Origin of the sequence: Micromonospora lupini str. Lupac 08 (assembly GCF_000297395.2) — a bacterium.
Taxonomy (GTDB): Bacteria; Actinomycetota; Actinomycetes; order Mycobacteriales; family Micromonosporaceae; genus Micromonospora; species Micromonospora lupini.
Genome location: NZ_HF570108.1, coordinates 6117258 through 6231490 on the forward strand (window position 1 = coordinate 6117258; position 114233 = coordinate 6231490).

General features: G+C 72.8%; 105 protein-coding genes and 1 tRNA gene (2 of these 106 cut by a window edge). 42 read left to right on the top strand and 64 right to left on the bottom strand.

Features of this window, described 5'->3' with window-relative positions; all coding sequences use genetic code 11:
• From atpB to MILUP08_RS29000, 4 genes are all read right to left on the bottom strand, one after another.
• Window positions 1-281, bottom strand: partial view of a F0F1 ATP synthase subunit A gene (atpB, locus tag MILUP08_RS28985; protein WP_007464525.1) — the 5' portion only. Its footprint begins 517 nt before the window's first position; 281 of the gene's 798 nt are visible here — the first part of the coding sequence; the start codon lies at window positions 279-281; the stop codon falls past the left edge of the window.
• A gap of 11 nt (window positions 282-292) precedes the next feature.
• The gene (locus MILUP08_RS28990; protein WP_039908965.1) at window positions 293-529 is read right to left on the bottom strand and encodes an AtpZ/AtpI family protein; all 237 of its coding nucleotides are present in this window, start codon (window positions 527-529) and stop codon (window positions 293-295) included.
• Between the two features lie 189 nt (window positions 530-718).
• Window positions 719-1144, bottom strand: a complete 426-nt coding sequence (locus MILUP08_RS28995) for a hypothetical protein (protein WP_007464529.1) — start codon at window positions 1142-1144, stop codon at window positions 719-721.
• Window positions 1137-2426, bottom strand: coding sequence for a serine hydroxymethyltransferase (locus tag MILUP08_RS29000; RefSeq protein WP_007464531.1), 1290 nt, complete (start codon window positions 2424-2426; stop codon window positions 1137-1139). The genes MILUP08_RS28995 and MILUP08_RS29000 overlap by 8 nt, the downstream gene beginning before the upstream one ends.
• Before the next feature lie 35 nt (window positions 2427-2461).
• On the opposite strand from MILUP08_RS29000, the gene MILUP08_RS29005 reads away from it, so the two are divergent.
• The gene (locus tag MILUP08_RS29005; protein WP_007464533.1) at window positions 2462-3925 is read left to right on the top strand and encodes an SDR family oxidoreductase; all 1464 of its coding nucleotides are present in this window, start codon (window positions 2462-2464) and stop codon (window positions 3923-3925) included.
• A gap of 20 nt (window positions 3926-3945) precedes the next feature.
• Here the strand turns inward: MILUP08_RS29005 and MILUP08_RS29010 are convergent, their stop codons facing one another.
• The 4 genes from MILUP08_RS29010 to prmC form a co-directional block, all read right to left on the bottom strand.
• Entirely contained in the window at window positions 3946-6060 is a 2115-nt protein-coding gene (locus MILUP08_RS29010) for a transglycosylase domain-containing protein (RefSeq protein ID WP_007464536.1), read from the bottom strand.
• A gap of 106 nt (window positions 6061-6166) precedes the next feature.
• Window positions 6167-6778, bottom strand: a complete 612-nt coding sequence (locus tag MILUP08_RS29015) for an arsenate reductase/protein-tyrosine-phosphatase family protein (protein WP_007464537.1) — start codon at window positions 6776-6778, stop codon at window positions 6167-6169.
• Window positions 6779-7426 carry an L-threonylcarbamoyladenylate synthase gene (locus tag MILUP08_RS29020; RefSeq protein WP_007464540.1) on the bottom strand — a complete coding sequence of 216 codons (648 nt, stop codon included), beginning with the start codon at window positions 7424-7426 and terminating at the stop codon, window positions 6779-6781. It lies immediately after the preceding gene.
• Window positions 7426-8373: a peptide chain release factor N(5)-glutamine methyltransferase gene (prmC, locus tag MILUP08_RS29025; protein WP_007464542.1), complete on the bottom strand. Its 948-nt coding sequence runs from the start codon at window positions 8371-8373 to the stop codon at window positions 7426-7428. The genes MILUP08_RS29020 and prmC overlap by 1 nt, the downstream gene beginning before the upstream one ends.
• Before the next feature lie 72 nt (window positions 8374-8445).
• On the opposite strand from prmC, the gene MILUP08_RS29030 reads away from it, so the two are divergent.
• The gene (locus MILUP08_RS29030) at window positions 8446-9993 is read left to right on the top strand and encodes a GGDEF domain-containing protein (RefSeq protein ID WP_007464544.1); all 1548 of its coding nucleotides are present in this window, start codon (window positions 8446-8448) and stop codon (window positions 9991-9993) included.
• Between the two features lie 93 nt (window positions 9994-10086).
• Here MILUP08_RS29030 and prfA read toward each other — a convergent pair whose 3' ends face one another.
• Both prfA and rpmE read right to left on the bottom strand, forming a co-directional pair.
• Window positions 10087-11175, bottom strand: a complete 1089-nt coding sequence (gene prfA, locus MILUP08_RS29035) for a peptide chain release factor 1 (RefSeq protein ID WP_007464545.1) — start codon at window positions 11173-11175, stop codon at window positions 10087-10089.
• 126 nt (window positions 11176-11301) lie between these two features.
• A complete protein-coding gene (rpmE, locus tag MILUP08_RS29040; RefSeq protein ID WP_007464546.1) occupies window positions 11302-11526 on the bottom strand; it encodes a 50S ribosomal protein L31 in 225 nt (74 codons plus the stop codon).
• Window positions 11527-11801: 275 nt separating this feature from the next.
• On the opposite strand from rpmE, the gene MILUP08_RS29045 reads away from it, so the two are divergent.
• On the top strand, window positions 11802-12698 hold the full coding sequence (locus MILUP08_RS29045; RefSeq protein WP_007464547.1) for a phosphatase domain-containing protein: 897 nt from the start codon (window positions 11802-11804) through the stop codon (window positions 12696-12698).
• 320 nt (window positions 12699-13018) lie between these two features.
• Here the strand turns inward: MILUP08_RS29045 and rho are convergent, their stop codons facing one another.
• The 9 genes from rho to argS all read right to left on the bottom strand — a co-directional run bounded on the left by rho (window position 13019) and on the right by argS (window position 27762).
• Window positions 13019-15250 carry a transcription termination factor Rho gene (gene rho, locus MILUP08_RS29050; protein ID WP_039906790.1) on the bottom strand — a complete coding sequence of 744 codons (2232 nt, stop codon included), beginning with the start codon at window positions 15248-15250 and terminating at the stop codon, window positions 13019-13021.
• A 295-nt stretch (window positions 15251-15545) separates the two neighbouring features.
• Complete coding sequence (gene thrB, locus MILUP08_RS29055) at window positions 15546-16490, bottom strand: homoserine kinase (RefSeq protein WP_007464549.1); 945 nt, start codon at window positions 16488-16490, stop codon at window positions 15546-15548.
• A gap of 65 nt (window positions 16491-16555) precedes the next feature.
• The gene (locus tag MILUP08_RS29060; protein WP_007464550.1) at window positions 16556-17800 is read right to left on the bottom strand and encodes an MFS transporter; all 1245 of its coding nucleotides are present in this window, start codon (window positions 17798-17800) and stop codon (window positions 16556-16558) included.
• Between the two features lie 11 nt (window positions 17801-17811).
• Complete coding sequence (locus tag MILUP08_RS29065) at window positions 17812-18627, bottom strand: polysaccharide deacetylase family protein (RefSeq protein WP_007464551.1); 816 nt, start codon at window positions 18625-18627, stop codon at window positions 17812-17814.
• A 158-nt stretch (window positions 18628-18785) separates the two neighbouring features.
• Window positions 18786-22076, bottom strand: coding sequence for an efflux RND transporter permease subunit (locus MILUP08_RS29070; RefSeq protein WP_007464552.1), 3291 nt, complete (start codon window positions 22074-22076; stop codon window positions 18786-18788).
• Between the two features lie 119 nt (window positions 22077-22195).
• Window positions 22196-23245 (bottom strand): threonine synthase, encoded by a 1050-nt coding sequence (thrC, locus tag MILUP08_RS29075; RefSeq protein ID WP_007464554.1) that lies wholly within the window; start codon window positions 23243-23245, stop codon window positions 22196-22198.
• 134 nt (window positions 23246-23379) lie between these two features.
• Window positions 23380-24690, bottom strand: a complete 1311-nt coding sequence (locus tag MILUP08_RS29080) for a homoserine dehydrogenase (protein WP_039906792.1) — start codon at window positions 24688-24690, stop codon at window positions 23380-23382.
• 8 nt (window positions 24691-24698) lie between these two features.
• Window positions 24699-26084, bottom strand: coding sequence for a diaminopimelate decarboxylase (gene lysA / locus MILUP08_RS29085; protein ID WP_007464557.1), 1386 nt, complete (start codon window positions 26082-26084; stop codon window positions 24699-24701).
• Window positions 26085-26088: 4 nt separating this feature from the next.
• Window positions 26089-27762: an arginine--tRNA ligase gene (gene argS / locus MILUP08_RS29090; protein WP_007464560.1), complete on the bottom strand. Its 1674-nt coding sequence runs from the start codon at window positions 27760-27762 to the stop codon at window positions 26089-26091.
• A gap of 97 nt (window positions 27763-27859) precedes the next feature.
• On the opposite strand from argS, the gene MILUP08_RS29095 reads away from it, so the two are divergent.
• The 5 genes from MILUP08_RS29095 (at window position 27860) to MILUP08_RS29115 (ending at window position 31267) form a co-directional block, all read left to right on the top strand.
• Entirely contained in the window at window positions 27860-28660 is an 801-nt protein-coding gene (locus MILUP08_RS29095; RefSeq protein ID WP_007464561.1) for a DUF3105 domain-containing protein, read from the top strand.
• An 8-nt stretch (window positions 28661-28668) separates the two neighbouring features.
• On the top strand, window positions 28669-29337 hold the full coding sequence (locus MILUP08_RS29100) for a DUF305 domain-containing protein (RefSeq protein ID WP_007464563.1): 669 nt from the start codon (window positions 28669-28671) through the stop codon (window positions 29335-29337).
• A 277-nt stretch (window positions 29338-29614) separates the two neighbouring features.
• Window positions 29615-30307: a winged helix-turn-helix domain-containing protein gene (locus MILUP08_RS29105; protein WP_039906794.1), complete on the top strand. Its 693-nt coding sequence runs from the start codon at window positions 29615-29617 to the stop codon at window positions 30305-30307.
• A gap of 92 nt (window positions 30308-30399) precedes the next feature.
• Window positions 30400-30474, top strand: a tRNA-Arg gene (locus MILUP08_RS29110).
• Between the two features lie 325 nt (window positions 30475-30799).
• Window positions 30800-31267: a hypothetical protein gene (locus MILUP08_RS29115; RefSeq protein WP_007464567.1), complete on the top strand. Its 468-nt coding sequence runs from the start codon at window positions 30800-30802 to the stop codon at window positions 31265-31267.
• Window positions 31268-31283: 16 nt separating this feature from the next.
• Here the strand turns inward: MILUP08_RS29115 and MILUP08_RS29120 are convergent, their stop codons facing one another.
• From MILUP08_RS29120 to MILUP08_RS29135, 4 genes are all read right to left on the bottom strand, one after another.
• Window positions 31284-33665, bottom strand: a complete 2382-nt coding sequence (locus MILUP08_RS29120; RefSeq protein WP_007464569.1) for an ATP-binding cassette domain-containing protein — start codon at window positions 33663-33665, stop codon at window positions 31284-31286.
• 91 nt (window positions 33666-33756) lie between these two features.
• A complete protein-coding gene (locus tag MILUP08_RS29125) occupies window positions 33757-34206 on the bottom strand; it encodes a helix-turn-helix transcriptional regulator (RefSeq protein WP_007464571.1) in 450 nt (149 codons plus the stop codon).
• An 82-nt stretch (window positions 34207-34288) separates the two neighbouring features.
• Window positions 34289-35248, bottom strand: coding sequence for a DNA polymerase domain-containing protein (locus tag MILUP08_RS29130; RefSeq protein ID WP_007464573.1), 960 nt, complete (start codon window positions 35246-35248; stop codon window positions 34289-34291).
• The gene (locus MILUP08_RS29135) at window positions 35245-36840 is read right to left on the bottom strand and encodes an MFS transporter (RefSeq protein WP_007464575.1); all 1596 of its coding nucleotides are present in this window, start codon (window positions 36838-36840) and stop codon (window positions 35245-35247) included. Before MILUP08_RS29135 ends, MILUP08_RS29130 begins: the two co-directional genes overlap by 4 nt.
• 75 nt (window positions 36841-36915) lie before the next feature.
• On the opposite strand from MILUP08_RS29135, the gene MILUP08_RS29140 reads away from it, so the two are divergent.
• The 3 genes from MILUP08_RS29140 to MILUP08_RS29150 all read left to right on the top strand — a co-directional run bounded on the left by MILUP08_RS29140 (window position 36916) and on the right by MILUP08_RS29150 (window position 40271).
• A complete protein-coding gene (locus tag MILUP08_RS29140; protein WP_007464577.1) occupies window positions 36916-37350 on the top strand; it encodes a winged helix-turn-helix transcriptional regulator in 435 nt (144 codons plus the stop codon).
• 100 nt (window positions 37351-37450) lie between these two features.
• A complete protein-coding gene (locus tag MILUP08_RS29145; RefSeq protein ID WP_039906798.1) occupies window positions 37451-38002 on the top strand; it encodes a TetR/AcrR family transcriptional regulator in 552 nt (183 codons plus the stop codon).
• Between the two features lie 34 nt (window positions 38003-38036).
• Window positions 38037-40271, top strand: a complete 2235-nt coding sequence (locus tag MILUP08_RS29150) for an MMPL family transporter (RefSeq protein WP_007464581.1) — start codon at window positions 38037-38039, stop codon at window positions 40269-40271.
• Between the two features lie 65 nt (window positions 40272-40336).
• Here MILUP08_RS29150 and MILUP08_RS29155 read toward each other — a convergent pair whose 3' ends face one another.
• Window positions 40337-41593, bottom strand: a complete 1257-nt coding sequence (locus MILUP08_RS29155) for an erythromycin esterase family protein (protein ID WP_007464583.1) — start codon at window positions 41591-41593, stop codon at window positions 40337-40339.
• 100 nt (window positions 41594-41693) lie between these two features.
• On the opposite strand from MILUP08_RS29155, the gene MILUP08_RS29160 reads away from it, so the two are divergent.
• Window positions 41694-41885 (top strand): DUF2795 domain-containing protein, encoded by a 192-nt coding sequence (locus MILUP08_RS29160; RefSeq protein ID WP_007464585.1) that lies wholly within the window; start codon window positions 41694-41696, stop codon window positions 41883-41885.
• 8 nt (window positions 41886-41893) lie between these two features.
• On the opposite strand, the gene erm is transcribed toward MILUP08_RS29160, so the two are convergent.
• Complete coding sequence (gene erm, locus MILUP08_RS29165) at window positions 41894-42691, bottom strand: ErmE/ErmH/ErmO/ErmR family 23S rRNA (adenine(2058)-N(6))-methyltransferase (RefSeq protein ID WP_007464587.1); 798 nt, start codon at window positions 42689-42691, stop codon at window positions 41894-41896.
• A 513-nt stretch (window positions 42692-43204) separates the two neighbouring features.
• On the bottom strand, window positions 43205-44107 hold the full coding sequence (locus MILUP08_RS29170; RefSeq protein ID WP_007464592.1) for a Gfo/Idh/MocA family protein: 903 nt from the start codon (window positions 44105-44107) through the stop codon (window positions 43205-43207).
• Window positions 44108-44592: 485 nt separating this feature from the next.
• On the opposite strand from MILUP08_RS29170, the gene MILUP08_RS29175 reads away from it, so the two are divergent.
• From MILUP08_RS29175 to MILUP08_RS29185, 3 genes are all read left to right on the top strand, one after another.
• Complete coding sequence (locus MILUP08_RS29175) at window positions 44593-44985, top strand: hypothetical protein (RefSeq protein WP_007464594.1); 393 nt, start codon at window positions 44593-44595, stop codon at window positions 44983-44985.
• The gene (locus MILUP08_RS29180; RefSeq protein WP_007464595.1) at window positions 44978-45394 is read left to right on the top strand and encodes a hypothetical protein; all 417 of its coding nucleotides are present in this window, start codon (window positions 44978-44980) and stop codon (window positions 45392-45394) included. The genes MILUP08_RS29175 and MILUP08_RS29180 overlap by 8 nt, the downstream gene beginning before the upstream one ends.
• A 143-nt stretch (window positions 45395-45537) precedes the next feature.
• Entirely contained in the window at window positions 45538-46740 is a 1203-nt protein-coding gene (locus tag MILUP08_RS29185; protein WP_007464597.1) for a DUF418 domain-containing protein, read from the top strand.
• A 120-nt stretch (window positions 46741-46860) separates the two neighbouring features.
• Here the strand turns inward: MILUP08_RS29185 and fabG are convergent, their stop codons facing one another.
• Together fabG and MILUP08_RS29195 are read right to left on the bottom strand one after the other, a co-directional pair.
• On the bottom strand, window positions 46861-47619 hold the full coding sequence (gene fabG / locus MILUP08_RS29190; RefSeq protein WP_007464600.1) for a 3-oxoacyl-ACP reductase FabG: 759 nt from the start codon (window positions 47617-47619) through the stop codon (window positions 46861-46863).
• A 43-nt stretch (window positions 47620-47662) separates the two neighbouring features.
• The gene (locus tag MILUP08_RS29195) at window positions 47663-49315 is read right to left on the bottom strand and encodes an alpha-amylase family protein (protein WP_007464602.1); all 1653 of its coding nucleotides are present in this window, start codon (window positions 49313-49315) and stop codon (window positions 47663-47665) included.
• 78 nt (window positions 49316-49393) lie between these two features.
• Here MILUP08_RS29195 and MILUP08_RS29200 point away from each other — a divergent pair, with 78 nt between their 5' ends.
• Together MILUP08_RS29200 and MILUP08_RS29205 are read left to right on the top strand one after the other, a co-directional pair.
• Entirely contained in the window at window positions 49394-50008 is a 615-nt protein-coding gene (locus tag MILUP08_RS29200) for a DUF1349 domain-containing protein (RefSeq protein ID WP_007464604.1), read from the top strand.
• A gap of 122 nt (window positions 50009-50130) precedes the next feature.
• Window positions 50131-50802 carry a DedA family protein gene (locus MILUP08_RS29205; protein WP_007464606.1) on the top strand — a complete coding sequence of 224 codons (672 nt, stop codon included), beginning with the start codon at window positions 50131-50133 and terminating at the stop codon, window positions 50800-50802.
• A 33-nt stretch (window positions 50803-50835) separates the two neighbouring features.
• Here the strand turns inward: MILUP08_RS29205 and MILUP08_RS29210 are convergent, their stop codons facing one another.
• Window positions 50836-51579, bottom strand: a complete 744-nt coding sequence (locus tag MILUP08_RS29210; protein ID WP_007464608.1) for a YidC/Oxa1 family membrane protein insertase — start codon at window positions 51577-51579, stop codon at window positions 50836-50838.
• 97 nt (window positions 51580-51676) lie between these two features.
• The gene (locus tag MILUP08_RS29215; protein ID WP_007464610.1) at window positions 51677-51970 is read right to left on the bottom strand and encodes a DUF6412 domain-containing protein; all 294 of its coding nucleotides are present in this window, start codon (window positions 51968-51970) and stop codon (window positions 51677-51679) included.
• A gap of 206 nt (window positions 51971-52176) precedes the next feature.
• Between MILUP08_RS29215 and MILUP08_RS29220 the strand changes: the two genes are divergently transcribed.
• From MILUP08_RS29220 to MILUP08_RS29230, 3 genes are all read left to right on the top strand, one after another.
• Window positions 52177-53313, top strand: coding sequence for a carboxylate-amine ligase (locus MILUP08_RS29220; RefSeq protein ID WP_007464612.1), 1137 nt, complete (start codon window positions 52177-52179; stop codon window positions 53311-53313).
• Window positions 53314-53337: 24 nt separating this feature from the next.
• Window positions 53338-54717 carry an FAD-dependent oxidoreductase gene (locus tag MILUP08_RS29225; RefSeq protein ID WP_007464614.1) on the top strand — a complete coding sequence of 460 codons (1380 nt, stop codon included), beginning with the start codon at window positions 53338-53340 and terminating at the stop codon, window positions 54715-54717.
• A gap of 72 nt (window positions 54718-54789) precedes the next feature.
• On the top strand, window positions 54790-55764 hold the full coding sequence (locus MILUP08_RS29230; protein ID WP_051065838.1) for a LacI family DNA-binding transcriptional regulator: 975 nt from the start codon (window positions 54790-54792) through the stop codon (window positions 55762-55764).
• A 47-nt stretch (window positions 55765-55811) separates the two neighbouring features.
• Here MILUP08_RS29230 and MILUP08_RS29235 read toward each other — a convergent pair whose 3' ends face one another.
• From MILUP08_RS29235 to MILUP08_RS29245, 3 genes are all read right to left on the bottom strand, one after another.
• Window positions 55812-56765: a carbohydrate kinase family protein gene (locus tag MILUP08_RS29235; protein WP_007464618.1), complete on the bottom strand. Its 954-nt coding sequence runs from the start codon at window positions 56763-56765 to the stop codon at window positions 55812-55814.
• Complete coding sequence (locus MILUP08_RS29240) at window positions 56762-58027, bottom strand: AGE family epimerase/isomerase (protein ID WP_007464620.1); 1266 nt, start codon at window positions 58025-58027, stop codon at window positions 56762-56764. Before MILUP08_RS29240 ends, MILUP08_RS29235 begins: the two co-directional genes overlap by 4 nt.
• A gap of 321 nt (window positions 58028-58348) precedes the next feature.
• Window positions 58349-58774, bottom strand: coding sequence for a nucleoside deaminase (locus MILUP08_RS29245; RefSeq protein ID WP_007464625.1), 426 nt, complete (start codon window positions 58772-58774; stop codon window positions 58349-58351).
• Window positions 58775-58851: 77 nt separating this feature from the next.
• On the opposite strand from MILUP08_RS29245, the gene MILUP08_RS29250 reads away from it, so the two are divergent.
• Complete coding sequence (locus MILUP08_RS29250) at window positions 58852-59718, top strand: aminoglycoside phosphotransferase family protein (RefSeq protein WP_007464627.1); 867 nt, start codon at window positions 58852-58854, stop codon at window positions 59716-59718.
• Window positions 59719-59732: 14 nt separating this feature from the next.
• Here MILUP08_RS29250 and MILUP08_RS29255 read toward each other — a convergent pair whose 3' ends face one another.
• Window positions 59733-60542: an Fpg/Nei family DNA glycosylase gene (locus MILUP08_RS29255; RefSeq protein WP_007464628.1), complete on the bottom strand. Its 810-nt coding sequence runs from the start codon at window positions 60540-60542 to the stop codon at window positions 59733-59735.
• Window positions 60543-60875: 333 nt separating this feature from the next.
• On the opposite strand from MILUP08_RS29255, the gene MILUP08_RS37225 reads away from it, so the two are divergent.
• The 3 genes from MILUP08_RS37225 to rocD all read left to right on the top strand — a co-directional run bounded on the left by MILUP08_RS37225 (window position 60876) and on the right by rocD (window position 64456).
• A complete protein-coding gene (locus tag MILUP08_RS37225) occupies window positions 60876-61739 on the top strand; it encodes a sulfite exporter TauE/SafE family protein (RefSeq protein WP_007464630.1) in 864 nt (287 codons plus the stop codon).
• Between the two features lie 687 nt (window positions 61740-62426).
• Window positions 62427-63242: a dimethylargininase gene (gene ddaH, locus MILUP08_RS29265; RefSeq protein ID WP_181518433.1), complete on the top strand. Its 816-nt coding sequence runs from the start codon at window positions 62427-62429 to the stop codon at window positions 63240-63242.
• Entirely contained in the window at window positions 63242-64456 is a 1215-nt protein-coding gene (gene rocD / locus MILUP08_RS29270) for an ornithine--oxo-acid transaminase (RefSeq protein WP_193376650.1), read from the top strand. Before ddaH ends, rocD begins: the two co-directional genes overlap by 1 nt.
• Window positions 64457-64507: 51 nt before the next feature.
• Here the strand turns inward: rocD and MILUP08_RS29275 are convergent, their stop codons facing one another.
• The 7 genes from MILUP08_RS29275 to MILUP08_RS29305 form a co-directional block, all read right to left on the bottom strand.
• Window positions 64508-65662, bottom strand: coding sequence for an FHA domain-containing protein (locus MILUP08_RS29275; RefSeq protein WP_007464639.1), 1155 nt, complete (start codon window positions 65660-65662; stop codon window positions 64508-64510).
• A complete protein-coding gene (locus MILUP08_RS29280; RefSeq protein ID WP_007464640.1) occupies window positions 65659-65952 on the bottom strand; it encodes a 4a-hydroxytetrahydrobiopterin dehydratase in 294 nt (97 codons plus the stop codon). Before MILUP08_RS29280 ends, MILUP08_RS29275 begins: the two co-directional genes overlap by 4 nt.
• A gap of 115 nt (window positions 65953-66067) precedes the next feature.
• Complete coding sequence (locus tag MILUP08_RS29285; protein WP_007464643.1) at window positions 66068-67120, bottom strand: fatty acid desaturase family protein; 1053 nt, start codon at window positions 67118-67120, stop codon at window positions 66068-66070.
• Between the two features lie 133 nt (window positions 67121-67253).
• Window positions 67254-70736 carry an SCO7613 C-terminal domain-containing membrane protein gene (locus MILUP08_RS29290; protein WP_007464645.1) on the bottom strand — a complete coding sequence of 1161 codons (3483 nt, stop codon included), beginning with the start codon at window positions 70734-70736 and terminating at the stop codon, window positions 67254-67256.
• Between the two features lie 48 nt (window positions 70737-70784).
• Window positions 70785-71105 (bottom strand): divalent-cation tolerance protein CutA, encoded by a 321-nt coding sequence (gene cutA, locus MILUP08_RS29295; RefSeq protein WP_007464647.1) that lies wholly within the window; start codon window positions 71103-71105, stop codon window positions 70785-70787.
• A 9-nt stretch (window positions 71106-71114) separates the two neighbouring features.
• Window positions 71115-72131 (bottom strand): 1-acyl-sn-glycerol-3-phosphate acyltransferase, encoded by a 1017-nt coding sequence (locus tag MILUP08_RS29300; RefSeq protein WP_007464649.1) that lies wholly within the window; start codon window positions 72129-72131, stop codon window positions 71115-71117.
• Window positions 72131-72964, bottom strand: coding sequence for a patatin-like phospholipase family protein (locus MILUP08_RS29305; protein ID WP_007464651.1), 834 nt, complete (start codon window positions 72962-72964; stop codon window positions 72131-72133). The genes MILUP08_RS29300 and MILUP08_RS29305 overlap by 1 nt, the downstream gene beginning before the upstream one ends.
• A gap of 200 nt (window positions 72965-73164) precedes the next feature.
• On the opposite strand from MILUP08_RS29305, the gene MILUP08_RS29310 reads away from it, so the two are divergent.
• Complete coding sequence (locus tag MILUP08_RS29310; RefSeq protein ID WP_007464653.1) at window positions 73165-74700, top strand: serine/threonine-protein kinase; 1536 nt, start codon at window positions 73165-73167, stop codon at window positions 74698-74700.
• A 15-nt stretch (window positions 74701-74715) separates the two neighbouring features.
• Here MILUP08_RS29310 and MILUP08_RS29315 read toward each other — a convergent pair whose 3' ends face one another.
• The 9 genes from MILUP08_RS29315 to MILUP08_RS29355 form a co-directional block, all read right to left on the bottom strand.
• The gene (locus MILUP08_RS29315; protein ID WP_083916077.1) at window positions 74716-75771 is read right to left on the bottom strand and encodes a glycosyltransferase family 4 protein; all 1056 of its coding nucleotides are present in this window, start codon (window positions 75769-75771) and stop codon (window positions 74716-74718) included.
• 157 nt (window positions 75772-75928) lie between these two features.
• Window positions 75929-76588 carry a BON domain-containing protein gene (locus MILUP08_RS29320; protein WP_007464658.1) on the bottom strand — a complete coding sequence of 220 codons (660 nt, stop codon included), beginning with the start codon at window positions 76586-76588 and terminating at the stop codon, window positions 75929-75931.
• 174 nt (window positions 76589-76762) lie between these two features.
• A complete protein-coding gene (locus MILUP08_RS29325; RefSeq protein WP_007464660.1) occupies window positions 76763-78388 on the bottom strand; it encodes a S1C family serine protease in 1626 nt (541 codons plus the stop codon).
• 62 nt (window positions 78389-78450) lie between these two features.
• The gene (locus tag MILUP08_RS29330) at window positions 78451-80013 is read right to left on the bottom strand and encodes a sensor histidine kinase (protein WP_007464661.1); all 1563 of its coding nucleotides are present in this window, start codon (window positions 80011-80013) and stop codon (window positions 78451-78453) included.
• Window positions 80010-80711, bottom strand: coding sequence for a response regulator transcription factor (locus tag MILUP08_RS29335; protein ID WP_039906810.1), 702 nt, complete (start codon window positions 80709-80711; stop codon window positions 80010-80012). Before MILUP08_RS29335 ends, MILUP08_RS29330 begins: the two co-directional genes overlap by 4 nt.
• Before the next feature lie 84 nt (window positions 80712-80795).
• Window positions 80796-81407, bottom strand: a complete 612-nt coding sequence (locus MILUP08_RS29340; RefSeq protein ID WP_007464663.1) for a PadR family transcriptional regulator — start codon at window positions 81405-81407, stop codon at window positions 80796-80798.
• Complete coding sequence (locus MILUP08_RS29345; RefSeq protein WP_007464664.1) at window positions 81404-82228, bottom strand: DUF4097 family beta strand repeat-containing protein; 825 nt, start codon at window positions 82226-82228, stop codon at window positions 81404-81406. The genes MILUP08_RS29340 and MILUP08_RS29345 overlap by 4 nt, the downstream gene beginning before the upstream one ends.
• A gap of 105 nt (window positions 82229-82333) precedes the next feature.
• Complete coding sequence (locus MILUP08_RS29350) at window positions 82334-83272, bottom strand: lysophospholipid acyltransferase family protein (protein WP_007464665.1); 939 nt, start codon at window positions 83270-83272, stop codon at window positions 82334-82336.
• Window positions 83269-84042 carry a GNAT family N-acetyltransferase gene (locus tag MILUP08_RS29355; RefSeq protein ID WP_007464666.1) on the bottom strand — a complete coding sequence of 258 codons (774 nt, stop codon included), beginning with the start codon at window positions 84040-84042 and terminating at the stop codon, window positions 83269-83271. Before MILUP08_RS29355 ends, MILUP08_RS29350 begins: the two co-directional genes overlap by 4 nt.
• A gap of 151 nt (window positions 84043-84193) precedes the next feature.
• Between MILUP08_RS29355 and MILUP08_RS29360 the strand changes: the two genes are divergently transcribed.
• The 3 genes from MILUP08_RS29360 to MILUP08_RS29370 all read left to right on the top strand — a co-directional run bounded on the left by MILUP08_RS29360 (window position 84194) and on the right by MILUP08_RS29370 (window position 86731).
• On the top strand, window positions 84194-84838 hold the full coding sequence (locus MILUP08_RS29360) for a hypothetical protein (RefSeq protein WP_007464667.1): 645 nt from the start codon (window positions 84194-84196) through the stop codon (window positions 84836-84838).
• A 139-nt stretch (window positions 84839-84977) separates the two neighbouring features.
• Entirely contained in the window at window positions 84978-85913 is a 936-nt protein-coding gene (locus MILUP08_RS29365; RefSeq protein WP_007464668.1) for an ABC transporter ATP-binding protein, read from the top strand.
• Window positions 85910-86731, top strand: a complete 822-nt coding sequence (locus tag MILUP08_RS29370; protein WP_007464669.1) for an ABC transporter permease — start codon at window positions 85910-85912, stop codon at window positions 86729-86731. The genes MILUP08_RS29365 and MILUP08_RS29370 overlap by 4 nt, the downstream gene beginning before the upstream one ends.
• A gap of 51 nt (window positions 86732-86782) precedes the next feature.
• On the opposite strand, the gene MILUP08_RS29375 is transcribed toward MILUP08_RS29370, so the two are convergent.
• Window positions 86783-87190: a hypothetical protein gene (locus tag MILUP08_RS29375; protein ID WP_007464671.1), complete on the bottom strand. Its 408-nt coding sequence runs from the start codon at window positions 87188-87190 to the stop codon at window positions 86783-86785.
• Window positions 87187-87525 carry a hypothetical protein gene (locus tag MILUP08_RS29380; RefSeq protein WP_007464674.1) on the bottom strand — a complete coding sequence of 113 codons (339 nt, stop codon included), beginning with the start codon at window positions 87523-87525 and terminating at the stop codon, window positions 87187-87189. Before MILUP08_RS29380 ends, MILUP08_RS29375 begins: the two co-directional genes overlap by 4 nt.
• Before the next feature lie 256 nt (window positions 87526-87781).
• On the opposite strand from MILUP08_RS29380, the gene MILUP08_RS29385 reads away from it, so the two are divergent.
• The 4 genes from MILUP08_RS29385 (at window position 87782) to MILUP08_RS29400 (ending at window position 95289) form a co-directional block, all read left to right on the top strand.
• Window positions 87782-91525 carry a multifunctional oxoglutarate decarboxylase/oxoglutarate dehydrogenase thiamine pyrophosphate-binding subunit/dihydrolipoyllysine-residue succinyltransferase subunit gene (locus tag MILUP08_RS29385; RefSeq protein ID WP_007464677.1) on the top strand — a complete coding sequence of 1248 codons (3744 nt, stop codon included), beginning with the start codon at window positions 87782-87784 and terminating at the stop codon, window positions 91523-91525.
• A gap of 123 nt (window positions 91526-91648) precedes the next feature.
• Window positions 91649-91834 (top strand): DUF6104 family protein, encoded by a 186-nt coding sequence (locus tag MILUP08_RS29390; protein WP_007464679.1) that lies wholly within the window; start codon window positions 91649-91651, stop codon window positions 91832-91834.
• 273 nt (window positions 91835-92107) lie between these two features.
• Window positions 92108-94177, top strand: coding sequence for a phosphate acetyltransferase (pta, locus tag MILUP08_RS29395; RefSeq protein ID WP_007464681.1), 2070 nt, complete (start codon window positions 92108-92110; stop codon window positions 94175-94177).
• Entirely contained in the window at window positions 94174-95289 is a 1116-nt protein-coding gene (locus MILUP08_RS29400; protein WP_007464684.1) for an acetate/propionate family kinase, read from the top strand. Before pta ends, MILUP08_RS29400 begins: the two co-directional genes overlap by 4 nt.
• A gap of 30 nt (window positions 95290-95319) precedes the next feature.
• Here MILUP08_RS29400 and MILUP08_RS36160 read toward each other — a convergent pair whose 3' ends face one another.
• Window positions 95320-95493, bottom strand: coding sequence for a hypothetical protein (locus MILUP08_RS36160; protein ID WP_007464686.1), 174 nt, complete (start codon window positions 95491-95493; stop codon window positions 95320-95322).
• A gap of 157 nt (window positions 95494-95650) precedes the next feature.
• Here MILUP08_RS36160 and MILUP08_RS29405 point away from each other — a divergent pair, with 157 nt between their 5' ends.
• From MILUP08_RS29405 to MILUP08_RS29415, 3 genes are all read left to right on the top strand, one after another.
• Window positions 95651-96544, top strand: coding sequence for an alpha/beta hydrolase family protein (locus MILUP08_RS29405; protein ID WP_007464688.1), 894 nt, complete (start codon window positions 95651-95653; stop codon window positions 96542-96544).
• 52 nt (window positions 96545-96596) lie between these two features.
• On the top strand, window positions 96597-97142 hold the full coding sequence (locus MILUP08_RS29410) for a nucleotidyltransferase domain-containing protein (protein WP_007464689.1): 546 nt from the start codon (window positions 96597-96599) through the stop codon (window positions 97140-97142).
• A gap of 70 nt (window positions 97143-97212) precedes the next feature.
• Complete coding sequence (locus tag MILUP08_RS29415; protein WP_007464690.1) at window positions 97213-98178, top strand: alpha/beta hydrolase family protein; 966 nt, start codon at window positions 97213-97215, stop codon at window positions 98176-98178.
• 103 nt (window positions 98179-98281) lie between these two features.
• Here the strand turns inward: MILUP08_RS29415 and MILUP08_RS29420 are convergent, their stop codons facing one another.
• From MILUP08_RS29420 to MILUP08_RS29430, 3 genes are all read right to left on the bottom strand, one after another.
• A complete protein-coding gene (locus tag MILUP08_RS29420; protein WP_007464691.1) occupies window positions 98282-99244 on the bottom strand; it encodes a zinc-binding dehydrogenase in 963 nt (320 codons plus the stop codon).
• A 104-nt stretch (window positions 99245-99348) separates the two neighbouring features.
• Entirely contained in the window at window positions 99349-100527 is a 1179-nt protein-coding gene (locus MILUP08_RS29425; protein ID WP_007464692.1) for an NAD(P)-dependent malic enzyme, read from the bottom strand.
• 146 nt (window positions 100528-100673) lie between these two features.
• Complete coding sequence (locus MILUP08_RS29430; protein ID WP_039906817.1) at window positions 100674-101039, bottom strand: S24/S26 family peptidase; 366 nt, start codon at window positions 101037-101039, stop codon at window positions 100674-100676.
• A 69-nt stretch (window positions 101040-101108) separates the two neighbouring features.
• Here MILUP08_RS29430 and sodN point away from each other — a divergent pair, with 69 nt between their 5' ends.
• From sodN to MILUP08_RS29445, 3 genes are read left to right on the top strand one after another with little or no spacing between them, the layout of a single operon-like run.
• Window positions 101109-101513 (top strand): superoxide dismutase, Ni, encoded by a 405-nt coding sequence (sodN, locus tag MILUP08_RS29435; RefSeq protein WP_007464694.1) that lies wholly within the window; start codon window positions 101109-101111, stop codon window positions 101511-101513.
• A complete protein-coding gene (locus tag MILUP08_RS29440; RefSeq protein ID WP_007464695.1) occupies window positions 101510-102031 on the top strand; it encodes a GNAT family N-acetyltransferase in 522 nt (173 codons plus the stop codon). Before sodN ends, MILUP08_RS29440 begins: the two co-directional genes overlap by 4 nt.
• 32 nt (window positions 102032-102063) lie before the next feature.
• A complete protein-coding gene (locus MILUP08_RS29445) occupies window positions 102064-102471 on the top strand; it encodes an ATP-binding protein (protein WP_007464696.1) in 408 nt (135 codons plus the stop codon).
• A 112-nt stretch (window positions 102472-102583) separates the two neighbouring features.
• On the opposite strand, the gene MILUP08_RS29450 is transcribed toward MILUP08_RS29445, so the two are convergent.
• A complete protein-coding gene (locus MILUP08_RS29450) occupies window positions 102584-102970 on the bottom strand; it encodes a hypothetical protein (RefSeq protein WP_039906819.1) in 387 nt (128 codons plus the stop codon).
• Window positions 102971-103013: 43 nt separating this feature from the next.
• Between MILUP08_RS29450 and MILUP08_RS29455 the strand changes: the two genes are divergently transcribed.
• A complete protein-coding gene (locus MILUP08_RS29455) occupies window positions 103014-103964 on the top strand; it encodes a diacylglycerol/lipid kinase family protein (RefSeq protein ID WP_007464698.1) in 951 nt (316 codons plus the stop codon).
• A 447-nt stretch (window positions 103965-104411) separates the two neighbouring features.
• Window positions 104412-104669 (top strand): WhiB family transcriptional regulator, encoded by a 258-nt coding sequence (locus MILUP08_RS29460; protein WP_007072794.1) that lies wholly within the window; start codon window positions 104412-104414, stop codon window positions 104667-104669.
• Between the two features lie 82 nt (window positions 104670-104751).
• Here the strand turns inward: MILUP08_RS29460 and MILUP08_RS29465 are convergent, their stop codons facing one another.
• From MILUP08_RS29465 to MILUP08_RS29480, 5 genes are all read right to left on the bottom strand, one after another.
• Window positions 104752-105540 carry a sirohydrochlorin chelatase gene (locus MILUP08_RS29465; RefSeq protein WP_051066083.1) on the bottom strand — a complete coding sequence of 263 codons (789 nt, stop codon included), beginning with the start codon at window positions 105538-105540 and terminating at the stop codon, window positions 104752-104754.
• On the bottom strand, window positions 105537-106298 hold the full coding sequence (locus MILUP08_RS29470; protein ID WP_007464706.1) for a phosphoadenylyl-sulfate reductase: 762 nt from the start codon (window positions 106296-106298) through the stop codon (window positions 105537-105539). The genes MILUP08_RS29465 and MILUP08_RS29470 overlap by 4 nt, the downstream gene beginning before the upstream one ends.
• Window positions 106295-106456 (bottom strand): hypothetical protein, encoded by a 162-nt coding sequence (locus tag MILUP08_RS36165; protein WP_167517323.1) that lies wholly within the window; start codon window positions 106454-106456, stop codon window positions 106295-106297. Before MILUP08_RS36165 ends, MILUP08_RS29470 begins: the two co-directional genes overlap by 4 nt.
• Entirely contained in the window at window positions 106453-108165 is a 1713-nt protein-coding gene (locus MILUP08_RS29475) for a nitrite/sulfite reductase (RefSeq protein WP_007464707.1), read from the bottom strand. Before MILUP08_RS29475 ends, MILUP08_RS36165 begins: the two co-directional genes overlap by 4 nt.
• Window positions 108166-108457: 292 nt before the next feature.
• Entirely contained in the window at window positions 108458-109369 is a 912-nt protein-coding gene (locus tag MILUP08_RS29480; protein ID WP_007464709.1) for an ArsR/SmtB family transcription factor, read from the bottom strand.
• Window positions 109370-109432: 63 nt separating this feature from the next.
• Here MILUP08_RS29480 and MILUP08_RS29485 point away from each other — a divergent pair, with 63 nt between their 5' ends.
• The gene (locus MILUP08_RS29485) at window positions 109433-110458 is read left to right on the top strand and encodes an aldo/keto reductase family protein (RefSeq protein WP_007464711.1); all 1026 of its coding nucleotides are present in this window, start codon (window positions 109433-109435) and stop codon (window positions 110456-110458) included.
• A gap of 35 nt (window positions 110459-110493) precedes the next feature.
• Window positions 110494-112077: a glycosyltransferase family 39 protein gene (locus MILUP08_RS29490; protein ID WP_007464713.1), complete on the top strand. Its 1584-nt coding sequence runs from the start codon at window positions 110494-110496 to the stop codon at window positions 112075-112077.
• A 123-nt stretch (window positions 112078-112200) separates the two neighbouring features.
• Here MILUP08_RS29490 and MILUP08_RS29495 read toward each other — a convergent pair whose 3' ends face one another.
• Window positions 112201-113793 carry a PAS domain-containing sensor histidine kinase gene (locus MILUP08_RS29495; RefSeq protein WP_007464716.1) on the bottom strand — a complete coding sequence of 531 codons (1593 nt, stop codon included), beginning with the start codon at window positions 113791-113793 and terminating at the stop codon, window positions 112201-112203.
• A gap of 30 nt (window positions 113794-113823) precedes the next feature.
• A protein-coding gene (locus MILUP08_RS29500; RefSeq protein WP_007464718.1) for an SIS domain-containing protein crosses the window boundary here: on the bottom strand, window positions 113824-114233 show its end. Its footprint extends 622 nt past the window's final position; only the last 410 of its 1032 coding nucleotides appear in the window; its start codon lies beyond the right edge, outside the window; it ends in the stop codon at window positions 113824-113826.

A 114233-nucleotide genomic window follows, 5' to 3' on the forward strand; every position in this document is an offset into this window, starting at 1 on the left:
CCCTGGTGCCCGATCATGTCGACCGAGATGTTGTTGCGCACGAAGCCGTAGATCGACTCGGCGAACCACTGCTTCTTGGTCGGCACCAGCTTGGGGTTCCGGTAGGTCGCCAGGAAGAAGATGATCAGCACGCCGACCGCGATCCAGATCATCAAGGTGAACTTGGTGACCCAGTACGAGTCGTGTGCACCCCAGGGCAGGATGCTGGGCAGGTAGAAGTCCTCCACACTGGGTGGGAATTCCGCCTGGCCAGCTGCCAGGACGTTCGCCTGTCCGAACACCGCGTCCCTTCCTAAGTAGGCGTGCCGAGTCGGCGGATGACCAGGATGACTCCCCCAGCCATGCCGAGCACGAAGCCGATGCCGGTGGCGACGCCACCGGTGTCGAGCCACTGGTCGACCAGCCAGCCGATGAAACCCCACACGAGCATGCCTCCGACGAGGTAGCTGAGCGCGGTCCAACCCTGCCCGGCGCCGGACGGATAGTCGTCCGGTTGACCGGGGGGACGGGGGGTTTGGTCATCAGCCATGACGGGGCGAACGATATCAGCCGGGAAGACGAGGCTGTGCCTCACCCCCCGCACAACCATCGTTGTGTGGGCATCTCGGGGCTCGCGTCGTCTGTGGGCACGCTACTCCCCTTCCGCCCGTCGGAGAATGACCGGAGGCCGACACGTTCCCGCGCGTCCGATGGTTGGGACGACCGGCCGAGCGGCAGGTCAGCCCTGCGGTCGACGAGCGTGCACCGTGGTCAGCCACCAGAGGTGCACCGCCGTCCACACTGCCACCCCGGCGACGATGCCGAGGCAGAGAGGGATCAACCCGGGCCAACCGGTCGAGGCCACCGCCACCAGCACGACACCCAACAGGGTGAACTTCAGCACGTACAGGCCCAGCCCCAGCGGCAGCAGCAGCTGCGGGTTGATCTGGTCGGCCCGGGCCAGCACCACTGTCGTGAGTGTGTAGCTGAACACCGTGACGCCCACGCCGGCCGCCGCGCCGAGCGCGGCGGTCACGCCGCCGGTCACCGCACCCACGACCGCGGCGACCACGGCCAGCCCCACCGACGCGGCCAACAACACCGGCAGGTGCCGCAGCCGCCACCGCCGGTCGGCGTCGGGATCGACCACCACGGGCTCAGCCACGGGGGTACGCCGGGAAGGCCGCGGCCAGCTCGGCCACCTCGGCGCCGATCCGGGTCAGCTCGTCGACGCCACCCGGCGCCCCGGGATCGGTGCGCACCGCGCGGGCGATCAGGGCGGCCACCTGCCGCAGCTCACCCTCGCGCATGCCCTGGGTGGTGACGCTCGGCGTGCCCACCCGGAGCCCCGAGGCCACCAGCGGCGGCTGCGGGTCGTACGGGATGGCGTTCTTGTTGAGCGTGATCGCGGCGGCGTCGCAGCGGGCCTCGGCCTCCGCGCCGGTCACGCCCACCTCCCGCAGGTCGATCAGGGCGAGGTGGGTGTCGGTGCCGCCGGACACCGGGCGCATCCCCTCGTCGGCCAGCCCGGCGGCGAGCGCCTGCGCGTTGCGGACCACCTGGCCGGCGTACGTCTGGAACTCGGGCTGGGCCGCCTCGCGCAGCGCGACGGCCTTCGCCGCGACCGCGTGCATGAGCGGACCGCCCTGCGTGAACGGGAAGACCGCCTTGTCGATCCGCTGGGCCAGCGACTCGCGGCAGAGGATCATGCCGCCGCGCGGCCCGCGCAGCACCTTGTGGGTGGTGGCGCAGACGACGTCGGCGTACGGCACCGGGGACGGGATCGCCCGCCCGGCCACCAGGCCGATGAAGTGCGCGGCGTCCACCATGAGGTACGCGCCGACCTCGTCGGCGATCTCCCGGAACCGCGCGAAGTCGATCAGGCGGGGGTACGCGGTGGCCCCGCAGATGATCAGCTTGGGCCGGTGCGTCCGGGCCAGGTCACGAACCTCGTCGTAGTCGATCAACTCGGTGTCCGGCCGGACCGGGTAACCGACCGGGCGGAACCACTTGCCGGAGAAGTTCACCCGGCTGCCGTGGGTCAGGTGCCCGCCGTGCGGCAGGTCCATGGCCAGCACCGTGTCCCCCGGCTGCACCAGCGCGGCGTACGCGGCCAGGTTGGCGCTCGCCCCCGAGTGCGGCTGGACGTTGGCGTGCTCGGCCCCGAACAGCTCCCTGGCCCGGGCGATGGCGATCTCCTCGGCCCGGTCCACCTCGGCGCAGCCGCCGTAGTAGCGCCGGCCCGGGTAGCCCTCGGCGTACTTGTTGGTGAGCGTCGAGCCGAGCGCGGCCAGCACCGCCGGTGAGGTCAGGTTCTCGCTGGCGATGAGCTGCAGGCCGCCGCGCAACCGGTCCAGCTCGCCGAGGACCACCCCGGCGATCTCCGGATCGGTGGCCCTGAGCTGCGCGAAATCCGGCCCCCAGAAGGTGCTCGTCTCGGTCTCCACAGCGAACGAGTCTAGGGGGCCGCAGACTGGGAGCTGTGAGATGCCTCGTCACCGGCGCTACCGGATACATCGGCGGGCGGCTGACGCCGCTGCTGCTCGCCGACGGCCACACCGTGCGCTGCCTCGCCCGCAAGGCGGTGCGGCTGCGCGACGTGCCCTGGGCCTCCGCGGCCGAGATCGTCGAGGGAGACCTGAGTCGCCCGGAGACGCTGCCGACCGCGTTCGCCGACGTGGACGTCGCGTACTTCCTGGTGCACTCGCTGGGCCGGTCCGACTTCGAGGCGGCCGACCGGGCGGCGGCGACCAACTTCGCCGCGGCGGCGCGCGCGGCCGGCGTACGCCGGATCGTCTACCTGGGCGGCCCGGAGCCGGCGTCCGACGCGGAGGTGCCCTCCCCGCACCTGCGGTCCCGCGCCGAGGTGGGCCGGATCCTGCTGGCCAGCGGGGTGCCCACGGCGGTGCTCCGCGCCGCGGTGATCATCGGATCCGGCTCGGCGTCGTTCGAGATGCTGCGCTACCTGACCGAGCGACTGCCCGCCATGATCACTCCCCGCTGGGTCCGCAACCGGATCCAGCCGATCGCGGTCCGCGACGTGCTGCGCTACCTGGCCGGCTGCACCGCACTGCCGGCCGAGGTCAGTCGCGGTTTCGACATCGGCGGGCCGGACGTGCTGACCTTCCGCGAGATGATGCAGCGGTACGCCCGGGTGGCCGGCCTGCGCCGGCGGATCATCGTGCCGGTCCGACCGCTCACCCCGTCGCTGTCCTCGCACTGGGTCGGGCTGATCACCCCGGTGCCGAACGCCATCGCCCGCCCACTCGTGGAGAGCCTGATCCACGAGGCCGTGGCGCACGAACACGACATCGCCAGGTACGTGCCCGACCCACCGGGCGGCCTCACCGGCTTCGACGACGCGGTGGCGCTGGCGCTGGCCAAGGTGCGCGACGCCCAGGTGGAGACCCGCTGGTCCAACGCAAGCGGCCCGGACGCGCCCGCCGAACCGCTGCCCACCGACCCGGACTGGTCCGGCGGCACGGCGTACACCGACGTCCGGGAGCGAACTGTGGACGCGTCACCGGCGGCGCTGTGGCGGGTCATCGAGGGCGTCGGCGGCGAGCACGGCTGGTACTCGTTCCCCCTGGCCTGGTCGGTGCGCGGCTGGCTGGACCGGCTGGTCGGCGGTGTGGGGCTGCGGCGGGGCCGGCGTGACCCGCACCGTCTGCAGGTCGGCGAGGCGCTGGACTTCTGGCGGGTGGAGGAGATCGTCCCGGGCGAGCTGCTGCGGCTGCGCGCGGAGATGCGACTGCCCGGCCGCGCCTGGTTGGAGATGCGGGCGGTGCCCGTCGACGGCGGGCGCAGCCGCTACCAGCAGCGCGCGGTCTTCCTGCCCCGTGGACTGGCCGGCCACGCCTACTGGGGGTCGGTGGCACCGTTCCACGCCGTGGTCTTCGGCGGCATGGCCCGCAACATCGCCCGCAACGCCGAGCAAACCCCCTGACCCACCCCGCCTCGGCCGGGTCAGTTTCCGGTGCGGGCTCCGGTCGTCTGGAAGGCGGCGCGTTCGCTCGGCGGGACGAAGTCGCGGACCGGCTGGTCGCGCAGGGCGACGCGGAGCACCTCCCCCACCCCGGTCACCATCCGGGCCTGCACCGCCTGACCGACCGCGTCGCGCGGGTCGTCGGGGTTGGCCGCCATCGAGGCGACCGCCAACTGCGGGGTGAAGGCCACCACCGTCTCCGTCTCGTACCGCTCGGAGCTGCCGGTCTTGCCGGCCACCGGGCGGCCCAGGCGGGCGCGCAGGTCGGGCGCGGTGGCGCCGTCGCACCGCCCGTACATCGACTGGTCGCCCATCGGGCAGCGGGCCGCGTCCGCCGCCGCCCGCGCCACGTCGGTGTCGAGCACCTGCCGGCAGTCCGGCTTGGCGGCGTCCACCGGATGACCGGCCGAGTCGCTTATCGAGACCACCGGCAGCGGCGCGCACCAGGTCCCCTCGGCCGCCACCGTGGCGTACGCCGTCGCCAGGTCCAGCGGGGTCGTCGCGGCCACGCCCAGGGTGAACGGGCCCCAGTTCTTCGCGCCGTAGCGGGCCAGCCGCTCGTCGGAGTCGGCGCGCAGCACGATGCCGAGCCGCTCGGCCATCTCCACCACCCGGTCGGCGCCGACCCGCTCGGTCAGCCAGGCGAAGTAGGTGTTCACCGACCGGCCGAACGCGGTCCACATGGTGCGGGGGCCGTCCATCGACGAGGGGCTGGCGTTCGACGGGCACCAGCGGCCGTCGCAGCTTCCCGCCCCCGTCACCGGGAACCGGGTGAGCAGTTGGGTCGGCGCCGTGAACTCGGTCGACAGCGGCAGTCCGGACTCCAGCGCGGCCAGCATGGCGAAGAGCTTGAACGTCGAACCGCCCTGGTAGCCGTCGATGGCCCCGCCACCGGCGACGAGCTGGTTGACCGTGTTCGGGTGGTTCTTCTGCCCGACCGGGTTGTCCGCGACGCTGTAGGTGCGGTTCACCGACATCGCCAGCACCCGGCCCGTGCCGGGCTGCACCACGGCGGTCGGCACCGCCCGCCCCTCGGTCGGGCGGTAGATCTTCAGCACCTGCTCGGTGGTGGCCTGCTGCACCGCCGGGTCCAGGGACGAGACGATGGAGAAGCCGCCCCGGCGCAACGTGCGCTGCCGCTCGTCGGCACTCGACCCGAACGCCGACTGGCTGCTCCACCAGCGGGTGAACCAGTCACAGAAGAAGCCCCAGTCGTTGTGCCCCTCGGGCACCCCCGTGCAGTCGTTCGGCGTCTCGCTGGGCCGCAACTGCAACGGCTCGGCCTGCGCCACCGCCGCCGCGTCGGCCGGCACCTGACCGGTCTCCACCAGCCGTTCGAGCACGTACGTCCGTCGCCCCAGGGCGCTGTCGGCGTCCCCGTTGATCGGGTCGTCGCTGTCCGGCGAGCGGACCAGCCCCGCCAGCATCGCGGCCTGGGCCAGGGTCAACTCGGCCGGCGAGCGGGAGAAGTAGCGCTTGCTGGCCGCCGCGATCCCGTACGCCCCGGCGCCGAAGTACGCGATGTTGAGATAGCGCGTGAGGATGTCCTCCTTGCTCAGCTCCCGCTCCAGCGCCAGCGCGTACCGCATCTCCTGGAGCTTGCGGGCGGTGGTGACCTCGGTGGCCGCCTGGCGCTGCCGCTCGGTCAGCCGGGGGTCGCTGCTGAGCACGTTGCGGACGTACTGCATGGTCAGGGTGGAGGCGCCCTGCCGGGTCTTGCCGTCCCGCTTGTTCACCGTGAAGGCGCGCACCACACCGCGCAGGTCCACGCCGCTGTGCTGGTAGAACCGGACGTCCTCGGCGGCCACGATGGCCTGCCGCATCACCGGGGCGACCTCGCGCAGCGGAACGTCCACCCGGTCCTCCTGGTAGAAGGACGTGATCAGGGTGGCGCCGTCGTTGGCGTAGAGGTTGGAGCGCTGGGCGGTGGGTGGCGTGCGCAGCGTGCTGGGCAGCTCCGAGTAGGGCGTGGACAGGGCGCTGAAGCCGATTCCGAGGACCAGGGCCGCGGGTAGGGCGGCCCCGGCCAGCACCAGCCCGGCCAGCACGCCGGCGATCACCACGGTCAGCAGTTTGTCGAGTCGGGCCCGGATCATCAGCTCTCCCCGCAGGAGCCGGTCACGCTAGGACCCGTTCAGAATGACCCGGAACGCCCCTTTGGCCCCTGGTTTTCCCCAAACCCGGAGGAAACTCGCACGACGCTCAGGGCAGCAGCGCGGCGGCCAGCGGGTGGACCGTCTCCTCGATCTCGTCGGCGACCCGGGTGAAGCACTGGTCGCCGCGACCCCAGGGATCGTCGAGATCGTCGGTGGGCAGCGCCGAGGCGCCCAGCCGGCTGTCGTGCGCCGCCGCCACCAGGGCCATGCCCCGGGCGTACACCGCCTCCGGGGTCGCCTCCGCCGCCGGCAACGCGGCGGCGTCCACCGCGGCCAGCAGGCGGCCGAACTCACCAAGCACGAAGGTGCGGGCCGCCGCGTCCGGGCGGAGCGCCACCACGTACTCCTGCTGGTCGGCAGTGGCCGTCAGGACCAGGTCGGCGGCGTCGATGTGGTCCGAGCGCAGCTTGCGGGCCGCGAACCCCTCGACGGCCCCGCCCCGGTCGATGACCTGCCGCGCCGCCGGCGGGTTCATCTCCTCGCCCGCGTGCCAGCCGCCGGTGCCGGCGCTGTGGCTGTGCACGAGCTCCTCGGCGCCGGCCGGGTCCTGCGCACGCCGGGCCAACCGCTCCCGCACCGCGAGGGCCAGCAGCCGCTCGGCCATCGGCGAACGACAGATGTTGCCCATGCAGACGTGCAGGACGGTGAACGGGGGCACTCAGGCCCCCTGGACGTCGACGAGATCCGGAACGACGTCGCGCAGCTTCTCCAGCGGGATCGCGCCGGCCCGCAGCAACTGCGGCACCTCGCCGGTCAGGTCCACGATCGTGCTCGGCACCGGATCCGGGCAGGGCCCGGCCTCCAGGTACGCGCGCACCGAGTAGCTGAGCTGGTCACGCGCCTCCTCGGCGGTCACCGCCGCCGGCTGGCCCGTCTTGTTGGCCGAGGAGACCGCCATCGGGCCGGTCTCCCGCAGCACCTCAAGGGCCACCGGGTGCAGCGGCATCCGCACCGCCACCGTGCCCGTCTTGTCGCCCAGGTCCCACTGGAGGCTCGGCGAGTGCTCGACCACGATCGTCAGCGCACCCGGCCAGAACGCCTCCACCAGGTCCCGTGCTGCCGTGGGCAGCGAGAAGACCAACCCGTCCAGGGTGTGGCGCGAACCGATCAACACCGGCGGCGGCATCTGCCGGCCCCGGCCCTTCGCGTCCAGCAGCGCCTTGACCGCGTAGGGCGTGAACGCGTCAGCGCCGATCCCGTAGACCGTGTCCGTCGGGAGGACGACCAGCTCGCCGTTCTTGACCGCCTCGATGGCCGCAGCGATGCCGCGGTCCCGATCGGCGGGCGATCGGCAGTCGTAGAGCATCACGAGGAGTCAGTCTGCCACGCCGGCCCGGGCGCGGTGTGCTGGCCGTCCGCCCGTCGGGACGCGGTGGCGTAGCGAGGGCGGCCGGTGAGGTCCGGATGCTCCGTGACGGCCTCGAACCGGCCGTCGGAGGCGAACAACGCCGGTACCGCCACGTCGTGCGTCTCGTCGTGCTCGACCCCGATGACACCGCCGGGGCGCAGCAGCGCCGCCGCCCGGCTGATCACCGGTCGGATCACCGCCAGACCGTCCGCCCCGCCGAAGACCGCCTCCGCCGGATCGTGCGCGGCCACCTCCGGCGGCACCACCACCTCCACCGGTACGTACGGCGGGTTGCAGAGCAGCACGTCCACCCGCCCCACCAGGTCGGCCAGCAGGTCCGGCGCCGTCACGTCGGCCTCGACCACCTCGATCGGCCGGTCGCCCGCGGCGGCCCGCTCGGCCGCGTTGCGGCGCAGCCACGCCAGCGCCGCCGGGGACCGCTCGACCGCGATCACCCGCGCGCCGGGCAGCTCCTGCGCCACCGCCAGGGCGATCGCGCCGGTGCCGCTGCACAGATCCACGACCAGCGGCCCAGGTCTGCCCCGCCCCTGCTCGACCCCCCAGCCCGCCAGCAACTCCGTCTCGGGGCGGGGCACGAAGACGCCCGGACCGACCGCCAGCTCCAGGTGCCGGAAACCCGCCCGACCGGTCAGGTGCTGCAACGGCTCCCGGCCGGCACGACGGCCGATCAGCTCGTCGAGCCGGGCCAGCTGGGCGTCGTTCAGGTCGTCGGCGAGCGCCAGCCGGCCCCGGGGCACCCCCAGCACGTACGCCGCCAACAGCTCGGCCTCCACGCGCGCCGGGCCCACCCCGGCGGCGGCGAGCGTCCGCGCCGCGCGGGCGACCGCGGCGGACGGACGGGTACGGCCTGTCCCTTCGGGGGGGTGTTGCGGCAGAGTGGTCACGCGACAATCATGAGGCGTCACGGACGACGCCACGAACGGGTGCGTCAAGACGCACACGGCAGGAGGTTGTGGGTGGGCTGGCTCGACCGGGTCGAGGACCAGGTTGACACCCTCACGCAGGCGCGGGCTTTGCAAGAAGCAAGTCGCTCCGCGGAGTCGTACGCGTTGCTGGAGCGGGTGATCCGCACCACCACCGACCCGGCGGCCCGCGCGGACGCCCTGGTGCAGCGTCTCTCTGCGCTGATCAATCTCGGTCGTACGGCGGAGTTCACGCGCGCCATCGAGGAGGCGTCGGCGGCCGTTCGCGATCTCGCCGAGCCCTACCTGCACGGGCACCTCAACGCGCTGGCCGCGCTCGCCGCGCACCACCAGGGCGCACTGGACCGCTGTGTCACCCACCTCGTCAAGGCCGCTCGGGCGCTCAGCGCCGTGGAGGACCCGGACCGGGACACCGCATGGGGCTGGCACGACCTCGCGATGGCCTACAGCTACCTCAGCTTCCACGGCTACGCCCTGGGCGCGATCGAACGCGCCCGGCAGCTCGGGTTGACCGCAGGCATCCCGGAGGAGACCTTCGCCGCGCCGGGCATCCGGCTGCGCAACGCCGTGGCGCTGGACCACAACGGGGACAGCGACGGCTGCCTGCGGGTGCTGCGGGACGTGGCGGCCGACCTGGCCCGGTTCGTCCGCAGCGGGCGGGCCGGCCGACTGCGGCCGAGCAGCCTCGCCGCGTACGGCTACTCGGCCGCGCGGCAGGCCGCGCTCGGCGACCCGCTGGAGTCGAACGGCGAGGCCGAGCCGTCCCACCTGCTCAGCCACGGCGGGGACAGCGCCCGGGCGCGGGACATGCGACAGCTCGGCATGGTCTGCCTGGCCGTCGCGGACGGTCGGCCCATCGAGGCGGTCGCCCGGCTGGACACCATCCGGGTGTCCACCGAGACGCTCGGCGCGGCCGAGCCGGCCCGGCTGCGCAGCATCGCGCTGGCCCGCGCCGGCGACCACGCGGCGGCGCACCGTGCCGACCGGCTGGCGTTCCGGCTCGCCGCGCAACGCAACGACCGGCTGCGCGACGTCTACATCGACGGCATCGCCGCCCGGATCGACCACGAGGAGATGCGTCGGGAGGCGGCACGGTACGAGGGCGAGGCGCTCACCGACCCGCTCACCGGGCTGCCCAACCGCCGTCGGCTGGAGCGCTACATCACCGCAGTCGTCACCCGGGGCGAACGGGTGGTCATCGGCGTCTGCGACCTGGACGGCTTCAAGGCGGTCAACACCCGCCACGGGCACCACTCCGGCGACCTGGTGCTGCAACGCATCGCCGGGGTGATCAACCGGGTGATGCGCCGGGGTGACTTCGTGGCCCGCTACGGCGGGGACGAGTTCGTGGTGGTGCTCCCGGAGACCGGCATGACCGAGGCCGCCGAGGTGGCCCGCCGGATCGAGGCGGCGGTGCGCAACGAGGACTGGGAGTCCCTGGTGCCCGGCACCCCGGTCGGGGTGAGCATCGGCTTCGCGGAGGTCTCCGGGGGCGGCGGGCTGCGCGACGCGCTCAGCGTCGCCTTCGAGCAGGCCGACCGGGAGATGCTGCGCGCGAAGTCACGCCCCCGCGCCAGCTGACCGCCGGCGGCCGCGCCGGACCGGGCGAGGAGGCGGCGGCGTCCGCGACCCCGGCTCCGCGCCGGCCCGCCGGGCAGGCCGGCGACGGCAGGGTCAGCGGCGCGTCAGCTCGGTGTCGCCGGCCAACCGGGCGGCACGGTCGGCCTCGGCCAGGGCGTCCAGCACCCCGTCCAGGTCGCCGGCGAGCGCCAGATCCAGGTTGTACGCCGTGTAGCCGATCCGGTGGTCGGTGATCCGGTTCTGCGGGAAGTTGTACGTGCGGATCCGCTCCGAGCGGTCCACCGTGCGCACCTGCGCCTTGCGGGCGTCCGAGGCGGCGGCGTCGGCCTGCTCCTGCGCGGCGGCGAGCAGCCGGGCCCGCAGGATCCGCATCGCCTGCTCCCGGTTCTGCAACTGGGACTTCTCGTTCTGGCAGGAGACGACGATGCCCGTCGGCAGGTGGGTGATCCGTACCGCCGAGTCGGTGGTGTTCACCGACTGGCCGCCCGGCCCGGACGACCGGAACACGTCGATGCGCAGCTCGTTGGCGTCGATGGTGACGTCGACGTCCTCGGCCTCGGGCAGCACCAGCACCCCGGCCGCGCTGGTGTGGATGCGGCCCTGCGACTCGGTGACCGGGACGCGCTGCACCCGGTGCACGCCGCCCTCCCACTTGAGCCGCGACCAGACGCCGTTCCCGCCCTCGGGCACGCCCTTCGTCTTGATCGACAGCGAGACGTCCTTGACTCCGCCGAGGTCCGAGTCCTGTGCGTCGATCACCTCGGTGATCCAGCCGTGCCGCTCGGCGTACCGGGTGTACATCCGCAGCAGGTCGCCGGCGAACAGCGCCGACTCCTCACCGCCCTCACCGGCCTTGATCTCGACGATCACGTCCTTGGCGTCGTGCGGGTCACGCGGGATGAGCAGCTCGGCGAGGCGCTCCTCCAGCACCGGCAGGGACCCGGCGATCGCCTCGGTCTCGGCCGCGAACGAGGGGTCCTCGGCCGCCAGCTCGCGGGCCGCGGCCAGGTCGGCGCGCGCCTGCTCCAGCTCGGCGGCGGCCTTGTGCAGCGGCACCAGCGCGGCGTAGCGGCGACCCACCCGGCGCGCGGTGGCCTGGTCGGCGTGGATGGCCGGGTCGGCCAGCCGCTTCTCCAGCTCCGCGTACTCGTCGAGGAGGCCGGCCAGACGCTCGCTGCTCATGCTGCGGATGCTCCTTCGAGGATGCGACACCGGCCGACTCGAAGGCCGGACGCCGGGCGGAAACAGGCAGAACGCGGACGGCGCCCGTGTCCGGTGGAAAACCGGACACGGGCGCCGAACGGGGAGTTACTTGGCCTTCTTGGCCTGAACCTTGGCGTACTTCTGCTGGAACTTCGCGACCCGGCCGGCGGTGTCGAGAACGCGCTGCTTACCGGTGTAGAACGGGTGGCAGGCGCTGCAGGTCTCGACGTGGATCGCCCCGCCCTTGGCGGTGCTGCGGGTCGTGAACGTGTTACCGCAGGAGCAGCTGACCTCGGTGGTCACGTACTCCGGGTGGATGTTTGCCTTCATCTCGCCTCGGTCCTCTCGTTGGTGGTCGCCGGGTCGCCGTCATCACTCGTCGCGCCGTACGCGACGGGCTCGGGCGTGAACCGGAACCGGTGGCCGATTGACCAGTGTGCCATGGGCCTGAGCCGACCCGGCAAGCGGGCCGCACACCTCGTCCGGCATCGTCAACACGTGCCCACCCGTCCGCATTCCCGCCGTCTGCCGGGGCATTCGCGCACCCTGGGTACCGCCGCCGTGTACCCCGCCGGGGGTACGCCTGTCGAGCCGGAGGTGCGCCGATGACCCGCCTGATCGCGACCCGAGGGCTGCCCGCCTCGGGCAAGACCACCTTCGCCCGTACGCTCCAGCCGTCCGTGGTGCGGGTCAACCGGGACGACCTGCGCAGGATGCTGCACGGCGAACGGCTGTTCACGCAGTGGGCCGAGGCACAGGTGACTGTCGTGCAGCGGGCCCAGGTGGAGGCGCTGCTGCGGGCTCGGGCGGACGTCTGCGTGGACGACACCAACCTGCGCGCCCGCACCCTGCGGGGCTGGGCCGAGCTGGCAGCCCGACACGGCGCGGATTTCGAGGTGCACGACTTCACCGACGTACCGCTGGACGAGTGCCTGCGCCGCGACGCCGCCCGCCCGGCGGCCGAGCAGGTGGGCGCGGACGCGATCCGTCGGCTGCACGAGCGGTACCTGGAGGGGCGGGCCCTGCCCCTTCCCGTGCCGCAGGCCCGCACGGGAGGACCCGCCGCCGTGCACCCACAGTCGTCCGAACCGCCGGAGATCGTTCTGGTGGACATCGACGGCACCGTCGCGCTGGCCGTGTCCCGCAGCCCGTACGACATGACCCGGGTGGGCCAGGACGAGCCGAACCCGGCGGTGATCGCGGCGGTCCGGGCCATGCACGCGGCCGGGTACGGGGTGGTCTTCTGCTCCGGGCGGGACGCCTCGGCCCGACCGGCCACCGAGGCGTGGCTGGCCCGACACGTCCGAGTCCCCTGTCTCGGCCTGCACCTGCGCGCCGTCGGCGACACCCGGAAGGACTCGATCGTCAAACGGGAGATCTACGACCGGGAGATCCGGGACCGTTACCGGGTGGTCGGGGTCTTCGACGACCGTGCCCAGGTGGTCCAGATGTGGCGGGCCCTCGGCCTCACCGTCTTCCAGGTGGCCGACGGCGACTTCTGACGCGCGAGTTCCGCGAGGGCTGCGGCATCCGTCCGTCGTGGATGGTGGGCGGAACCGTTGTGCCGGCGACCGATCAGGGCGCCGTCGCGATGTCGGCCGACCACCCTCCTGCACGCCCTTTGCTCTGCTTCAACGCACGCAACAGTGCGGGCCGTTAAGTGGTGCGTGGATTGAAGCAGAGCAAAGGGCGATGTGGGCAGCACCGGGTGGCGAGCCGGCGAGCCGTGGCGGGTGAGGGCGGCACGGGCCGGGGGCGGCACACGACGAAGGGGCACGGCCACAGCGGCCGTGCCCCTTCGTCGTTGGTCACCCGGGGATGGTTACTCCCCCGGCGTGGACTTCGCGATCTGCATCAGGAACTCGATGTTGGTGCGGGACTGCTTGAGCCGGTCCAGCAGGAGATCCATCGCCGCCTGCGAGTCCAGCGAGTGCAGCACCTTCCGGAGCTTGTGGATGATGGCCAGCTCCTCGGGCGCGAGCAGGACCTCTTCCTTCCGGGTGCCGGACGGGTTGATGTCGATGGCCGGGAAGGTGCGCTTGTCGGCGATCTTCCGGTCCAGCTTCAGCTCCGCGTTGCCGGTGCCCTTGAACTCCTCGAAGATGACCGTGTCCGCCATGGACCCGGTCTCCACCAGCGCCGTGGCGATGATGGTCAGCGACCCGCCGTTCTCGATGTTGCGGGCCGCGCCGAGGAAGCGCTTCGGCGGGTAGAGCGCGGTGGAGTCGATACCACCCGACATGATCCGGCCGCTGGCCGGCGCCGCAAGGTTGTACGACCGACCGAGCCGGGTCACCGAGTCGAGCAGCACGACGACGTCGTGGCCCAGCTCGACCAGGCGCTTGGCCCGCTCGATCGCCAGCTCCGCCACCGTCGTGTGGTCCTGCGGCGGACGGTCGAACGTGGCCGCGATGACCTCGCCCTTGATCGACCGCTGCATGTCGGTGACCTCTTCGGGCCGCTCGTCGACAAGCACCACCATCAGGTGGCACTCCGGGTTGTTCCGGGTGATCGCGTTTGCGATCGCCTGGAGCACCATCGTCTTACCCGCCTTCGGCGGCGACTGGATGAGCGCCCGCTGGCCCTTGCCGATCGGCATGACCAGGTCGATGACCCGGGTGGTCAGGATGTGCGGCTCGGTCTCCAACCGCAGACGCTCCTGCGGGTAGAGCGGCGTGAGCTTGTAGAACTCCGGCCGCCGCCGCGCCTCGTCCGGCTCCATCCCGTTGATCGTGTCCAGCCGCATCAGCGGGTTGTACTTGTCCCGCCGCTGGTCACCGGTGTTGCCGCCCTCGCGGTTCGCACGCACCGCGCCGGTGATCGCGTCACCGCGGCGCAGACCGTACTTCTTGATCTGCGACATCGAGACGTACACGTCGTTCGGGCCGGCCAGGTAACCGGTCGTCCGCACGAAGGCGTAGTTGTCGAGCACGTCGATGATGCCGGCCACGGGGACGAGCACATCGTCCTCGCCGACCTGCGGCTCACGGCCACCGGTGTCACCACCGGTCTCCGCCCGCTCGCCACGGCCACGCCGACGGTCGCGGAAGCGGCTGCGCCGGCCACGCCGACCGCCGCCCTCACCGTCGTCGTCGTCGCTGTCCCGCTCGACACGCTGACCGCGGTCGTTGCGGTCGGCGCGCTCCGAACGGTCGTTACGGTCGGCGCGCTCGCCACGGTCGTTGCGGTCGTTACGGTCGCCCCGCTCGGCACGCTCGCCCCGGTCGTTGCGCTCGGCGCGCTCGCCGCGGTCGGCACGCTCGCCCCGATCGTTGCGCTCGGTCCGCTCGCCCCGCTCGGTGCGCTCGCCCCGGTCGGCACGCTCGCCGCGCTCGTTGCGGTCGGTCCGATCGTTGCGGTCGGCCCGCTCGCCCCGGTCGGCACGCTCGCCCCGATCGTTGCGCTCGGCCCGCTCACCGCGGTCGGAGCGCTCGGCGCGGTCGTTGCGCTCGGCGCGGTCGCGGCGGTTCTCGCCACGGTCGGGCCGCTCGCCGGCCTCCACCTCGTCGGTGCGGGCCTCGGAGGAACGGACCTCGGAGGAACGGACCTCAGAGGAACGCGCCTCGGAGGAACGCGCCTCAGCAGCGCGCGGCTCGGAGGTGCCAGCCTCGGAGGAACGCGCCTCGGAGGAACGCGCCTCGGAGGTACGCGCCTCGGCCGGGGCGGTCCGGCTGCGCCGGGTACGGCCACGGCCCTCGGTCGCGGCAGCCGGCTCGGCCGGCGTCTGGTCGGTGCTGCGACTCTCGGCCGCCGGGCGATCCACGGTCTCCCGCACCTCCTCACGGGCCGGTGCGGCCGCAGCCGCGACCTCGGCTCGCGGTCGAGGGGTCCCGGCGGCGTTGCCGCCCTGCCGCTCGGAGATCGCGGCGATCAGCTCACCCTTGCGCATGCGAGCCGTGCCGGAGATGCCGAGCGACGCAGCCAGGCTCTGCAGCTCTGGCAGCAGCATCGCCGACAGACCGGTGCCGCTGCGCCGACGACGGGCGGGAGCGGCAGCGGTGGCATCGCCAGCGACGTTGGAAACATCCGACGTCACGTCGGTGGTGTCGCTCAATGGATTCCTTCCCTCGATAAGGCCGGGACTGCCCGGAGTCGGAGCTCAGGTGGCCGGGCGGCCTCGGTGCACCCGCCTCGCAAGGACGCGTCGCGGGAGTCTGTGACACAGCAGCCGGTGGTTTCCCGACCCACCAAACGTCGGTGAGCAGGTCTCGCCGTCTGCGGCGACCTGTGGAAACTGCGGTGCGGCGTGGGCCTTGGCAGGGGTGACGGGCTGACCGCCGAGAGCTTCGGGGGTGCGCCGCCCCGCAGGAGATCGCGTGCTTCGCGGCTGTGCTAGGTCTAGAGCGTAATCAACTCTTCCGACCTGCGGCAACAGGGTCCCGCTCGGCGTGTCCCAGTCTACCCCGGGCGACCCGGGCACCGCTGACGTCTATCGGTAACTGCCAGATCTGCCAGTCTGTTCCCGCGTCGAGGCTCCGCGGCGGCTCGCTGAGCGCCAGCACGCTCGGCCCGGCCCCACTGACCACAGCCGCCACACCTGCCGCTCGCAACGCGTTGACCAGGGAAGATGTGCCCGGCATCCCGGGTGCCCGGTAATCCTGGTGGAGGCGGTCGACGGTGGCCGGCAGCAGCAGCGTCGGGTCCGTGGTGAGCGCGTGCACCAGCAACGCCGCCCGCCCCGCGGTCAACGCGGCGTCGGCGTGTGGCACGGTGGCCGGCAGCGCCGCCCGTGCGGTGGCGGTCAGGCCGCGCTCGGCCGGCACGAAAACCGTGGGTCGTACGCCGGAGGCGACCGGCAGGGACACCGCGCGAGCACCGCTCGGCTCGGACCAGGCCACCGTGAAACCGCCGAGCAGGCACGGCGCGACGTTGTCGGGATGGCCCTCGATCTCGGCGGCGAGCCGGAGCACGCCCGGCTCGTCGAGCCGGTGCTCGCCATCGGCGACCAGGGCACGGGCCAGCAGCACTCCGGCGACGATGGCGGCCGACGACGACCCCAGGCCGCGCGCCTGCGGAATCCGATTGACGCACTCGACGCTCAGGCCCGCGGGCTGCGCGCCGAGAACGTCGAAGGTGGCACGCATGGCACGCACCACCAGGTGCCGGTCGTCGTCCGGCAGCTCACCCGCGCCCTGCCCGGTGACCGTCACCTGGACACCGGCGGGCGTGACCTCGGCGGCCAGATCGTCGTAGAGCCCGAGGGCGAGCCCCAGCGCGTCGAAGCCCGGACCGAGATTGGCGCTGGTCGCGGGGACCCGGACCCGGACCGGCCCGGCGGTGAAGTTCGTCGGCACGCGCTCATGCTAGGGCCCGGCACCGACGATCCGGCCCGCCGCCCGCACCCTGGGACCGCCGGGTCTCAGCCGGCCGGGTCGGGAACCGGCTCGGTGGCCGGGTCGGTAAGCGACAGCCGGCGGGTGGCGATCCGCCAGCCGACCGCGTACACGAGGGTGACCAGCCCGCAGCCGGCCAGCACCACCCGCTCGTCCACCACGTCCACCACCAGGGCCACCGCCAGTTGACTCACCGAGATGGCAAGTGTCGCGAGCATCATGTCGGTGGCGAAGACACGCCCGCGCAGCCGGTCCGGCACCTCGCCCTGGAGGGCGAAGTTCGACATCACCCAGTTGCTGCCGCCCGCGAAGTGCGCCACGAAGACCAGCAGCAGCACCAGCGGGAACCAGCGGACCACCGACGTACCCAGGTAGGACAACCCGTAGAGCGACATGGACAGCGCGAGCCCGGGCAGCAGCCAGGACCGGTTGGTCAACACCCGACGCATCAGGATCGGCCCGACCAGGGCACCGGCGCCGCGGACCGCGAAGAGCAGGCCGGCGCCCAGCGACCCGACCCCGTAGACGCCGGCGAGCAGCGGAAACACGGTCAGCACACCGTTGCCCAGGCCGACCGCCGACTTGACCGTGACCAGCGCCAGCACCCGCGGCCGGTGCCCGATGTAGCCGAGCGCCTCGCGGACCGCCGACCAGGTCCGCTGCGCGGGCAGCTCCGGGTCGCGGGCCGCCTGCAGGGGCCTGCGGATCCGGGTGGCGAGGCCCGCGGCCAGCGCCAGGCCCACCGCCGCCACCCAGAAGCAGGCGTACGGGCCGGCAGCCGAGCTGAGCACGCCACCCAGCGAGGCGCCCACCACAGTCATCGTGCCCCAGGCGGAGCCGGCCACGGCGTTACCGGCGGCCAGTTCGTGCGGCTCCAACACGTTCGGGAGCGCGGCCTGGGCCGCCGGCGAGTAGAACGCCTTGGCGACGGCGACGACCCCGATCGCCACAAGCGCCAGCCACGCCGTACCGCGGTTGCGGACGCCGAGGAGCAGCAGCACCCCGGCCAGCGCGGCCACGTTCGCGGCGATCATGATCTTCCGGCGGTCGAAGCGGTCGGCGATCGTGCCGGTGTACGGCAGCAACAGCGCCACGATGCCGGTGTCCACCGCCAGCACGAGTGCGCCCCAGACCCCGCTGCCGGTCAGTTGGGGCAGCAGCACCAGCAGCGGCACCATGACGAACCAGTCGGCGCCGAAGACCACCAGTTCGGCGAGGAAGAGGTTACGAAAGCTCCGATTGCCGGTGAGGACCGAAAGGGTGGACGCCACGGAGCGGGACCCTACCCGGTCGGTGTGGGGGCGACACCGGGTCCCAGCAGCGCCGAGACGGTGACGAAGGTGTAGCCGCGCGCCCGCAGCCCGGCGATCATGTCCGGAAGGCCGTTCAGCGCGACCAGACGTCGCCGGTCACCCACGTCGTGCCCGAGCACGATCGTCCCCGGCCGGACACCGGCCACGATCCGTCGGGCGTGGCCGGCCGGGTCGTCGGGAAACTCCCGCTCCACCATCTGCGCCGACCAGAGCACCAGCCGGTAGTCCAACCGGGCTGCCGCGTGCAGCACCGCTCCACCCAGGTGGCCGTACGGCGGGCGGACCAGCCGGGGCGGCCTGCCGGTCACGGCGGCGATCGCGTCGTGGCTGCGGTGCAGGTCGTCGTACGCCTCTGCGGCGTCCAGCCGGGCCAGGTCCCGGTGCGCCCAGCTGTGGTTGCCCACCTCGTGCTCGGCGAGCCTGTCGCGTACGAGGTCGGCGTGCTTCCTGACCTGGGCGCCGACCAGGAAGAACGTCGCGGGCACCCGGTGCTGCGCGAGGGTGTCCAGCACCATGGGCGTCCACTGTGGCGCCGGACCGTCGTCGAAGGTGAGCGCGACCAGCCGCTGCGTGGTCGACCCCGACCAGATGACCGGCACCGCGCCGGCGCCGACGTCCTGCGGCCCGCTGCCGACCGTGGCGCTGGCCGGGCCGCCGGCGAGCGGCAGCTGCCGATGGGTGAACCAGGCGTCGGTGGCGCCCGCCCCGGCGGCCGCCCCGGTCACCGCCAGAGCCCCCCGGCGCAGCAGATCGCGCCGGGACCAGCCGTGCGCGCTCTCCGTCATCCGCCCGCTCCGCCCGCCGCCACCTCACCACGCCTACCTGGAGTATGCAAGATGTGACGCAAGGTGCAGTGCCCGTCGACCGATGGAGTTTTCGGGGCGGCACAGCCGAACGCCCCCGGCAGGCGAGCCTGCCGGGGGCGTTGCGGGATGTCGTCCGACTACTCGGTCGGCTCGGACGGAGGCAGCGGCGAGGTGCGGCTACGGGGCAGCCGCAGCACCTCGAACTGGTCCGTGCCGTCCACCAGTGCGCCCGACGGGGCGGAACGCGCCGCCGCCGGCTGCGTGCCGTCGGCCGGCGTCGCCGCCGGTGCACCCGTCGGCACGGCCACCTGGTTCGGGCCGTCCGGCTCGACGCCCTCCGACCCGGTCGGCCCGGTCACCTCCGGGTCGCCGGAGCGCCGCCGACGACGACGCTCCCGCAGCGACTCCTTGGTGCGCTCCACCATCGTGTAGAGCGTCGGCACCAGGATCAGCGTCAACAGCGTCGAGCTGAGCAGGCCGCCGATCACCACGACCGCCAGGGGCTGCGAGATGAAGCCGCCCTCACCTGTCAACCCGAGGGCCATCGGCAGCAGCGCGAAGATCGTCGCGACCGCGGTCATCAGGATCGGGCGCAGCCGACGCCGGCCACCCTCGACCACCGCCTCCCGGACCCCCATGCCCTGCGCCCGGTACTGGTTGATGAGATCGAGCAGCACGATCGCGTTGGTCACCACGATGCCGACGAGCATCAGCACACCGATCAGCGCCGGCACTCCCAGCGGCGTCCCGGTGGCCAGCAGCAGGCCGATCGCGCCTGTCGACGCGAACGGGATGGAGATCAGCAGGATCAACGCCTGGGTGAGGCTCCGGAACGTGGCCACCATGATCAGGAACACGATCGCGATGGCGGCCAGCACCGCCAGGCCCAGGTCGCCGAAGGCGTCCGCCTGATCGGCGCTGACCCCACCGATGGTGAAGGTCGCCCCCGGCACGTCGATGCCGTCCAGCCGCTTCTGCAGCTCCTTCGTGGTCGCGCCCAGGTTCGAACCGGTCGCGGCGCCGGTCACCGAGACGCTGCGCTCACCGTCGATCCGGGTGACCTGCTGCGGCCCCTCGGCCTGGGTGACGTCCGCGATGTCGTCCAGCTTCACCGGCCCGACCGGAAGGGCCCGAAGCTCCTCCAGGGACACCGGCGCGGTAGCGCTCAGCCGCAGCACCACGTCCTGCTGGCGACCGTCGAGCGCCACCTGGCCCAGCGGAGCGCCACGGAACGCCTGCGACACGAGCTGACCCACGGCGGCCTCGGTGAGACCGACCCGGCCGGCGGCGACCCGGTCGACTGTCACGTCGACCCTCGGCACCCGCTCGGCGAGGCTCGTGGTGACGTCCTCGACGTCCGGGACACCGGCCATCGCCGTCCGGGCCGCCTCGGCGGCCTGGGTCAGCACCTGGGGGTCACTGGCCTGGACGACCACCTCCAGCTGGCTGGTCGAGGCTTCCTGGCCACCGCTGAAGCTGACCTCGCCCAGGCTGGCGCCGATCTTGTCGAACTCCCGGCGCAGCTCCTCACGTACCTGCTTGGCGTCGGTGTCGCCGTCGAGCGCCAACGACCAGCTCGCGACGTTGTTGCCCCCGCCGCCCGCCCACGGGGTGTCGCCGCCACCGGCGGTCACCTGGTACGTCTCGACCCCGCCGACCCGCCCGAGGACCGCCTCGACCTGCTTGGCCGCGGCGTCGGTGGCGGCCAGGCCGCTGCCCGCCGGCAGCTCCTGCCGGAAGCTGAGCGTGTCCTGACCGGAGTCGTCCAGGAAGTTCGTCTCCAGCTTCTGCGCCAACCCGAAGGTGCCGAAGAGCACCAGCAGGCCCAGCCCGACGGTGATCCAGCGGGTCGACCGCTTGCGGGTGGCGAACCCGATCACCGGCAGGTACGCCCGCTGCAACGGGTTGCGCAGCTCCTTCTCCTCGGCCTCGCGGCGCACCGCCTCGTCGTCGACGGTGCCGCCGCGCGGCTTGAGGAACCAGTACGCCAGCACCGGGATCACGGTCAGCGAGACGAGCAGCGAGGCGAGCAGCGCCACCGTCACCGTGATCGCGAACGGCGCGAAGAGCTGCCCGACGAAGCCACCGACAAGCGCGATCGGCGCGAACACCGCCACCGTCGTGAGGGTGGACGCGGTCACCGCGCCGGCCACCTCGCGGACACCGGTGACGATCGCCTGCCGCTTCTCCTCGCCGTACTCCAGGTGCCGTTTGATGTTCTCCAACACCACGATCGAGTCGTCCACCACCCGGCCCACCGCGATTGTCAACGCGCCGAGGGTGAGCAGGTTGAGCGAGTAGTCGCCGATCCACAGGGCGAGCAGCGCCACCAGCACGGAGAGCGGGATGGAGACCGCGGTGACCACGGTCGAGCGCACCGACAGCAGGAAGACCAGGATGACGATGACCGCCATCAGCAGACCCAGCAGGCCCTCGGTGGTCAACGACTCGATCGACTTCTCCACGAACGGCGCCTGGTCGAAGACCACTGTCAGCTCCGCGCCGGAGGCGTCCTTCAGGTCGGCCAGCCGGTCCCGGATCTCGTGCGAGATCTCCACCGCGTTGCCGTCCGGTGCCGCGGTGACGGCGATGCCGAGGCTGTCCCTGCCGTTGGTCCGGGTGATCGCGGTGGCCGGGGCGAGCTGCCGCTCCACAGCCGCCACGTCACCGAGACGGACCGGGGCCGCGCCGGGCGCGATGACGATGCCGCGCAGGTCGTCCAGGGTGGCGACCGGCGTGCCGACCTGCACCGGGAGGGCCAGGCCGCCGTCGGTCACCGCACCGGCCGGCACCGACACGCCGTTGGTCTTCAACGCGGCGCCGATCGCGGTCGGCTGGACCTTCGCCGCGGCCAGCTTCGCCGGATCCGGGGTGACCACCACGACGTCGTCGCGGGTGCCGGTCACCTCGACCGTACGGACGCCCTCGATGCCCTCCAGCTCCGGCACCACGGTCGCGCGCAGCTTCTCGGCGAGCGCCCGCTCGTCGGCGCCGCCGGCCGCGGCCAGCACCACCGCCGGCAGGTCGTCGGTGCTTCCCGCGATGACCTGCGGGTCGACGCTCTCCGGCAGCTGGGCGTCGATCCGGCTCAGCGCGGTCTGCATCTTGTTGACCACGTCGTCCAGGTCGGTGCCGAACTCGTACTGCACCTGGACCGTGGCCGACCCCTCGCGGGACGTGGAGGTGACCTTGTCCAGCCCGGGGATGCCCTGCAGGGCGTTCTCGATCGGCTCGGTCACCTGCGACTCGACGATTTCGGGGCCGGCGCCGGGATAGGCGGCCACGATGAACGCGGCCGGGAACTCGAGCGACGGCAGCAGTTGCTGCTTCAGCGACGGCACGGCGAACGCTCCGAACGCCGTAATCACCACCGCGATGAGGGCGACCAGCCCTCGGTTGGCGAGGCTGAATCTGGCGAGCAGCGACATCGGCCTGGCTCACTCCTGGAAGAGAATGCGGGCGGGGATAGGTGAAAGTGTGCCGGATTCGATCACCAGAGCCCCCGCCGCCCCCGGCGGCGTCCCACCGCCGCCGAGCGCTACCGCTCTCAGGCCAGGTCGAGAGCGCGGGCCGCAGCCATCGGGTCGTTCCCGATGGTCACCGGGGCGGGCGCGGTGGAGATCGCCCACTCCGGGTCCTTCAGGCCGTGGCCGGTCACCGTGCAGACCACCGTCGAGCCGGCCGGAACCGCACCCACCGCGGCCTGCTGGAGCAGGCCGGCCACGCTGGCCGCGCTGCCCAGCTCGACGAAGACACCCACCTCGCGGGCGAGCAGCCGGTACGCGGTGAGGATCTCCCGGTCGGTCACCGCCGCGATCAGGCCACCGGAGGCGTCCCGGGCGTCGAGCGCCTTGGTCCAGCTCGCCGGGTTGCCGATCCGGATGGCGGTCGCGATCGTCGACGGCTCCGGCACCACCTGGCCGGTCACGATGGGCGCCGCCCCGGACGCCTGGAAGCCGTACATCTTCGGCGCCCGCGTGGCGGCGCCGGCGGCGTGCTCCTCGGAATAGCCCATCCAGTACGCGGAGATGTTGCCGGCGTTGCCGACGGGCAGGCAGTGGATGTCGGGGGCGTCACCGAGCGCCTCGACGATCTCGAAGGCGGCGGTCTTCTGGCCGTGCAGCCGGTCGATGTTCACCGAGTTGACAAGCGCGACCGGGTGATCCTGGGCCAGCTTGGCGGCGAGCGCGAGGCAGTCGTCGAAGTTGCCGCTCACCTGGAGCAGCTTCGCCCCGTGCACAAGCGCCTGGGCCAGCTTGCCCAGCGCGATCTTGCCCTGCGGCACCAGCACCGCGCAGGTCAGCCCGGCCCGGGCCGCGTACGCCGCGGCGGAGGCGCTGGTGTTGCCGGTGGACGCGCAGATGATCGCCTTGTTGCCGGCCTCGACCGCCTTGGAGACCGCGAGGGTCATCCCCCGGTCCTTGAAGGAGCCGGTCGGGTTGGCGCCCTCCACCTTGAGGTAGACGTCGCAGCCGATCCGGGCCGAGAGCACGGGCGCCGGAAGCAGCGGGGTGTTCCCCTCGTGCAGCGTGACGACCGGCGTGGCCGCGGTGACCGGCAGCCGGTCCCGGTACGCCTCGATCAGACCCCGCCACATGTCGCTCTCCTCGCCTCTACCTGTGCACCGACCCGAGCATCAGGCACCCTGGACCACCCTGCCGCAGCCATCGATGGCAGACCCCGGGTTACCCACCTGTCGGGACGGGCGAGCCGCCCCGAGGGTTCAACGACTCACGCGCCGCCCTCGACCCGCAGCACACTCGTCACCGATCGGACAATGTCCAGGCCGCGCAGCTCGACCACCGTCGCGGCGAGCGCGGCGTCCGGCGCCACGTGGGTGACGATGACCAGCTCGGCGTCGCCGTCCCGGCCGGGCGCCCCGCCCGCGGAGCCCTGCCGCACGGTCGCGATCGACACGTCGTGCCGGGCGAACACGCCGGCCACCGCGGCCAGCACACCCGGCCGGTCGGCCACGTCCAGGCTCACGTGGTAGCGGGTCAGCGCCTCGCCCATCGGCCGCACCGCCAGGGCCGCGTACGCGCTCTCGCTGGCCGCGCGGACCCCGGCGAGCCGGTTGCGGGACACCGCCACCACGTCGCCGAGCACGGCGCTGGCGGTCGGCGCGCCACCCGCGCCCCGGCCGTAGAACATCAACTGCCCGGCGGCGTCCGCCTCGACGAAGACCGCGTTGAACGCGTCGCCGACGCTGGCCAGCGGATGGCTGCGCGGGATCATCGCCGGGTGCACCCGGACGCTCACCGTCTCGCGGCCGGCCGGGTCGACGCCCCGCGCGGCGATGCAGAGCAGCTTGATCGTGCAGCCCATCGCCTGGGCGCTGGCCATGTCGGCGGCGGTCACCTCGGTGATGCCCTCGCGGTGCACGTCGGCCGCGCCGACCCGGGTGTGGAACGCCAACGAGGCGAGGATCGCGGCCTTGGCCGCCGCGTCGAAGCCCTCCACGTCGGCGGTGGGGTCGGCCTCCGCGTACCCCAGCTCGGTGGCCTCTTCCAGGGCCTCGGCGAAGCCGGCGCCGGTGGCGTCCATCGCGGAGAGGATGAAGTTGGTGGTGCCGTTGACGATGCCGGTGACCCGGTTGATCCGGTCACCGTGCAGCGACTCGCGCAGCGGGCGCAGCAGCGGGATGGCACCGGCCACGGACGCCTCGTAGTAGAGGTCGCCCCCGCCCTCGGCCGCGGCCTCGTGCAGGGCCACGCCGTCCTCGGCGAGCAGCGCCTTGTTGGCGGTGACCACGCTCTTGCCGGCCCGCAGCGCCTCGACCAGCCAGCCCCGGGCCGGCTCGATCCCGCCGACCACCTCGATCACCACGTCCACGTCGTCGCGCTTGATCAGGCCGAGCGCGTCGGTGGTGAACAGGTCCTCGTCGACAGGCAGGTCACCGCGGTCGCGGCCGAGCCGGCGGACGGCGATCCCGGCGATCTCCAGTGGAGCGCCGATGCGGGCGGCCAGGTCGGCCGACTGCTCGTGCAGCAGCCGAACCACCTCCTGGCCGACCGTGCCGCAGCCGAGCAGCGCCAAGCGCACAGGTGACGTCATCCCACATCCAATGCCAGCAGATCGTCTTCGGTCTCCCGCCGGACGATCAGACGCGCCTGGCCGTCACGCACCGCCACGACCGGCGGTCGGGGCACGTGGTTGTAGTTGCTGGCCATGCTCCGGCAGTAGGCGCCGGTGCCGGGCACTGCGACAAGATCTCCGGGCTGCACGTCGGCGGGCAGGAATTCATCCTTCACCACGATGTCCCCGGACTCACAGTGCTTTCCCACCACGCGGGCGAGCAACGGCTGCGCGGTCGACGCCCGGGAGGCGAGCGTCGCCGAGTAGGACGCGTCGTAGAGCGCGGTGCGGATGTTGTCGCTCATCCCGCCGTCGACGCTCACGTACGTGCGGAGGCCGTCCAGGTCCTTGACCGTGCCGACCTCGTAGAGGGTGAACACGGCCGGCCCGACGATGGCCCGCCCCGGCTCGATCGACAGGTGCGGCACGGCCAGGTTCTCCGCCGCGCACTCCGAGTCGACGATCTTGCGCAGGCGCTTGGCCAGGTCCTGCGGGTTCGCCGGGTCGTCCTGGGTGGTGTACGCGATGCCGAACCCGCCACCCAGGTCCAGCTCGGGCAGCTCCACCCCGCGCGCGTCGCGGATCTGCGCCTGAAGGGCGAGCACCCGTCGGGCCGAGACCTCGAAGCCGCTGGCGTCGAAGATCTGCGAACCGATGTGCGAGTGCAGGCCGCGCAGCTCCAGCACGCCCTCGTCGAGGATCTTGAAGGCGGCGGTGGCGGCGGCGCCGCCGGCCAGCGAGAAGCCGAACTTCTGGTCCTCGTGGGCGGTGGCGATGAACTCGTGGGTGTGTGCCTCGACGCCGACCGTGACCCGGACCAGCACCCGGGGACGGACCCCGCGCTCGCGGGCCAGCGCGGTGAGCCGGTCGATCTCGGTGAACGAGTCGACGATGATCCGCCCCACCCCGGCGTCAAGCGCCCGGGACAGCTCGGCGACCGACTTGTTGTTGCCGTGGAAGCCCATCCGCTCCGGCGGCATGCCGGCCGACAGCGCCGTGGCCAGCTCGCCGCCGGTGCACACGTCGAGGTGCAGCCCCTCCTCGGCGATCATCCGCACCACCGCGCGGCAGAGGAACGCCTTGCCTGCGTAGTAGACGTCCTCGGTCGGGAAGGCCGCCCGGAAGTCGCGGCAGCGCGAGCGCAGGTCGGCCTCGTCGAGGACGTACACCGGGGTGCCGAACTCGGCCGCGATGTCGCGGACGCTCAGGCCCGCGACGGCTACCGCGCCGTCGGCCCCCCGCGTCACCGACCGCGGCCACAGCGCCGGCACGAGGGCGTTGACGTCGGCCGGGGTACGCAGCCAGGCCGGCCCCTGGTGACTGATGTCCGCGTGCAGTGCACCGGCCTCGTGAGCGCGCATCGTGCTACATCCTCTCCGGGGCGGAGACGCCGAGCAGGTGCAGCCCGTTGGCGATCACCGTACGGGTGGCGTCGTTGAGCCAGAGCCGGGCGCGGTTGGCATCGGTGACGGGCTCGTCACCGCGCGGCAGGATCCGGCAGGTCGGCTCGTCGTAGAACCTGTGGTACGCCTGCGACACGCGCTCCTCGAGGTAGCGCGCGACCCGGTGCGGTTCCCGCAGCTCCGCCGCCGAGGCGACCACGGCGGGGAACTCGGCGAGCGCCTTGAGCAGCTCGTTCTCCTTCTCGTGGTCGAGCAGGTCGGGGCGGAACGCCGCGGCGTCGCCCCGGGTGAGCCCGACCTGGGCGGCCTGGCGGGCGGCGCTGGCCGTCCGGGCGGCCACGTACTGCACGTAGTAGACCGGGTTGTCGCGGCTCGCCCGCGTCCACAGCTCGATGTCGATGTCGATAGGCGAGTCGCTGGAGTAGCGGGCGAGCGCGTACCGGGAGGCGTCCACGCCGATGGCGTCGACCAGGTCCTCCAGGGTGATCACCGTGCCGGCCCGCTTGCTCATCCGCATCGGGGCGCCGTCGCGCAGCAGGTTGACCAGCTGCCCGATGAGGATCTCCAGGTTGCGCTCCGGGTCGTCGCCGAAGCAGGCGGCCATCGCCTTCATCCGGCCGATGTAGCCGTGGTGGTCGGCGCCCAGCATGATCACGACGCGCTCGAAGCCGCGCTCGCGCTTGTCCAGGTAGTAGGCGCAGTCCGCGGCGAAGTACGTCCACTCGCCGTTGGACTTGCGCAGCACCCGGTCCTTGTCGTCGCCGAAGTCGGTGGTGCGCAGCCAGGTGGCGCCCTCGGCCTCGTAGAGGTGGCCCTGCTCGCGCAGCCGGGCCAGCGCCAGGTCCAGCTCTCCCCGGTCGTGCAGGTCCTTCTCGTTGAAGTAGGTGTCGAACTCGACCCCGAAGTCGCGCAGCGACGAGCGGATCTCGTCGAACATCAGCGCGACGCCCTCGACCCGGAAGACCTCCTGGGCGGCGTCGTCGTCGAGCGAGCGCACCTCCGGCCGGCGGGACTGCACCTCGGTGGCGATCTCGGCGATGTACGCGCCGCCGTAGCCGTCCTCCGGCGCGGGCTCGCCCTTGGCGGCGGCGAGCAGCGAGCGGGCGAACCGGTCGATCTGCGAGCCGGCGTCGTTGAAGTAGTACTCCGTGCCCACCTCGGCGCCGGTGGCCCGCAGCAGCCGGCTCAGCGCGTCGCCGACGGCCGCCCAGCGGACCCCGCCGATGTGCACCGGGCCGGTCGGGTTGGCCGAGACGAACTCCAGGTTGATCTTCTCGCCGGCGAGCCGGTCGCTGCGGCCGTACTCCGCGCCGGCCTCGACGATCAGCCGGGCGAGCTGGCCGGCGGCGGCGGCGTCGAGGCGGATGTTCAGGAAGCCCGGTCCGGCGATCTCCACCGACTTGATCCCCGGCGCCCGACCCAGCTCGTCGGCCAGGGCGGTGGCCAGCTCGCGCGGCGGGACGCCCACCTTCTTGCTCAACTGCAGAGCGAGCGTCGAGGCGTAGTCGCCGTGCTCGGGGTTGCGCGGTCGCTCCACCACCGTGCGCTCCGGGAGCGCGGCGTGATCCAGGCCACGGTCGGTGAAGACGGCGTGGGCGGCGGTGAGGACGACCGAGGCGAGTTCTGCAGGAGTCACCCAACCATGTTATCGGGGGTAGACTCGGCCACTCGGCGGCTACCCTGCGCGTCATCCGGCCCGCCACTCCCCTGACCGACCGACCTGACGAGGCACGATGAGCATCAGCACCCCGGGCGGCCCTGAGCGCCGCCCGACCGTGGTCAGCACCGGCAAGAAGCCGGCCGCGGGCCGGCCGGCGTCCGGCGCCAAGGCCGGCACCGGCAAGCCGGCAGCCACGCCACGGGCAGGCGGCAAGGGCCCCCGCAAGCCGGTCACCCCGGTCAAGGTGAGCCAGGGCCGGGCCTGGGGCCCGATCGCGCTCTTCGTGACCGTGGGCGTGCTGGCCGCCGGCATCATCGGTTACGGCGCCTGGGCGTCGTTCCAGGGCTCCAAGCCGTGGGACAAGAAGGCAAACGCCATCGACGGCATCGTCAACATCCGCAAGACCGACAAGACGAGCCTCGAGTACGAGTCCCACAAGTCGGGCCCGCTGACCTACAAGTACTCCCCGCCGGTGGGCGGGGTGCACAACGCGGCCTGGCAGAACTGCATGGGCGACGTCTACGACGCCCCGATCGCCAACGAGCACGCGGTGCACAGCCTGGAGCACGGCGCGGTCTGGATCACCTACCGCCCGGACCTGCCGAAGGACCAGGTCGAGAAGCTCGCCGGCAAGGTGCGCGGCGTCGAGAAGATGCTGATGAGCCCGTACGAGGGGCTGGACAAGCCGATCTCGCTCCAGGCGTGGGGCTACCAGCTCAAGGTCGACAACGCCGACGACAAGCGGATCGACGAGTTCATCAAGGACCTGCGGGTGAACGCCTCCGTCGAGGGCCCGACCGCGCTGTGCAACACGGGCATCACCGCCACCGGCACCACGCCGCGTGAGCTCCAGCAGCAGCCCCCCACCCAGTAAGGACGGCCATGACAGCCCCCGCCACCACCGACACCGAGCACGACGACGTCGTGGCCGCCCCGGACGAGGGCGGCCGGGCCCCGGCGCGGCGCTACGGCCTGGCGGCGCTCGCCGTCATGGTGGTGGTGGGCCTGCTGCTCGGGTACGCCGGTGGCCTGCTCACCCCCCGGCTCGTCCGGCCCGGTGACTCTTCGGTCGAGGCGGGCTTCGCGCGGGACATGACGACCCACCACGCGCAGGCGGTGGAGATGAGCCTCATCGCGTACCGGTCGGCGACGCTGCCCGAGGTGCGGCAGATCGCCGTCGACATCGCCACCGGCCAGCAGGGCGAGATCGGCGCCATGCAGACCTGGCTGCGCGAGTGGGGGCTCAGCCCGACCGGTTCGAAGCCGCCGATGTCGTGGATGTCGGACGGGGCCACCGTCAAGGACGGGCTGATGCCGGGCATGGCCACGCCCCAGCAGATGGCCTCGTTGCGCGACGCCAAGGGCATCGAGGTCGACAGGCAGTTCCTGAAGCTGATGTACGACCACCACCTGGGCGGGATCCACATGATCGACGCGGCGCTCGGCGAGACCGACCACGCGGAGGTCGTGCGGGTGGCGCAGACCATGAAGAACACCCAGCAGACCGAGCTGAACAACCTCCGGCAGCTCCAGGCGCAGGCCAAGGGCTGATCCACCGTACGGGCGCACCGGGCCCGCGTCACCGTCGCTCGTCGGCGAGGGCGCGGGCCCGTTCCGTGCGTGACGCGATGATCGACTCGGGTTCCTGGAAGTCGGGGTGTCCGAGGCGCGTTGACAGCCCGATTTCCAGGAAATCGAGTCGATCAACGCCCGTCTTGTCCGTTGAGTCCGGTATGGGACGATTGACCGAGACAGGCGATTACGTTGCTTAGAGAGTTTTCTCCGCACATATCGTGACCAGAGGTGATTCGGGCTCGTTGCCCAAGACGTGGGGGTTGCACTCAGAGACGCACGGCGCTCGGTCACCAGTTGGTGCCGACGCCACACCATCGGCGGTGACGGGGCGGTGGCAGCCGTCCGTCGCGGACAGCGGCAGGGCGAGCCGGGAACGCTCAGCCGCGAACAGGAACTCGAACTGATCGACACACTCCGGGGCGTCCACCCCGACGAGTTCGGCCTGGACGAGGAGCTGTGGACGCGGCAGAGCCTCACCACGCTCATCCAGCGCCGGTTCGACCTCCCGCTGGACGTGGGGGCGGTCGGGGCGTACCTGCGGGCCTGGGGGTTGGGTCCGCGGGAACCGCGCGAGCGGGCCTGCGGGCTCTGCGTCAGCGCGGTCGAGCGTTGGGTACGCAGCGAGTACCCGGCGATCACGCGGACGGCCCAGGAGCACCTCGCCGAGGTCTACTGGATCGGCCGGGTGCGGCTGCGCGGCACGATGCCGGCGGCGGACGTGATCTCCGCGGTGTCGTCCCGGGGCCGGGTGCGCTTCATGATCACCACGCCGACCGTCGACCCGCCGCTCCCCCGCGACTTCGTGCTGCGACTCAGCGGCGAGGAGCAGCGCACCGTACACCTGATCGTGGACGGGTCCTGGCCACGCAACGAGTGGCCGCGGCGCCTGCCCCGGCGGATCGTCCTGCATCCGCTACCCAGCTGCGGGCGGGCGATCGCGGCCTGAGCACCGGGTGAGCCGGTCGCCGACACGACCGGCTCACCCGATACCGATTCGGCGTACGCCGAGGAGGTTTGCTAGTCTTCTCCAGTCGCTGAGCCCCCGTAGCTCAGGGGATAGAGCACCGCCCTCCGGAGGCGGGGGCGCAGGTTCGAATCCTGCCGGGGGCACCACCTTTCGCGCTCCATGTCCGCTGAGAATCGCGGACCTGGGGCGCTTGTCATTTCTGCTCCGGGGCCGAGCCCCGGACCCCACGCTCCCGGTGCCGGCTCGCGGCTCCCGCTCCCGGCTCCCCGGCTTGCGGCTCCCGCTCCCGGCTCCCGGCCCCGGCCCCCGGTGTCCGGCTCGCGGCCCCCGGCTCCCGGTGCCGGCTCGCGGCTCGCGGTGCCGGCTCCCGGCTCCCAGTGCCCGGCTCGCGGTGCCGGCTCGCGGCTCGCGGTGCCGGCTCCTGTCGGACCCTCTGCGGGCGACGTCGCGTTGTGGATCAAGAATGGCGCCATGCTGTTTCTCGGGTTGCTCCTCGCCGCGCTGGGCGGGGTCGCCGTCGCGGTGTTCCTCACCGTTCGTGGGCTCCGCGCGGTGGTGAGAAGAAGCGAACGCTCCCGCCCAGGGAGTTGGCTGCGGGCGGTGACGCTCCTGGCCGGTGCGGGCGCCGTCGCGATGTACGCGTGGGGCCTGCTCCATGTCGGCTTCGCGGTCATGCAGGCGGAGGACGGCGGTGCCGGCTCCTTCCCGCTCCAACCCTGCCGGGAGGCCGGGCCGCAGGTCGCCAGCCGCGTCGACGGGTACGCGGTCAGCTACCTCCCGCTCCGCTTCGAGTGCCGCCTCAGCGACGGCGGCACGTACGTCACCTCGTCCGTTCCCGGGTACGTCAACCCGGTCGTGGCCGCCCTCGGGCTGATCACCGCCACGAGCGGGATCCTCGGCAGCACAACGGCACGACGCGCTCACCCGCCGGTGGCGTGACCGTTCGACAGGTCCGTCAAGAGCCGACGTACGCCGCTAGGTGCTCCCCGGTGAGGGTGGAGCGGGCGGCGACGAGATCGGCCGGGGTGCCCTCGAAGACGATCCGGCCGCCGTCGTGACCGGCGCCCGGGCCCAGGTCGATGATCCAGTCGGCGTGCGCCATGACCGCCTGGTGGTGCTCGACCACGATCACCGACTTGCCCGAGTCGACGAGCCGGTCCAGCAGGCCGAGCAACTGCTCGACGTCGGCGAGGTGCAGGCCGGTGGTCGGCTCGTCGAGGACGTACACGCCGCCCTTCTCGGCCATCCGGGTGGCCAGCTTGAGCCGCTGCCGCTCGCCGCCGGACAGCGTGGTCAGTGGCTGACCGAGGCTGAGGTAGCCGAGGCCGACGTCGACGAGCCGGTCGAGGATGGTGTGCGCGGCCGGCGTACGCGCCGCACCCGTGCCGAAGAACTCCTCGGCCTCGCGCACCGACATCGCGAGCACCTCGCTGATGTCCCGGCCGCCGAAGCGGTACTCCAGGACCGACGCCTGGAACCGCCTCCCCTCGCACTCCTCGCAGGTGGCGGCGACACCGGCCATCATCCCCAGGTCGGTGTAGATGACGCCGGCGCCGTTGCAGCCGGGGCAGGCCCCCTCGGAGTTGGCGCTGAACAGCCCCGGCTTCACACCGTTGGCCTTCGCGAACGCCTTGCGGATCGGGTCGAGCAGACCCGTGTACGTAGCGGGGTTGCTCCGTCGCGAGCCGCGGATCGCGCTCTGGTCGACCGACACCACCCCGTCGGAGCCGGACACCGAGCCGTGGATCAGCGAACTCTTTCCCGAGCCGGCCACGCCGGTCACCACCACGAGCACGCCGAGCGGAATGTCGACGTCGACGTCGCGCAGGTTGTGGGTGTTCGCGCCGCGTACCTCGAGCACACCCGACGGCGCCCGTACGGACGTCTTGACGCGGGCCCGGTCGTCCAGGTGCCGCCCGGTAAGCGTGTCGCTGGCCCGCAGCCCGTCGACGGTGCCCTCGAACACCACCTCGCCCCCGGCGGTGCCGGCGCCCGGCCCGAGATCGACGACGTGGTCGGCGATCGCGATCGCCTCCGGCTTGTGCTCCACGACCAGGACGGTGTTGCCCTTGTCCCGCAGGCGCAGCAGCAGGCCGTTCATGCGCGCGATGTCGTGCGGGTGCAGCCCGATCGTCGGCTCGTCGAAGACGTACGTGACGTCGGTGAGCGACGACCCGAGGTGCCGGATCATCTTGGTGCGCTGCGCCTCGCCGCCGGAGAGCGTGCCCGACGGCCGGTCGAGCGACAGGTAGCCCAACCCGATCTCCTCGAACGAGTCGAGGAGGTGTTGCAGCCCGGTGAGCAGCGGCGCCACCGACGGCTCCCGGATGCCCCGGACCCAGGCCGCCAGGTCGCTGATCTGCATCGCGCAGACGTCGGCGATGTTCTTGCCCGCGATCTTCGACGAGCGGGCCTCCGCGCTGAGCCGGGTGCCGGCACAGTCGGGGCAGGTCGTGAACGTCACCGCGCGGTCCACGAAGGCGCGGATGTGCGGTTGCAGCGTGTCCACGTCCTTGGAGAGGAACGACTTCTGGATCTGCGGGATCAGGCCGACGTACGTCAGGTTGATGCCGTCGACCTTGATCTTGGTCGGCTCCCGGTGCAGCAGGTCCTGCAACTCCTTCTTCGTGTACCTGCGGATCGGCTTGTCCGGGTCGAAGTAGCCGCAGCCGCGGAAGATCCGGCCGTACCAGCCCTCCATGCTGTAGCCGGGGATCGTGATCGCGCCCTCGTTGAGCGACAGGCTGTCGTCGTAGAGCGCGGTCAGGTCGAAGTCGGTGACCGAGCCCATCCCCTCGCAGCGCGGACACATGCCCCCGAGACGGTTGAAGGTCGCCTTCTCGGTCTTCGTCCGGCCCGCGCCGCGGTCCACCGTGATCGCGCCGGTCGCCCGCACCGACGGAACGTTGAAGGAGAACGCGTTCGGCGAGCCGATGTGCGGTTGCCCGAGCCGGCTGAAGAGGATGCGCAGCATGGCGTTGGCGTCGGTGGCGGTGCCGACGGTGGAGCGGGCGTTGGCGCCCATCCGCTCCTGGTCGACGATGATCGCGGTGGTCAGCCCGTCCAGCACGTCGACCTCGGGCCGGGTCAGCGTCGGCATGAAGCCCTGCACGAAGGCGCTGTAGGTCTCGTTGATCATCCGCTGCGACTCGGCCGCGATGGTGCCGAACACCAGAGAGCTCTTGCCCGAGCCGGAGACCCCCGTGAACACCGTCAGTCGGCGCTTCGGAAGCTCGACAGTGACGTCCTTGAGGTTGTTGACGCGCGCGCCCTGCACCCGGATCAGGTCGTGCCGGTCGGCGACGTGCGCCGCGGGCGGGTCCGTGGCCTTGCTCATGGTGTCTCCATATTCTCGGGCGGGCGGGGGCCCTCAGGTCACGGCCGGCGCGGCTCGGGGAGGCTCGCCCACGACGACCGAACCGTGGCAGTCAGGCTACGGGCGGCGGCGTGACCTGGGCTTCTCGATTCCTGATCGGTCTGGTCACCTGCTTCGCCGTGCACGACGGCATCCCGGCCGTCGCGAGCGCCGCCTCCCGCCGGTAGGTGCTCGGCGGCACACCTACCAACTCGGTGAAGCGGGTGCTGAAGGTGCCCAGCGACGAGCAGCCGACCGCGAAACAGACATCGGTGACGCTCAGGTCGCCGCGACGCAGCAGCGCCATGGCGCGCTCGACGCGCCGGGTCATCAGATAGCTGTACGGAGATTCGCCGTAGGCGAGCCGGAACTCCCGACTGAGGTGACCGGCCGACATGTGGACGCCCCGGGCGAGCGCCTCGACGTCCAGGGGCTGCGCGTACTCCCGGTCGATGCGGTCGCGGACACGGCGCAGCCGCGCGAGATCGCTCAGGCGCTGACTCTCGGCGGATCGGCTGGTCACCTGGAAAATCGTGCCACAGACCCCCGACGAGTTGGACCGCCCACGACCGCGCGCCTTCCCTGATGGGGGACGGCGCGTACCGTCAGCCGGCCTCGCGGCGGGCGCGGGCCCGGCGCTTGCCCTCGTGCATGGCCTGCACCCGGGCCACCGGGATGGTCCGGCCCTCCGCGACCAGGTCGGCGGGGAGCGACTGCGGCGCCGGCATCAGCGCGACCCACGGGTCGGCCCCGGCGAGCAGTGGCGGCACCGTCCGGATGGTGAAGTCGGCAGGCGTCACCTCGGTCAGGTGGGACCAGTCGACCGGGAAGGAGACCGGCATTCCGGGCCGCAGGCGCGGGCTGTACGCGGCCACGACCGTCGCCCCGCCGGACCGGGTGGCGTCCACGAAGACCTTCCCACCACGGTCCTCCTTGATGTACGCGGTGGTGGCGAGCGCCGGGTCGAGCCGCTCGGCGCGGACGGCGAGCGCCCGGGTGGCGGCGGCCAGCTCCTCGGCGGTGGGGTCGCCCGCCACCGGGACGAAGACGTGCACGCCCTTTGCGCCGCTGGTCTTGACGGCCCCGGCGAGGCCGGCGTCGGCGAGCGCCTGCCGGACCAGCAGGGCAGCGCCGACGGCCGCGCGGAACCCGTCGCCCTCGGGCGGGTCCAGGTCGAGCACCAGGTGGGTCGGTCGGTGCAGGTCGGCCGCCGTGGCCAGCGTCGGGTGGTACTCGACGGCCCGCTGGTTGGCGAACCAGAGCAGGGTGCGCCGGTCGTCGCAGAGGGCGTACGAGATCTCCCGGTGTGACGCCTCGGCCCAGACCGGCGCCCGGCGGACCCAGTCCGGGGTGTAGCGGGGCAGGTTCTTCTGCATGAACGGCGGCTGGCCGGGGCGGACCCGGATCACCGACAGCGGCCGGTCCCGCAGCTGCCCGATGATCGGCTCCCGGACCGCGTCGAGGTAGTCGACCAGGTCGCGCTTGGTCGCGTCGTCACGGTCGGACAGCGGCTGGTCCAGGTTGGTCAGGGCCACGCCGTCGCGGGTCTCGTCAGCCTCACTCACCCGATCACCCTCCCGGCCCCGGCGTCGTCGGTCAACCGGACGCGGCGCTTCGACCCGGAACGATTCCGCAGCCCGCCGTCGTCGACCGACGCGTCGACCTCGGCCGGCGTGTCGACGTCGGGCCGCGAACCGGCCGGCCTGTCGACGTCGGGCCGCGAACCGGCCGGCGTGTCGCCGTCGGGCCGCGAGCCGGCCGGGCGCCGGGGCAGCGTGGCCAGCGCCACCAGCAGCGCCGCGAGCACCAGGCCGGCGGCCACGGCATACGCGATCCGGTAGCCGCCGGCCAACGCCACCACCTCGGCCCGACCGGCGGCCCGTAGGCCGTCGCTGCGGGCCGCGGCCAGGGTCGCCAGCGCGGCCAGGCCGACCGCCCCACCAACCTGCTGGGTGGTGTTGGCCAGCCCGGACGCGAGCCCGGCGTCGCTGTCGGTGGCGCCGACCATGGCCAGCGTGGTGACCGACGGCAGGGTCAGGCCGCCGGCCACACCGAAGACCACCAGAGCGGGGAGCACGTCGCCGAGGTAGCCGCCGTCGGCGCGCAACCGGGCGAGCAGCAGGAAACCGACTGTCGCCAGGCCCAGCCCGGCCAGCAGCACGGTCCGGGCGCCCCAGCGACCGATGAGCCAGCCGGCCAGGCCGAGCGAGACCACCGCGATCACCACCGGGGTGGGCAGGAACGCCCAGCCGGTTGCCGCCGCGTCCAGCCCGAGCACGAGTTGCAGCTCCACGGCGAGCAGGAACTGGAAGCCGAAGAACGCGGCGACCATGAGGAACTGCACGGTGTTGGCCGCGACCAGGCCCGGCACGCGCAGCACCCGGGCCGGCAGCAGTGGGGTCGCCGCCACCCGTTGGCGTACGGCGAAGCCGCCGAGCAGCAGCGCCGCGAGCGCCGCCGCGCCGAGGGTCCGTGGGCTGGTCCAGCCGTGCTCGCCGGTCCCCACGATGCCCAGCACGGCGGCCATCAGTCCGGCGGTGGCCAGCAGGGCGCCGGGCACGTCGAGGCCGGCCCGCAGGCCGATGCCCCGTTCGGCGGGGAGTTGGCGGACGGCGGTGAGCAGGATCGCCGCCCCGATCGGCAGGTTCACCAGGAAGATCGAACGCCAGCCGGCCAGCTCGGTGAGCACTCCGCCGGCGACCGTGCCGACCGACGCGCCGGCCGCCCCGGTGAAGCTGAAGACGGCGATGGCGCGGGCCCGCTCGACCGGCTCGGGGTAGAGCCGGACGATCATGCCGAGGCTGACCGCCATGGCGAGCGCGCCGCCGACACCCTGGCCGAACCGCGCGCCGACGAGCACTGCCGGCCCGGTGGCCGCCGCGCAGGCCAGCGAGGCCACTGTGAACAGCACGACACCGGCCAGGAAGACCCGACGACGGCCGAGCAGGTCGCCGAGGCGGCCGGCGAGCAGCAGCAGCCCGCCGAACGCCACCAGGTACGCGTTGACCACCCAGGCCAGTCCGGCGGCGCTGAAGCCGAGGTCGCGTTGCACGGAGGGCAGGGCCACCGACACGACACTGCCGTCCAGGATGATCATCAGGCTGCCGGCGCAGAGCACGAGCAGGGCCGGCCAGCGGGCCGGGACGGTACGGTCCATCGCATGCCTCCTTGGTGCACGGTTTGTTACCGACGTCATCGTCTGTGACCATGAGCCGGAGCGGAAGGAGGCACTGTGATGTCCCAGAGGAACAGCGATGTGTCCGCGCAGGTCGCGGCGGAGTTCACCTGCGCCGCCGGGGACGTGCCGTTCACCCCCGGGCAGGCCCGGGCGTGCACCGTCCGCGAGGTGCTGGACCGGGTCGGCGGCAAGTGGAGCATCGGCATCCTGGTGGCCGCGTCGAACGGCCCGGTGCGCTTCACCGAGCTGGAGCGGCACATCGAGGGCATCAGCCGCCGGATGCTCACCCTGACCCTGCGCAACCTGGAGCGCGACGGTCTCCTGCGCCGCGTGGTCTATCCGACCGTTCCGCCGAAGGTGGAGTACACGGCAACGCCGATGGCGCTGGAGCTGTACGAGTCGCTGGTGGCGCTGACCAGTTGGGCCGAACGGCACCGCCGGGCCATCGCCGAGGCGCGGACCAGGTACGACGCCGAGCACGCCGGTTAAACCGGCCCCCGGTGTGGGGAACGCCACCACCTTCGTCTGACCGATCGGTCAGGATCTGACCGATCGGTCAGGCATGCTGGTTCACGGAGGTGGACCGGTGATGGCCAGAGCGGTGTCCGAGACGCACGGTGAGATCCTCGCCGCGGCGGCGCGACGGTTCGCGGTGACCGGCTACCGGGGCACCTCGCTGCAGGACATCGCCCGCGAGGTCGGCTGTTCCAAGGCCACCGTGCTCTACCACTTCGCCAACAAGGAAGCCCTGCTCGCCGAGCTGATGGCACCCGCGATCGGTGTGCTGCGCGACCTCGACGACCAGCTCACCGGCAAGACCGGCGCGGCCGCCCAGGAGGTCGCCGCCCAGGGCTTCGTCGACCTCGCGGTCCGCTTCCGGCGGGAGATCGCGGTGCTGCGCGGTGAATTCCCCGAGCTGCTGTGCCAGCCGGCGTTCGCGCACATCCAGCAGATCTCCGACCGGCTGCGGGACGCGTTGGCCGGGCACTCCGACCGACCGGGCGCCCGGATCGCCGCGCTGGTGCTCCTCGCCGGCATCTCCGAGGCGTGCGCCGAATTCGCCGACATCCCCGACGACGAACTGCGCGCCGCTCTGCTCGCCCTCGTCCGGCGGGCCGTCGAACCCGTCGACGCACCCTGACCCATCCACCCACGACCGAGGACAAGGACTCCTGATGGCCACCCTGCTCTACCGGCTCGGCCGGGGCGCGTTGCGCCGGCGACGCCTCGTCGTCGCGCTCTGGCTCGTCGTACTCGTCGGCGCCGGTCTGGCCGCGGCCACCCTGCGCGGCCCGACGGCGAGCAACTTCACCATGCCCGGCACCGAGAGCCAGCGCGCGCTCGACCTGCTCGCCGAGCAGTTCCCCGCGGCCAGCGGCGCGACCGGCACCATCACGGTCAAGGCGCCCGGGGACGGTCAACTCGCCACCCCGCAGGGCCAGGCCGTGGTGCAGGAGCTGGTCCAGCAGGCCGGAACGCTGCCCGGCGTGGTCGGCGCGGTCAACCCGCTCCAGGTCGGCGCGGTCTCACCCAATGGCCGGTACGCGCTGGTCCAGGTCCAGTTCGCCACCGGCGCGGACGAGGTGACCGACGAGCAGAAGACCGCGTACGAGGAGGTCGGCGCGGCGGCGAAGGCGCAGGGTTGGCAGGTCGCCCCGGGCGGCGAGGTGCTGGGCGGGGAGCCGGAGATCGGCTCGACCGAGGCGCTCGGCGTCGTGGTCGCCGCGATCGTCCTGATCATCACGTTCGGCTCGCTGGTGGCCGCCGGAATGACCATGCTCAACGCGCTGATCGGCGTGGGCGTCGGCATGGCCGGCCTGTTCGCGCTGAGCGGCGCCGTCCAGTTGACCAGCACGGCGCCGATCCTGGCGCTGATGCTCGGCCTCGCCGTCGGCATCGACTACTCGCTGTTCATCACCTCCCGGCACCGGCAGAACCTGCTCGACGGCCTGCCCCCGGACGAGGCCGTCGGCCGGGCCGTGGGCACCGCCGGCTCCGCCGTGGTCTTCGCGGGCGCCACAGTGGTCATCGCGCTCGCCGGACTGGCCGTGGTGGACATTCCGTTCCTCACCGTGATGGGCCTCGCCGCCGCCGGCACGGTCACCGTGGCCGTGCTCGTCGCCATCACCCTCCAGCCGGCCCTGCTCGGCTTCGCCGGACGCCGGGTGCTCCCCCGCCGGCTGCGCGCCGTTCCCACCGACGGCACCGCCACCGACGGCACCGCCGCCGACGAGGACGACACGGACGTCAGCGACCGTCCGGCCGCAACCACGACCAACGAGCAGAACCGGTTCGGCTTCCGCTGGGCGCGCCTGGTCACCCGGTTCCGCGTACCTGTCATCCTGGTCGGCCTGCTCGGCCTGGGGCTGCTCGCGCTGCCCACGCCGGACATGCGGCTGGCCCTGCCGGGCGCGGCGACGGCCGCCGTCGGCTCCCCCGCCCGGGTGGCGAACGACCTGACCGTCGAGGGCTTCGGACCGGGCTTCACCGGCCGGCTCGCGGTGGTGGTCGCCGGCGACTCGCCGCAGGCCACCTCGGCCGCCGTGCCGCAGGTCACGGCCCTGCTCCAGCGCACCGACAACGTCCTCGCGGTGGCGCCGCCCCAGCTCAGCCCGGACGGTCGGACCGCGCTGCTCGGCGTGGTGCCGAAGACCGGCCCGACCGACGCGGCCACCGAGACGCTCGTGCACGACATCCGCGGCTCGGTGAGCGGCATCCGCGACGCGGACGTGCTGCTCACCGGCGTCACCGCGATCGGCATCGACGTGTCCGAGAAGCTCTCCGACGCGCTGCCGATCTACCTGCTGCTGGTGGTCGGGCTCTCGGTGCTGCTGCTGATGCTGGTGTTCCGCTCGCTGCTGGTGCCGGTCAAGGCCGCGCTGGGCTTCCTGCTCACCGTCGCCGCCACGTTCGGCATCACGGTGGCGGTGTTCCAGCAGGGGCACCTCGCCGACCTCGTCGGCCTGGACACGCCCGGCCCGCTGATCAGCTTCCTGCCGATCCTGCTCATCGGCATCCTGTTCGGGCTCGCGATGGACTACGAGGTGTTCCTCGTGTCCCGGATGCGGGAGGACTTCGTACACGGCGCGACCGCCCGGCAGGCCACGATCAGCGGCATGGGGCACGGCGCCCGCGTGGTCACGGCCGCCGCCCTGATCATGATGTCGGTGTTCGGGGGCTTCGTCTTCCTCGACGACCCGGTGATCAAGTCGATGGGCTTCGCGCTCGCCGTCGGCGTGGCCATCGACGCCTTCGTGGTCCGCATGACCATCGTCCCGGCCGTGATGTCCCTGCTCGGCGACCGCGCCTGGTGGCTGCCCCGCTGGCTCGACCGCGCACTCCCGAACGTCGACATCGAGGGCGAGGGCCTGCGCACCCACCTGACGACCCAGACCCCCACCCGGGTCTGACCCCGTCCCGATGAACGAAAGGTGCGGCGCCCGTGTGGGCGCCGCACCTTTCGGCACTGCACTGCTCACACGCCGGCCGGGTACGTCTCCATCTCACCGGGAACGGCGGGCACCGCCAGCGGATGCAGGGCCGTCGTCTCGTCACACCAGATGAGGGCGTCGTAGCGTTCCCCCAGCCGGGTCGGCACGTAGTTGCCCCACGACTCGAAGGACGGGTCGTAGACCACCCCGATCGCCCGGTGATCCGCGGTTTCGGTGACCCAGTCCGGTTGGTCGTCGCCGCCGAAGACGAGCACCGCCCGCTCCGGCATCAGCTCGTGCAACCGCCGTTCCACCGAACCCTCCCGCGCCGGCGGCACCACCATCGCCTCGGAGGGCGAGCCCCACCGGGGAGCGGCGATCACCGTGCCCCGGTAGGTGCCGAACCCGATCAACGCCACCGCGTCGTCGCCGTGCCGCTCGCGGGCCAACTGACCGATGTTGACCATGCCGTCCGCGGCCATGTCGGTGGCCCGCGCATCCCCCACGTGCGTGTTGTGCGCCCAGACGATCCCGCGGGCGTCCGGGCCGTAGCGTTGCAGCAGCCGGTCCAGGGTGTCCTGCATGTGGGTGTCGCGGATGTTCCACGAGTCCGGGCCGCCGGCCACCATCGCCCGGTAGTAGCGCTCCGCGCCGGCCACCACCTCCGCGTTCTGCCAGGCCGAGAAGCGGTCCGGGCCGTCCGACATGGCCTGCTCCCGGGTACGCGCCAGCAGCCGGACGACCTCCTCCTCGCAGCGCGCGGAGACGAACCGGCTGGCCGCGCCGTACTCCTCGACCCTCTTGCCGTACGGCTCGAAGCACCGGTACGCGTCCTGCGCCGCCTCCAGCGAGGTCGGGTCCTCCTCCCCCAGGTAGTCGAAGATCGCCTGCATCGACTCCCAGAGGCTGTAGACGTCGAGCCCGTGGAAACCGGCCCGCCCGCCCTCCGGCTGCTCCAGGTTCCACGCCCGCAGCCAACGGCAGAAGCGCGCCACCTCCGCGTTCGCCCACATCCAGGTCGGCCACCGCTCGAAGTGCTCCAGCGCCGTCTGCGGATCGGGAGCCCCGCCCGGCGCGGCGGTGACCGAGCGGTGCACCCGGTCGCAGTCCGGCCAGTCGCCCTCCACGGCGACGAACGAGAAGCCGCACTCCGCGATCAGCCGACGGGTGAGCTGCTCGCGCAGCCGATAGTAGTCGTAGCTGCCGTGGGTGGACTCGCCGATCATCACCACCCGGGCGTCCCGGACGCGCTCCAGCAACGGGTCGAAGTCGCTCGGCGCGCCGAGCCGCTGAACCAGCATGGCAGCGGCTACCCGGCGGCCGCGCCGGCAAACCGTCGGCGCGTCGCCCACCGACACGCCGTGCGCGTGTACGGCTGCGGCCAACGGGTAGCCGACCGGCATGACCGTCACCGGCGTGCAGTTGCAGGAGTACCTGGCCGGCCTCGACTACCCGGTCTCCCGCGCGGACCTGATCCGCTGGGGGCAGGAGAACGGGGCCAGCACGGCCATGTTGCAGATGTTGCAGGCGTTGCCGGCCGAACAGTTCGAGTCGCCGGCCGAGCTGAGCGAGGCGCTGACCACCCTCGCCTGACCCGCCGGTCATCGCGCGTACAGCAGCCGGAACAGCACCAGCCACTGCTCCGGCCAGACGTACCCCACCGGGGTGTCCGACGCGATCCGGGTCGCGCGCAGGGCGGCCGCGACCCGGGCCGGCGGGTGGTGCCGGCGCAGGGTCGCGGCGAGCGAGCCGCCGACACCCTCGAAACCCCACCCCACGAGCCTGCGGTACGCCGGCAGAGCCGCCACCGGCAGCAGCGGCTCCGGCCGCCGCTCGATGCGCAGGATCCCGGCGTCGACCGCCGGAACCGGGCGGAACGCGGTACGCGGCACCCGCCCCGCCAGCCGCCACCCGAACTCCGGCCACGTCGACACGGTGAGCCGGGTCCACCTGCCGTAGTCGCCGCTGCGCCGGCGGGCGTACTCCAGTTGGGTGAGCAGGGTCGCGGACCGCAACCGGGGCGCGGCCAGGCACCACCGCACCACCGCGGAGGTCAGCGACCACGGGATGTTGCCGACCACCGCGAACGGCTCCGGTGGCGGCTCGGCGGCCAGGAAGTCCGCCTGTCGGTGCTCCACGTTGGACAGCTCCGCGCACACGGCGGCCAACTCGCGGCGGACGCCCGGGTCCACCTCGTACGCCGTCAGCCGCCCGCACCGGGCCGCGAGCGGCCGGGTGAGCTGTCCCCGGCCGGCGCCGACCTCCAGCAGGAGCCCGGCCGGATCCGGGTCGGCGGCACGGACCACCCGCTGCACGGCGGCACGGTCGACGAGAAAGTTCTGGCTGAGTACGCGACGGGACCGGTCGCGTTCGGTTGATCGAAACGGGCGGGGCGCCACGGGTCGTCGTCCTGTCTGTCGCCGCTCGGCGACGGGCTGGACAGGCAGCAGAAATTGCCGGACCTGTCCGAGTGGATCGGGACTCGGACGGCCCTGGACGATGCGCGGGTACGCGATGACGAGGCGACAGCCTCGTGCCGTGGCGAAGGATCAGCGGCGGCGGGGCGGCAGCCCCGGCGCACCGCGAAGTGGACCGATCAGCGGCAGGTCACGTCCCAGCCCGTCAGGGCCGGACGCCGGACGCGCGGACGGGACACCAGCAGGGCACCCCGGGCGGTCGGCGTACCGACCCCCTCGATCAGGGCATGCGTGATCATGCCCGCCACCCTACCGACCCCCACCAGAACTCCCCACCCATTTCCCACCCACCCCTCCCCGCCAGCCCCGCTCCCTGCTCACGGCCCCTGCTCACGGCTCCTGCTCACTGCTGCGTTGATCATGAAGTTATCGCCACGACACGCCGGGCGGGACGGCAACAACTTCATGATCAACGGGGTGGGTGGGTGGGTGGGGTTACGGGAGGGGGATTGTGCGGGATTCTGTGCGGGCGGTTTCGGCGGCGGCGAGGATCGTCACGACCTCGCGGCCGAAGCGGACGTCGCAGCGGTGGTCGCGGGTGCCGTTCTGCACCTGCTCGACGAGCTGGTCGATCGCCACACCGAACGCCGTGGCGGCGTCGTTCTCGCCGTACGGGACGGTCTCGATCCCGTTCTCGCCGTAGAACACGAACTCCCGGGCCATCGCCTCGCGCGGGGCATCCAGGGACAGCGAGGCGCTGCTTGTGGCACCGCCGTCGTGGGTGAGCAGCAGGTGCACCATTCCGCTCGGCCCGTCCATCGCCGCCACCCGGGTCACCCGCCCCAGCACCGGCAGGAGAATGGAGAGCGCGTGCGGGGCGATGTCCCAGAGCGCGCCGTGCTCGCGGCGCCACAGCGAGCCGCCGTACGGGCTGCCATCCTGGAAGATCGACGCGAACGCGGTGGTACGGCCGTGCTGCCAGCCACCGGCGGCGGCGGTCGCGGCGAGGAACGCGGTGACGTTCGGCTGGAACCGCTGCGTGAAGAACACGACCGAGGCGACCCCGGACGCCTCGGCGGCGGCGACCACCCGGTCGGCGTCCTCGACGGCGAGCGCCAGCGGCTTGTCCAGCAGCAGGTGACGACCGGCGGTGGCGGCACGGACCGCGATGTCGGCCTGGACGTCCGGCGGCAGCGCGACGGCGACCGCCTCGCACTGCTCGATCAGCGCGTCGACCTCGGCGTAGGCGGGCACCCCGTACCGCTCGGCCAGCGCGGACGCCCGCTCCGGGTTACGCCCCCACACGCCGACCAGTTCCGCGTCCGGATGTGCGTGCAGCGCCTTACCGTGCGTCTCGATCGCCCAGTGACCGGTGCCGAACAAGCCGAACCGCAGCACGTGTACCTCCGCTGTTTCCCCGCACCGTGACGACGCCACGGACGCGATCCACGCTAGTCGCCCCACCCGGGTCACCGGCGGCGGGTCGCCAACCACACCAGCTCATGCCCGGTGTCACCGGGCATGACCGGTGTCCGGTCGATGCCTGTCGAGCTGCCCACCCGTGGGGCGGCGCCGCCACCGACCGCGCACACTGCGGCGACCGGCTGCATGATCGACTCGACTTCCCTGACTCCGGGGCATCCGCAGGCCATCGACACCGTGCCGTACCGGAAACCGAGTCGATCATGGCGTCTCCCGGCCGCGCCCCATTCGTGGGCAGCTCTACAGCGGCCGCGTGCACCTCGGCCGGCGCCGCACGGCGGGCGCTGCGGGCACGGCGGGCGCTGCGGGCACGGCGGGCGCGGCGGCCAGGCAGCGTGACCCGGGTACTACGACGGTTAGTAGGCTGTGCCGGTGACCGAGGCAACGACCAGGTGGGGCCGATGACGAGCGCGGCGGCCGACTCGCCGGTGGACGGGCTCCTCGCGACGGCGTCGATCGTGCTGTCGCTGCTCGTCGCCGTGTGGGCGCTTGTCGCGGCGGTACGCCACCGGCCACCGGACCGGGTGCAGTTCACCGGCCTTGCCGTACTGGAACTGGCGCTGCTCGCGTTGGGGGTGCTGGCCCTGGTCGCGGTCGGTGGCGGGGAGCGGCCGGGCGAGCCCGGCGCGTTCTACGGCTACCTGGTCACGCTGGTCTGCCTGCCGCCGCTGGCGTGGGTGCTGGCCCGGATGGAGCCGACCCGCTGGGGTTCGGCGATCGTCTGCGCGGTCTGCCTGGTCGCGCCGGTCGTGGTGGTCCGCTTGCAGCAGACCTGGGAGGTCCTCGGTGGTTGAGACACAACCGGCCCGACGCGCCACGAACGCCGGTCCGGGCCGGCTCCTGATCGCGGTCTACCTGCTCTTCGCCATCGCGGCGACCAGCCGGGCAGGTCTGCAGATCGCCACCAAGTTCGACGAGGCCCCGGTGGCGTACCTGCTCTCCGCCCTGGCCGCGCTCATCTACATCGTGGCCGCGGTCGGTCTGGCCCGTGCCGGGCACACCGGCCGACGGGTGGCGCTGGCCTGCTGCTCGGTGGAGTTGGTAGGGGTCGTCGCGGTCGGCATCCTGAGCGTGGTCGACAAGGACCTGTTCCCCGACGAGACGGTGTGGTCGCAGTTCGGCAGCGGGTACGGCTACATCCCGCTGGTGCTGCCGGTGCTCGGCCTGTTCTGGCTCTGGCGCACCCGCCGCGACCCGGCCTGACCCGACGCCAACCACCGGCAGCCGAGGTAGGGCGCACCCCACCGGCGACCCTCCCGCTCACTGGCTGTCATCCGGACAGGCCGCTTCCTAGGGTCACAGGAGAGTCATCGAACGCTACTCCTGGCCGTTCCGGAGGTGGTCACGTGCATCCTTCCATCGAAGACCCGCCCGTCGAGGATCGAACGTCCGGGACGCGATCCCGGATCATCGACGTCGACGCTCTGCGGGCCGTGGCGCTGCTTCTCATCCTGATCGTCAACATCGCCTTCTTCGCCTCCGGCTACTCCTTCCAGCTGGTTGCGGATCCCGCGCACGACTCGTGGGGCGACCAGGCGGTCCGGTGGCTGGTCGAGCTTCTCTTCACGATGAAGGCGTACCTGCTCTTCTCCTTTCTGTTCGGCTACAGCTTCACGCTCCAACTGGATTCCGCCGCACGGCGGGGCGTCGACTTCGCCCCACGGTTCCGGCGACGGCTGGCCGGGCTCTTCGTGCTCGGCATCCTGCACGCGGTGCTGCTGTTCCAGGGCGACATCCTGACCACGTACGCGTTGCTCGGTCTGGTCCTGCTCGCCATGCGACGAGTCGCCGTCGGGACCGCCCTGCGCACGGCCGTGCTGGTGACCGGCGGGATCGGCTTCGTCCTCGCGCTCGCCGCCGTCGGCGGGACCCAACTGGTCACCGATCCGGCGGCGGCACTCGCGGCGGGGCAGCGGTCCACCGAGGCGCTACAGGGCGGGATCGGTTCCGTGATCGCCGAGCACGTACGCCAACTGCCGGCGATGGTCGGCGCGCTGCTGGTGCAGGGGCCGCTCGCCTTCTCGGCCTTCCTCTTCGGTTACGCGGCCGGGCGACGGCGGCTGCTCACCACCGTCGGCGGGAACCGGCAGCTCCTGCGCCGGGTGCAGCAGGTGGGCTATCCGGTCGGCCTGGCCGGCGCGGTGGTCTTCGCCTCGGGCGGGGGCACCGCCAACCTGACCGGGCTGACGGTGGGCGTGCTCACCGCGCCACTGCTCGCGGCGGCGTACGCGGCCAGCCTGCTCCAGTTCTTCCAGACCGACCGGGGACGGCGGGTCGTCGCCGTACTCGCGCCGGCCGGGCGGATGTCCCTGTCGAACTACCTGGGTCAGTCGCTGCTCTGCGTGCTCGTCTTCACAGGCGTCGGGCTGGGCCTCGCCGGCGCCGTCGCGCCTCCGGTCGTCGTCCTCATCGCGGTCGCGATCTACTGTGTGCAGCTCGTCGTCAGCGCGGCGTGGATGACCCGGTTCCGCTACGGGCCGATGGAGTGGCTGTTGCGGGCCTGGACCGAACAGCGGTGGCCACGGCTGCGGGCCACCGACCCGGCATGACGGGTCCCGGTGGGGACGGTGTGCCACCCCGCCTCGGCCCGGTATCCGCTTGCCACTGCCCGTCCGCGCGACGAGGGCGCCTCCTCCTCGGTCCGGCAGCGCCCTCGTCGAACGGTCGGGTCAGGCCCGCGGGCCGCCTGCGACGTAGATGACCTGGCCGGAGACGAATCCCGCCCCCTCGCTGGTCAGGAACGAGATGGTGTGCGCGACGTCCTCCGGGCGGCCGGGGCGGCGTACCGGGATCTCCGCGGCGGCGTGCTTCTGGAAGTCCTCGAAGTCGACCTTCATGCGGGCGGCGGTGGCCGCGGTCATGTCGGTGACGATGAAGCCCGGCGCTACCGCGTTCACTGTCACCCCGAACGGCCCCAGCTCGATGGCGAGCGTCTTGGTGAAGCCCTGCAGGCCCGCCTTGGCCGCGGCGTAGTTCGCCTGACCCCGGTTGCCCAGCGCGGAGGTGCTGGAGAGGTTGACGATCCGCCCCCACTTTCGCTCCACCATGTGCTTCTGTGCGGCCTGGCTGAACAGGAACGCGCCACGCAGGTGCACGCCCATGACCGTGTCCCAGTCGGCGTTGGTCATCTTGAACAGCAGGTTGTCGCGGAGCACGCCGGCGTTGTTGACAAGCACGGTGGGCGCGCCCAACTCGGCGGCGACACGGGCCACCGCCGCCTCGACCTGGTCGCGGTCGGAGACGTCGGCGCCCACGCCGAGCGCCCGGCCACCGTCGGCGGCGATGGCGTCCACCGTCTCCTTGGTGGCGGCCTCCTCGATGTCGACCACGGCGACGGCCATCCCGTCGGCGGCCAGCCGTCGGGCGGTGGCCGCGCCGATGCCGCGTGCGGCTCCGGTGACGATGGCGACGCGGGACTCCTCCGACATGATTACCTCCCGGTAACGTGGGGTCGATCGGAGGAGCTTAACGTCAGAACCCCCGACCCCGGCATAGGCGAATCCACCGGTATCCGTGCCCGGAGACCTTCACCGCGCCGAGTTTGCCCAACTCGCCGTAGCCACGGTCGGTGAGCACGTCGATCGGCAGGTCGGCCTCCGGTTCGAGGCTGCTCAGGTCCACCTCGACGTCGTCGGTGCCCAGGTTGTGCACGAAGACCATCGTCCCGGTGGGCCCGTCCGCCCGGTGCGCCAGCACTCCGGCCGGCACCGCGACGTCGATGTGGGTGGTCGAGCCGGAGCCGATCTCCGGGGCCTCCCGCAGGGTCCGGATCATGCGTTCGAACCAGGCGAGCAGCGACTTCGGGTCGCCGCGCTGGGCGGTGACGTTGACGTTCTCGTAGCCGAACTCACCCTTGTCGATGACCGGGCGGACCAGCTTCTCCTCCTCCGCAGTGGAGAAGCCGGCGTTGGGCTTGTACGACCACTGCATCGGGGTACGGATCGCCTCCCGACCGGGCAGCGACAGGTCCTCGCCCATCCCGATCTCCTCGCCGTAGCGCAGCACCGGCGTGCCGCGCAGCGAGAACTGTAGGGCGTACGCCAGCTCGATGCGTCGCCTGTCGTTGCCGAGCATCGGGGCGAGCCGGCGACGGATGCCCCGGTCGTAGATGCGCATGTTCTCGTCCGGGCCGAACTCGGCGTACACCTGGTTGCGCTGTTCGGTGGTCAACCGGGACAGGTCGATCTCGTCGTGGTTGCGCAGGAAGGTGGCCCACTGCCCACCGACGGGCAGCTTCGGGGTGTCGCGCAACGCCTCGATCAGCGACTCCGGGTCCTGCCGGGCCAGGGCGAGCATGAGCCGGCCGTTGAGCATGAAGTCGAAGAGCATGTGGATGCGGTTGCCGGAGCCGCTGGCGTCGCCGAAGAACGTGGGCAGTTGGTCCGGTTCGACGTTCGCCTCGGCCAGCAGGACGGCGTCGCCGCGCCGCCACTGCACGTGCTGGCGCATCTCGGTGAGGAACTCGAAGTCCTTCGGCGAGTCCGGGTTGCCCGGTTCGGTCAGCTCGATGATGAACGGCACGGCGTCCATCCGGAAACCGGAGACCCCGAGCTGGAGCCAGAACGACATGATCTTCTTGACCTCGGCGCGGACCTGCGGGTTGGCGAAGTTGAGGTCCGGCTGGAACTTGTAGAACCGGTGGTAGAACCATGCCTTGGCGGTCCGGTCGTAGCTCCAGGTCTCCTTCTGCTCACCGGGGAAGACCATTCCCTGGTGCCGGTCGTCCGGCTCGGTGTCGGACCAGACGAACCAGTCGCGGTACGGCGAGTCCGGCGACGAGCGGGCGGACTGGAACCACGGGTGCTCGTCGGAGGTGTGGTTGACCACCAGATCGATGATCACGCGGATGCCCCGGTTCTGCGCCTGGTGCAGCAGCTCGGCGAAGTCGCCGAGGGTGCCGAAGCGCGGGTCCACGTTGTAGAAGTCGGTGACGTCGTAGCCGTCGTCGCGGTTGGGTGACGGGTGGATCGGGTGCAGCCACAGGCAGGTCACGCCCAGCCGGGCGAGATAGTCCAGTCGACCGATCAGCCCTCGGATGTCACCGACCCCGTCGCCGTCGGAGTCGGCGTACGTGTCGATGTCGAGGCAGTAGACGACGGCTTCGGAATACCAACGGTCACCCATGCCGGAGGAACATCTCCGGTCGATCACCACGGCAAACCCGGGCGGCGGGGCCCGGCGCGGTTGGTTACCGTGCCGGTCATGGAGATCGACCTCGTACCGCCGAGCGAACCGCTGGACTGGGCCCGGGGCGCCTGGCTGCACCCGCCGGTCCGCGCCGAGGAGGGCCCGGCCGGCGAGCTGGTCGTCGAGGCCGGGGCGGAGACCGACTTCTGGCGGCGGACCAGCTACGGCTTCGTCCACGACAACGGGCCCGCCCTACTGGCGCCGCTGCCGGTCGGCGCCGCCATGGAGGTCAGCTTCATCCTCGACTTCTCGGCGCAGTTCGACCAGGCCGGTGTGCTGGTCCGGGTGGACGAGGGGACGTGGGTCAAGGCGGGCGTCGAGGTGAGCGACGGCGAGTCCCAGCTCGGCGCGGTGGCGACCAGGGAGTTCTCCGACTGGTCGGTGTCCCCGGTCCCGGGGTGGGCCGGCCAGGAGGTGACCGTGCGGGTCAGCCGGGCCGGCGACGCGCTCACCGTACGTGCCCGGGTCGCGGATGCGGCCTGGCGGCTGGTCCGCCTCGCACCGATGGACCCGGCGGCCGAGGCCGTGGCCGGCCCGTTCTGCTGTGCGCCGACGCGCGCCGGCCTCACCGTGGTGTTCACCGGCTGGCGGCAGGGTCCGGCCGACACCGCCCTGCACCCGGAGGGCTGACCCGGGCCCCTGCGCCCGGAGGGCCGACCCTGCCGGCGTGCCACGGCTCACGCCCAGGTGTGCCACGCCGGCCGCTGGGTATGACCATCCGATCCCCGGTAGCCGGCTCGGAAGGACGACCAATGGCGTACGCCCAGACTGGTGACCCGTCCGAGTTCACCGGCCTGACCGGGTGGGTGGCCTCGGTGATCGACGCGACGGGCCCGGTCGGCGTGGCGCTGCTTGTCGCGTTGGAGAGCATCGTCCCGCCGATCCCCAGCGAGATCGTGCTGGCGCTGGCCGGCTTCCTGGCCCACGAGGGCAAGTTCAACGTCGTCGTCGTGGTGCTGGCCGCGACGGTCGGCTCGCTGGTCGGCGCGCTGGTGCTCTACTGGCTGGGCGCGGCGCTCGGCGAGGAACGGCTCAAGCGCTGGCTGGACCGCATCCCCCTGGTGGACCGCGACGACCTGGAGAGGGCCGACCGGTGGTTCGAGCGGCACGGCCGGTGGGCGGTGCTGATCGGCCGGGTGGTGCCGGTGGTCCGCAGCCTGGTCTCCGTCCCGGCCGGGGCCAACCGGATGCCGCTGGGTGAGTTCGTCCTGCTGACCACGATCGGCAGCGGGGTGTGGAACGCCCTGATCGTCGGGTCCGGTTACGCGCTGGGCAGCCGGTGGCAGGACGTGGCCCGCTACAGCGACTGGTTCAACTACGCCATCGGAGCGGTCTTCGTCGTCATGGTGGTCGGTTGGGTGATCCGCAAGATCCGCCGTCGTCGCGAGCGCGACGACCGGCGGTCGGTGACCGCCGGTCGCTGATCCGCGTTCCACTCAGCCGGGCAGCACCACTTCTCAGCCGGGCAGCGCGACGGGCTGCTGGGGGCGGCGCAGCACCGCCTGCTCCAGCGCCGACCAGGCCGTCGTCGTCACCAGGTAGATCACCGCCGCGAGCGGCAGCACCAGCGCCACCAGCACGGTCGTGAACGGCAGCAGGGGCAGCAGCCGGCCGAGCGTGGCGGCGCCCGGCCCCTCGGTGGGCGTACCGGCCACCGTGCCGACCGCCGCCTGCGCCCGGCGTGCCCGCCGCGACGACCACCAGGCCAGCGCCAGCAGCAGGGCCAGCAGGACGACGAAGAGGGGTCCGGCCGCCCCGGCCAACCCATCGGTCACGTGATGGCCCAGCGGCACCCCGGCCAGCTGCTCGTCCAGCAGCCCCGTGCCGCCCTCGTCGGTGGCGAACAGTCGGTACAGCACCAGCAGGAACGGCGCCTGGATGAGCAACGGCAGGCAACCGGCGATCGGGTTCGCTCCGCCGGAGCGGTAGAGCGCGAACACCTCGCGCTGGAGTGTCGCCGGGTCGTCGGCGTACCGCTGCTGGAGATCGCGCACCTGGGGGGCGAGCGCCGCGCGGCGCCGTTCCCCGCGGACCTGCGCGACGGTCAACGGCGCGATGAGCAACCGGACGGCGATGGTGAGCAGCACGATGGCGGCGACTGTCGCCGTGCCACCGGCCAACGGTTCGAGCAGATCGGTGAGCCAGGACAACGCGGTGCCGGCGGCGCCGACGACGCTGTGCAGTGGTGCGAAGGCGAGCATGGGAAACCCCTCGGTCCGATTCCGGTGGGGTCCTCCCCGGCGGCGGCCGCCGGCACGGAGGACCGGTGACGGTGGGATCGGCCGCGCGGCGGTGGCGCTACGCGGCCGAGGGGCGTCCGGGTGCGCGGGGGCGGGGTCGTCCGGCGGCGTCCGGGTCGATCTGACGGGGAACCCGGCGACCTCGGGCGCGCGCACGCAGCCCGGCCCAGCGTCGCGCGACACCCGGTGTCCCCGCGTGGCCGACCACGTGCGCGGCGAGCAGCGCGGCGAACAGGGCCAGAGCGGTCAGGGCGGCCCCCGCCAGCAGGTCGGCCGGTCGGTCCGCCAGCATGGTGAGCTGGGCGAACGCGGACATCCACGCGACCCAGAGGAAACCAAGCGGCACCGGCACGGGCTCAGCATAGGACCCGCTGTCACGCCGCCCGGTCGAATCGCGATCCCCCCGGTGGCCGGCCCGTGCCGCACCACGCGCCAGTTGTGGCCGACACGCGCGGGCGGCGCGCCGTTCCACGTTTCCGGGCGTTGCCACTGTGGGTAACCAAGCGGCCGACCGACGCGGACGGACCGCGACAGGCAGAAACGGACGGTGGTGTCGCGATGACGGGCCAGCTGGCGGAGGCATCCAGCGGGACGACCGCGGGAACCGATGTGCTCACCGTGGGTGTCGAGGAGGAGTTTCTGCTCGTCGACCCGCACACCGGCGCCGCGGTGCCCGCCGTCGACCTGGTGCTGGAGCAGGTGCCGGCGGAACTGCGCGGTCAGGTCGAGCGCGAGTTCCAGACCAGCCAGATCGAGATCGGCACTCCCCCCGGGCTTGAGCTGTCCTCGATCCGGCACTCCCTCGGCGTACTCCGGAAGGCGCTGGCCGACGCGGCCGAGCGGGCCGGCGTACGGCTGCTGGCCATCGGCACCGGCCCGGTGGACGGCCCGGTGCCGCCGGTGGTCGACAAGCCCCGCTTCGACCGGATGATCGAACGTTTCCGGCTGCTCGTCCCCGGTCCCGGCAACAACGGCATGCACGTGCACGTGGGCATTCCCGATCCGGAGACCGGCGTGCAGGTGCTCAACCACGTCCGGCCGTGGCTGCCGATGCTGCACGCCGTCACCACCAACTCGCCGTTCTCCCACGGCGAGGACACCGGGTACGCGAGCTGGCGCTCGGTGGAGTGGGAGCGCTGGCCGTCGGTGGCGCCGACGCCCTGGTTGGAGTCGCACGAGCACTACCAGCGGCTGATCCGTCAGTTGATCTCCAGCGGGGTGATGCTCGACGAGGGGATGCTCTACTGGTACGCCCGCCTGTCGGCGAAGTACCCGACCGTGGAGCTGCGCATCGGCGACGTCTGCCCGACGGTTGACGACGCGGTGCTCGTCGCCGCGCTGGTCCGGGCCCTCGTGGCCACCGCCATCGCCGACGTCGAGGCCGACCGGCCGGCCCTGCGGACGGACCACCACCTGCTGGTCGGCGCGCACTGGCGGGCCGCCCACGACGGTCTGGAGGGCGACGGCGTCGACGTCACCACCGGCGAGTTGCGCCCGGCCTGGGAGCTGCTGGACGGGTTCGTGGAGCGGCTGCGGCCGGCGCTGGAGCAGCACGGCGACTGGGCGGAGGTGTCCGACCTGCTGGGCGGGCTGCGCCGCCACGGCACCGGCGCGGCCCGGCAGCGTGCCGTGTACGCCCGTACCGGACGGCTCGTCGACGTGGTGCAGGACGTGGCGCGACAGACCCGCGGCTGAACACGCCCGTGACAGGATGATCCCGTGGCGCAACGACTGATCGTCATCGGCGGGGACGCCGCCGGCATGTCGGCGGCGTCCCAGGCGCGCCGCCGTCGCGGCCGTGCCGACCTGGAGATCGTGGTCTTCGAGCGGGGTCACTTCACCTCGTACTCGTCGTGCGGCATCCCGTACTGGATCAGCGGGATGGTGTCCGGCCCCGAGGAGCTGATCGCGCGGACGCCGGAGACGTTCCGCACGCAGTACGCCATGGACGTGCGGATGCGCCACGAGGTGACGGCCATCGACCTGGAACGCCGCGAGGTGGTCGCCCGGGACCTGGAGGGCGGCGGCGAGGTCCGCGAGCGCTTCGACGACCTGGTGTACGCCGCGGGCGCGGTGCCGGTGCAGCCGTCGTGGGCGGACACCGACGCGGGTGGCGTGTTCGGGATGCAGACCCTCGACGACGGCGCGGCCCTGCGCGCCTGGCTGGACGCCGAGCCGCAGCCGCGCCGGGCCGTGGTGGTCGGTGGCGGGTACATCGGCGTGGAGATGGCCGAGGCGCTTATCGAGCGCGGCCTCGCGGTGACCCTGGTCGAGGCGGGCGAACAACCCATGGCGACGGTGGACGGCGACATGGCCGAGCTGGTCGCCGAGGCCATGCGCGGCCTCGGCGTCACGATCCGCACCAGCCTGCCGGTGACCGGCCTGGAGCAGCGGGACGGCCGGGTGTCCGCGGTGGTCACGGCCGAGGGGCCGATGCCCACCGACGTCGTGGTCCTGGGTCTTGGCGTACGCCCGAACACCGCGCTCGCCGAGGCTGCCGGCTTCCCGATCGGGCCGACGGGCGGCGTCCGGGTGGACCGCCGGCTGCGGGTGCCGGGGCTGCCGGGGGTCTGGGCGGCCGGCGACTGCGTGGAGACGCTGCACCGGGTCAGCGGAATGCCCGTGCACGTGCCGCTGGGCACGCACGCCAACAAGCAGGGCCGGGCGGCCGGCATCAACATCGGCGGCGGGTACGCGACCTTCCCGGGTGTGATCGGCACGGCGGTCACCAAGGTCTGCGACCTGGAGGTGGGTCGGACGGGCCTGCGCGAGCGGGAGGCCGAGGCGGCCGGCTTCGAGTTCGTCTCGGTGGTCGCCGAGTCGACCAACCGGGCCGGCTACTACCCGGGCTCACGGTTGATGACGGTCAAGCTGATCGCCGAGCGGCCCAGCGGGCGGCTGCTCGGCGCGCAGATCGTCGGCTGGTCCGAGGCGGCCAAACGGATCGACACGTTGGCCGTGGCGCTGTGGAACGGCATGACGGTGGATGACATGACCGCGCTCGACCTCGGCTACGCTCCGCCGTACGCGCCGGTCTGGGATCCGGTGCTGATCGCCGCCCGAAAGGCGGTCGACGCGCTGGCCGCACTCGACCGCTGACCCGCGTCCGCCGTGGAGGACCACCCCGTGACCCAGACTCCGACCAGGTCGGCCGCGCGCCGACGCCCGACAATGGTCGACGTCGCCCGGCACGCCGGGGTCAGCCTGAAGACGGTCTCCCGGGTGGTCAACGACGAGCCGGTGGGGCAGGAGCTGCTCGGGCGGGTGCTGGCCGCCATCGCCGAGCTGGGTTTCCGGCGCAACGACATCGCGCGCAACCTGCGCTCGCGGCAGCTCAACGCCACAGTCGGGCTGTTGATCGAGGAGATCGCCAACCCGTTCTACGCCACCATCGCGAGCGTCGCCGCCGAGATCGCCGCCGCGCACGGCACCATGTTGATCACCGCCTCCTCCGAGGAGGACCCGGAGCGGGAACGCGCCGTCCTTCAGGACTTCACCCAGCGCCGGGTCGACGGGCTGCTGGTGGTGCCGGCCGGCCCCGATCACTCGTTCCTGCGCCGCGAGGTCGAGCTGGGCATGCCTGTGGTCTTCCTGGACCGGCCACCGCAGGGGCTGCTCGCGGACGCCGTACTGCTGGACAACCGAGGTGGCGGCCGGGCCGGGGTCGGCGCACTGCTCGACGAGGGACACCGGCGGGTGGGTCTCCTGCTCGGCGCGCCGAGCGTCCCCACCATGCGGGAGCGGCTGGCGGGCGCGCGGACCGCGCTGGCGGCGGCCGGGGTCGAGCCGGACGACGCACTGGTCCGCGACCGCCTGATCGCTCCCGAGGACGCCGGCCGGGCGATCGCCGCGCTGCTCGACAGTCCGGACCCGCCCACCGCGTTCTTCTGCGGCAACAACCGGCTCACCGTCGGCGCGCTCGCCGAGCTGCATCGCCGGGGCAGCGACGCGGCGTTGGTCGGCTTCGACGACTTCGAGCTGGCCCACCTGATGCCCCGCCCGTTGCGGGTCGTCGGGTACGACACGCGGGAGCTGGCCCGGGTGGCCACGGAGCGCCTGTTCCAACGCATAGCCGGCGACGACTCCCCGCCGTCGACCACGGTCCTCCCCACGAGGCTCCTCCGCCGCGGCCTGCCCCGAACCTAGGGCCCTCCTCCCGGGTCGACCAGGGAGTTGATCGACCCGGCGAGGGGTCAGCCCGCGGCGGTGAGGAGGGCGTCCACCTCCGGCTTGCGGGGTGGGTCGGCGCCCCGGTGGGCGCAGGTGAGCGCGGCCACCGTCGCGGCCTGGCGCAGCACCCTGCTCCACTGCTGCTCGGTCACCGCGGCGAGCCGGTCGGCCGGACGGTCACCGAGCGCGTCGACGTCGGCAAGCGCGGCCAGCAGGCCACCGGTGAACGAGTCGCCGGCGCCGACGGTGTCGACCACAGTGGTGCGTACCGCCTGTTGTTCGTGCAGTGCGCCGTTCGGGGCGAGCAGCAACGCGCCCTCACCACCCCGGGTGACCACCGCGCAGGACACCCCGGCCTCGCGCCACTCGGCCAGCACGTCGCCCACCGAGCGGTCCGGGTAGAGCCAGGCCAGGTCCTCGTCGCTGGCCTTGACCAGGTGCGCGAGGCGAATCTGCCGGCGTACCCGCTCCTGCTCCGCAGCCCGGTCCGTGACGATGCTCGGGCGCAGGTTGAGGTCGATCGAGAGGGTCAGCCCGTCGCGGTCGCGTTCGCCGGAGAGCAGGCCCTCCAGCACGTGCGCGCCGGGCGCGAGCGCGAGTGCGAGGGACCCGGTGTGCAGGGCCGTCGCCGACGATCCGGCCAGGTCGGGCAGCTCCTGCGGGGTCCACTGCCAGTCCGCCGTGCCGTCGAGCCGGAACTCGTAGCTGGCCTGCCCGGCGGCGTTCAGGGTGGCCACCGCGACCGAGGTGGGCTCCTCGGCGTGGACCGCCCACCGCAGGTCCACCCGGTTGGCCGCCAGGTGGTCGGCGATCTGCCGGCCGTACCCGTCGGGGCCGAGCCGGGCCAGCAGCCGCACCGGCTGGTCGAGCCGCGCCAGGGTGACCGCCACGTTCGCCGGGGAGCCACCCGGTACGGCCCGCTGCCCGTCGGCGGTGACCACCAGGTCGATGAGGGCCTCGCCGGCGACCACGATCATGCGGTCACCGTGCCCGGGGCGAGCGGACCGGGGCCACCGAGCCCGTCGGCCGAACGGGACAGCAGCACCGCCTGGTAGGCGTGGTAGACGTCCGGCCGGCCGTGCCAGACCGTGTCGGCGGGCAGGTTCCGCGCGTCCAGCTCGTGCCTCCAGCCGGTGCCGTCGATCAGGTGACGGCGGGCGTACGCCCAGAAGACCCGGTACCAGTCGGCGTAGACCGCGTCCCCGGTGCGGCGGTGCAGGGTGATCGCCGCACCGATGGCCTCGGCCAGCACCCAGTGCATCCGGGAGCGCACCACCGGCCGGTCGTCCCAGTCGATCGTGTAGACGAAGCCGTCGGCGCCGTCGACGGCCCAGCCGCGCCGCACGGCGGCGGCGAACAGGGTACGGGCGTCGGCGACCAGCCAGCCCGGCGGCTGCGGCAGGACCGCCTCCAACTCCAGCAGCAGCCGGGCCCATTCCAGCCAGTGGCCCATCGTCGAGCCGTACGGCCGGAACGGGTCGGCGGGCTGGTCCCGGTTGTAGTCGAGCACCGGCGTCCAGTCGGCGGTGAAGTGCTCGGGCAGTCGCCAGTCGTGCCGGGCGGCCTCGGTGTGCACCAGGTGGGTGGCGATCCGCAGGGCCCGGTCGGTCCAGCTCGCGTCGCCGGTGGCGGCGGCAGCGGCGAGGAACGCCTCGACCATGTGCATGCTGCTGTTCGCGCCCCGGTAGTCCTCGGTGACCGTCCAGTCCCGGTTCCACGATTCGCGGACCGCGCCCGCCTCGTCGTCCCAGAACCGCTCCCGCACCACGCTCAGCACGTCGGCGAGCAGGCGGTCGGCACCGGGTCGCCCGGCCCGGGCGGCGCTGGACGCGGCGAGCAGCACGAACGCGTGGTCGTACCCGGCCTTGCGCTCGTCGGTCGGCGTGCCCTGCTGGTCCACTCCCCCGAACCAGCCGCCGTACCGGTCGTCGCGCAGCAGCGTGCCGAGCGCGGCGACGCCATGGTCGACGACGGCGGCGGCATCCGGGTCGCCGGCCAGGTGGGCGAGCGCCGCCACGTGGGTCATCCGGCAGGTGATCCAGGTGAAGAGAGGTTCGCCATGGTCCGGGGTGCGGTCGTCGGTGAGCCACCAGAACCCACCCTCGGGACGGACCGCGCGGCGGGCCGTGTCGAGCAGCGTGCGGGCCTGGTCGGCGAGGAACCCGTCCAGGTCGGGCAGGTCGGGTGCCCCTGTGGGAGCGGGGGTCGTGGCGGCGTCGGGTCGGGGCAGGTCGGTCATCTCAGCTGGTCACCGTCGGGTAGGAAAGGGGCATACGGCCAGAATCGGCGGACGGACCGGGTTCGCGTCGGGAAACCCGCCAACGGGACACCGTAAACCGGCCGGTCGCGCCGGGTAAGAGCAAGAGGATCATGTGTACGATTCCTCCGGTCTTGCCCGTTGACATCGTTGTCAGATTCCAACCCTGCTCCGGTGGCCGGCCGACTGTCAATCGCGGTTGCGTCACACCCGCCACGGCTGAGCGGCCACTCAGCTTCCTCAGCGTCGTCCTGGCCGGGACGCCTGGTGGCCCTGCCCGACACACCGCGCCACGGGCCCCGCTCAGTAGTAGTCGTCGATCGGCCGACGCGCCTCCTCGAACAGCGCCGGCCCCTCGTAGCGGACCGGAGGCAGCGGCGGGGTGGCCGGCTTGACCTCCTCGAACTGCTCGCCGGACAGGGCGTACACCACCCGACCGAGGCCGGAGCGGTCGATCGCGGTCGCACACATCGGGCAGGGCTGACAGCTCGTGAACATCGTGGTGCCGGCGGCCGCCTCCGGGGAGAGTTCCCGGGCAGCCCAGCGGGCCAGCTTCAGCTCCGGGTGGGCGGTGATGTCCGAATCCGAGACCACCGTGTTGTGGTCCTCGATCAGGACGACGCCGTCCGCGCCGACCAGCAACGAACCGAACGGTCGTTCGCCGGCGGCCCCCGCCCGGCTGGCGATGTCGACGGCGTGGCGGAGAAACGTCTCGTCCTCAGGTGTCATCCGTCCACGCTAGCCACAGTGGACCCCCACACGCGAACACTGTCGATTCGACACGGTGGATGCCCCAGGATGACCGGATGGATCTACCTGAGGGACTTGCCTGGATACGAGGATCGGCGGTCGGCCGGGCCTGGCTGGCCACCCTCCCGACGTTGCTTGCGGAGTGCACCGAGCGGTGGTCGCTGCGACTGGGCCCGCCCTTCCGGTACGCGTACGCCTCCCTCGCGGTCCCCGCCGACCTGCCCGACGGCACGGCGGCGGTGCTCAAGCTCCAGTTCCCGACCGAGGACAGCCAGCACGAGGCCCACGCGCTGGCCCACTGGGACGGCGACGGCGCGGTCCGGCTGCTCGCGCACGACCCGGACCGACACGCCCTGCTGCTGGAACGCTGCCGACCTGGCACACCGCTGTACGAGCTGCCGATGGACCGGGCACTGGACGCGGCGATCGACGTGCTGCCCCGGCTCTGGCGGCCGGCCGGCGCACCGTTCACCCCGCTCGCCGAGGAGGCCGCCGGCTGGCTCGATCGGATTCCCCGGAGCTGGGAACGGACCGGCCGGCCGTACGAGCGACGACTGCTCGACGCGGCGTGCGCCCTGCTCGTCGACCTGGCGTCGAGCCAGGGCGAGCAGGTGCTCGTCAACCAGGACCTGCACGCCGGCAACGTGCTCGCCGCCGACCGCGAGCCATGGCTGGTGATCGACCCGAAGCCACTGAGCGGCGAGCGGGAGTTCTCGGTCGTACCGCTTGTACGCGGTCAGGAGCTGGGCCACTCGCCGGCCGCCGTCCGGCACCGGCTCGACCGGCTCAGCGCGGAACTGGTGCTGGACGCCGAGCGGGTACGGGGTTGGACGATCGGCCACACGATGGCCTGGAGCATCGACGGGGACGTCGTCTTCCCGCACCAGATCGAGACCGTGCGCTGGCTGCTCGACGGCGAGTAACCTCCGACGGTGGTTCAGGCGGGTTGGCAGGTGCGGCACCAGTAGAGGTTGCGGCCGGCCAGTTCGCCCCGGCTGACCTCGGTGCCGCAGACGTGGCAGAGCCCACCGGCGCGGCGGTAGACGTACACCTCGCCGCCGTGGCGGTCGACCCGCGGCGGTCGCCCCATCACCTCTGGCAGGTGCACGTCGCGGACCGTGTCGATCCGCCCCTGCCGCAGAGCGAGGCGCATCAACTCGACCAGGTCGACCCAGAGCGCGTCCCAACCGGCGCGGGTCAGGTTGCGGCCCGGCATGGTCGGCGACAACCCGGCCCGGAACAGCGCCTCGGTGACGAAGATCAGCCCGGTGCCGGCCACCACCGACTGGTCCAGCAGCAGCGCCGCGAGGGGCGTCGGGCTGCGGGAGATCCGGGCGTACGCCCGCTCGGGGTCGGCGTCGGCACGCAGCGGATCCGGCCCGAGGCGCTCGCGCAGGGCGGTGACCTCGGGCGGGGTGAACAGCTCGCAGGCGGTGGGTCCGCGCAGGTCGAGCCAGTGCCGGTCACTGGCCAGCCGCAGCCGGAGCTGGCCGACCGGATCGGGCGGCGTCCCCGGCCCGTCGGTGAACTTCCCGTACAGGCCGAGGTGCACGTGCAGGGTCAGCTCGTCGGCGTAGTGGTGCAGGAGATGCTTGCCGTACGCCTCGGTGCCCTCCAGGACGGTGCCGGAGAGTCGGGCGGCTCCCTCGGCGAAGCGGCCCTGCGGGCTCGCGGCGTGCAGCTTGTCCCCGGCGAACAACTCGGCGTGCCGGGCCGCCAGGCGATGAATCGTGTGTCCCTCTGGCACGGGTGCCAAGGATAGCCAGCGCGGCGAGCACGACCGGCGGGGCGCGGCCGGTCAGTCCCGCCGGTCGCGTTGATCACCGCGGGCGCGTTGATCGACTCGCGTTCCTGCAAACCGGGGTGTCGCGGTGGGCGGGACACCCCCGTTTGCAGGAAGGCGAGTGGATCACGGGCGAGTGGGCACGGCAAGCGGCGGCGCGGCGGCGGGCCGGGCACGGGCTTGCTGGGCCGTACCCGGGATTGGTGTCAGGAAACGCCCAGGTGGGTATTTCCGGGTCGTACCGCGTGGGTGCCACCCGTTTTCGTCGGCCACCACGCATTAATCAGGAGGTGTGTAGTGGTCAGGATTCCTTCGCTGTCCCGCCGGTCCGAGCCGGCGCCGACGCGGGACGAGAACCTCGACGGCCGCGTCGACGGCCGTGACACCCCGGTCGCCGACCGGGACAGCAGCACGACGGTCACCGACACGGGCCGGTCCGACGACGTCACCGGCCGACCGGTGGTAACCGACCGGGACGCCGACCAGACGACGTACCGCAGCACCACGGCGACCGACGACCAGGCCGGCGCGGCCGAGCGGCGTGCCGCGGAGCGCGCGGCCGTGGCCCGAGCCGCCACCGCCCGCCCGCTGGAGGGCGACTCCCGGCCCGGCGCCACCCGCCCGGCCAGCGTCGCGGCGACCGCCCCGACCGTCGACCGCACCGCCGAGCGCGACACCGATGTCGACCGGGACCGCACGACCGGACGCCCCGAGCGCGACACGGGCCTCGATCGGACGTCCGGGCGGCCCGACCCGACGGACCGCGTCGTCACCGACCGCCCGGTCGACCCGACGCCCGGTCACACCGAGCCGGAGCCGCCGGTGACGCGCGGTCCGAAGCCACGGGCCAGCCTGCTCGCGACCCTCGGCCTCATCGTCTCCGTCGCCGGTGCGCTGTTCGTGCTGACCGGCACCCTGGCCGGGTACGGCATCGGGCTCGGCGCGTTCGGCGCGGTGCTCGCGGTGCTCGGGCTGATGGCCACCCGCCGCCGGCACGTCGCCGGCAAGACCGACGCGCTGTTCGGCGTGCTCATCGGTCTCGCGGCGGTGGTGATCGGCGTGCTGGCGATGACCGGTCAGTTCGACTGGCCGACCACCGACGGCGACTGGGTGCCGCGCTTCCGGGAGTGGCTTGACTCACAGTTTGTGGACCGTTTCTAGCGGGCACTGTTCCGCTCGCCGGTGATGCACCGGCGAAAGACCCGGCGGTTCGCCGGCAGCCCGACCACCCGGTGGTTCACCGGCCGGGCGACACCCTTTCAGGGGCGGCGGTTCGCCGCCCCTGAAGTGTGTCCGGGGCCTGGCAGCTCCCGGTAGGGGACGGCTCGCCGCCCTGCAACGAGACACCTCCGGAGCAGCGCCGGCCCGGCCGTCCTCCGCATCCCGCCGCCCTGTGCGCCGCGCCGGCCTCGGCGGCCCGCCGTCGTCTGCGGCCCGCCGACCCCTATGGCCCGCCGACCTCTGCGGTCCGCCGTCGCCTGCGCCTCGCCGGCACCTACGACCCACAGCCCCTGCGGCTCGCCGTCCCCGCGGCGGGCCCTTTGCTCTGCTTCACCCCACGCACCACCGCACGACGTTCACCGTTGCGTCCGTTGAAGCAGAGCAAAGGCCGCGCACCAGGCCCATGGTGGCGGGTGGCCGGCCGTGGCCCGGAACACGAATCCCGGTGCACGTAGCCCTCGACGCAACGATTCGCAGCTGCACACCGCTCAGACGCAACGAATGTTCGGTCTGCGCAACTCTCGGTGGTGGATCCTGCCGCTGGGGCCGCATAGCGTTGAGCAACGGCGCCAGCCCGTGGGCCACGGAGGCCGGGCGCGCCCGACCCCTGGGAGCAGGACAATGACGATGGACGCCACCAGCCAGCGCCTGTTGATGTGCCGGCCGACGTACTTCGCCGTCGACTACGCGATCAACCCGTGGATGGACCCGAGCGCGCCTGTCGACGCCGCGCTCGCCGTCCGCCAGTGGGAGCAGCTGCGCCAGACGTACCTTGACCTGGGCCACACCGTCGAGGAGATCACTCCGGTGCCCGGCCTGCCCGACATGGTCTTCGCCGCCAACGGCGGCACCGTGATCGACGGCAAGGCGATGGCCGTGCAGTTCCGCGACCCGCAGCGCGCCGACGAGGCGCCGGCCTACCGGGCCTGGTTCGAGGCCGCAGGCTTCGAGATGTACGACCCGAAGCACGTAAACGAGGGCGAGGGCGACGTCCTGCTGGCCGGCGACCACCTGCTGGCCGGCACCGGCTTCCGGACGGCGCACGCCGCGCACGCCCAGTTGCAGGAGGTCTTCGGCTACCCGGTGATCACCATGCAGCTCGTCGACCCGCGCTTCTACCACCTGGACACCGCGCTGACAGTGCTCGACGAGCGGACCGTGGCGTACCTGCCGGAGGCGTTCTCGCCCGGCAGCCAGGCCGTGCTGCGCCGGCTCTTCCCCGACGCGGTGCACGCCACCATGGCCGACGCCGAGGTGCTGGGGCTGAACGCGGTAAGCGACGGACGGCACGTCGTGCTGCCGGCGCAGGCCACCGACCTGGCCGCCAAGCTGCGCGACCGGGGCTACGAGACCATCGGGGTCGACCTGTCCGAGCTACGTAAGGCCGGCGGCGGACCGAAGTGCTGCACGCTGCGACTCCGTCAGGGAAAGGCAAGCAAGTGATCGTGGATGACAAGCTGCGTACGCCGGGAGCGGTCCGGGACGCCGAGCGCTGGACGGCGCACAACTACCACCCGCTGCCGGTGGTGATCTCGTCCGCCGAGGGCGCGTGGCTCACCGACGTGGACGGCAAGCGCTACCTGGACTGCCTGGCCGGCTACTCGGCGCTGAACTTCGGTCACCGGCACCCGCAGCTCATCGCCGCCGCGCACGCCCAACTGGACCGGCTCACGCTTACCAGCCGCGCGTTCATCCACGACCAGTTCGCCGACTTCTGCCGCGAGCTGGCCGAGCTGTGCGGCAAGGACCTCGTGCTGCCGATGAACACCGGCGCCGAGGCGGTGGAGACCGGGATCAAGGTGGCCCGCAAATGGGGCTACCAGGTCAAGGGCGTCACCCCGGGCCAGGCCAACATCGTGGTCGCCGAGGGCAACTTCCACGGCCGGACGACCACCATCGTCAGCTTCTCCACCGACGAGGACGCCCGCGCCAACTTCGGGCCGTACACCCCGGGCTTCACTGTCGTGCCGTACGGCGACCTGGACGCGCTGACCGCCGCGATCGACGAGAACACGGTGGCCGTGCTGCTGGAGCCGATCCAGGGCGAGCAGGGCGTGGTGGTGCCGCCGGAGGGTTACCTGCCCGGCGTACGCCGGGTCTGCACCGAGCGTGACGTGCTGTTCATCGCCGACGAGATCCAGTCGGGTCTGGGGCGTACCGGTCGGACGTTCGCCTGTGACCACGAGGACGTCGTGCCGGACATGTACCTGCTGGGCAAGGCGCTCGGCGGCGGCATCGTGCCGGTGTCCGCGGTGGCCGCGAACGCCGACGTGCTCGGCGTTCTCAAACCCGGCCAGCACGGCTCCACCTTCGGCGGCAACCCCCTCGCCTGCGCGGTGGCCATCGAGGTCGTCCGGCTGCTGGCCACCGGCGAGTTCCAGCGTCGTTCGGCCGAGCTGGGCGAGCGGCTGCGGGCCGGCCTGGAGGGGCTGGTCGGCAAGGGCCTCGTCGGGGTGCGCGTCCGTGGCCTGTGGGCCGGTCTGGACATCGACCCGGCGCTGATGAGCGGGCGGGAGGCGTGCGAGCGGCTCGCCGAGCGCGGCGTGCTCGCCAAGGACACCCACGGCTCCACCATCCGGCTCGCCCCACCGCTGGTGATCACCGAAGAGGAGATCGACCTCGCGGTGGCGCAGCTCGCGGCGGTGCTGGCCGGCTGACGCGGCAGCGACAGGAGGCGGGCGTCGGGGTTCCGACGCCCGCCTTTCCCGTCAGGGGCGGGGCAGGCGCATGGCCATCGTCGGGGCCTCGGCCATCACCGAGGTGGGGGTGAACGGGGCGCCGGTGGGCAGCTCCTCGGCACGGCCGATCTGCACCCCCGGGTACAGCTCGATCATGTCGTTCTCACCCAGCACCCGGGACTGCTGCGGCGCCAGGGGAATCCGGTCCGCCTCGTTCATCGACCCGGCCGGGCGGATACCGGAGCCGTTGGTGCTGACGTCGGTCACGATGACCTCGCCGACCCGCAGCTCGAAGCGGACGTGACCACGGCTGATCCACCGCCGGGCCTCGTCGTTGAGCCACTGACCGAGCATGATCCCGCCGTCCTGCTCGGGCGCCCGGCCGGCCACGATCGGCTGCTCCTCGCTCAGCACGAACCGCCGCCGGACCAGGCCGCCGACGCGCACCGCGAGCACCTCCGTACGCGGACGCGGGCCGCCGTCACCGAGACGCGCGCCGTGTCGGGGGCAGGTCGGTACGCCGTTGCGCAGCGAGGGCGGGGGCTGTGCGGCCGGGCTGCGGTCGGCACCCCCGGCCAGGTCGGCGAAGGCGCCACCCCCACCACCGCCGCCGAACAACGCGCAGCCCGACTCCGGGCAGCGCCACTGCCGGGCCAGCAGCTTCGCCCCGGTCGGCGAACGCGTGCCGGCGACCGGGGCGTGCCCGCCACCGACGTGCGCGATGAACACCGGCCCACCGGCGCCCGGCACCGGAGCGACCACCCGGCCGGGCTGTTCGACCAGCCAGGGGAACCGCCCGCGCAGCCCGTCGAAGCGGACCCGGCTGAGCACCGGCAGACCGAGCAGGTCGGCGACCTCCAGCATCCGGTCACCCGGATTGTCGAGCACCTCGACGAGGCCGTCGTCGGCCCAGCGGCGAACGACCATCCGCTCGTTGGAGGTCAGGTCGGCGTCCGAGAGCAGCGCGCGGTGCACCACGGCGTACACCTGGACGCTGTCCTCCTCCAGTTCGCGGGAGAGCGCGTCGATGACCATGCCGAGGCGCAGCAGGCTCGCCGGCCGGCCGCCGTCGATGTCCTGGTAGCGGATGATCTCGGCCAGGTCGAGCACCGCGCGGGCCAGCGACGGGTCGGTGCAGACCCGCCCCTCGATGGCGTCCAGAACCTTGCTGATCTCGAATCTCATGCCGCACTCCGGACGATGTCGTCGATCCGCCGGGCCAGCTCGATGTCCCGGTGGGTGACCCCGCCGGCCGAGTGCGTGACACAGCGGAAGGTCAGGGTCCGCCATCGGATGTCGATGTCGGGATGGTGGTCGAGCTCCTCGGCCACCGCCGCCACCCGGTCCACCACCGAGATGGCGGCCGGGAAACTGCCGAGCTGGACGGTGCGGCCGATGCCGGTCGGGTCACCCGACCAGTCGGCCAACCCGCCCAGCTCTTTTCGCACCGCGTCCGCGGTGAGCAGGTCTGCCATGACCAGACCCTACCGGTGGCGGATCCGACGGGCGGGAGACGCCACCGGTCACGGAGACACCGGCGGGGCGGCATCATCGGATGCCGCCCCGCCGATCGGTCACACGTCGGTTCGTTCAGCCGCGCAGCGGCCGGCCCACGTCGTGCAGGTGGCCGAGCGCCTGCCGGTACGACTCGATCAGCCCGGTCTCCGCGTACGAGATGCCCTGCTCGACGCAGTAGGCGCGGACGATCGGCTGCGCCCGGCGCAGGTTCGCCCGGGGCATGTTCGGGAACAGGTGGTGCTCGATCTGGTAGTTGAGCCCGCCCAGCGCGGTGTCGACCAGCCGGCTGCCCCGCACGTTGCGTGAGGTCAGCACCTGCTTGCGCAGGAAGTCCAGCTCGTCCTCGGCGGTCGGCATCGGCATGCCCTTGTGGTTCGGCGCGAACGCGCAGCCCATGTAGAGGCCCCACAGCCCCTGGTGCACGGCGGCGAAGACCAGCGCCTTGCCCGGCGACATGACCGCCAACAGCAGCGCGACGTAGCCGACGGTGTGTGCGAGGAGCAGCCCGGCCTCGACCACGCGGTGCCGCATCGGGGTCGCGTACCGGCCGCTCTGCTCCCGGCCGATGATCGCCCGGATGCTCGCCACGTGCAGGCTCAGGCCCTCCAGGAAGAGCAGCGGGAAGAAGAAGTACGCCTGCCGGCTGGCCATCCAGCGGTGTGCGCCCCGGGTCTCCACGGCCTGCTCGGGAGTCCACACCAGGGCGCCCGCGCCGACGTCCGGGTCCTCGTCCTCGTGGTTAGGGTTGGCGTGGTGCCGGTTGTGCTTGTCGACCCACCAGCCGTAGCTGATCCCCACCGCCGCGTTGCCGGCGACCAGCCCCACGACCTCGCTGGGTCCGCGTCGACGGAACATCTGGCGGTGCCCGGCGTCGTGACCGAGGAACGCGACCTGGGTGGTGGCCACCGCCATCACGGCCGCGAGCGCCACCTGCCACCAGGAGTCGCCGACCAGGAACACGGCGACCCAGCCGGCCACGAAGGCGCCGAGGGTGAGCACGAGGCGGGCAACGTACGAGGCAGGGCGCCGCTCCAGCAGGCCGGCCTGACTGATTCGTCGGGACAACTGTGCGTAGTCACTACCCCGCCGTCGTACCGGCGGTTCCGCCACCGCTCCGAGCGCCATTACTGCTCCCGTTCCGCTTGCGCCCAAACCGGGATGGTTCGGGTTCACTGTGAGTCTCCCCGCATCGATTGCGCTGAGTAACCCTGACAACCCCCGAATGGGGGGTAGGGCGAGCCCTACCCCCGGCCTCGGTTCAGCCCAGCCGGCCCACTGCGGCGCGTAGTCGGGCCAGGTCGCGACGCCGCCGTTCGTAGCTGGCGGCCAGCCCGATCAGCGCCAACCCGCCAGTGCCCAGGTAGATCCATCGGGGCAGCAGGTCCCAGCCACGGGCCACCTCGTGCAGCGCCAGGACCGCCAGCGCCCCACCGCCGAGCAGCACCGGGGCCTGCCAGCGGCGGGTGGCGCCGGCCAGCACCACGCCCAGCGCCGCCCCGCCGAGCAGCAACCGTCGCCACGGCTGCGGGTCCGGCCCGGCCAGCACCGCCACCAGGCTCGGCAGCAGCGCCGCGACGAGCCCCGGGCCGAGCGCCGGCCAGCTCGTCAGTCCCGGCCGCACCCGCAACGCCAGCAGCCCCGCGCCGAGGGCGAGCGCCGCAGCCGGCAGGGTGTACGCCTCCAGCACCGTCACCCCACCGGCGGCGAGCAGCACCCACGCCCCGAGCAGCTCGCTGGTCCCGGCGATGGCGGCGAACCGCCACCGTCGACCGGCCGGCTCCCCCCAGCGCAGCAGCCGCAGCGCGACGGCCGCACCCCACAGCACACAGACGGTCGCGAGGTGTCGCGCCGTCGCGACGGTGAGGACCGCCGCCACCACCGCCACCGCCTGCGCGGCGGCGTCCAGCACCCGCCCGACCGGCGTCGGCACCGTTGACCGCCGGCTGGTCGCGACGCCAACCGCGACCGACCGCGCCGGGCTGGCCGCGGCGGCGGCGAGGATCAGCGCGGCCACCCCCAGCAGCGGGTACGCCGCCGCTCGCAACGGCTGTCCGTCGGCGATCGGAGCGGTCACCGCCAGCGCGCACGCCGCCCCCACCGCCGCGAGGCAGGCGACGACGCGCACCTCGACCAGCCGCGCCCCGGCGGCGACGACCACCGCCGCCACCAGCAGCGTGCTCTCGGCCGCGAGCGTGCCGGACCGGGTGACCAGGAGCCCCGTCACGCCGGCCGCGACAAGCACCGCCCCCACGGGCACGGCGATCGACGCGAGCGTCGGGCGGGGCGCCACCAGCGCGGCGAGCAGCAGCGTGGACACCCCGGCGAGCAGGATGGCGGCCGGCTGCACCGGCCAGGGCACACCTGTCGCGACGAGCAGGACCGGCAACGCGGCGGCGGCGAACGGCAGGCCGGCCAGCAGCGGCGGACGCACCCGCAGACCAGCCAGCGCCGCGGCCACCGCCAACGCGACGAGCGCCAGCCCGGTGGGGACCAGCCCTCGATCGGCGACGACAGTCGGCGCACCCGACCAGACCTGCCATCTGCCGTACGGGGCGATCAGCGCGACGAGCACCGCCGGCAGTGCGGTCAGCGCCGCGACCGCCGCCAGCACGACACCCGACGCCCCCAGCACGCGCCCGACCGCCGACGGCTCCCCGATTGCCGAGCGCTCCCCCGGCGCGCCCGGCCCGCCCAGCTCGTCGCCGGTCGCCGGCAGGCCCCAGCGGGCGACGAGCGCGACGCCCAGCGCCGCCAACGCGGCGTACAGCGTCACGGGCTCGTCCCCCGCCGCCACCAGCGGCGCGACCCCGGCCGCGAGCACCGCGACCACGGCGCCCGTGACCGCGTACTCGATCAGGTCTGCCCGGTGGCGACGCACCGCGAGCACCGCGACCAGCGAGAGCCCGGCGGCGCCCAGGGCGGCCCGGGTTTGCCACCAGGGCGGCGCGCCGGCGGCGAAGAGCGCCACCGCGGCGATGCCGGGCAGCGTGAGCTGCGCGATCAGCAGTCCCGCGCCCGACACCCGGCGGTACGTCGTCTCACCCCGCCGCGACGCCAGCGCCACCCCGAGCACGGCGCTGGCGCCCAGCACCACCACGACCCCGACCGGATCGGCCAGGGCCACCAGCAGCGCGTGCCCGACCAGGACGGCGCCGCCGAGCGCCCAGCCCAGCAGCGTGGCCGGGCGGGACGCCGGTCGAGCCAGCACGGCGAGCACCAGCGCGACCCCACCCACCAGGTCGACGGCCACCACCGTCGCCCACGACGCCGTCCAGCCCGCCGGCACGGCGAGCAGCACCGCCACCGCACCGGCCGAAGCCAGCAGCGCCCACCCGCGGCGCGGCAGCAGCGACGCCGTCGCGCCCAACGCCAGCGCCACGGCGGGCGCCACCTGCCAGCCCCAGCTCAGGTCCGGCCCCCACCCGGCCCCGTGCCACGGCGGCAGCGACCGGACGACGGCGGCGACCGCCAGCACACACGCGATCACCGCGGCGAGCTGCGCCGTCCCCGCCGCCACCAGCAGCGATCCGGCACGCGGCCCGGCCCGCCAACTCGTCGGCAGCAGCCGCACCGCCCCGGCCAGGACGAGCGCCACCGTGGCCGCCGCGAGCAACAGCAGCGACGGGCGCAGCTCACCCACCGGACGCAGCAGCGCGGCGGCGAGCACCGGAACCAGCAGCCCTCCGGTCACCGCCCGCGCCGCCGAGCCACCGACAAGCAGCGCCGCGCCGAGAGCAGTCAGCGCGACCAGCAGCAGCGGCGCTCCGGCCAGCAACGGCGACCCCGCCGCCCGCCCCAGCAGCAACGGCACCAGGGCACACGCCGCGGCACCGACAAGCGCGCCGACGTGACAGGCCCCGGCGAACACCCGACCGGAGAACCGGCCCGCCCCGTCCCCGTCGCGCAGGGCGACAAGCACCGCCAGGTTCAGCAGGGCCACCCCGAGCAGCACCAGCGCCCAGCCGGCCGCGCCGGGCTCGGCCCGCACCGCGAGCAACGGCAGCACCGGCTGCGCCGCCAGCAGGCCGGCGAACCAGGGACCGGTCAACCCGCTCAACCGGCCGTACGCCACGGCGACCGCCGCGCTGGCCCCCCCGACCAGCGCGGCGTACCGGGTACCCGGCCAACCGGCCACCCCGGCCAGGTCCACCGACCAGGCGGCGTACCCGTCCAGCAACACCAGCAGCAGCCCCACGGCGGCGAACGTCTCCGCCGTCCCCCGCAACCCCCGGCGCACCGCCAGCAACGGACCGGCCAGAACGAGCGCCGTGACCGCCGCCAGGATCAGCGCCCGGCCACCGACCCCCACGGACGCCCAGGCCACCGCCGTGAAGACCACGGCCGCGGTGCCGAGCAGCAGTCCACCGAGGACGAACAGCAACCCCTGCACCGTCCGGGTCGACGTCTCCGCCGATCCGGGCGGCGCGTGCTCCACCGCGACACCGGGCGCGGTGGACGCGACGACCGGTGCCGGCCCGACGACAGGCGCCCCCGCCGCCAGCCCCGCGCGGACGACCGCCGCCAGCTCGGCCCGCCGCCGCGAGGTGGCCGCCAGCAGGCCGGCCAACTCGGTGTACGTCCGATGTGCCCGCTCCACCTCCGGACCGAGCCGATCCACCTCCCGCCCCAGTCGGACCACCTCGGCCGCGACCGGGTCCGGCGGGCGGCGGCAGCCGGCGCACCCGGCGCTCAGGTCGGCCGGGGCGCCGCAGGCGGGGCAGGGATAGCGGGTGTCGTCCACCCGGTCATCATCGAGAAACCGGCGGGCAACGGCACAGAGTGCGCGTACCTAGGGTCGGGTGTGGTCGTGCACCCAGGCGGCGTACCCGGGGTCGCCACTGTCCACCCGCGACACCAGGATCTCCGGAACCTCGTACGGGTGGCTGGCCCGGATCTGGTCCACCAGCGCGGCCAACCGGTCCGGTGCGGTCTTGAACTGCACGGACCACTCGGTGCTCGTCTCCACCCCGGAACGCCACCAGTAGGTGCTGTCCACCTGACCGCCGACCTGGGCACAGGCGGCGAGCCGCCCGGCGACGGCCGCGGCCGCCAGCACGTCCGCAACCGAACGCGCATCCACCACCGTCGTCACCACGCTGATCTGGTCCACGAGCGCACCCTACGCGGCACCGTCCCGATTGGCCGCGATCCACGTGTCAATCTGCGCCCACCAGTCGAAGAGCCAGTCGATGCGCTGCTGCCGTCCGGTCGGCACCTCCTCCGGGGGCACCGACCAGAACCGCATCACGATCCGCTTGTCCATGGGCAGCTCCCGCCACACATCGGCGACGGTGAGCATCCGGTCCAGTCCGGTGTGGGCGACGAAGATGACCCCGGCGTCCGGGGCCGCGTCCAACGCGGCGAGTACTCCGCCGGGCTGCGGGGCGAGCACGTGGCGCATCCGTTCGGCGCGCTGCGCCATCCGTTCCAGGCCGAGGGAACGCAGCCGGGCGATGGCCCGCAGTCGCCGCTTGGGGGTGAAGTTGCCGCCCTCCGGGAAGATCACGAAGGCGTCGTTGTCGTCCAGGCCGGTGGCCAGGTGCCCGACCTGGCGTACGGTCTCCTCGCCGCGCTCCGGCGTGGGCGCGATGAACCGGTTGGGCAGGCGGTTGAGCAGCACGTCGATCGCCGGATCCCACTGGAGGCTGTCCTTGAGCACGATCCGCGGCTCCCGGTGGAACCAGTTGACCAGCCCGTGGATCAGGATGAACGAGTCACCAGGGCCGGCGTGCCGGCTCAGCACCAGCTCCGGCCGGCCGGGCAGCGCGGTGTCCGGGTCCGTGCCGACCACGTCGATGTGCAGCCGCAGCGACCAGCGGGCCTGCCAGAACAGCGCCCGCAGGAACCAGCCGGCCAGCACGTAGTGGGCACGCTGGAAGGCCGGTGACCGGCTGCGCCAGCCGAAGCCGGACGCCAGCCACAGGACGAACAACGCGAGCAGCGCGGCGGCGTCCCAGACCAGGTAGACGCAGCCGATCCAGAGCAGGCGCAGGGGGCGTAGCCGGCCCGGGACCAGCGGCGAGGCGGCCGCCGCGAGCAGCGCCCAGACCGGCAGCGTGGTCACCACGGCGATCGCGAGCAGCACCACGCCGGGGGCGATCAGCAGCCGCCGCAGCCACCTGGGGGGCAGCGGCATCAGCGCTCCACGTTGGTGGCGAGGTAGCGGCGCGAAGCGGTGTACGCCCGGCTGATCCGCCGGCCCACCGCCGCCATGTCCCGGTACGCCCACGGCGTGTCGTCGCGTGGGTTCAGCCCACCTGTCGGCAGGACGTGCACCTCCACTCCCTCGGGCAGCGCGGCCATCTCCCGGAAGAAGCGGTGTCGGCGGGATATCTCGAACGCGACCTGCGCGATCTCCCACGGCCGTCGGGGTGGCGTCAGCTCCCGTTCGATCCGGCCCACCTGGAGGACGAAGATCTGGCCGGCGCCCGCGGCCACCGCCTCGCCGATCGGGATGGAGTTCACGATGCCGCCGTCGACGTAGTGCGCGCCGTCGATCTCGGTGGGCGGGAGCAGGCCCGGCACCGAGGCCGACGCCAGCACGGCCGGCACCACCGGGCCGGTGGAGAACCAGTGCTCGGCGGCCCGCTCGATGTGCGCGGCGCAGCAGCGGAACGGCACCCGCAGGTCGGCGAAGGTCGTGTCCACGCCCAGTTCGGATTCCAGCAGCCGGCGCAGCGGCCGGGGCGAGTGCAGGTGGGTACGGGCCGCGAAGCGGCGCAGTTGTCGGGCGACCGAGTCGCCGTACACCTCGCTGGCCTCGGGTGAGGCCCAGAGGCGTACCAGCCGGTCGGTCACCGCCTCGGACGGATCGGCGGCGACCAACGCGCCGTTGACCGCGCCGATCGAGGTGCCGAGCACCATGTCGGGTTGGATGCCGGCGCGGAACAGGGCCCGCAGCATGCCCACCTCGACGGCGCCGAGCACCCCGCCGCCACCGAGCACGAACGCCACCGGTCCCCCCGCCATGTCCCCATCCTGGCACGCGTCCGCCGCCCACCGACGGGCCGCCGCCGACCGGGTGGCGGGCCCGGTCGCCGCTGCCCGCGCCGCCCGCGGTGGGCGCACCCCGGCCGCCGTCCGGCGACGATCCACCGCATCGGCGTTGACAGGCAGGACACATTCGCGCAACCTGATACCGCTCCCACCCCAGAGGGCAGGTGCGATAGGTGAAGGCAGCGCTGCATCCGGGCCGATTGCTGGCCCGCAGGTACCGACTCATCGACCAGATCGGTGCCGGCGGCATGTCGGTGATCTGGCGGGCACGGGACGAGGTGCTCGATCGCGTCGTGGCGCTCAAGGTGCTCGCGCCGTCGCTCGCCGCCGACGCGCGGTTCCGCGACATGGTGCGGGAGGAGGCGCGAGCCGCCGCCCAGTTGGTGCACCCGCACGTGACGTCCGTGCACGACTACGGCGAGACGGTCGACCCGGACGGGTCCATCACCTCGTTCGTGGTGATGGAGCTGCTCAGCGGCGAGGAGTTGGAGCTGCGGCTCACCGAGGGCCCGCTGCCGTGGCCGGAGGCGGTCGAGGTGGGCGCCCAGGTCGCGGACGCGCTGGCGGCCGCGCACCGGCTGGGCATCGTGCACCGCGACATCACCCCGGCCAACGTCATGATGACCGCGATGGGGGTGAAGGTCCTCGACTTCGGCATCGCCACCCGGATCGGCGCGCCGGACGAGGACGAGGACGGCGGCACCTTCGGCACCCCGGCGTACGTGGCTCCGGAACGGCTCGACGGCGCACCCGCCCAGCCGGCCACCGACGTCTACTCGCTCGGCGTCCTGCTGCACGAGGCGTTGACCGGCCGGGTGCCGTACCCGGCGGACACCTGGGAGCAGCTCAGCGCCGCGCTGGCCGGCGGCCCGGCGCCGACCCTGGCCGACCTGCCGGAGCTGCCCGCGGCGGTGGCGCGGATCTGCCTGCGGAGCCTCTCCCGGGACCCGGCGGACCGGCCGACGGCCCGGCAGCTCGCCACTGCGCTGCGCGACCATCGCCTGCCGCCCGACCCACCGACAGCCACGACCCGGGTGCCCACGCTGGCCCTGCCGTCGTCGGCGGCGGCCTCGCCGAGCAGCGCCGTTCCGACGGGGCACGCGGGCGTCGCGACGGCGCCGGTGGCGACCGCGTTACACGCGGGCGACGGGACCGCGCCGCCGGTGGACGACGTGACGGAGCCGGCCGGTGCGGGGCCCGGCCGGTCCCGGCGGCGGGCGCTGCTGCTCCTGATCCCGGTGGTGCTGGCCGTCGCCGTGGCGCTTGCCGGTGCGGCCCTGCTGCCGGACCAGCAGCCGGATCGCCGGGCCCAGCCGTCGGCCGGCCCGGTCACGCCCGCGCCCACCGACCCGCCTACCGACCCGCCGGCCACCGAGCCGTCCCGGCCGACCCCGACGCCGTCGTCGCCACCGGCCACCCGCGCGCCCACCGGCGAACCGCGCACCCTCGTGGAGGCCGCCAACCGTGTCGACGGGCTGATCGGCGCCGGCCTGCGCGACGGGGAAATCCGCGACGACGTCGCCCTCGACCTGCGCAACGAGCTGCGCAACCTGCTGGCCGCCGTCGGCTCCGGCCGGGACGAGCTGGCCCCACCGGTGGCCCGGCTGCGCGAGAAGGTCACGGTCCGCCTCGGCGAGGGGGCGATCAGCCCGGCGTACGCGCAGCGGCTGGACGCCGCCATCGCCGAGCTGGGCGCGGCACGGGTCTGACCCGGGGTGACGCCGTCAGCGGACCGCGACGGTTGCCGTCTCCCGGACGGCGGGCCGCCCGAGGGCGAAGCGCCGGTAGACGTCCTCGTAGCCGTACGCCATCCGCTCGACCGAGAAGTTCTCGGCGACGTGCGACACGCAGTCCTGCGGGTCCAGCTCCCGGGCGGCCAGCAGCGCGGCGGGCAGCTCGTCGGGCCGTTGGCAGACCAGCCCGGTGAGTCCGGGCCGCACCAGTTCGGGCACCGCGCCCCGGTCGAGCGCGACCACAGGCGTACCGGTCGCCATCGCCTCCAACATCACCATGCCGAACGGCTCCTCCCACTGGAGCGGCATGATCAGGCAGCGGGCGTCGACGAGCATCCGCAGGGTCTCGGCGCGGTCGGCGTTGAGCACGACCGTCACGTCCTCGTCCACAAGCGGCGCGACGACCTGCTCGTAGTAGCGCCGCTCGGCCGGCTCGTTGCACTTGCCGGCCAGCAGCAGCGGCAAGCCGGCCTCCCGGCAGGCGCGGATGGCGATGTCCGGGCCCTTGTCCGGGCTGAAGCGGGCCAGCCACAGCACCGGCCCGGGGCCGGGCTCGGTCTTGCGCGGAAAGCCACGCAGGTCCAGCGCGTTGTGCACGGTGCCGGCCCAGGGCAGGCCCGGGTTGAGTCGGCGCTGGGCGTGCGAGATGGCCACCAGGGCGACGCCCTCGTCGGCGTCGCCGAGCACGTCGCCGTACTCCCCCACCGGGTTGCCGTGCACAGTCGCCACCGTCGGCACGGACCGGCGGCCGGCCACGAGCGGGCCGATCGTGGTGTGGTCGTGGATCACGTCGAAGTCGGCAGGTGTGATCATGCGTTTCAGCCGGGCCAGGTGCGCCAGCTCCGGCAGTGACTCGCCGAGCCGTTCGTACTGGACCTGGGCGACGGTCGAGACGAAGCCGCCGGCGGCGGTGCCGTGCTGCTCGCCGGCACCGAACAGCGTCACCGCGTGGCCGTGGGCGGTCAACGCGTCCACCAGGCCGGCCACCACCTGCTCCAGGCCGCCGTAGCCGGGCGGCGGCACGGACAGCCATGGCGGGACCACCATCGCGATGCGCAACGACCGCTCCGGCGAGCGGTCGGCGGGCGGGTGGTTCACGGCCACGAGTCCTCCCCGTTGATCCCCGATCGGGTATCGCCGTCGGTCGGCATGGTCCGCGGCGGTTTCCCCGCCCGGCCTCCGGTAAACCGGACAAGACGGACGCCTACCCGCCGACCAGGAGTTGATCGTGCACGGCCCGTACGCCCGGCGCCGACCACGCCACCCGCTCCACCTGGTCCCGTTCCCACCACGAGCGGACCACTCCGGCGAGGACCAGCGTGTCGCCGTCCACCTCCACCGTCACCCGCTCGGCGCCGAGCGTGCGCGCCAGGGCACGCCGGACGTCCTGCCGCAGCCGCTCGCCGGCCGGTGGCGCGGACGGTCGCACCTCGATGAGGTTCGTGATCCCCCGTACGCCGTCCAGCCGGCGCAACTCCCCCTCGGCGGCCCGGCGCTGCCAGCCGAACTCGACCTCGCCGCGCAGCATCAACCAGCCGTTGGCCACTGTGACGTCCAGTCGGTCGGCGGGCACGAAACTGTCCCACTCCAGGGCCCGCGCCGCGGCGAGGGCGACATCGCCGTCGGTACGCCCCGGTGTCCCCGGCAGCCGCACCTCGATCTCGTCGGCCACCACGCGTACCCCGTGCACCCGTTGGGCGCAGCGGGTCGCCGCCCAGGCGCGGGCCGCCCCGTCCACGAACCCGGTCAGGGTGACCACCCCCTGGTCGACTGCCACGCCGATCTCGTTGGGTCGCAGCCGCGGATCCCAGGCCAGCTCGGCCAGGACCGCACGCTGGATCCACTCGTCGTCGCGGACGTCCACCGGCCCTCACCTCCGTCTCGCCTCGTCCACCGAACGTGCCGGGTGTACGGGTGACGGCGGTTCACCCGAGGAGGGTGAACCGCCGTCCGGGCGGAAAAGAGCGGCGGGTGACGGAGCCGACCCCCTCGGCCCCGCCACCCGCCGCCGGAGGGAGGAGGCAGGTTCAGTTGTCGGTCAGGACGTCTCGGCGAGCGTCACGGTCGCCGTCTTCTCGGTGCCGTTGCGCTTGAAGTGCACCTCGACCCGGTCGCCGACCTTGCCGGCCTGCACCGCGCCGACCAGGTCGTCGGAGTCGTTGATCACCTTGTCGCCGAAGCGGGTGACCACGTCGCCGCGCTGGAGGCCGGCCTTTTCGGCGGGGCTGCCCGTGGTGATCGAGGCGACCAGCGCGCCGCCGCCCTCGGCCTGGTTGACGCCGACCCCGAGCGAGGGGTGGCTCACCTTCTCGCCGCGCTGGAGCTTGCCCGCGACGTCCTTGGCCTTGTTGCTGGGGATGGCGAAGCCCACGCCGATGTTGCCGGTGCTCTGCCCGGAGGTGGCGATGGCGGTGTTGACGCCGATCACCTCGCCCCGGGTGTTGACAAGCGCACCACCGGAGTTGCCGGGGTTGATCGGGGCGTCGGTCTGCAGCAGGCCGGAGATCGAGCTGACCGCCTGGCTCTGCTGGTTCGGGTCCTGCTGCTGGCCACCCTCGCCGGCCCGGATGGTGCGGTCCCGGGCGCTCAGGATGCCCGCGGTCACCGAGCCCTGCAGACCGAGCGGGCTGCCCAGGGCGAGCACCTGGTCGCCGACCTGCATGGCGTCGCTGTCGCCGAAGGTGGCCGGCTTGAGGTTGCTCACCCCGTCGGCCTTCACCACGGCCAGGTCGGTCTTCGGGTCGGTGCCGACGATCTTCGCCTGGGCCTTGTTGCCGTCGGCGAAGACCACCTGCACGGTGTCCCCGCTGGCGGAGGCGACCACGTGGTTGTTGGTGAGCACGTAGCCGTCGGCGGTGAGCACCACGCCGGAGCCCTCGCCGCTGTCGGTGGCGATGGAGACGACGCTGTCCTGGACGGAAGCGGCGATCTTCGGCAGGTCGGCGCTGTTGAGCACGGGGGCCGCCGAGTAGGTGCGGGTGACCCCGCCGTTGTCGCCGTCGAGGGCGAGCGCGAGCGCCCCACCGGCGACACCGGAACCGAGCATCAGGGCGAACACCGCGACGCCGGCGCCTGCGAACTTGGCGATCCGGCCCGGCCGGGGCCCGGAGCCGGGCGGCGTGGCCTGCGGCCCCCAGGGCGGCACGGGCTGCCCCGGGTGGTGCTGCTGGTGCTGGGGGTGCTGCGGGTAGCCCGCGCCCGGCTGGCCCCCGCCGGCCCAGCCGGACTGCTGGCCCGCGTGCCAGCCGGCGCCCGGGTACTGGCCGGCGGCCGGCTGCGGGTAACCGGAGTAGCCGGGGTGGCTGGGCTGGGCAGGCTGGCCGGAGTAGCCGGGCTGGCCGGGCACCGGGTGGCCGGAGACCGGGTACGGCGGCGCGGACGCACCGGCGACGGTCGGCGGCTCGTACCCCGAGGGCTGGCCCGCGGTCGGCGGCTCGTACCCGGTCGGCTGCCCGGCGTGCGGGGCGGACGCGGTCGGGCCGTCGGGCACGGCCGGGGTGGCGACGGTGGGGGCGGTGTCCCCGTCGGTCGAGACGACCGGAACGGGGGTGGTCGGAGAGTCGGACTGCGCGCGCTCGTCGCGCGGCAGCTCGGCGGTGGGGTGCGACGGCTCGGCGTCGGTGGGGGCCGGCCGGCGCTGCGGGTCGGACTCGAACTCGGTCATGGGACTACCTTCTCCCCGGGCACTGCAATCAACCTGGAACCGTCCTGGAAGTTGGCTGAAAGTCACTCGCCCAGGTCGTCGACCTTGGGCACCTGCGGCAGCCGGACCCGGAACGTCGCCCCGCCGCCGGGTGTCTCGAGCACCTCGACCGAGCCGTGGTGCGCGGCGACGAGCGCCGCCACGATGGCCAGGCCGAGACCGGTGCCGGTGTTGCCGTCGGCCCGTCGGGTCCGGGCCGCGTCGGCCCGGTAGAACCGCTCGAAGACCCGCTCCGACTGCTCGCGCGAGAGACCGGGGCCGGTGTCGACCACGTCCACGACGGCGAGGTTGCCCGGCTCGGCGCGCAGGCGCAGGCTGACGTCGGCGTCCGGCGGGGTGTGGGTCAGCGCGTTTGTCACCAGGTTGCCGATGATCTGCCGCAACCGCGCGTCGTCGGCATAGACGACGAGCGGGCCGGAGCCGGGCTCGATCTCCAGCTCGATCCGCCGGTCCGGGGCGATCGCCCGCGCCGCCTGGACGGCCTCGGAGGCGAGCACCGGCAGCTCCACCGGGGCCAGCGAGAGCGGCCGTTCCTGGTCCAGCCGGGCGAGCAGCAGCAGATCCTCCACCAGCAGACCCATCCGGGCCGCCTCGTCCTCGATGCGGCGCAGCAGCCCGGCGGTCTGCTCGGGCGCGCGGGCCGCGCCCTGCCGATACAGCTCGGCGAAGCCACGGATGGTGGTCAGCGGGGTCCGCAGCTCGTGCGAGGCGTCCGCGACGAACCGCCGCATCCGCTCCTCGGAGCGTCGGGCCCGCGCCTCGGACGCCTGGGCCGCGGCGGCCGCGTCGCGGGCGGTGCTCTCCGCCGAACGGGCAGCCGTCTCCGACGCCGCGCGGGCGGTGAACGCCGCCTCGATCTGGGTGAGCATCGCGTTCAGCGCGCGGGAGAGCCGGCCCAGCTCCGAGGTGGGCTGCTCGTGCCCCTCCTCCGGGTCGGGCACCCGGCGGGTCAGGTCGCCACCGGCGATGGCGGCGGCCGTCCGTTCGATCTCGACGAGGGGCTTGAGGCTGGTCCGCACGATCGCCGCGCCCACCGACGCGAGCAGGATCAGCACCGCACCGCCGACCAGCAGGTCGATCCAGGCCAGCCGCTTCACGGCGAGGTCGACGTCGGTGAGATGCTCGCCGATCGCCGCCATCTGGCCCCCGGGCCGCTCTATGTAGAGCATCCGCCAGCGCACCGAACTGTCCCGGGCGCGGACGGTGCGCGGGCCGTCCTTCTGTGCCCTCTCCTGCGCTTCGAACCCGGCCGCGTCGCTCGGCCACGGCGGCAGGTCGGCCGGCGTGAAACGCGTCGTGTCGTACGCGTAGTCCTGCACCTTGCCGGTGCTCGGGTTGGTCAGCACCACCACGTAGTCGCTGGGCAGGTAGACCCCGGTCGACGTCGGCATGGCCGACTGGATCCGGTTGGCCGAGTCCCGCAGTTCGAGGTCGATCTGGCCGACCAGATAGTTGTGCAGGAAGTACGCGGTCGAGACACTGATCACCACCAGGGCGAGCGAGACCAGCGCGAGCACCGACGCGACCAGCTTGACCCGCAGCGGTACGCCCCGCAGCCGCCCCTTGGCCTGCTGGACGGCGTTCACGCCGCCGGCTTGCGCAGCACGTACCCCACGCCGCGGAGGGTGTGGATCAGCCGGGGCTGGGTGGTGTCCACCTTGCGCCGCAGGTAGGAGATGTACGACTCGACGATGTTGTCGTCACCGCGGAAGTCGTAGTTCCAGACGTGGTCGAGGATCTGCGCCTTGGACAGCACCCGGTTGGCGTTGAGCATCAGGTAGCGCAGCAGCTTGAACTCGGTCGGCGAGAGCTGCACCCGCTGCCCGGCCCGGTGCACCTCGTGGGTCTCCTCGTCCAACTCCAGGTCGGCGAAGGTGAGCCGGGACGGGGCCTGCTCGCCGGTGCTGGTGCGGCGCAGCACGGCGCGGATCCGGGCGGTCAGTTCCTCAAGGCTGAACGGCTTGGTGACGTAGTCGTCGCCGCCCAGGGTGAGCCCGCGGATCTTGTCGTCGGTGGCGTCCCGGGCGGTCAGGAACACCACGGGGGTACGCGTGCCGCCCTCGCGCAGCATCCGGATGACCTCGAAGCCGTCCAGGTCCGGCAGCATGACGTCGAGCACGACCAGATCGGGCCGGTGGTCCTTGGCGGCGTTCAGGGCCGCGCTGCCGCTGGTTGCGGTGGCCACGTCGAAGCCCGCGAAGCGCAGGCTCGCGGAGAGCAGTTCGAGGATGTTGGGGTCGTCCTCGACGACGAGAAGTCGCGCCTCGGTCTGGGTAGCGGGCATGGGCCCAATCATCGGTGACCTCACTGCACCGGCGCTGGACGCTTCCTGGAAAAACCCTGTGAGTCGCCGGGCGCCGGACAGGTGTCAGCGCAGCAGTCGGCGCAGCCCGTCCAGGGCGCCGTCGAGCAGCCGGATCGCCGTGCGCAGTTGAGTGTCGCTGAACTCCCGTGCCCGCGCCAGACGGCTCACCTCGGCGCTGAACGAGGCCAGCCGCTTGTCGAACTCGTCGAGCAGGGCGGCGCGCGGCACGTCGGCCGCCGGGGGTCGGTACGACGACGCCTGCGGCTCCCACCGCGTACGCCGGGTCTGTCGGGTGGCCTCGCTCAGCTCGCGCTTGAGGTCGCGCGTCGAGCCGCGTACCTCGCTGCGGATCTCGCCGGCCAGGGTGGAGAGGTCGGCCACCGAGGCCGCGATGTCCGCTTCCAACGCGGCCAGCTCACCGGCGCGCTGGCGCAGCTCGGCGAGGCCGGCCTCGGTGATGGCGTACGTCTTGCGCCCCCCGGCGGCGGTGTGGCTGACCAGCCCCTCGGCCTCCAGCCGTTGCAGGCGGGGGTAGATGGTGCCGGCGCTTGGCGCGTAGAGACCGAGGAACCGGTCCTCCAGGAGACGGATCAGCTCGTAGCCGTGCTTGGGGCCGTCGTCGAGGAGCTTGAGGAGGTAGAGCCGGAGCCGGCCGTGGCTGAACACGGCGGTCACGGCAACTCCTCCTCGTCGGCGGTCACCGGTCGGGCGAGGAGCGAGATGCTTCCCGACGTCGCGGAGGCCCAGAGCTTACCTTCGCCGGCACCGAGCACTCCCTCGCTGCTCGGCAGCGGGAATCGCGAGTTGCGCACCTGCGGGAAGCCGCTGGTGATCCGGCCGGAGGCGGTGTTCAGCCGGACGGCGAGGTCGCTGTCCTCGCGGACCCGGACGGTGATGCTGCCCGAGATGGTGGTGAGCTGGATCTCGCTGCGTCGGGGGTTGTCCAGGTCGCAGGTGATGGCGCCGGAGACGGTCTGCGCGCGGACCCGGTCGGCGGCGCTGTCGGCGAGGACGACCTCCCCGGAGACGGTCTCCAGGGTGAGGTCGCCGCGCACACCGAGCGCCTCCACCGGGCCGGAGGTGATCTTCGCGGAGGTGTTGCCGCGCAGGCCCATCAGGGTGATCTGGCCGGAGACGACGTGGGCCGTGGTCTGCCGGCGCAGGCCGGAGGCGACGAGCGATCCGGAGACCAGTTCCAGGTCGGCGAGGACGTCGGCGGGCACGGCGACGGACACGTCCACCCGCGGGTAGCGGTGGATCATCTGGAACCACCGCAGGACCTCCGACCAGCCGTGGCCACGCTCCTGACGGATGCTGAGCCGGCCGTCGGCGTGGTCGATCAGGACGGGCCGACGGCCGACCTGGGTGACGTCGATCCGGGCCGGGCCGTCGGTGGCGACCACGTTGAGTCGTCCACTGATCAGGCGGACGTCCAGTCGGGTGACCGGGCCGTCCACGGTGAGCCGCTGCGGGCTGTCGACAGTCCATCCGGCCATGGCGTCCTCCCCTCGTCGGCGCGCCCACGCGCACCGACGAGGAGACCATAACGCGATACATCGCGACACACAAGACTGTCGCGAGTCACCCCTCCCCCGCCCGCTTCAGGCCGCCAGGTCCAGTTCCCGGCCGTCGGTCGCCGTCCGCCTCGGATCCGCCGTGGTCAGACTGGGCACCGGCCGCAGCCGGGCCCGCGTCGCGGCACCCGTCGGAGGCACCAGGTGTACGGCCGACTCGGCGGCCCGGGCCAGCAACCGCCGGTCGGCGTCACCGGCCGGGTGCAGCGCGGCGGCGATCGTCACCGAGACCACCAGGTGCCGCGCCGCGACCACCCGGGCGACCGAGCGCAGCAGGGTGTCCGCGCCGAGGAAGGCGGCGGCCGTCGTGACCGCTCCGGTGGCCTCGCACCGGTACCCCAGGCGCAGCGGCACCACCGGGCTGCCCGCGTCGATGGCGGCCTGGAACATCGCGGGCCGGAAGCCGCCCCCGGGCCGGCACTCGGCCGCGCCGTCCCCGGCACACCAGGTCGTACCCTCCGGAAAGACCGCGACCGACCGGCCGGCGCGCAGCGTGTCGGAGAGCCGGCGCACGGTGGCCGGCAGCGCCCGCGGCCGGGACCGGTCCACGAAGACCGTGCCCGCCGCCGCCGCGAGCAGCCCGACCACCGGCCAGGACCGGATCTCCCGCTTCGCCACCATGCGGGTGGGCGCGACCGCCAGGACGGCGAGGACGTCAAGCCACGAGACGTGGTTGGCGACCAGCAGCGCGCGCCGCCGGGGCAGCCGACCTTTGATCACCAGCCGGACGCCGAACGCACGCACGGTGCCGCGGGCCCAGCCGCGCAGCACCGCCTGCCGCTCCCGCGTCGGCAGCACGGGCAGCAGCACCGCCACACCCACCCCGGCCAGCAGCATCCCGCTCGCCGCGACCAACCGGAGCACCCGGCGGGCCACCGGCACCGTGGGCACCTCGCCGGCCGCCGGCAGGCAGTCGTCGTCGCAGCCCGAGAAGGGCCGCCACAGATCCTGCGCCCCGACGGTCACCGCTGGTCCCCGCCCAGGAAGTGCCGCAGGTAGCGCGGGTTCATCCGGTCCAGCGAGAAGAGGACGTAGAAGTCCGCGCACCCGAAGTCCGGGTCGTACGCGGGCTCACCGCAGATCCACGCGCCGAGCCGAAGGTAACCGCGCAGCAGCGGGGGCACCGCCACGCGAGAGCCCGGGTCGGTGGCGAAGTCCGCGGCGGCGGCCGGCTCGGCGAACCACGGGCGCAGCGGGCGCACCCGCAGCGGCGGCGGCGACAGGTGCCGGGCCTGGGCCTGGGCCCACACCCCGGCGACGGTCCGACCACAGTCGTCGACAGGCACCGAGGCGCAGCCGCCGAGCCAGCGGGAGCCGCGCAGGTGCAGGTAGCGGGTGATCCCCGCCCACATCAGGTTGATCACCGCGCCCGAGCGGTGGTCCGGGTGCACGCAGGACCGGCCCGCCTCGACGAGGTCGTCGCGGAGCGGGTCCAGGGCCCCGAGGTCGAACTCGTCCTCGGCGTACCTCCTGTCGGTGCGACCGGGCGGCAGCAGCCGGTACGTGCCGACGACCTGCCCGGTGCTGTCCTCGCGGACGATGAGGTGGTCGCAGTGGGCGTCGAAGGGGTCCACGTCCAGTCCGGCGCCGCCGGGGGCGAGGGTGGCGCCCAACTCCGTGGCGAACACCTCGTGACGCAGGCGTTGCGCGGCCGCGACCTGGGTGGGGTCGTCGGCGATCAGCAGGGTGTATCCGCTGGTCGTCAGGGGTGCGCCAGCGACATGCAGAACGGCCATGGGATCTGTGTAAGTGCCCCGGGTTGCCATCGGTGGGCACCACTGGTGTCGACCGGATGAACGCCGACCGGCGGATGCCTGCGACAGTGGCCGTGCGAGGCTGCCCGACGGAACGGCGACGGCGCCGCCCCACGCCCCACGGAGGTCACCTGTGCGCATCGAGTCCCGCTACAACGGGCCCACCGGCTCCGGCAACGGCGGGTGGAGCGCCGGCCTCTTCGCCGCCGAGGCGGGACCCGCACCGGTGGAGGTGACGCTGCGTCGGCCACCGCCGCTGGAGACGACGCTGAGCCTTGTCGACGGCGAGGTGCGGGACCCGGCCGGCGAGCTGGTGGCCGAGGTACGCCCCGCCGGTGCCGTGGACGCCGTCGTGCCCCCGGTCGACCGGGAGACGGCGGTGCAGGCGTCGACGCGCTACCCCGGGTTCGTCGAGCATCCGTACCCCCGGTGTTTCGTGTGCGGTCCGAGCCGGACCGACGGGTTGCGGATCTTCCCCGGCCGGTTGCCGGACGGCCGGACCGCCGCGCCGTTTCGCGCACCCGAACAGGTGAGCGACGCCATGGTCTGGGCCGCGCTGGACTGCCCCGGCGGCTGGGCGGTGCTCGCGCCGGGCCGCCCGTACCTGCTCGGCCGGATCGCCGCGGTGGTCACCGCCCGCCCGGCGCCGGGCGACGAGTGCGTGGTGACCGGCGCGCTGATCGGCATCGACGGCCGCAAGGCGCTCGTGCACACCAGCCTGTACGGCCCTGGCGGTGCGCTGCTCGGCGCGGCCCGGGCCACCTGGATCGCCCGCTGAGGGCCTCCGTCGTTCGCAGGGAGGAGACGCCTCCGTCCCGCGGGGGACCACGCCGTACGGACCGGGCCTGATTGACCTTGTTGCTCGGGACCGTCACGCTGTGCCACGGCGTACCTCGACGCCACACGGGAGGAGAATGATGACTGACGGGCAGCGAAGCCCCACCAGCGACGGTCAGATCGTGGTGTCCGGTCTGACGAAGCAGTACAAGAACGTGCGGGCGGTGAACAACCTGTCCTTCACCGTGGCGCCGGGGCGGGTGACCGGCTTCCTCGGCCCGAACGGCGCCGGTAAGACCACCACGCTGCGCATGCTGCTGAACCTGGTCACGCCGACCGCGGGCACGGCCACCATCAGCGGCCGGCGCTACGCCGACCTCACCGACCCGCTGCGGCACGTCGGCGCGATCCTGGAGGCGTCCAGCGCGCACAAGGGCCGCACCGGCGTCAACCACCTGCGGGTGATCTGCGCGGCGGCCGGCCTGCCCAAGTCGCGCGCCGACGAGGCGCTGGAGCTGGTCGGGCTGACCCCGGCGGCGAAGCGCAAGTTCAAGGGCTACTCGCTCGGCATGAAGCAGCGGCTCGGTATCGCCGCCGCGATGCTCGGCGACCCCCGGGTGCTGATCCTCGACGAGCCGGCCAACGGGCTGGACCCGGAGGGCATCCGGTGGATGCGCGGGTTCCTCAAGAACCTCGCCCACGAGGGTCGTACGGTGCTGGTCTCCAGCCACCTGCTGTCGGAGATGCAGCTGCTCGCCGACGACGTGGTGATCATCGCGGCCGGGCAGCTCGTCCGGCAGGGTCCGGTCGAGCAGGTGCTCGGGTCGATGGCGCAGGGCGCCCAGGTGCGGGTCCGCACCCCGCAGGCCGAGGCGCTGACCACCGCGCTGAAGGCGCAGTCGGCAACCGTCACCACCGACGAGCACGGCGTCCTGCTGGTCTCCGGGGTGGACGCCCCGACGATCGGCAAGGCCGCCCTGGCCGCCGGCGTCGAGCTGCACGAACTGACCACCGAACGACCCGACCTGGAACGGGTCTTCCTGGAGCTGACGGCCGGAAAGGCGGGCATCCGATGAACCTCGTCCGATCCGAGCTGCTCAAGATCCGTACCACAAACACCTGGTGGATCTTCGCGCTGATCAGCCTGCCGCTGTGGGCGCTCACGCTGCTCTTCAACTGGTTGCAGACCGACGCGCTGACCAGCACCAACCCCGCGGACGTGGGCGACCAGTCCGCCCAGTTCGAGGCCGCGGCCACCCCGGACGCGATCGCGTCGAACCTGTTCACCTCCGGGCAGTTCTTCGGCCTGATGATCATCATGTTGCTCGGCATCATCGTGGTGACAAGCGAGTTCTTCCACCAGACGGTCACCACCACGTTCCTGACCAACCCGCACCGCACCGCCGTGATGATCGCCAAGCTGGTCGCGGCGAGCGTGCTGGCGCTGCTGTTCTGGCTGGTCACCACCGTGTTCAACCTGATCGCCGGCTCCGCGGTAATCAGCGCCGTCGGGCTGGACTCCCAGTTGGGCAACGACGCCGCCTGGCGGGCGATCGGGTTGAACCTGCTCGCGTACCTGCTGTGGGCGGTGTTCGGCGTCGGCATCGGCGTGCTGATCCGCAGCCAGATCGGCGCCACAGTGACCGGCATCCTGCTCTACCTGGGTGGCTCGATCGGCGCGGCCGTGGTGATCGCCGTCCTGGCCAACCGCTGGGGCGACTGGATCAACAACCTGCAGTTGCTGGTGCCGTCGCTGGCCTCGTCGCTGATGGTCACCGGGACGGACATCCCCGGTAACCCGCCACGCTGGGCGGGCGCCGCCGTGCTCATCGGGTACGCGGTGGTCACCGGCCTCGTCGGCAGCCTGCTGCTGCGCCGGCGCGACATCTCCTGACCGACGGAGTTCCGGGGTGGCGGCGGCACGGCCGCCACCCCGGATCGCCCGTCACCCGCCCGGGCAGCCCCGGCCACCGCTGATCGGTACGCAGTGCGTGACCGGCGGGTCGGACTCCTGGTCGGCGGGGACGTGCCCGGTCAAACCGGTGCTGGTCATGCCGGCGACCAGCGCGACCGCCACGTAGAGCAGCACCATCCCGGCGAGCGCCCCGGCGAAGTGCCGCCGCCAGAGCGCCTCCCCGGCCAGTACGGCCAGCAGCAGCCCGAGCACCGGAAGCACCCCGTTGAGCAGGAGCCCGGCCGTCAGCACGGCGTCAGTGGTCGCGCCGAACGCCTGCGCGTCGTCGGCGCTCGGCGTGTACGGCCTGGACACGCGCCGGATCAGGCCCACCAGCAGCAGGAACGGCACCCCGTAGAGCCAGGCGAAGAAGAGCCCGCCGAGGCCGGCCCGCTTCACGAGCGACCCAGGTACACGGCGGCGCAGACCCCGACGCCGAGCGCCGCGGAGGTGGTGCCGGCGAGCACCGCCGAGGGGAGGACGCGGACGACGAGCGCAGCGACAAGCGCCGTCACGCCCAGCAGCCCGAGGAGCACAGGCGTGCCCCACACCAGCCCGACGAACACCAGCGACTCGCCCGGTGACAGGCAACTGAACCAGGCCGCGCAGTCGTCCCGCGGCGCGCTCGGCACACTCGTCGTGCCCACCGCCACGGCCGCTATCGCGGTTCCGTACCAACCGGACGCCACCGCCATGCTCCGGCCGTAGCGCCCCCGTACCCCGTGTTGATCCATGCGCCCGATCCTGGCGAACGGCGGCCACCCGGACATCGGTAGGGATACTCAGATCCGCCGTACCAGTCGGTGACGAGCCGCGCAGGGGTTGCTGAACTTCTGGCATCTTCTGTGAAACCGGCCACCCGGCCGAGGCGGAAATGCCTGCGGGATCCGTACGGCGTAGCCTGGGAGTCGTCCTGTCCGTGGTCCATCAACTGGACGCGACGGACACCGCGTGACACACAAACCCGCGTGAAAGAGGCGATTACCGGCCGTGTCGACCCAGCAGACTTCGCAGGAGAACCCACTGGCGGGTTTCGGCCCGAACGAGTGGATCGTCGAGGAGATGTACCAGCGGTACCTCGCCGACCCAACGAGCGTCGATTCGGCCTGGCACGACTTCTTCGCCGACTACCGGCCGGCGCCCGGCGCCGGCACACCGCGCGGGGCGGAGACGTCGGGCAAGCCGGCCGCCGCGCCCGAGCCGGACGGCCAGCCCGAGGCGGCGGCCACGGTCAGCCAGCCGAGCGCCCCGGCGAAGCCGAGCGCCGCAAGCAAGCCGGCCGCAGCGCCGTCGGCGCCGGCCAAGGCCGCGCCCGCGGCCGCGAAGGCCACGCCGGAGAAGGCCGCGCCGGCCGCGAAGGCCACCGCGCCGACCGCCGACGGCCCGCAGACCACCCCGCTGCGGGGTGTCGCCGCGAAGATCGTGCAGAACATGGACGCCTCGCTGAGCGTGCCCACCGCGACGAGCGTCCGCGCGGTCCCGGCGAAGCTGCTTGTCGACAACCGCATCGTGATCAACAACCACCTCGCCCGGGGGCGCGGCGGCAAGGTCAGCTTCACCCACCTGGTCGGCTACGCGATGGTCCGGGCGCTGGTGGCGCACCCGGAGATGAACAACTCCTTCGCCGAGGCCAACGGCAAGCCGGCCGTGGTCCGCCCGGCGCACGTCAACCTCGGCATCGCCATCGACCTGGCCAAGCCGGACGGCAGCCGCAACCTGGTGGTCCCCTCCATCAAGGGCTGCGAGCAGATGGACTTCCGGCAGTTCTGGCAGGCGTACGAGGACGTGGTCCGGCGGGCGCGGCGCAACGAGCTGACCATGGAGGACTACTCCGGCACCACGATCTCGCTCACCAACCCGGGCGGCATCGGCACTGTGCACTCCATGCCGCGGCTCATGCAGGGGCAGAGCGCGATCATCGGCGTCGGCGCGATGGAGTACCCGGCGCCCTACCAGGGCATGTCCGAGGCCACCCTCGCCGAGCTGGCCGTCAGCAAGGTCATCACGCTGACCAGCACGTACGACCACCGGATCATCCAGGGCGCGCAGTCCGGCGAGTTCCTCAAGGTCATGCACGAGCTGATCCTGGGCGAGCACAACTTCTACGACCAGATCTTCACCTCGCTGCGCATCCCGTACGAGCCGGTGCGCTGGGTGCGCGACGTGGCCGTCAACTCCGAGGGTCAGATCAACAAGACCGCCCGGGTGCACGAGCTGATCCACGCGTACCGCGTGCGCGGTCACCTGATGGCCGACACCGACCCGCTGGAATTCACCATCCGCAAGCACCCCGACCTGGACGTCCTCCAGCACGGGCTGACCCTGTGGGACCTGGACCGCGAGTTCCCGGTCAACGGCTTCGCCGGCCGCCAGCGGATGAAGCTGCGCGAGATCCTCGGTGTGCTGCGCGACTCGTACTGCCGGCGCGTCGGCATCGAGTACATGCACATCCAGGACCCGGAGGAGCGGCGCTGGATCCAGGAGCGGATCGAGCGCAAGTACGAGAAGCCGTCCGCCGACGAGCAGAAGCACGTGCTCAACCGACTCAACGCCGCCGAGGCGTTCGAGACCTTCCTGCAGACCAAGTACGTCGGCCAGAAGCGCTTCTCGCTGGAGGGTGGCGAGTCGCTGATCCCGCTGCTGGGCGAGGTGCTGGAGTCCTCCGCCGAGAGCGGGCTGGACGAGGTCGTCATCGGCATGGCCCACCGGGGCCGGCTCAACGTGCTGGCCAACATCGTCGGCAAGCCGTACGAGAAGATCTTCTCGGAGTTCGAGGGTCACCTCGACCCGCGCTCGACGCAGGGCTCCGGCGACGTGAAGTACCACCTGGGTCAGAACGGCAAGTTCACCACCCCGGACGGCGAGCACGTCGTCAAGGTGTCGCTGGTGGCGAACCCGTCGCACCTGGAGGCCGTCGACCCGGTGCTGGAGGGCATCGTCCGGGCCAAGCAGGACCGGATCGACCTCAAGCTGGAGGGCTACACCGTGCTGCCGCTGGCGGTGCACGGTGACGCGGCGTTCGCCGGGCAGGGTGTGGTCGCCGAGACGCTCAACCTGTCGCAGCTGCGCGGGTATCGCACCGGCGGCACCGTGCACGTGGTGGTCAACAACCAGGTCGGGTTCACCACCGCCCCGGAGTACAGCCGGTCCAGCCTCTACAGCACCGACGTGGCCCGGATGATCCAGGCGCCGATCTTCCACGTGAACGGCGACGACCCGGAGGCCGTGGTCCGGGTGGCCCGGCTGGCCTTCGAATACCGGCAGGCGTTCAACAAGGACGTCGTGATCGACATGGTCTGCTACCGCCGGCGCGGCCACAACGAGGGCGACGACCCGTCGATGTCCAACCCTCAGATGTACAAGATCATTGACTCGAAGCGTTCGGTGCGCAAGCTCTACACCGAGGAGCTGATCGGTCGCGGCGACATCACCGTGGAGGACGCGGAGGAGCTGCTGCGCGACTACCAGGCGCAGTTGGAGAAGGTCTTCAAGGCCACCCGGGACGCCGCCGCCGCGCCGCGCCAGCTCAACCGCCCCCGCCGCGAGGAGGAGCCGGAGCCGGCGGTCGACACCGCCACCGACGCCTCCGTGGTGAAGGCGATCGGCGAGGCGCACACCAACCTGCCGGAGGGCTTCACCCCGCACAAGCGGATCCAGCAGCTGCTCGACCGGCGGGCCAAGATGTCCGTCGAGGGCAACATCGACTGGGGCTTCGGCGAGATCATCGCGTTCGGGGCGCTGCTGCACGACGGGGTCACCGTCCGGCTCGCCGGCCAGGACTCGCGGCGTGGCACCTTCGTCCAGCGGCACGCGTCGGTGGTCGACGCCCGCACCGGCGACGACTACCTGCCGCTGAAGACCCTCACCGGCGACGGCGAGCGCTCCCGGTTCTTCGTGCACGACTCGCTGCTCAGCGAGTACGCGGCGATGGGCTTCGAGTACGGCTACTCGGTGGAGAACGTCAACGCGCTCGTCGCCTGGGAGGCCCAGTTCGGTGACTTCGTCAACGGCGCCCAGTCGGTGATCGACGAGTTCATCTCCTCCGGCGAGGTGAAGTGGGGTCAGCGCTCCGCGGTGACCCTGCTGCTCCCGCACGGCCACGAGGGCCAGGGCCCGGACCACACCTCCGGTCGCCCGGAGCGGTTCCTGCAGATGTGCGCCGAGGACAACATGCGGGTGTCCATCCCGACGACCCCGGCGAACTACTTCCACCTGCTGCGCCGCCAGGCCCTGTCGCCCAAGCGCAAGCCGCTCGTGGTGTTCACGCCGAAGTCGCTGCTGCGGCACAAGCTCTGCGTCTCCTCGGTGGAGGACTTCACCACCGGCACCTTCCAGCCGGTGCTGCGCGACACCGCCGCCCCGGCACCGGAGTCGGTGAAGCGGGTGCTGCTCTGCTCCGGCAAGGTCTACTACGACCTGTTCCAGGCCCGGCAGGAGCGCGGCATCACCGACACCGCGATCATCCGGATCGAGCAGCTGTACCCGCTGCCGGTGGAGGAGATCCGGGCCGCCCTCGCGCAGTACCCGAACGCGGAGGACTTCGCCTGGGTGCAGGAGGAGCCGGCCAACCAGGGCGCCTGGTCGTTCGTCGCGCTCAACCTGCTGGAGCACCTCACCGACGTCCGGCTGCGGCGGATCTCCCGCCCGGCCGCGGCGGCCCCGGCGGTCGGCTCGGCCAAGACCCACGAGGTCGAGCAGACCGCGCTCATCGAGGCGGCACTCCCCCGCCCGTGACCTGACCGCGCCACGCGAGCCGGGGCAGGGCCGTTGACCACGGTCCTGCCCCGGCTCGCGTCGGTCCGTCCGAACCACCGACCCGCCCGGCCAGTCGCCGGGCCAAGAACGAGGACGTACGCCGTGTACTTCACCGACCGTGGCATCGAGGAGCTTGTCGAACGCCGGGGCGACGAGCAGGTGACCCTGGAGTGGCTGGGCGAGCGCCTGCGCGACTTCGTCGACCTCAACCCCGACTTCGAGACCCCCATCGAACGGCTGGCCACCTACCTGGCCCGCCTGGACGACCCGGACGACGAAGACGCCTGACAGGCCAGCGGCACCCCGTGATCCCGCCGGTGGGGGGACGGGCGTGACGCTGCCCGCTGCCGGCGGGGGGCAGGCACCTGTGTCGTTCCCTTTGCTCTGCTTCAACTGACGCAACGGCGAACGTCCGATATCCGGACACCGGGTGGTGCGCGGGTTGAAGCAGAGCAAAGGGTGACCTGAACACCTCGCCGACCCGCCGTCGAAACGCACGAACCCGAGTCGCCTTCTCGGCCCACCAGGGTTGCCACCCCCGCGACCTTCTAGGGTTGGCGTGTGGCTCGCAGCGTGTATCTGACAAGCGTCGGTTCGGGCGGGGGCAAGTCGACAATCGCCCTCGGGCTGGCCGAGTTGCTGTCGCGACAGGTGGGGCGGATCGGCGTGTTCCGGCCGCTGGTCCCCGACGCCGTCCCGGACCCGATCCTCGCCCTGCTCAGCGAGCGGTACCGGGTCGAGCTGCCGCTGTCGGACCTGGCCGGGGCGACGTACGCCGAGGCGGCCGCGCTCGTGGCCGACGGCCGCCGCGAGGAGCTGATCTCCATCGTGGTGGAGCGCTACCGGGCGGTGGAACGGCAGTGCCCGGCGGTGGTCGTGGTGGGCAGTGACTTCGACGAGCCCGGCGACCCGGCGCACCCCCGCGAGCTGGCCTTCAACGCCCGGCTGGCCACCGAGTTCGGCAGCGTGGTGGTGCCGGTGGTGGACGGCTACGAGCAGGAGCCGACGGCCGTCGCGGCGGCCATGCGCGGGGCGTACCACGATGTGGCCGACCTGGGCGCGACGGTGCTCGCGGTGATCGCCAACCGGGTGTCCGAGCCGATGACGCTGCCGGAGCTGCCCGTGCCGGCGTACGCCATCCCGGAGGTGCCGAGCGTGTCGGCGCCGACGGTGGCCGAGGTGGCGGCGGCGCTCGGCGCGACCCTGCTGGCCGGGGACGACGCCGCGCTCGGGCGGGACGTGCTGGACTTCGTGGTCGGCGCGGCGCACGTGCCCACCCTGCTGGGCCACCTCACCGAGGGCGCTCTGGTGATCACCCCCGGGGACCGGGCCGACCTGCTCGTCGCCGCCAGCGCGGCGCACGTGGCCGGGCAGGTGTCGGTGGCCGGGCTCGTGCTCACCCTCGGCGAGCAGCCCGACCCTCGGGTGATGCGGCTGGTGGAGGGCCTGAACACCGGCCTGGCGGTGCTCTCCGTGGGCAGCGACAGCTACGACACGGTGGCCGCGTCCAGCCGGATCGAGGGGCGGCCCAGCATCGCCAACCCGCGCAAGGTGGAGGCCGCGCTCGGCGCGTTCGAGCGCTGCGTGGACACCGACGACCTGGCCCGCCGGCTGCGGGTCAGCCGGTCGGCGCGGGTCACCCCGCTGATGTTCGAGAACGAGCTGATCGACCGGGCCCGCTCGAAGCCCCGGCACCTGGTGCTGCCGGAGGGCGCCGAGGAGCGCATCCTGCGGGCGGCGGAGATCCTGCTGCGCCGGGGCGTGGCCGACCTGACGCTGCTCGGCCGCCCGGACGACATCGCCCGGCGCACCCGCGAGCTGGGCATCGACCTCGGCGAAGCGCGGCTCGTCGACCCGGCCACCAGCGGGTGGCGCGACGAGTTCGCGGCCGAGTACGCGCGGCTGCGCGCCCACCGGGGCGTCACCGCCGAGTTGGCGCACGACATCGTGGCCCAGCCCAACTACTTCGGGACGCTCATGGTGGCAGCCGGGTACGCCGACGGCATGGTCTCCGGCGCCACGCACACCACGGCCGCCACCATCCGGCCGGCGTTCGAGATCATCCGTACCGTGCCGGAGGTCTCGGTGGCCTCCAGCGTCTTCTTCATGCTGCTCGCCGACCGGGTGCTGGTCTACGGCGACTGTGCGGTCAACCGCGACCCGGACGCCGCCCAGCTCGCCGACATCGCGATCTCGTCGGCCGACACCGCCGCCCGCTTCGGCATCGAACCCCGGGTGGCGATGCTGTCGTACTCCACCGGCAGTTCCGGCGCGGGCGCCGACGTGGAGAAGGTCGCCGCGGCCACCGCGCTGGTCCGGGAGCGTCGGCCCGACCTGCTCGTCGAGGGGCCGATCCAGTACGACGCGGCGATCGACCCCGCGGTGGCGGCGACGAAGCTGCCCGACAGCCCGGTCGCCGGCCAGGCAACGGTCTTCATCTTCCCGGACCTGAACACGGGCAACAACACGTACAAGGCGGTGCAGCGCTCGGCCGGGGCGGTCGCCGTCGGCCCGGTCATGCAGGGCCTACGCCGGCCGGTGAACGACCTGTCCCGCGGCGCGACAGTGCCGGACATCGTCAACACGGTGGCGATCACCGCCATCCAGGCGGCCGCCGAGGAGGCGTCATGAGTCGGGTACTGGTGCTCAACTGCGGGTCGTCGTCGGTGAAGTGGCGCCACTACGACGGGGACCGGACCCTCGACCAGGGCACCGTCGAGCGGGTCGGTGAGCCCGGCGGCGGCCCGGCGGACCACGCCAGCGCAGTCCGGCAGATCCTGGCCGGGCTGGACCTGACCGGGCTCGCGGCGGTCGGTCACCGGGTCGTGCACGGCGGCCGGACGTTCAGCGCGCCGGCGCTTGTCGACGACGCGGTGCTGGCCGCGATCAAGGACCTGGTCCCGCTCGCCCCGCTGCACAACCCGGCCAACCTGGCCGGCATCGAGGTGGCGCGGGCCGCCCTGCCGGACGTCGCGCAGGTCGCCGTCTTCGACACGGCGTTCCACCACACGCTGCCGGAAGCCGCCGCGACCTACGCGATCGACCGGGACACCGCGCAGCGGTACGACATCCGCAGGTACGGCTTCCACGGCACCTCGCACGCGTACGTCTCCCGGCGTACCGCCGAGCTGCTGGGCCGCCCGTACGACCAGCTCAACACCATCACCCTGCACCTGGGCAACGGTGCCAGCGCCTGCGCGGTCGCGAACGGCCGCAGCGTCGCCACCTCGATGGGGATGTCCCCGCTCGAAGGGCTCGTGATGGGCACCCGCAGCGGCGACCTCGACCCGACGGTGATCTTCCACCTGCGCCGGGAGGGCGGCCTGTCGGTCGACGACATCGACGACCTGCTCAACCACCGCAGCGGCCTGCTCGGGTTGACCGGCGCCAACGACATGCGTGAGGTGCTCCAGCGCCGGGCGGCCGGGGACCCGGCCGCCGCGCTCGCCTTCGACGTGTACTGCCGGCGGATCACCGGGTACGTGGGCGCGTACTACGCGCTGCTCGGCCACGTGGACGCGATCGCGTTCACCGCAGGCGTGGGTGAGCACGCCGCGCCCGTCCGGGCCACCGCGCTGGCCGGGCTGACCCGGCTCGGCATCACCGTCGACGAGGCGCGCAACGACGGCGACGGCGACCGGCTGATCTCGCCGGACGGCGCCGAGGTGAGCGTCTGCGTCATCCGCACCGACGAGGAACGGGAGATCGCCCGGCAGACCCGGGACGTGGTCGGGACGGACTGACGCCGCCACGGCCCGTCCAGACGGCCACGGTCAGCGCATCGCCAACCAGGCGACGAGGGCCACCAGCACGACGACGACCACCGCCGCACCGACGATGAGCGGCAGGCGGGACGGCGCGTCGGCCGGACCGGCGGCCTCCGGCGTCTGGGTGAAGGCGCGGAACGCCTCGGTGTTGCCGCTGGGGTCGGTGTAGTTCTCAGCCATGTCGGTGACCCTAGCGAAGCCGGTCGCGGCGCACCGCCCCCGCCTCCGCCGTCGGACCGGGTCGAGCCGGCCGGCGGAGGTGACCCGACCGGGTGGCGGGCAGAGCCGGGCCGGACGGCGGGGTCGCCGGACGTGCCCGGGCACCTACGGTGAAACGGTGGGGGCGGGACGGCTGGTCGCCGTACTGGTGACAGCGCTGCTCGCCGGTTGCGCACCGGCCGGCGCCGTGGCGGGCGGGTCCACCGGACCGCAGACCGCGCGCCGAGCGCCCGAGGGGTCGTACGTCGTCGGCGTGCGTACGCTCACCCTCGATCCGCGCTCGGCGCGCCCCCTGCCGGTCACCATCTGGTATCCGACCGGGACCGGCGGGGTGGCCGCCGGGCGGTTCCCGGTGGTGATCTACAGCCACGGGCTGTACAGCCGACCCGAGCTGCACGCCGAGTTGACCACCCGCTGGGCGGCTGCCGGTTTCGTGGTGGCCGCGCCCGCGTACCCGCACACCCGCGCGGGTGCTCCGCACTTCACCAGGGCCGACGTGCGCAACCAGCCCGCCGACGCCTGGCGGCTGGTCCGGCACCTGGGCCGCCTCGACGACGACCCGGGTGATCCGCTCGCCGGCCACCTGGATCTCACGTCGATCGCCGCCGCCGGTCACTCGGCGGGCGGCTTCACCACCTCCGGCATGTTCACCGAGGGCCACCCGGCCCGGCTGCGCGGGGGCATCGTGATCGCCGGGGGCGGGCTGCCGGGCAGCTTCGCCGGACCGACCGCACCGGTGCTCTTCGTGCACGGCACGGCCGACCCGGTGGTGCCGGTGACTGTCGGCCGGGCCGCCTATGCGCGTACGCCGGGGTCTGCCGCGTTCCTCAGCGTTCTCGGCCAGGGGCACGGCGAGTACCTCACGCCGGGCAGTCCCGGATTCGCCGCAGTCCTCGCCACCACCACCGACTTCCTGCGCTGGACCCTCTACGGCGACCGGACGGCCGGCGCCCGCCTGCCCACCGACGGCCGCACGCCCGGCACCCGCTACGAGTCCCGCCCGCCCACCTGACCGTCTCCGCGGCCTCCCCCGCGCTCCCGGAAGATGTCGCTAGGGTGGCCCGGTGGACGACCTCGCACGCCGCCAGTTGGCGAGCATCGCGGAAGTCGTCGAGGTGGCCGGATCGGCCGGTGTGCCGGTGTGGTTGCGGGGCGGCTGGGCGATGGACTTCGCGCTCGGCGAGGTGTCCCGACCGCACGTCGACGTCGACTGGTACTGCTGGCGCGAGGACGCGGACCGGCTGGCCGCCCTCCTGCTGGCCCGGGGTTGGCGCCCCGATCCCCGGATGCCTGTGGAGTTGCAGCTCGACCTGTTCGCCGCCGACGTGGAGGTGAGCATCGCGTACCTGGGTCGGGACGACGCCTGTCGCCCGACGGTGGGCGCCGGGTCGTGGGCCGGCACGCCGCTGCCGGCCGGAATGCTGGACGCCCCACCCGGTCGGATCGGCACGTTGACCGTGCCGACGATCTCGGTGCCGGCCCAGATCGAGTTCAAGCAGATGTTCCCGGTGTGGATGCCGGAGCGTCCCCGCCGACCGAAGGACGCGGACGATCTTGCTCGACTGCGCGCTGGGCCTCGTCGAGCAGGTCCTCGTACACCCCGACCTTGAAGCCGATCAGGTCCAGGCACTGCGTCGAACAGCGCCGAGCCGCCCGGCGTGGCGGGGCACAATTGGTTTCATGTCGCGTCGCGTCACCCCCACGCTGCTGGCCAGCGTCCTGCTCATGGCCGGCCTGGTCGGCTGCTCCACCGACGCCCGCAAGACCGAGAGCTGGCAGGCGCCGTCCGAGCCACCGCCCGCCGCCACGCCGACGCCGAAAGTGCCCGCCGGGACCGCGCCGAAGGGCGCCTTCGGCGTCGGCGTACGCCAGCTCAAGCTGAACCGCGACGGCCGTGCGCTGCCGGTGACGCTGTGGTATCCGGCGGCCGGGAATACCGGCGGTGCGGCAAAGCGGTCCGCGGCGGCCGCGACGGGCCGGTTTCCGGTGGTCATGTTCAGCCACGGCCTCACCGGACGGCCGGAGGACTACGCCACCCTGCTGACCCGCTGGGCGGCGGCGGGCTTCGTGGTGGCCGCGCCGACCTTCCCGCACACCTCCCGGGGCAGCGACGGCAACATCCTCGACGTGCTCAACCAGCCGGCCGACGTGTCGTACGCGCTGACCCAGGTGTTGGCCCTCGACGGCAAGGCCGGCGACGGGCTGCGTGGCCGGCTGGCCACCGACCGGGTGGCCGCGGCCGGGCACTCGGCCGGCGGGGTGACCACCATCGGCCTCTTCACCGCCAGCCGGGACGAGCGGCTGGACGCCGGGGTGGTGTTCGCCGGCACGGCCGTCGGCGTGGGTACGGCGTTCGCGGGGGCTACCGCGCCGCAGCTGTTCGTCCACGGCGAGCTGGACGAGGTGGTCGACTACGCGGCGGGCAAGGCGGCGTACGACAAGGTGCCCTGGCCGAAGGCCCTGCTCAGCCTGCCCAAGGGCGACCACGGGCGGGCGCTGCTCGGCGACGCTGCGACGCTGCGGGTCGTCGCGGACACGTCAGTCGAGTTCCTGCGCTGGTCGCTGTACGGCGACGCGGAGGCCAAGAAGCGCATTCCCACCGACGCGACGCGCGGCGACATCGCCACCTTCGACAACCACCTCTGACCCGCATCCCCAAGATCCGCGCAACGTCAGGGATGTTGCTGCCTCAGCGCGCCAGGAGACAGCAGTTTCCCCGAAGTTGCGCGGATCTTCGCGGGGCCCGGGGTCAGGCCGTGTGGTCGATGACGATCTTGCCGAAGGCGTCGCCGGAGTGCAGGCGGGCGAAGGCGTCCTCGACCCGGCTGAACGGGACCACGGTGTCGATCACCGGGCGGACCTCGTTCTCGGCGCAGAACGCCAGCAGCTCGTACAGCTCCCCCGGCGTGCCCATCGAGGTGCCCAGGATCTCCAACTGCATGGCGAAGACCCGGCGCAGGTTGACCGACGGCTGGTGGCCGGCGGTGGCGCCGGAGACCACGATCCGGGCCATCGGCGCGGCCGACTTCAACGAGTGGTCGAACGTCGCAGCGCCCACCGTCTCGATCACCACGTCGACCCGCTCCGGCAGCCGGGCACCGGACTCCAGGGCGATCGCCCCGAGGGCGGTGATCCGTTCCCGCTTGGCGGCGTCCCGGCTGGTCGCGTACACCCGCTTGCCCATCGCGAGGGCGAGCGCGACGGCCGCGGTGGCGACGCCGCCGCCCGCGCCCTGCACCAGCACGCTGTCGGCGTCCGCGACGCGGCCCTTGGTGGTCAGCATCCGCCACGCGGTCAGCCAGGCCGTGGGCAGGCACGCCGCGTCGGTCGCCGCCATGCCGTCGGGCAGTGGGATCAGGTTCGACCGGGGTACGGCGACCCGCTCGGCGAGGGTCCCGGCGAAGTGCTCGGACAGGATGGAGACCCCGCGCGGGTCACCGGGTGTGACGACGACCGGGTAGACGACCATCTCGTTGCCCCCGGCGTCCACGCCTACCGCGTCGCAGCCGAGGATCATCGGCAACTGGGCCTCCGTGAGGCCCACCCCGCGCAGCGACCAGAGGTCGTGGTGGTTGAGCGAGGTGGCCCGCACCTGCACGGTCACCCAGTCGTCCTCCGGGTGGGTCGGCTCGGGCTGCTCACCGACGGTGAGGGCGGCGAGCGGATCGGCGTCGTCGAAACGGGAGGCGAAGGCGGCACGCATGATCGGCACGGTAACAAGCTGAGCGCCCGTTAAGAAGGGCCCTTCCTGGTGAGAGGGCCCCGGCGCGTAGGCCGGCGGCGCATGGTGCGCCGGAGCGCCCCCGGCCACGCGTCTCAGCGGCGGGCGACTCCGTCGCGGCGGGCCGCTTCGGCGACGGCCGCCGCGACGGCCGGGGCGACGCGCGGGTCGAGCGGCGACGGGACGATCGCGTCGGCGGTCAGCGACTCGGCCACCACGCCGGCGATGGCGTCGGCGGCGGCGACCTTCATCCCCTCGGTGATCCGGGTGGCCCGCGCGTCCAACGCGCCCCGGAACACCCCGGGGAAGGCCAGCACGTTGTTGATCTGGTTGGGATAGTCGCTGCGCCCGGTGGCGACCACCGCGACGTGCCGGGCGGCCACCTCGGGGTGCACCTCCGGCGTCGGGTTGGCCAGCGCGAACACGATCCCGCCCGGGGCCATCCGAGCGACGGCCGCCTCGGGAATCTGCCCGCCGGAGACCCCGATCAGCACGTCCGCGTCGCGCAGCGCCTCGGTGATGTCGCCCTGGCGGCCGTCGGCGTTGGTGCTCGCCGCCAGCTCGGCCTTGGTGCCGGTCAGCTCGGTGCGGTGCCGGCCGATGATCCCCTTGGAGTCGCACACGACCACCTGGTCGGGGTTGACCCCACCGGCGATGAGCATCTTCGTCACGGCCACGCCTGCCGCGCCCGCGCCGCTCACCGCCACCCGCAGGTCACCGAGCTTGCGGTCGAGCAGGGTGGCGGCGTTGCGCAGCGCGGCGAGCACCACGATGGCGGTGCCGTGCTGGTCGTCGTGGAAGACCGGGATGTCCAGCGCCTCGTCGAGTCGCCGCTCCACCTCGAAGCAGCGCGGCGCGCTGATGTCCTCCAGGTTGATCCCACCGAACGACGGGGCCAGCGCCCGCACCACCGCGACGATCTCGTCCACGTCCTGGGTGTCCAGGCAGATCGGCACCGCGTCCACCCCCGCGAACTGCTTGAACAGCACCGCCTTGCCCTCCATCACCGGCAGCGCCGCGCGCGGGCCGATGTTGCCGAGCCCGAGCACCGCCGAACCGTCGGTGACGACGGCGACGGCGTGCGACGCCCAGGTGTAGTCGTCGGCCAGGGCCGGGTCGGCGGCGATCGCCTCACACACCCGGGCGACACCTGGGGTGTACGCGAGGGAGAGGTCCTCGCGGCTGGTGAGCGGGACCGTCGAGGCGACGGCCATCTTGCCGCCCCGGTGCAGTTGGAAGACGGGATCAGCGGGGTCCACGGTGGACGAAGACATGGCGGTGACTCCAGGATCTGTCGAGCAGATGTGAGGCGGCCGGGGCCGGCCGCGAGGTGGGCGGCGAGCGGTGGCACGCGGTGCGGGGGGTCACCCGGGCACTTTCCGAGCATAGTGTCGGCACTGCCCCTCGGATGTGAGCAGGGTCATAACGGCCGACGGGGCACCCGTCCGGGGCGGGGCCAGTAGCGGAACACCACCCGTGCGCGCACGTCGGCCACCCCGTACGCCCGGGAGTCGTCGGTGACCAGATCGTTGTCGCCGCGCAGCCACCAGCCGCCGTCCTGCGGACGTACCGCCCGCTTCACGACCAGCAGCTCGGGACGCGTCCGGAAGACGGCGACCACCACGTCACCGGGCCGGATCGGCCGTCCACCCGAGCGGACCAGCACCGCGTCACCGTGTCGCAGCGTCGGCGCCATGGAGGGACCGGTCACCGAGACGGGCGTCAGCGGACCGCGCAGATGCGGCACCTCCGGCGGGTGATCGGCGCGCACTGGTTTCACCTCCATCCGGTTCGGGGAGCATTCCCAGGAGTAATGTCGCCTTTGATCATCGCAAACTTCCCATGGAGGATCCCGATGCGACTTCCGCGCATCCTTGCGCCCCGCGTCACCGCGAGCGCTCACTGCGACCTGCCGTGCGGCGTCTACGACCCGGCCCAGGCCCGGATCGAGGCCGAGTCGGTCAAAATGATCTGCGAGAAGTACCAGGCGAACACCGACCCGGAGTTCCGTACCCGGGCGGTCATCATCAAGGAGCAGCGCGCCGAGCTGGTCAAGCACCACCTGTGGGTGCTCTGGACCGACTACTTCAAGGCGCCGCACTTCGAGAAGTACCCGAACCTGCACACCCTGTTCAACGAGGCCACCAAGCTCGCCGGCGCCGGTGGCGTCAAGGGCAGCCTCGACCCGGCCACCGCCGACAAGCTCCTCGCGAAGATCGACGAGATCGCGAAGATCTTCTGGGAGACCAAGAAGGCGTGACCCACCCGGTCACACCGACGATCCGGCCGGTACGTCCCGAGGACGTGCCGGCCGTCGTCGCCATGGTGCACGAGCTGGCGGCGTACGAACGCGCTCCCGACCAGTGCCACCTCACCACCGAGCAACTCACCACGGCGCTGTTCACTACCGCTCCGGCCCTCTTCGGCCACGTCGCGGTCGACGGGCGCGACCAGCCGATCGGTTTCGCGCTGTGGTTTCTCAACTTCTCCACCTGGGCCGGCGTGCACGGCATCTACCTGGAGGACCTCTACGTCTCCCCGGCCGCCCGGGGCACCGGCGCGGGCCGGCTGCTGCTCGCCACACTTGCCGACATCTGCGTACGGCGGGGCTACCGGCGGCTGGAGTGGTGGATGATCGACTGGAATCCCGCAGCGGGTTTCTACGCCTCCATCGGCGCCGAGCAGATGAGCGAGTGGGTTCCCTACCGGCTCAGCGGTGACGCGTTGCGCGGCCTGGCCGCTCAGACGGAGGCCGCCGAGACGCGCCCGGACGACTGACCGGGTAGAGTCCCCGACCGGGGGGATGAGGCGTGACTCAACTGACCGGCCAGCCAGCAACCGACGACGACGTGGTGCACCTCACGGTGCCCGCCGACGGCGGTTACCTCGGCGTGCTCCGCACCGCCACCGCCGGTCTCGCGGCCCGGTTGCAGTTCGCGCTCGACGAGATCGAGGATCTGCGGATCGCCGTCGACGAGGCGTGCGCCATGCTGCTCGCCATCGCCACCCGCGACGCCGAGTTGGAGTGCCGGTTCTCGGTCACCGACGACGCGCTCACCGTCGAGGTGACCGTGCCGACCGTGCGCGGGGCGACGCTGCCCGCCGAGTCGTCCTTCGCCTGGAAGGTGCTCACCGCCCTGACCACGTCGGCGGCCGCCACGGCCAGCGACGGCCGGGCGACGATCTCGTTGCTCACCCGCCGCTCCGGCGGCTACTGACCGACGCCCCACGCCGGTCCCGGCCAGCCGGGGCCGCGGGCGACTCCGTTGCTCTCCGCCCGTGCGGCGGGGTCACTCGAAGCCGATGTTGCTCTCCGCCCGTGCGGCGGGGTCACTCGAAGCCGAGGGCCTTCGTCGTGGGCGGGCTGACGAGCAGCCAGCCGACGCCCAGGCCGAGCGCCATGAGCGGTACGCCCAACCAGCCCAGGCCGCCCTGGATCATGAACCAGCCGATCGGCAGCAGCATGAGCTGAAGGACGATGGCGGGGGCCCGCGCGCCGGCCTGTCGGCGCAGCAGCGCACGGCCCAGCGCCCAGAGCGCGACGGCCGCCCCGACGGCGAACGCGGTCACCAACGCCGACGCGAGGTCGGTGGTGGTGGCGGTGAGGTCGGCCCAGACCAGCCAGACCGCGATCAGCCCGACGGCGACCGCCTCCGCCCACAGCAGCCGCACCGCCCAGCGGAGGGTGACGGGAATCGGGGCCGAGTCGATGGTCACGCGCGCCACGATACCCGGGCTACCGAGAGGTACAGTGCCGCCCATGCGGGCCGTCCTGGTGGTCAATCCGAAGGCCACCACCACCAGCGAACGCAGCCGGGACGTGCTTGTCCGGGCGCTGCGCAGCGAAGTCGACCTCAGCGTGCGCTACACCCGTCGCCGGGGGCACGCCATGGCGCTGGCCCGGGAGGCCGCCGCCGAGGGGGTCGACCTCGTCGTCACCCTGGGTGGTGACGGCACCGTGAACGAGGTGGTGAACGGCCTGATGACGGCCGAGCCACCGGCCGGCGCCGAGGGCGCCTCGCTGGCGGAACGGCTGCCCGCGCTGGCCACCGTGCCGGGCGGGTCCACGAACGTGTTCGCCCGCGCGCTGGGCCTGCCCCGGGAATGGCCGGACGCGACCAGCATGATCCTCGAAGGGCTGCGCCTGGGCCGGCAGCGCACGGTCGGGCTGGGCCGCGCCGACGACCGCTACTTCACCTTCTGCGCCGGCTTCGGCCTGGACGCCGCGGTGATCCATCGGGTGGAGCAGGCCCGGCGGAAGGGTCGGGTCTCCACTCCCGGGCTCTACCTGCGCTCGATCATGGGCCAGTACTTCTTCGCCTCGGACCGGCGGCACCCGGCGATCAGCCTGGAGCGCCCGGGTGAGCCGGTGGAGGACGAGCTGGCCACTGTCATCATCCAGAACACCGCCCCGTGGACGTACCTGGGCGACCGCGAGATCAACCCGAACCCGTCGGCGTCGTTCGACCTCGGGCTCGACGTGTTGGCGTTACGTCAGCTCCGGGTGGCTAGCACAACACGGACAGTGACGCAGTTCGCATCCCGTAAGCCGGATCCTCGCGGACGTCAGGTGTTACGGCTCCATGACACGGCGGAGTTCACCCTGCTCTCCAGCCGTCCGCAGGCGTTCCAGCTGGACGGCGACTATCTCGGCGAGCGGGAGAAAGTCAGATTCACATCCATTCCGGCCGCACTCAGAGTAATCTGCTAGGTCTCGGGTACTGCCCTTGGTCGGCGCGGCACCGCAACCGCAACGACGGGTGCCGCCACACCGAGGGGCAGGTGCCGGAAATGTCAGCAATGTCACGCGGACTGTACTATATTGATCCTCGGCTGTGGCACGGCGGGTAACCAGGAACGCACTGGAACCCGGACAAATAGGTTGTGGGCTTGCTCACCGCCCGGAGTTTTTCCGAGCGTCACCCTTGACATCACGAGCGTTCGTGAAAGTATTCACAAGCGAACTTGAGTTACCGGGACATTGCCTGGATATGCTCGTCAGGTTGAGCTGTTCCAGCAGGTCCCCGGCGATCACCGCCTGCTCACGCACTGCCGAATGGTCGGACGCGAACTGTCACCACCGGCACTGCGGATGCATATAGGAAAAGCACGACTAGCAATTGTTTGCCACCCATCCAGAATGAGGAGTGTTGCCGCCATGGACTGGCGTCACCATGCTGTCTGCCGCGACGAGGACCCGGAGCTGTTCTTCCCGATTGGGACGTCCGGACCGGCTCTCCTGCAGGTCGAGCAGGCCAAGGCCGTCTGCAGGCGCTGCTCCGTGACCGACCAGTGCCTGCAGTGGGCGCTCGAGTCCGGTCAGGACGCCGGCGTCTGGGGCGGGATGAGCGAGGAGGAGCGGCGCGCTGTGAAGCGGCGCGGCGGCCTCCGGGTGCTGCGCGCTCACTCCGCCTGATCCCCCAACGACACAGCTGCACGCCCCGGCGGGTCCGCCTGCCGGGGCGTACTGCTGTCCCGACCCACCAGCGTCCGCGCCGTCAGCCCGTCGGTGCCAGCGCACCCCGGTCGTCGACCCGGCGTAGCACCAGCTCGGCCAGCTCGGGCGCATCAGTCAGCGGGGCCGCCACCGCCACCGCACCGGCCGCCCGAGCCGAGTCGGCCACCGCGTCGTGGAACAGACCGGGCGCGAGGAAGTACGCGGACACCGCCACCCGCCGTGCGCCGGCCGCCCGCAGCCGGGCCACCGCCACACCTGTCGCCGGTGGGGCCGCCGAGGCGTACGACACCCGGCAGGGCACCCCGAACTCCGCGCCGAGCGCGTCCGCCACCCGGCCCACCGAACCGCGCGCCCGCGCGTCCCTGGTACCCGCGGCGGCCAGCACCAGCGCGTCGAAGCGCCCCGGGTCGACCTCGCCGAGCCGACGGCGCAGCCCCGCCAGCAGCGCCGGCGCCACCGTTCCGTCCGCCGGGCCGAGCACGTCGGTCACCCGTACCGCCAGTGGGGGGCCGGCCTCCGTCGCGGCGGCGACGGCCGCCGGAATGTCCACCCGACGGTGGTACGCGGCTGTCAGCAGCAGTGGCACGACCACCGCACGCGGATGCCCGGCCTCGGCCAGCATGCGCAGCACGTCGGTCGGGCCCGGCTCGGTGTGGTCCAGCCAACTCGCCCACACGGACAGGCCGGGCCGGACGGCCGACACCGCCCGGGCCAGCGCCCGGGTGGCCTCGGCCGCTCGCGGATCCCGGCTGCCGTGGGCGACAAGCACCACCGGGGCCGCCCCGCCGGCCGCGTCAGGGCCGGTCGGGGTCGTCGACGACGGGGTCAGACGTGCAGCCCGCACTCGGTCTTCTCGAACATGGCCCACCGGCCGGCCCGCGGGTCCTCGCCGGCCTTCGTCCGTCGGGTGCACGGCCAGCAGCCGATCGAGCCGTAGCCCTGCTTGAACAGCTCGTTGACCGGGACGTTCCAGCGGGCGATGTAGGCGTCCACATCCTGCTGCGACCAGGCCGCGATCGGGTTGACCTTGACCTTGCCGCGCCGCGCGTCGAACGTCACCACCGGCGTGTTGGCACGGGTCGGCGACTCGTCCCGGCGCAGGCCGGCGGCCCACGCGTCGTATCCGGACAGCGCCCGCTCCAGCGGCTCCACCTTGCGCAGCTGGCAGCAGTCGTCCGGCGACTTGTTGAACAGTCGCGGGCCGTACTGGCCGTCCTGCTGGCCGACGGTGAGCCGGGGCCGGATGGACCGGACGTTCACCGGCAGCGTCCGGGCCACCTCGTCGCGGACCCGCAGCGTCTCGGGGAAGTGCAGACCGGTGTCGAGGAAGACCACGTCCACGCCCGGGGCCACCCGGGACACCAGGTGAGCCAGGACGGCGTCGGCCATCGAGCTGGTCACGCAGAAGCGGTCACCGAAGGTCTGCGCCGCCCAGCGGGCGATCTCCAGTGCGGGGGCGCCCTCCAGGTCCTGAGCAGCCTGCTCGGCAAGCGTCCGCAGCTCGTCCGGGCTGCGTCCGGCCGCGTCGGTCGACGTCTGCGCGCCCGGGCCGACCAGGCGCAGGCTCGCGGCGGAGACGAGGCTCATCGGGTCACCGCCCGGGAGAGCAGCCCGGTGAACTTCACCGAGAAGACCCGTGCGCAGGCGTGGCACTCCCAGGCGCCGTGCCCCGCCTCGTGCGGCCGCAGGTCCTCCTCGCCGCAGTACGGGCAGTACAGGGGTGCCGCTCGGTTCTCGCTGCTCACCGCAGTTCCTCCTCGTCGACTCTGATCACCCAGTTGGCGAACGTCTCGCCCTCGCTCCGCCCGGCCAGGTAACGACGGGCCAGCCGTTCCACGTACTCCGGAAGCTCTTCGGCGGTGGTCTTCAGGCCGCGCAGCTTGCGGCCGAAACCGGCGGTCTGGCCCTGGGCCATGCCCAGGCCCCCGCCGAGGTGCACCTGGAAGCCCTCCACCTGGCGGCCGTCCGGGCCGACCACCAGCTGACCCTTGAGGCCGATGTCGGCGACCTGGGTGCGGGCGCAGGCGTTCGGACAGCCGTTGATGTGGATCGAGATGTCCGCGTCGAAGTCGCGCAGCCGCTGCTCCAGCCGGGCCACCAGCTCCTCGCCGCGGGCCTTCGTCTCGACGATGGCCAGCTTGCAGTACTCGATGCCGGTGCACGCCATCGTGCCGCGTCGCCAGGCCGACGGTCGGGCCTCCAGCCCGATCCCGCGCAGCGCGTCGACAAGCGACTCCGTCCGCTCCGACGGCACGTCGAGCACCAGCAGCTTCTGGTACGGGGTCAGCCGCACCCGGTCGCTGCCGTGCGCCTCGACCACGTCGGCCAGTTGGGCGAGCTGCCCACCGGAGACCCGCCCGACCACCGGGGCGGCGCCCACGTAGTGCCGTCCGTCGGCCTGCTCGTGCACGCCCACGTGGTCGACAGGCTTGGACGGCAGGACCGGCGCGGGGCCGTCGAGCAGCGTACGGCCCAGGTACTCCTTCTCCAGGACCTCCCGGAACCGCTCCACGCCCCAGTCGGCCACCAGGAACTTCAGCCGGGCCCGGTTGCGCAGCCGCCGGTAGCCGTAGTCGCGGAAGATCCCGACCACGCCGGCCCACACGTCGGGGATCTCGGCCAGCGGCACCCAGGCCCCGAGCCGCTGGGCGAGCATCGGGTTGGTGGAGAGCCCGCCACCGACCCAGAGGTCGAAGCCGGGGCCGTGCTCGGGGTGGTCGACACCGAGCAGAGCGATGTCGTTCGACTCGTACGGGGTGTCGACCAGCCAGGAGATGGACGTCTTGAACTTGCGGGGCAGGTTGGAGAACTGCTTGTCACCGACGTACCGGGCGACGATCTCGTCGATCGCCGGGGTCGGGTCGACCAGCTCGTCGCGGGCCACCCCGGCGACCGGGCTGCCCAGCACGATCCGGGGGCAGTCGCCGCACGCCTCGGTGGTCTGCAGGCCGACCGACTCCAGCCGCCGCCAGATCTCCGGCATGTCCTCGACGCGGATCCAGTGGTACTGGATGTTCTGCCGGTCGGTGATGTCGGCGGTGTCCCGGGCGAACTCGCGGGAGATGTCCGCGATCACCCGCAGCTGGGCCAGGCTGAGCTGGCCGCCGTCGATGCGGACCCGGAGCATGAAGAACTCGTCCTCCAGCTCGTGCGGCTCCAGCACCGCGGTGCGCCCGCCGTCGATGCCCGCCTTGCGCTGGGTGTAGAGGCCCCACCAGCGGAAACGGCCGCGCAGATCCTGCGGGTCGATGGAGGCGAAGCCGCGGTGCGCGTAGATGTTCTCGATGCGGGCCCGGACGTTGAGCGGGTCGTCGTCCTTCTTGATCCGCTCGTTGGGGTTGAGGGGCTCGCGGTGGCCGAGCGCCCACTGACCCTCACCCCGGGGCCGGCGTGGCGCCCGGGCCGGGCGGGCCGTCGGGTCCTCGGAACGGGCCGGGATGCTGCTGACCGCCATCGCGGCGTCCTCCGTTGTCTGCTGTGCCTCGGGCTACGCGGGGCGCGGCGGCCGGCCCGCGAAGCGGGCGGGACAACGGTGTCTTCAGACAGCCGGCGCGGAGCGCGCCCGAGACGAATTGGTCGGGCGTCGTCAGTAGGCCGGACAGATCGCGCTGCGCACGCGGCCGTAATCGACGTGGCGACGAGCCACGAAGCGGCGGACGACTGCGGCGGTCATACGGGCCATGCTGCCACATCGCATGGGGGCCGGCCAATGTACACGTGCTGGATCCCACATCACGGGCCCAGGGTCAGTCGACGAGCTGGTCACCGAGGACAGTTCGGGCATAGCGCACCACTCTCCCCTGCCGTACGCCGACGACCAGGCCGTTGTCCCGCAGCGTCGTGAGGTGGTGCGACGCCGTCGCCGGCGCGAGGCCCAGCATCGCGGCCAGCTCGCCGGTGCTCAGCGGCGAGTCGAGCAGGGAGAGCACCGCCGCCCGCGTACCGCCGAGCAGGGCGCCCAGCGCCGCGCTGGGCGGCGGCGAGTCCCACAGCCCGCCCAGCCCCACCGGCGGATAGCAGAGGGCCGGCCCGGCGTCCCCTTCCATGATCGCGTGCACCGTCGGTCCGGAGAACGCGGTGGGCAGCAGCGTCCACGGGCGTCCGTCCGGACCGGGCGGCCGAGTCGTGCCGACGGCGACCCGCAGCGCCGCACCGTCCCAGCGGATCAACGGGTGCAGCTCGCGGAGCAGGGTCCGCCCACCCTGCTCGGCGGCGAGCAGGGTCCGCCGCCGGATGTCGGCCAGCGCGAGCGCCCGCAGCCGGGGCCAGTCCGGTGCGATCAGCAGGGTGAAGTACCGGCGCAGCTGCGCGACCAGCTCGTCCGGGGCGAGCCGGGGTGCGCCGGCCCGGTCCAGTTGCCGCCGCACCCGGGCCGGGTCGGTGCCGGCGACCGCCCGCAACTCGGCCGCCAGGTTCGGTGCCACGCCGATCGGAGTGAGGAAGTCCGGCACGTAGCCGTTCGACGACCGGAGCACCGCCAACAGCGGCTCCAGGCCGGCGCCCGGCAGCAGCCGTTCGGCACGTTCCCGCCACGGACGGTGCATCCAGTACTTCGCCGGCTTGCGCAGCGCCCAGGAGCTCGCCACCAACTCCGCAAGCGGCGAGTGCACGAACCGGACCCGACTCAGGTCGTCGGGTGAGAACCGAACCTCGATCACCGACGGATTCGACCACGTTCGAACGGTTCGGCGACAGCGCCGGAGCACCCCGAGGATCCGCACATGGAGTACAGGCAACTGGGCCGGTCGGGCCTGCGCGTGAGCGCGGTCGCGTACGGCAACTGGGTCACCCACGGCAACCAGCTCGACGACGACGCGGCAGCGGCGTGCGTGGCCGCCGCCCTGGACGCGGGCATCACCACGTTCGACACCGCCGACCGGTACGCGCAGGGGCGGGCCGAGGAGGCGCTCGGCAAGGCGCTGCGCGGCGTCCGGCGCAGCTCGATCGAGCTGTGCACGAAGGTGTACCTGCCGGTCGGGCCGGGCGCCAACGACGCCGGGCTGTCCCGCAAGCACATCCTCGAGGGCTGCCACGCCTCGCTGAGCAGGCTGGGCACCGACTACGTCGACCTCTACCAGGCGCACCGGTACGACGACAGCGTGCCGTTGGAGGAGACGATGCTCGCCTTCGCCGACCTGGTCCGCCAAGGCAAGGTGCTCTACGTCGGCGTCTCCGAGTGGACCGCGGCGCAGTTGCGGGAGGGTCGGCGGCTCGCCGCCGAGCTGCACGTCCCGTTCATCGCCAACCAGCCGCAGTACTCGATGCTGTGGCGGGTCGTGGAGGCCGAGGTGGCCCCCGCCTGCGCCGAGCTGGGCCTCGGTCAGCTCGCCTGGGCACCGCTCGCGATGGGCGTCCTGACCGGGCGCTACCAGCCCGGCCGTCGCCCGCCCGCCGGCTCCCGGGCCACCGACAGCTTCGGCGGGTCGTTCATCGCCCGCTACTCGTCGGATCTGCTGCTCTCCCGGGTACGCCAGCTCCGGTCGATCGCCGAGGCCGCCGGCTGCACGATGGCCCAGTTGGCGGTGGCGTGGGTGCTGCACCGACCGACAGTGGCCGGGGCGATCGTCGGTGCGTCCCGACCCGAGCAGCTCGCCGAGACGGCCGGTGCCACCACGGTACGACTCGACGACGAGCTGCTGGCACGGATCGACGCCGTGCTCGGTGACCTGGTCGAGCGGGATCCGGCGAAGACCGCCCGACCGAACGACGTCATGCCGGCCTGGCGTCCACCGCCTACCGCCGGCTGACACCACGAACGGCACGGCCGTGGCAGGCTCGGACCGTGGGCGGATTGTCCGAGTCGACCGGGGCGGCGTGGGAGCACCTGCGCCGCCTACCGGTCTGGCTCGCCCCGGCGCTGCTGACCCTGGCAGTGACCCTGACCGGACTGGGCTCCGCCCAACTCTGGCGCGACGAGCTGGCGACCTGGAGCGCTGCCACCCGGTCGCCGGCCGACCTGGCCCGGCTGGCCGGCACCATCGACGCCGCCACCGGTCCGTACTACCTGCTGATGCACATCTGGGTCTCAGTCTTCGGCGACTCGACGATCGCGCTCCGCGCGCCGGCCGCACTGGCGATGACAGTCGCCGCGGGACTGCTCGCCGTGCTCGGGTCGCAGCTCGTGGACCGACGTGCCGGCCTCTTCGCCGGCCTGCTGTTCGCGGTGCTGCCGAGCACCTCCCGCTACGGGCAGGAGGCCCGCCCGTACGCCCTGGCCACCGCGCTCGCGGTGCTCGCCACCCTGCTGCTGGTGACGGCGCTGCGCCGACCGGGGTGGGCCCGTTGGGCCGGGTACGCGGTCGCCGTCGTCGCGCTCGGGCTCACGCACCTGATCGCGCTCACCCTGCTGGCCGCCCACGCGCTTGTCGTGCTGGTCACCTGGTGGCGCGGCCCCGCCGCGGCCGGCGTCGCCACCCGGGCCCACCCCATTGCCAACCGGGCCCCTCCCGCCAGCCGGGACCGTTCCGCCGGCAATCGGGAGCAGCCCACCGCCCGCCGGGACCCCGCCGCCGGGCGGGACCGGCGGGTGTGGCGGTGGGTGGTCGCCGTGGTTCCGGTGGTGCTGCTGGCCGGTCCGTTGCTGCTGAAGGCTCGCGCCCAGCAGTCCCGGCAGCTCAACTGGGTCGGTCTCGCCCGGCTGGACGACCTGAGCGCGCTGCCCGGCGGCGTGGCCCAGAGCAGCGTGGTGGGCGGTCTGCTGGTCGGGGTCGCCGCGCTGGGCGCTGCCCGGCTCGGGCGACGCGCCCTGCTGCCGGTGAGCGCGATGCTGCTACCGGTGCTGCTGCTCTTCGCCGCCGGCACTGTCGTACCCCTGTGGGTTCCTCGGTACCTGGTCTTCGTGGTGCCCTTCGCGTGTCTGCTGGCGGGCGCGGCGCTGGCCGCGGTCGCGGCGCCGGCTGCGCTCGTCGTGCTGATCCTGACCGGGCTGCTCGGCCTGCCCGACCAGGCCGCGCTGCGGCGGACGCACGAGTGGCCGCGCAATGCTCCGGTGGACTACGCGGGCGCCGCTGACGTGATCGGCGCGGGTCAGCGGCCGGGCGACGCGGTGGTCTACTCGCCGCGGCACAGTTGGCTCTTCCTCGACCTCGGCATCGAGTACCACCTCGGCGACCCTCCCCGGGACGTCCTGGTCACCGAGGACGAGGTCCGCCGGGGCGACCTGTGGGCCGCCGAGTGCCCGCAACCGGCACAGTGCCTGGCCGGCACGTCACGGGTGTGGCTGGTCGTCGCCGGCCGGCACGCCGAGCCGCTTGCCGCCGTGCCGGGCGCCAAGGGCGATGCGCTGCGCGCGGACTTCACCGTCGCCCAGGTCTGGCAGCGCCCCGGCCTGACCGTCGCCCTGCTGACCAGCAGTCCCGGACGCTGACCCGACCCGCCCAACCACCCGGTAACGCCCGGCACGAGGGTGATCCCGCCGCCCGGCCCAGCGCAGGGCGCGGGCCGTCGGCGGCCAGACGGCGGGTGGCCGGGAGAGGTCGACAAGGGCCCGTCAGCCTTGTGAGCGGCCGTCCGGTGCGTTGCGGGCCAGCGGGACGACGAGCAGCGCCTCGGTGCCGCCCTTGGCGCCCGCGCGCAGTTCGATGGTGCCGCGCAGCTCGCCGGTGACCAGGGCCCGCACGATCTGGAGGCCGAGCCGGCTGCCGCGTTCGGCGTCGAACTCGGGCGGCAGCCCGCGCCCGTTGTCGGTCACCGAGACGTGCAGCATCTTGCGGAACCGGTGCGCCGACACCACCACCTCCGGTCGCGCCGACGGGTCGACCTCGGCAACGGCGGCCGGCACCACGCCCGTGGTGGGGGGCGCGGGCGTGTCGTCCGTCTCGTCGGCCGGCGGGAAGCCGTGTTCGACGGCGTTGAGCAGCAGTTCGTTGAGGACCATGACCAGCGACGTGGCGATCTCCGCCGGCAGCACGCCGAAGCTGCCCCGACGGCGCATGCCGACGCTCACCTCGGTCGCCGCGACCTCCGTCGCCGCGCTGGCCACCCGGTCGACGATGCCGTCGAACTCCACCGCCTCGTCGCTGGACATCGACAGCGTCTCGTGCACGAGAGCGATCGAGGCGACCCGGCGGACCGACTCCTCCAGGGCGACCCGCGCCTCCGGCATGGCCACCCGGCGGGCCTGCAACCGCAGCAGCGCGGCCACCGTCTGGAGGTTGTTCTTCACCCGGTGGTGGATCTCCCGGATGGTGGCGTCCTTGGTGATCAGTGCCCGGTCCCGGCGACGAACCTCGGTGATGTCGCGCACCAGCACCAGCGCGCCGATCGGCACGCCTGCCGGCATCAGCGGCAGCGCCCGGGTGAGCATCGTGGCCCCGCGTGCGTCGATCTCCCGCCGGGGCGGCGCCTCGCCGCGCAACGCCGCCAGGATGCCGTTCGCCGCCTCGGTGCCGTCCAGCGGATCGCCCGCCAGCCGGCGGTGCAGCGCGGCCAGGTCCTCCCCCACCAGGTGGGAGGCGTAGCCCAACCGCCGGTACGCGGACTGCGCGTTCGGGCTCGCGTAGGTGACCTTGCCACCGGCGTCCAGTCGGACCAGGCCGTCACCGACGCGGGGGGCGGAGGTGGTCTCGCCCGGGTGCCGGGGCGGCGGGAAGGTGCCGTCCGCGATCATCTGGGCGAGGTCGTCGGCGGTGGTCAGATAGTTGAGTTCCAGCTGGCTGGGCGTACGCGCGGTGGAGAGGTTGGTGTCCCGACCGACCACGGCGATCACCTCGCCGGCCTCGCCGTCGGCGGTGCGCAGCCGGACCGGGATCGCCTCGTGTCGGGCCGGCACGTCGCCGTACCAGACCGGGTCGCCCTCCCGCCAGATCCGCCCCTGGGAGTAGGCGACCCCCAGGTGGGCCACCTCCGAGCCGCCGATGATCCGGCCCACCTGATCGTCCTGGTACGCGGTGGGCGCGGTCGTCGGGCGGACCTGGGCGACACAGAGGAACGTGCCCTCGGCGTCGACAGGCACCCAGAGCAGCAGGTCGGCGAAGGACAGATCGGAGAGCAGCTGCCAGTCGCCGGCGATCCGGTGCAGGTGGTCGATGTCGGCCGGACGGAGATGGGTGTGCTCCTCGGCGAGGTCGCGCAGCGTGGACACGGTGACCAGGGTGCCACGCCGCGCCGTGCCTCACATCGTCGCGGTGACCTTCTTCAGGCCGCGCGGCGCGTCCGGGTCCTCGCCGCGGGTCAGTGCCAACGCCAGCGCGAGGCGCTGCAACGGCAGGATGTCCAGCAGCGGCGCGTACCGCTCGTCGACCTCGGGGACGGCGAGCCGGGTGGCGCCCGGCACGTCGGCGGAGCCGACGACCACCACGTCGGCGCGGCGCTCGCCGAGACGGGGCAGCACCTCGCCCATGGACCGGCCACCCGGACCGGAGCCGACCACGGCGAGCACCGGGACCTCCGGATCGGTCATCGCGAGCGGGCCGTGCAGCAGGTCGGCCCCGGAGAAGGCGAGCGCCGGCAGGTACGAGGTCTCCATCAGCTTCAACGCGGCCTCGCGGGCGGTCGGATAGGCGTACCCCCGGCCGGTGGTGA

What these genes read in the sequence shown, in the direction of transcription:
- MILUP08_RS29220 (WP_007464612.1), top strand. Translation starts at nt 52,177, where the DNA reads ATGACGGGCCAGCTGGCGGAGGCATCCAGCGGGACGACCGCGGGAACC.
- MILUP08_RS29325 (WP_007464660.1), bottom strand. Translation starts at nt 78,388, where the DNA reads ATGACCGAGTTCGAGTCCGACCCGCAGCGCCGGCCGGCCCCCACCGAC.
- MILUP08_RS29070 (WP_007464552.1), bottom strand. Translation starts at nt 22,076, where the DNA reads ATGTCGCTGCTCGCCAGATTCAGCCTCGCCAACCGAGGGCTGGTCGCC.
- MILUP08_RS29365 (WP_007464668.1), top strand. Translation starts at nt 84,978, where the DNA reads ATGACTGACGGGCAGCGAAGCCCCACCAGCGACGGTCAGATCGTGGTG.
- MILUP08_RS29115 (WP_007464567.1), top strand. Translation starts at nt 30,800, where the DNA reads ATGCTGTTTCTCGGGTTGCTCCTCGCCGCGCTGGGCGGGGTCGCCGTC.
- MILUP08_RS29285 (WP_007464643.1), bottom strand. Translation starts at nt 67,120, where the DNA reads ATGGCGCTCGGAGCGGTGGCGGAACCGCCGGTACGACGGCGGGGTAGT.
- MILUP08_RS29135 (WP_007464575.1), bottom strand. Translation starts at nt 36,840, where the DNA reads ATGGACCGTACCGTCCCGGCCCGCTGGCCGGCCCTGCTCGTGCTCTGC.
- sodN (WP_007464694.1), top strand. Translation starts at nt 101,109, where the DNA reads ATGCGACTTCCGCGCATCCTTGCGCCCCGCGTCACCGCGAGCGCTCAC.
- MILUP08_RS29145 (WP_039906798.1), top strand. Translation starts at nt 37,451, where the DNA reads ATGGCCAGAGCGGTGTCCGAGACGCACGGTGAGATCCTCGCCGCGGCG.
- MILUP08_RS29100 (WP_007464563.1), top strand. Translation starts at nt 28,669, where the DNA reads ATGACAGCCCCCGCCACCACCGACACCGAGCACGACGACGTCGTGGCC.
- MILUP08_RS29355 (WP_007464666.1), bottom strand. Translation starts at nt 84,042, where the DNA reads ATGGCCGTTCTGCATGTCGCTGGCGCACCCCTGACGACCAGCGGATAC.
- MILUP08_RS29095 (WP_007464561.1), top strand. Translation starts at nt 27,860, where the DNA reads ATGAGCATCAGCACCCCGGGCGGCCCTGAGCGCCGCCCGACCGTGGTC.
- MILUP08_RS29205 (WP_007464606.1), top strand. Translation starts at nt 50,131, where the DNA reads ATGGCGTACGCCCAGACTGGTGACCCGTCCGAGTTCACCGGCCTGACC.
- MILUP08_RS29045 (WP_007464547.1), top strand. Translation starts at nt 11,802, where the DNA reads ATGACCCGCCTGATCGCGACCCGAGGGCTGCCCGCCTCGGGCAAGACC.
- MILUP08_RS29200 (WP_007464604.1), top strand. Translation starts at nt 49,394, where the DNA reads ATGGAGATCGACCTCGTACCGCCGAGCGAACCGCTGGACTGGGCCCGG.
- MILUP08_RS29475 (WP_007464707.1), bottom strand. Translation starts at nt 108,165, where the DNA reads ATGGCGGTCAGCAGCATCCCGGCCCGTTCCGAGGACCCGACGGCCCGC.
- MILUP08_RS29010 (WP_007464536.1), bottom strand. Translation starts at nt 6,060, where the DNA reads ATGATCCGGGCCCGACTCGACAAACTGCTGACCGTGGTGATCGCCGGC.
- MILUP08_RS29485 (WP_007464711.1), top strand. Translation starts at nt 109,433, where the DNA reads ATGGAGTACAGGCAACTGGGCCGGTCGGGCCTGCGCGTGAGCGCGGTC.
- MILUP08_RS29300 (WP_007464649.1), bottom strand. Translation starts at nt 72,131, where the DNA reads ATGCCGCTGCCCCCCAGGTGGCTGCGGCGGCTGCTGATCGCCCCCGGC.
- MILUP08_RS29280 (WP_007464640.1), bottom strand. Translation starts at nt 65,952, where the DNA reads ATGGCAGACCTGCTCACCGCGGACGCGGTGCGAAAAGAGCTGGGCGGG.
- MILUP08_RS29240 (WP_007464620.1), bottom strand. Translation starts at nt 58,027, where the DNA reads ATGACCGACCTGCCCCGACCCGACGCCGCCACGACCCCCGCTCCCACA.
- rpmE (WP_007464546.1), bottom strand. Translation starts at nt 11,526, where the DNA reads ATGAAGGCAAACATCCACCCGGAGTACGTGACCACCGAGGTCAGCTGC.
- MILUP08_RS29275 (WP_007464639.1), bottom strand. Translation starts at nt 65,662, where the DNA reads ATGAGATTCGAGATCAGCAAGGTTCTGGACGCCATCGAGGGGCGGGTC.
- MILUP08_RS29430 (WP_039906817.1), bottom strand. Translation starts at nt 101,039, where the DNA reads ATGGAGGTGAAACCAGTGCGCGCCGATCACCCGCCGGAGGTGCCGCAT.
- MILUP08_RS29230 (WP_051065838.1), top strand. Translation starts at nt 54,790, where the DNA reads ATGGTCGACGTCGCCCGGCACGCCGGGGTCAGCCTGAAGACGGTCTCC.
- MILUP08_RS29370 (WP_007464669.1), top strand. Translation starts at nt 85,910, where the DNA reads ATGAACCTCGTCCGATCCGAGCTGCTCAAGATCCGTACCACAAACACC.
- MILUP08_RS29245 (WP_007464625.1), bottom strand. Translation starts at nt 58,774, where the DNA reads ATGACACCTGAGGACGAGACGTTTCTCCGCCACGCCGTCGACATCGCC.
- MILUP08_RS29250 (WP_007464627.1), top strand. Translation starts at nt 58,852, where the DNA reads ATGGATCTACCTGAGGGACTTGCCTGGATACGAGGATCGGCGGTCGGC.
- MILUP08_RS29460 (WP_007072794.1), top strand. Translation starts at nt 104,412, where the DNA reads ATGGACTGGCGTCACCATGCTGTCTGCCGCGACGAGGACCCGGAGCTG.
- MILUP08_RS29470 (WP_007464706.1), bottom strand. Translation starts at nt 106,298, where the DNA reads ATGAGCCTCGTCTCCGCCGCGAGCCTGCGCCTGGTCGGCCCGGGCGCG.
- MILUP08_RS29195 (WP_007464602.1), bottom strand. Translation starts at nt 49,315, where the DNA reads ATGGGTGACCGTTGGTATTCCGAAGCCGTCGTCTACTGCCTCGACATC.
- MILUP08_RS29400 (WP_007464684.1), top strand. Translation starts at nt 94,174, where the DNA reads ATGAGTCGGGTACTGGTGCTCAACTGCGGGTCGTCGTCGGTGAAGTGG.
- MILUP08_RS29335 (WP_039906810.1), bottom strand. Translation starts at nt 80,711, where the DNA reads ATGCCCGCTACCCAGACCGAGGCGCGACTTCTCGTCGTCGAGGACGAC.
- MILUP08_RS29160 (WP_007464585.1), top strand. Translation starts at nt 41,694, where the DNA reads ATGACCGTCACCGGCGTGCAGTTGCAGGAGTACCTGGCCGGCCTCGAC.
- MILUP08_RS29155 (WP_007464583.1), bottom strand. Translation starts at nt 41,593, where the DNA reads ATGCTGGTTCAGCGGCTCGGCGCGCCGAGCGACTTCGACCCGTTGCTG.
- MILUP08_RS29235 (WP_007464618.1), bottom strand. Translation starts at nt 56,765, where the DNA reads ATGATCGTGGTCGCCGGCGAGGCCCTCATCGACCTGGTGGTCACCGCC.
- MILUP08_RS29175 (WP_007464594.1), top strand. Translation starts at nt 44,593, where the DNA reads ATGACGAGCGCGGCGGCCGACTCGCCGGTGGACGGGCTCCTCGCGACG.
- MILUP08_RS29305 (WP_007464651.1), bottom strand. Translation starts at nt 72,964, where the DNA reads ATGGCGGGGGGACCGGTGGCGTTCGTGCTCGGTGGCGGCGGGGTGCTC.
- MILUP08_RS28990 (WP_039908965.1), bottom strand. Translation starts at nt 529, where the DNA reads ATGGCTGATGACCAAACCCCCCGTCCCCCCGGTCAACCGGACGACTAT.
- lysA (WP_007464557.1), bottom strand. Translation starts at nt 26,084, where the DNA reads ATGCGCGCTCACGAGGCCGGTGCACTGCACGCGGACATCAGTCACCAG.
- thrC (WP_007464554.1), bottom strand. Translation starts at nt 23,245, where the DNA reads ATGTGGCGGGGTCTGATCGAGGCGTACCGGGACCGGCTGCCGGTCACC.
- MILUP08_RS29425 (WP_007464692.1), bottom strand. Translation starts at nt 100,527, where the DNA reads ATGTCTTCGTCCACCGTGGACCCCGCTGATCCCGTCTTCCAACTGCAC.
- fabG (WP_007464600.1), bottom strand. Translation starts at nt 47,619, where the DNA reads ATGTCGGAGGAGTCCCGCGTCGCCATCGTCACCGGAGCCGCACGCGGC.
- MILUP08_RS29380 (WP_007464674.1), bottom strand. Translation starts at nt 87,525, where the DNA reads ATGGATCAACACGGGGTACGGGGGCGCTACGGCCGGAGCATGGCGGTG.
- MILUP08_RS29415 (WP_007464690.1), top strand. Translation starts at nt 97,213, where the DNA reads ATGTCGCGTCGCGTCACCCCCACGCTGCTGGCCAGCGTCCTGCTCATG.
- MILUP08_RS29120 (WP_007464569.1), bottom strand. Translation starts at nt 33,665, where the DNA reads ATGAGCAAGGCCACGGACCCGCCCGCGGCGCACGTCGCCGACCGGCAC.
- MILUP08_RS36160 (WP_007464686.1), bottom strand. Translation starts at nt 95,493, where the DNA reads ATGGCTGAGAACTACACCGACCCCAGCGGCAACACCGAGGCGTTCCGC.
- MILUP08_RS29455 (WP_007464698.1), top strand. Translation starts at nt 103,014, where the DNA reads ATGCGGGCCGTCCTGGTGGTCAATCCGAAGGCCACCACCACCAGCGAA.
- MILUP08_RS29345 (WP_007464664.1), bottom strand. Translation starts at nt 82,228, where the DNA reads ATGGCCGGATGGACTGTCGACAGCCCGCAGCGGCTCACCGTGGACGGC.
- MILUP08_RS29150 (WP_007464581.1), top strand. Translation starts at nt 38,037, where the DNA reads ATGGCCACCCTGCTCTACCGGCTCGGCCGGGGCGCGTTGCGCCGGCGA.
- MILUP08_RS29315 (WP_083916077.1), bottom strand. Translation starts at nt 75,771, where the DNA reads ATGGTGGTCCCGCCATGGCTGTCCGTGCCGCCGCCCGGCTACGGCGGC.
- ddaH (WP_181518433.1), top strand. Translation starts at nt 62,427, where the DNA reads ATGGACGCCACCAGCCAGCGCCTGTTGATGTGCCGGCCGACGTACTTC.
- MILUP08_RS29020 (WP_007464540.1), bottom strand. Translation starts at nt 7,426, where the DNA reads ATGCTCTACGACTGCCGATCGCCCGCCGATCGGGACCGCGGCATCGCT.
- MILUP08_RS29065 (WP_007464551.1), bottom strand. Translation starts at nt 18,627, where the DNA reads ATGACGGAGAGCGCGCACGGCTGGTCCCGGCGCGATCTGCTGCGCCGG.
- prfA (WP_007464545.1), bottom strand. Translation starts at nt 11,175, where the DNA reads ATGAGCAGCGAGCGTCTGGCCGGCCTCCTCGACGAGTACGCGGAGCTG.
- MILUP08_RS29210 (WP_007464608.1), bottom strand. Translation starts at nt 51,579, where the DNA reads ATGCTCGCCTTCGCACCACTGCACAGCGTCGTCGGCGCCGCCGGCACC.